The sequence below is a fragment of the Dolomitihabitans soli genome (genome assembly GCF_022213955.1).
GTDB classification, from domain to species: domain Bacteria; phylum Actinomycetota; class Actinomycetes; order Streptosporangiales; family Streptosporangiaceae; genus Streptosporangium_A; species Streptosporangium_A soli.
This window is the reverse complement of record NZ_JAKNTW010000034.1, coordinates 1-112,921: the sequence shown is the minus strand read 5'-3', so window position 1 is coordinate 112,921 and position 112,921 is coordinate 1. Positions and strand designations below refer to the sequence as shown.

General features: G+C 68.6%; 110 protein-coding genes, 2 tRNA genes, 1 pseudogene and 1 riboswitch (1 of these 114 cut by a window edge). Of the genes and pseudogenes, 54 read left to right on the top strand and 59 right to left on the bottom strand.

The genetic code is table 11. The features are described 5' to 3' along the window. Positions 1-1,420, top strand: the 3' end of a protein-coding gene (locus MBA17_RS41390) for a glycosyl hydrolase family 95 catalytic domain-containing protein (RefSeq protein WP_238503363.1). 1,937 nt of this gene lie to the left of the window's left edge; only the last 1,420 of its 3,357 coding nucleotides appear in the window; the start codon falls outside the window, past its left edge; it ends in the stop codon at positions 1,418-1,420. Between the two features lie 1,049 nt (positions 1,421-2,469). Here the strand turns inward: MBA17_RS41390 and MBA17_RS41385 are convergent. Further along, positions 2,470-2,691 (bottom strand): hypothetical protein, encoded by a 222-nt coding sequence (locus tag MBA17_RS41385; RefSeq protein ID WP_238503362.1) that lies wholly within the window; start codon positions 2,689-2,691, stop codon positions 2,470-2,472. Here MBA17_RS41385 and MBA17_RS41380 point away from each other — a divergent pair. From MBA17_RS41380 to MBA17_RS41365, 4 genes are read left to right on the top strand one after another with little or no spacing between them, the layout of a single operon-like run. Next, the gene (locus tag MBA17_RS41380) at positions 2,681-3,346 is read left to right on the top strand and encodes a thermostable hemolysin (protein WP_238503360.1); all 666 of its coding nucleotides are present in this window, start codon (positions 2,681-2,683) and stop codon (positions 3,344-3,346) included. The two genes, MBA17_RS41385 and MBA17_RS41380, sit on opposite strands and share 11 nt — an antisense overlap. A 51-nt stretch (positions 3,347-3,397) precedes the next feature. Beyond that, on the top strand, positions 3,398-5,011 hold the full coding sequence (locus MBA17_RS41375) for an AMP-binding protein (protein WP_238503358.1): 1,614 nt from the start codon (positions 3,398-3,400) through the stop codon (positions 5,009-5,011). A 3-nt stretch (positions 5,012-5,014) separates the two neighbouring features. Next, entirely contained in the window at positions 5,015-5,968 is a 954-nt protein-coding gene (locus MBA17_RS41370) for a TauD/TfdA family dioxygenase (protein ID WP_238503357.1), read from the top strand. Continuing rightward, positions 5,968-6,690, top strand: coding sequence for a class I SAM-dependent methyltransferase (locus MBA17_RS41365; RefSeq protein ID WP_238503355.1), 723 nt, complete (start codon positions 5,968-5,970; stop codon positions 6,688-6,690). The genes MBA17_RS41370 and MBA17_RS41365 overlap by 1 nt, the downstream gene beginning before the upstream one ends. 74 nt (positions 6,691-6,764) lie before the next feature. Here the strand turns inward: MBA17_RS41365 and MBA17_RS41360 are convergent, their stop codons facing one another. After that, on the bottom strand, positions 6,765-7,094 hold the full coding sequence (locus MBA17_RS41360; protein ID WP_238503353.1) for an SCO4225 family membrane protein: 330 nt from the start codon (positions 7,092-7,094) through the stop codon (positions 6,765-6,767). Between the two features lie 117 nt (positions 7,095-7,211). Here MBA17_RS41360 and MBA17_RS41355 point away from each other — a divergent pair, with 117 nt between their 5' ends. From MBA17_RS41355 to MBA17_RS41345, 3 genes are all read left to right on the top strand, one after another. Then, positions 7,212-8,075, top strand: coding sequence for an NUDIX hydrolase (locus tag MBA17_RS41355; RefSeq protein ID WP_238503351.1), 864 nt, complete (start codon positions 7,212-7,214; stop codon positions 8,073-8,075). An 84-nt stretch (positions 8,076-8,159) separates the two neighbouring features. Then, positions 8,160-9,191 carry a permease gene (locus MBA17_RS41350; RefSeq protein ID WP_455432955.1) on the top strand — a complete coding sequence of 344 codons (1,032 nt, stop codon included), beginning with the start codon at positions 8,160-8,162 and terminating at the stop codon, positions 9,189-9,191. Then, positions 9,188-9,970 carry a TIGR03943 family putative permease subunit gene (locus MBA17_RS41345; RefSeq protein ID WP_238503347.1) on the top strand — a complete coding sequence of 261 codons (783 nt, stop codon included), beginning with the start codon at positions 9,188-9,190 and terminating at the stop codon, positions 9,968-9,970. The genes MBA17_RS41350 and MBA17_RS41345 overlap by 4 nt, the downstream gene beginning before the upstream one ends. Before the next feature lie 280 nt (positions 9,971-10,250). Here the strand turns inward: MBA17_RS41345 and MBA17_RS41340 are convergent, their stop codons facing one another. Further along, positions 10,251-11,132, bottom strand: a complete 882-nt coding sequence (locus MBA17_RS41340) for a CPBP family intramembrane glutamic endopeptidase (protein ID WP_238503345.1) — start codon at positions 11,130-11,132, stop codon at positions 10,251-10,253. A gap of 58 nt (positions 11,133-11,190) precedes the next feature. Between MBA17_RS41340 and MBA17_RS41335 the strand changes: the two genes are divergently transcribed. Next, the gene (locus MBA17_RS41335; protein WP_238503344.1) at positions 11,191-11,829 is read left to right on the top strand and encodes a TetR/AcrR family transcriptional regulator; all 639 of its coding nucleotides are present in this window, start codon (positions 11,191-11,193) and stop codon (positions 11,827-11,829) included. A 124-nt stretch (positions 11,830-11,953) separates the two neighbouring features. Here the strand turns inward: MBA17_RS41335 and MBA17_RS41330 are convergent, their stop codons facing one another. Together MBA17_RS41330 and MBA17_RS41325 are read right to left on the bottom strand one after the other, a co-directional pair. Continuing rightward, the gene (locus MBA17_RS41330; protein ID WP_238503343.1) at positions 11,954-12,457 is read right to left on the bottom strand and encodes a DUF6609 family protein; all 504 of its coding nucleotides are present in this window, start codon (positions 12,455-12,457) and stop codon (positions 11,954-11,956) included. A gap of 150 nt (positions 12,458-12,607) precedes the next feature. Then, a complete protein-coding gene (locus MBA17_RS41325) occupies positions 12,608-13,039 on the bottom strand; it encodes a nuclear transport factor 2 family protein (protein ID WP_238503342.1) in 432 nt (143 codons plus the stop codon). Between the two features lie 83 nt (positions 13,040-13,122). Here MBA17_RS41325 and MBA17_RS41320 point away from each other — a divergent pair, with 83 nt between their 5' ends. The 3 genes from MBA17_RS41320 to MBA17_RS41310 all read left to right on the top strand — a co-directional run bounded on the left by MBA17_RS41320 (position 13,123) and on the right by MBA17_RS41310 (position 14,928). Beyond that, a complete protein-coding gene (locus tag MBA17_RS41320; RefSeq protein WP_238503341.1) occupies positions 13,123-13,692 on the top strand; it encodes a PadR family transcriptional regulator in 570 nt (189 codons plus the stop codon). Continuing rightward, the gene (locus MBA17_RS41315) at positions 13,679-14,524 is read left to right on the top strand and encodes an SGNH/GDSL hydrolase family protein (RefSeq protein ID WP_238503340.1); all 846 of its coding nucleotides are present in this window, start codon (positions 13,679-13,681) and stop codon (positions 14,522-14,524) included. The genes MBA17_RS41320 and MBA17_RS41315 overlap by 14 nt, the downstream gene beginning before the upstream one ends. A 317-nt stretch (positions 14,525-14,841) precedes the next feature. After that, positions 14,842-14,928, top strand: a tRNA-Ser gene (locus MBA17_RS41310). A 109-nt stretch (positions 14,929-15,037) separates the two neighbouring features. Here MBA17_RS41310 and MBA17_RS41305 read toward each other — a convergent pair. After that, entirely contained in the window at positions 15,038-17,362 is a 2,325-nt protein-coding gene (locus tag MBA17_RS41305; protein WP_455432954.1) for a MinD/ParA family ATP-binding protein, read from the bottom strand. 138 nt (positions 17,363-17,500) lie between these two features. On the opposite strand from MBA17_RS41305, the gene MBA17_RS41300 reads away from it, so the two are divergent. Beyond that, the gene (locus MBA17_RS41300) at positions 17,501-18,457 is read left to right on the top strand and encodes an NAD(P)H-quinone oxidoreductase (protein WP_238503389.1); all 957 of its coding nucleotides are present in this window, start codon (positions 17,501-17,503) and stop codon (positions 18,455-18,457) included. 15 nt (positions 18,458-18,472) lie between these two features. Further along, complete coding sequence (locus tag MBA17_RS41295; RefSeq protein ID WP_238503339.1) at positions 18,473-18,988, top strand: bacterial proteasome activator family protein; 516 nt, start codon at positions 18,473-18,475, stop codon at positions 18,986-18,988. Positions 18,989-19,009: 21 nt separating this feature from the next. On the opposite strand, the gene MBA17_RS41290 is transcribed toward MBA17_RS41295, so the two are convergent. Next, entirely contained in the window at positions 19,010-19,807 is a 798-nt protein-coding gene (locus tag MBA17_RS41290) for an HAD family hydrolase (protein ID WP_238503388.1), read from the bottom strand. 219 nt (positions 19,808-20,026) lie between these two features. Between MBA17_RS41290 and MBA17_RS41285 the strand changes: the two genes are divergently transcribed. Further along, positions 20,027-20,230, top strand: coding sequence for a cold-shock protein (locus tag MBA17_RS41285; protein WP_043619750.1), 204 nt, complete (start codon positions 20,027-20,029; stop codon positions 20,228-20,230). A gap of 141 nt (positions 20,231-20,371) precedes the next feature. After that, positions 20,372-21,838 (top strand): hypothetical protein, encoded by a 1,467-nt coding sequence (locus MBA17_RS41280; protein WP_238503338.1) that lies wholly within the window; start codon positions 20,372-20,374, stop codon positions 21,836-21,838. Here the strand turns inward: MBA17_RS41280 and serS are convergent. From serS to MBA17_RS41260, 4 genes are read right to left on the bottom strand one after another with little or no spacing between them, the layout of a single operon-like run. Further along, a complete protein-coding gene (gene serS / locus MBA17_RS41275) occupies positions 21,828-23,093 on the bottom strand; it encodes a serine--tRNA ligase (RefSeq protein WP_238503337.1) in 1,266 nt (421 codons plus the stop codon). The two genes, MBA17_RS41280 and serS, sit on opposite strands and share 11 nt — an antisense overlap. A gap of 45 nt (positions 23,094-23,138) precedes the next feature. After that, complete coding sequence (pheA, locus tag MBA17_RS41270) at positions 23,139-24,059, bottom strand: prephenate dehydratase (RefSeq protein WP_238503336.1); 921 nt, start codon at positions 24,057-24,059, stop codon at positions 23,139-23,141. Positions 24,060-24,086: 27 nt separating this feature from the next. Then, complete coding sequence (locus MBA17_RS41265; RefSeq protein WP_238503387.1) at positions 24,087-24,473, bottom strand: DUF4446 family protein; 387 nt, start codon at positions 24,471-24,473, stop codon at positions 24,087-24,089. A gap of 25 nt (positions 24,474-24,498) precedes the next feature. Then, a complete protein-coding gene (locus MBA17_RS41260) occupies positions 24,499-25,737 on the bottom strand; it encodes a glycosyltransferase 87 family protein (protein WP_238503335.1) in 1,239 nt (412 codons plus the stop codon). Positions 25,738-25,805: 68 nt separating this feature from the next. On the opposite strand from MBA17_RS41260, the gene MBA17_RS41255 reads away from it, so the two are divergent. Then, positions 25,806-27,977: an alkaline phosphatase family protein gene (locus MBA17_RS41255; RefSeq protein WP_238503334.1), complete on the top strand. Its 2,172-nt coding sequence runs from the start codon at positions 25,806-25,808 to the stop codon at positions 27,975-27,977. Between the two features lie 517 nt (positions 27,978-28,494). Here the strand turns inward: MBA17_RS41255 and mptB are convergent. From mptB to MBA17_RS41240, 3 genes and pseudogenes are all read right to left on the bottom strand, one after another. Beyond that, positions 28,495-29,220: pseudogene (mptB, locus tag MBA17_RS41250) on the bottom strand (polyprenol phosphomannose-dependent alpha 1,6 mannosyltransferase MptB); the annotation flags it as partial. Positions 29,221-29,316: 96 nt separating this feature from the next. Further along, the gene (locus MBA17_RS41245; protein ID WP_238503333.1) at positions 29,317-30,027 is read right to left on the bottom strand and encodes a glycosyltransferase family 2 protein; all 711 of its coding nucleotides are present in this window, start codon (positions 30,025-30,027) and stop codon (positions 29,317-29,319) included. 23 nt (positions 30,028-30,050) lie between these two features. Continuing rightward, positions 30,051-30,401: an STAS domain-containing protein gene (locus MBA17_RS41240; RefSeq protein ID WP_238503332.1), complete on the bottom strand. Its 351-nt coding sequence runs from the start codon at positions 30,399-30,401 to the stop codon at positions 30,051-30,053. Between the two features lie 289 nt (positions 30,402-30,690). Between MBA17_RS41240 and MBA17_RS41235 the strand changes: the two genes are divergently transcribed. Further along, positions 30,691-31,080 (top strand): hypothetical protein, encoded by a 390-nt coding sequence (locus tag MBA17_RS41235; protein ID WP_238503331.1) that lies wholly within the window; start codon positions 30,691-30,693, stop codon positions 31,078-31,080. A 565-nt stretch (positions 31,081-31,645) separates the two neighbouring features. Here MBA17_RS41235 and MBA17_RS41230 read toward each other — a convergent pair. Both MBA17_RS41230 and MBA17_RS41225 read right to left on the bottom strand, forming a co-directional pair. Next, positions 31,646-32,764, bottom strand: coding sequence for a sensor histidine kinase (locus MBA17_RS41230; RefSeq protein WP_238503330.1), 1,119 nt, complete (start codon positions 32,762-32,764; stop codon positions 31,646-31,648). Beyond that, positions 32,761-33,459 (bottom strand): response regulator transcription factor, encoded by a 699-nt coding sequence (locus MBA17_RS41225; protein ID WP_238503329.1) that lies wholly within the window; start codon positions 33,457-33,459, stop codon positions 32,761-32,763. The genes MBA17_RS41230 and MBA17_RS41225 overlap by 4 nt, the downstream gene beginning before the upstream one ends. Before the next feature lie 157 nt (positions 33,460-33,616). Between MBA17_RS41225 and MBA17_RS41220 the strand changes: the two genes are divergently transcribed. The 3 genes from MBA17_RS41220 to MBA17_RS41210 are packed head-to-tail and all read left to right on the top strand — an operon-like array spanning position 33,617 to position 34,808. Then, entirely contained in the window at positions 33,617-33,784 is a 168-nt protein-coding gene (locus tag MBA17_RS41220; protein ID WP_238503328.1) for a hypothetical protein, read from the top strand. 2 nt (positions 33,785-33,786) lie between these two features. Beyond that, entirely contained in the window at positions 33,787-34,068 is a 282-nt protein-coding gene (locus MBA17_RS41215) for a DUF6412 domain-containing protein (protein ID WP_238503327.1), read from the top strand. A 44-nt stretch (positions 34,069-34,112) separates the two neighbouring features. Continuing rightward, positions 34,113-34,808 carry a YidC/Oxa1 family membrane protein insertase gene (locus MBA17_RS41210; protein ID WP_238503326.1) on the top strand — a complete coding sequence of 232 codons (696 nt, stop codon included), beginning with the start codon at positions 34,113-34,115 and terminating at the stop codon, positions 34,806-34,808. A gap of 107 nt (positions 34,809-34,915) precedes the next feature. Here MBA17_RS41210 and MBA17_RS41205 read toward each other — a convergent pair whose 3' ends face one another. Both MBA17_RS41205 and MBA17_RS41200 read right to left on the bottom strand, forming a co-directional pair. Beyond that, positions 34,916-35,374, bottom strand: a complete 459-nt coding sequence (locus MBA17_RS41205; protein ID WP_455432953.1) for an ATP-binding protein — start codon at positions 35,372-35,374, stop codon at positions 34,916-34,918. Positions 35,375-35,501: 127 nt separating this feature from the next. After that, positions 35,502-37,376, bottom strand: a complete 1,875-nt coding sequence (locus MBA17_RS41200; protein WP_238503324.1) for a PAS domain-containing sensor histidine kinase — start codon at positions 37,374-37,376, stop codon at positions 35,502-35,504. Positions 37,377-37,523: 147 nt separating this feature from the next. Here MBA17_RS41200 and MBA17_RS41195 point away from each other — a divergent pair, with 147 nt between their 5' ends. Further along, on the top strand, positions 37,524-38,081 hold the full coding sequence (locus MBA17_RS41195; RefSeq protein WP_238503323.1) for a methylated-DNA--[protein]-cysteine S-methyltransferase: 558 nt from the start codon (positions 37,524-37,526) through the stop codon (positions 38,079-38,081). Here MBA17_RS41195 and MBA17_RS41190 read toward each other — a convergent pair. From MBA17_RS41190 to MBA17_RS41155, 8 genes are all read right to left on the bottom strand, one after another. Beyond that, the gene (locus tag MBA17_RS41190; RefSeq protein ID WP_238503322.1) at positions 38,055-39,407 is read right to left on the bottom strand and encodes a purine-cytosine permease family protein; all 1,353 of its coding nucleotides are present in this window, start codon (positions 39,405-39,407) and stop codon (positions 38,055-38,057) included. The two genes, MBA17_RS41195 and MBA17_RS41190, sit on opposite strands and share 27 nt — an antisense overlap. Next, positions 39,397-39,508: riboswitch (TPP riboswitch) on the bottom strand. Its footprint overlaps the gene before it by 11 nt. A gap of 453 nt (positions 39,509-39,961) precedes the next feature. Continuing rightward, positions 39,962-40,408 (bottom strand): hypothetical protein, encoded by a 447-nt coding sequence (locus tag MBA17_RS41185; protein ID WP_238503320.1) that lies wholly within the window; start codon positions 40,406-40,408, stop codon positions 39,962-39,964. 11 nt (positions 40,409-40,419) lie between these two features. Next, positions 40,420-41,526 (bottom strand): hypothetical protein, encoded by a 1,107-nt coding sequence (locus MBA17_RS41180; RefSeq protein ID WP_238503317.1) that lies wholly within the window; start codon positions 41,524-41,526, stop codon positions 40,420-40,422. Positions 41,527-42,135: 609 nt separating this feature from the next. Beyond that, positions 42,136-42,459, bottom strand: a complete 324-nt coding sequence (locus tag MBA17_RS41175; RefSeq protein WP_238503316.1) for a rhodanese-like domain-containing protein — start codon at positions 42,457-42,459, stop codon at positions 42,136-42,138. 27 nt (positions 42,460-42,486) lie between these two features. Further along, entirely contained in the window at positions 42,487-43,365 is an 879-nt protein-coding gene (locus tag MBA17_RS41170; RefSeq protein WP_238503314.1) for an Fpg/Nei family DNA glycosylase, read from the bottom strand. Between the two features lie 17 nt (positions 43,366-43,382). Beyond that, positions 43,383-43,988 carry a TenA family protein gene (locus MBA17_RS41165; RefSeq protein ID WP_238503313.1) on the bottom strand — a complete coding sequence of 202 codons (606 nt, stop codon included), beginning with the start codon at positions 43,986-43,988 and terminating at the stop codon, positions 43,383-43,385. A 24-nt stretch (positions 43,989-44,012) separates the two neighbouring features. Further along, positions 44,013-44,564 carry a DM13 domain-containing protein gene (locus MBA17_RS41160; RefSeq protein ID WP_238503312.1) on the bottom strand — a complete coding sequence of 184 codons (552 nt, stop codon included), beginning with the start codon at positions 44,562-44,564 and terminating at the stop codon, positions 44,013-44,015. A gap of 87 nt (positions 44,565-44,651) precedes the next feature. Then, positions 44,652-45,881 carry an LCP family protein gene (locus tag MBA17_RS41155; RefSeq protein ID WP_238503311.1) on the bottom strand — a complete coding sequence of 410 codons (1,230 nt, stop codon included), beginning with the start codon at positions 45,879-45,881 and terminating at the stop codon, positions 44,652-44,654. Positions 45,882-46,175: 294 nt separating this feature from the next. Here MBA17_RS41155 and MBA17_RS41150 point away from each other — a divergent pair, with 294 nt between their 5' ends. Continuing rightward, positions 46,176-47,531 (top strand): hemolysin family protein, encoded by a 1,356-nt coding sequence (locus tag MBA17_RS41150; RefSeq protein ID WP_238503309.1) that lies wholly within the window; start codon positions 46,176-46,178, stop codon positions 47,529-47,531. Continuing rightward, on the top strand, positions 47,528-48,562 hold the full coding sequence (locus MBA17_RS41145) for a hemolysin family protein (RefSeq protein ID WP_238503307.1): 1,035 nt from the start codon (positions 47,528-47,530) through the stop codon (positions 48,560-48,562). Before MBA17_RS41150 ends, MBA17_RS41145 begins: the two co-directional genes overlap by 4 nt. A 666-nt stretch (positions 48,563-49,228) precedes the next feature. Here MBA17_RS41145 and MBA17_RS41140 read toward each other — a convergent pair. Then, positions 49,229-49,311 (bottom strand) — tRNA-Leu (locus tag MBA17_RS41140). Positions 49,312-49,459: 148 nt separating this feature from the next. Between MBA17_RS41140 and MBA17_RS41135 the strand changes: the two genes are divergently transcribed. The 7 genes from MBA17_RS41135 (at position 49,460) to pknB (ending at position 58,176) form a co-directional block, all read left to right on the top strand. Then, positions 49,460-50,200: an FhaA domain-containing protein gene (locus MBA17_RS41135; protein WP_238503305.1), complete on the top strand. Its 741-nt coding sequence runs from the start codon at positions 49,460-49,462 to the stop codon at positions 50,198-50,200. 17 nt (positions 50,201-50,217) lie between these two features. Beyond that, entirely contained in the window at positions 50,218-50,682 is a 465-nt protein-coding gene (locus MBA17_RS41130) for an FHA domain-containing protein FhaB/FipA (RefSeq protein ID WP_238503304.1), read from the top strand. After that, a complete protein-coding gene (locus tag MBA17_RS41125) occupies positions 50,679-51,950 on the top strand; it encodes a Stp1/IreP family PP2C-type Ser/Thr phosphatase (RefSeq protein WP_238503303.1) in 1,272 nt (423 codons plus the stop codon). The genes MBA17_RS41130 and MBA17_RS41125 overlap by 4 nt, the downstream gene beginning before the upstream one ends. Positions 51,951-51,988: 38 nt before the next feature. Then, positions 51,989-53,365, top strand: a complete 1,377-nt coding sequence (locus MBA17_RS41120) for an FtsW/RodA/SpoVE family cell cycle protein (RefSeq protein ID WP_238503301.1) — start codon at positions 51,989-51,991, stop codon at positions 53,363-53,365. Continuing rightward, positions 53,362-54,822: a peptidoglycan D,D-transpeptidase FtsI family protein gene (locus tag MBA17_RS41115; RefSeq protein WP_238503299.1), complete on the top strand. Its 1,461-nt coding sequence runs from the start codon at positions 53,362-53,364 to the stop codon at positions 54,820-54,822. Before MBA17_RS41120 ends, MBA17_RS41115 begins: the two co-directional genes overlap by 4 nt. After that, a complete protein-coding gene (locus MBA17_RS41110) occupies positions 54,819-56,243 on the top strand; it encodes a serine/threonine-protein kinase (protein ID WP_238503297.1) in 1,425 nt (474 codons plus the stop codon). Before MBA17_RS41115 ends, MBA17_RS41110 begins: the two co-directional genes overlap by 4 nt. Before the next feature lie 82 nt (positions 56,244-56,325). Continuing rightward, complete coding sequence (pknB, locus tag MBA17_RS41105) at positions 56,326-58,176, top strand: Stk1 family PASTA domain-containing Ser/Thr kinase (protein WP_238503295.1); 1,851 nt, start codon at positions 56,326-56,328, stop codon at positions 58,174-58,176. Positions 58,177-58,308: 132 nt separating this feature from the next. Here pknB and MBA17_RS41100 read toward each other — a convergent pair whose 3' ends face one another. After that, the gene (locus tag MBA17_RS41100; protein WP_238503293.1) at positions 58,309-58,881 is read right to left on the bottom strand and encodes an anthranilate synthase component II; all 573 of its coding nucleotides are present in this window, start codon (positions 58,879-58,881) and stop codon (positions 58,309-58,311) included. A gap of 177 nt (positions 58,882-59,058) precedes the next feature. Here MBA17_RS41100 and MBA17_RS41095 point away from each other — a divergent pair, with 177 nt between their 5' ends. Then, entirely contained in the window at positions 59,059-59,307 is a 249-nt protein-coding gene (locus MBA17_RS41095; RefSeq protein WP_238503291.1) for a cell division protein CrgA, read from the top strand. A 51-nt stretch (positions 59,308-59,358) separates the two neighbouring features. On the opposite strand, the gene MBA17_RS41090 is transcribed toward MBA17_RS41095, so the two are convergent. Both MBA17_RS41090 and MBA17_RS41085 read right to left on the bottom strand, forming a co-directional pair. Continuing rightward, positions 59,359-60,240 carry a rhomboid family intramembrane serine protease gene (locus MBA17_RS41090; protein WP_238503290.1) on the bottom strand — a complete coding sequence of 294 codons (882 nt, stop codon included), beginning with the start codon at positions 60,238-60,240 and terminating at the stop codon, positions 59,359-59,361. Positions 60,241-60,381: 141 nt separating this feature from the next. After that, positions 60,382-60,918, bottom strand: coding sequence for a peptidylprolyl isomerase (locus tag MBA17_RS41085; protein WP_238503289.1), 537 nt, complete (start codon positions 60,916-60,918; stop codon positions 60,382-60,384). 234 nt (positions 60,919-61,152) lie between these two features. On the opposite strand from MBA17_RS41085, the gene MBA17_RS41080 reads away from it, so the two are divergent. Beyond that, positions 61,153-61,542, top strand: coding sequence for a DUF5324 family protein (locus MBA17_RS41080; protein ID WP_238503287.1), 390 nt, complete (start codon positions 61,153-61,155; stop codon positions 61,540-61,542). Positions 61,543-61,608: 66 nt separating this feature from the next. Here MBA17_RS41080 and MBA17_RS41075 read toward each other — a convergent pair whose 3' ends face one another. Beyond that, positions 61,609-62,283, bottom strand: coding sequence for a hypothetical protein (locus tag MBA17_RS41075; RefSeq protein WP_238503286.1), 675 nt, complete (start codon positions 62,281-62,283; stop codon positions 61,609-61,611). 118 nt (positions 62,284-62,401) lie between these two features. Here MBA17_RS41075 and MBA17_RS41070 point away from each other — a divergent pair, with 118 nt between their 5' ends. Both MBA17_RS41070 and MBA17_RS41065 read left to right on the top strand, forming a co-directional pair. Then, positions 62,402-63,076, top strand: a complete 675-nt coding sequence (locus MBA17_RS41070; RefSeq protein ID WP_238503284.1) for a response regulator transcription factor — start codon at positions 62,402-62,404, stop codon at positions 63,074-63,076. A gap of 3 nt (positions 63,077-63,079) precedes the next feature. Then, positions 63,080-64,540, top strand: a complete 1,461-nt coding sequence (locus MBA17_RS41065; protein WP_238503282.1) for a sensor histidine kinase — start codon at positions 63,080-63,082, stop codon at positions 64,538-64,540. Between the two features lie 183 nt (positions 64,541-64,723). Here MBA17_RS41065 and MBA17_RS41060 read toward each other — a convergent pair whose 3' ends face one another. The 3 genes from MBA17_RS41060 to MBA17_RS41050 form a co-directional block, all read right to left on the bottom strand. Next, a complete protein-coding gene (locus MBA17_RS41060) occupies positions 64,724-65,995 on the bottom strand; it encodes a hypothetical protein (RefSeq protein WP_238503280.1) in 1,272 nt (423 codons plus the stop codon). Continuing rightward, complete coding sequence (locus MBA17_RS41055; protein WP_238503278.1) at positions 65,992-66,522, bottom strand: SigE family RNA polymerase sigma factor; 531 nt, start codon at positions 66,520-66,522, stop codon at positions 65,992-65,994. Before MBA17_RS41055 ends, MBA17_RS41060 begins: the two co-directional genes overlap by 4 nt. Before the next feature lie 299 nt (positions 66,523-66,821). Then, entirely contained in the window at positions 66,822-67,445 is a 624-nt protein-coding gene (locus MBA17_RS41050; protein ID WP_238503276.1) for a hypothetical protein, read from the bottom strand. 294 nt (positions 67,446-67,739) lie between these two features. On the opposite strand from MBA17_RS41050, the gene MBA17_RS41045 reads away from it, so the two are divergent. Further along, positions 67,740-68,465 carry a L,D-transpeptidase family protein gene (locus tag MBA17_RS41045; RefSeq protein WP_238503274.1) on the top strand — a complete coding sequence of 242 codons (726 nt, stop codon included), beginning with the start codon at positions 67,740-67,742 and terminating at the stop codon, positions 68,463-68,465. A 157-nt stretch (positions 68,466-68,622) separates the two neighbouring features. Next, a complete protein-coding gene (locus MBA17_RS49975; protein WP_274386752.1) occupies positions 68,623-69,060 on the top strand; it encodes a hypothetical protein in 438 nt (145 codons plus the stop codon). Positions 69,061-69,336: 276 nt separating this feature from the next. Here MBA17_RS49975 and MBA17_RS41035 read toward each other — a convergent pair whose 3' ends face one another. After that, positions 69,337-70,686 (bottom strand): FAD-binding oxidoreductase, encoded by a 1,350-nt coding sequence (locus MBA17_RS41035; protein WP_238503272.1) that lies wholly within the window; start codon positions 70,684-70,686, stop codon positions 69,337-69,339. A gap of 454 nt (positions 70,687-71,140) precedes the next feature. On the opposite strand from MBA17_RS41035, the gene MBA17_RS41030 reads away from it, so the two are divergent. Continuing rightward, positions 71,141-71,362: a hypothetical protein gene (locus MBA17_RS41030; RefSeq protein ID WP_238503271.1), complete on the top strand. Its 222-nt coding sequence runs from the start codon at positions 71,141-71,143 to the stop codon at positions 71,360-71,362. 106 nt (positions 71,363-71,468) lie between these two features. Here the strand turns inward: MBA17_RS41030 and MBA17_RS41025 are convergent, their stop codons facing one another. Next, positions 71,469-72,335 carry an aldo/keto reductase gene (locus tag MBA17_RS41025; protein ID WP_238503270.1) on the bottom strand — a complete coding sequence of 289 codons (867 nt, stop codon included), beginning with the start codon at positions 72,333-72,335 and terminating at the stop codon, positions 71,469-71,471. A gap of 1,195 nt (positions 72,336-73,530) precedes the next feature. On the opposite strand from MBA17_RS41025, the gene MBA17_RS41020 reads away from it, so the two are divergent. Then, complete coding sequence (locus MBA17_RS41020; protein WP_238503268.1) at positions 73,531-74,499, top strand: prolipoprotein diacylglyceryl transferase; 969 nt, start codon at positions 73,531-73,533, stop codon at positions 74,497-74,499. 220 nt (positions 74,500-74,719) lie between these two features. Here the strand turns inward: MBA17_RS41020 and MBA17_RS41015 are convergent, their stop codons facing one another. After that, positions 74,720-77,656: a hypothetical protein gene (locus MBA17_RS41015; RefSeq protein ID WP_238503266.1), complete on the bottom strand. Its 2,937-nt coding sequence runs from the start codon at positions 77,654-77,656 to the stop codon at positions 74,720-74,722. Positions 77,657-78,068: 412 nt separating this feature from the next. Between MBA17_RS41015 and MBA17_RS41010 the strand changes: the two genes are divergently transcribed. After that, positions 78,069-78,575, top strand: coding sequence for a GNAT family N-acetyltransferase (locus tag MBA17_RS41010; protein ID WP_238503265.1), 507 nt, complete (start codon positions 78,069-78,071; stop codon positions 78,573-78,575). Between the two features lie 475 nt (positions 78,576-79,050). Next, entirely contained in the window at positions 79,051-79,953 is a 903-nt protein-coding gene (locus MBA17_RS41005; RefSeq protein ID WP_238503264.1) for a M23 family metallopeptidase, read from the top strand. Positions 79,954-80,083: 130 nt separating this feature from the next. Here MBA17_RS41005 and MBA17_RS41000 read toward each other — a convergent pair whose 3' ends face one another. Continuing rightward, positions 80,084-80,416: a hypothetical protein gene (locus MBA17_RS41000; protein WP_238503263.1), complete on the bottom strand. Its 333-nt coding sequence runs from the start codon at positions 80,414-80,416 to the stop codon at positions 80,084-80,086. Positions 80,417-80,966: 550 nt separating this feature from the next. Here MBA17_RS41000 and MBA17_RS40995 point away from each other — a divergent pair. Beyond that, a complete protein-coding gene (locus tag MBA17_RS40995) occupies positions 80,967-82,172 on the top strand; it encodes an MFS transporter (protein WP_238503262.1) in 1,206 nt (401 codons plus the stop codon). A 136-nt stretch (positions 82,173-82,308) separates the two neighbouring features. Beyond that, a complete protein-coding gene (locus MBA17_RS40990; RefSeq protein WP_238503260.1) occupies positions 82,309-83,127 on the top strand; it encodes a MerR family transcriptional regulator in 819 nt (272 codons plus the stop codon). Between the two features lie 9 nt (positions 83,128-83,136). Here MBA17_RS40990 and MBA17_RS50770 read toward each other — a convergent pair whose 3' ends face one another. The 12 genes from MBA17_RS50770 to MBA17_RS40935 all read right to left on the bottom strand — a co-directional run bounded on the left by MBA17_RS50770 (position 83,137) and on the right by MBA17_RS40935 (position 94,556). Next, a complete protein-coding gene (locus tag MBA17_RS50770; RefSeq protein WP_455432952.1) occupies positions 83,137-83,745 on the bottom strand; it encodes an ATP-binding protein in 609 nt (202 codons plus the stop codon). Positions 83,746-84,450: 705 nt separating this feature from the next. Beyond that, positions 84,451-85,656: an ABC transporter permease gene (locus tag MBA17_RS40985; protein WP_238503259.1), complete on the bottom strand. Its 1,206-nt coding sequence runs from the start codon at positions 85,654-85,656 to the stop codon at positions 84,451-84,453. Then, positions 85,653-86,342, bottom strand: coding sequence for an ABC transporter ATP-binding protein (locus MBA17_RS40980; RefSeq protein ID WP_238503258.1), 690 nt, complete (start codon positions 86,340-86,342; stop codon positions 85,653-85,655). Before MBA17_RS40980 ends, MBA17_RS40985 begins: the two co-directional genes overlap by 4 nt. Continuing rightward, positions 86,339-87,454, bottom strand: coding sequence for an efflux RND transporter periplasmic adaptor subunit (locus MBA17_RS40975; RefSeq protein WP_238503257.1), 1,116 nt, complete (start codon positions 87,452-87,454; stop codon positions 86,339-86,341). Before MBA17_RS40975 ends, MBA17_RS40980 begins: the two co-directional genes overlap by 4 nt. Continuing rightward, a complete protein-coding gene (locus MBA17_RS40970) occupies positions 87,451-87,951 on the bottom strand; it encodes a hypothetical protein (protein ID WP_238503255.1) in 501 nt (166 codons plus the stop codon). Before MBA17_RS40970 ends, MBA17_RS40975 begins: the two co-directional genes overlap by 4 nt. Positions 87,952-88,119: 168 nt before the next feature. After that, positions 88,120-89,382: an ATP-binding protein gene (locus MBA17_RS40965; RefSeq protein WP_238503253.1), complete on the bottom strand. Its 1,263-nt coding sequence runs from the start codon at positions 89,380-89,382 to the stop codon at positions 88,120-88,122. Between the two features lies 1 nt (position 89,383). Beyond that, positions 89,384-90,103, bottom strand: a complete 720-nt coding sequence (cseB, locus tag MBA17_RS40960) for a two-component system response regulator CseB (protein ID WP_238503252.1) — start codon at positions 90,101-90,103, stop codon at positions 89,384-89,386. 220 nt (positions 90,104-90,323) lie between these two features. Then, a complete protein-coding gene (locus MBA17_RS40955) occupies positions 90,324-90,923 on the bottom strand; it encodes a GTP-binding protein (RefSeq protein ID WP_238503250.1) in 600 nt (199 codons plus the stop codon). Beyond that, positions 90,904-91,302: a DUF742 domain-containing protein gene (locus MBA17_RS40950; RefSeq protein ID WP_238503249.1), complete on the bottom strand. Its 399-nt coding sequence runs from the start codon at positions 91,300-91,302 to the stop codon at positions 90,904-90,906. Before MBA17_RS40950 ends, MBA17_RS40955 begins: the two co-directional genes overlap by 20 nt. Further along, positions 91,299-91,730, bottom strand: coding sequence for a roadblock/LC7 domain-containing protein (locus tag MBA17_RS40945; RefSeq protein WP_238503248.1), 432 nt, complete (start codon positions 91,728-91,730; stop codon positions 91,299-91,301). The genes MBA17_RS40950 and MBA17_RS40945 overlap by 4 nt, the downstream gene beginning before the upstream one ends. Beyond that, positions 91,727-94,060, bottom strand: coding sequence for a sensor histidine kinase (locus MBA17_RS40940; protein ID WP_238503247.1), 2,334 nt, complete (start codon positions 94,058-94,060; stop codon positions 91,727-91,729). Before MBA17_RS40940 ends, MBA17_RS40945 begins: the two co-directional genes overlap by 4 nt. Positions 94,061-94,376: 316 nt before the next feature. Next, complete coding sequence (locus MBA17_RS40935) at positions 94,377-94,556, bottom strand: NUDIX hydrolase (RefSeq protein ID WP_455432951.1); 180 nt, start codon at positions 94,554-94,556, stop codon at positions 94,377-94,379. Between the two features lie 141 nt (positions 94,557-94,697). Here MBA17_RS40935 and MBA17_RS40930 point away from each other — a divergent pair, with 141 nt between their 5' ends. After that, positions 94,698-95,060: a GYD domain-containing protein gene (locus MBA17_RS40930; RefSeq protein ID WP_238503245.1), complete on the top strand. Its 363-nt coding sequence runs from the start codon at positions 94,698-94,700 to the stop codon at positions 95,058-95,060. A gap of 408 nt (positions 95,061-95,468) precedes the next feature. On the opposite strand, the gene MBA17_RS40925 is transcribed toward MBA17_RS40930, so the two are convergent. Then, a complete protein-coding gene (locus tag MBA17_RS40925) occupies positions 95,469-95,978 on the bottom strand; it encodes an Imm21 family immunity protein (RefSeq protein WP_238503244.1) in 510 nt (169 codons plus the stop codon). A gap of 485 nt (positions 95,979-96,463) precedes the next feature. On the opposite strand from MBA17_RS40925, the gene MBA17_RS40920 reads away from it, so the two are divergent. Next, positions 96,464-97,870 (top strand): type 1 periplasmic-binding domain-containing protein, encoded by a 1,407-nt coding sequence (locus MBA17_RS40920; protein WP_238503243.1) that lies wholly within the window; start codon positions 96,464-96,466, stop codon positions 97,868-97,870. On the opposite strand, the gene MBA17_RS40915 is transcribed toward MBA17_RS40920, so the two are convergent. From MBA17_RS40915 to MBA17_RS40895, 5 genes are all read right to left on the bottom strand, one after another. Continuing rightward, positions 97,860-99,065, bottom strand: coding sequence for an FHA domain-containing serine/threonine-protein kinase (locus MBA17_RS40915; RefSeq protein ID WP_238503242.1), 1,206 nt, complete (start codon positions 99,063-99,065; stop codon positions 97,860-97,862). The two genes, MBA17_RS40920 and MBA17_RS40915, sit on opposite strands and share 11 nt — an antisense overlap. Next, positions 99,066-100,103 (bottom strand): protein kinase family protein, encoded by a 1,038-nt coding sequence (locus tag MBA17_RS40910; protein WP_238503240.1) that lies wholly within the window; start codon positions 100,101-100,103, stop codon positions 99,066-99,068. Between the two features lie 21 nt (positions 100,104-100,124). Then, complete coding sequence (locus tag MBA17_RS40905; RefSeq protein ID WP_238503238.1) at positions 100,125-101,114, bottom strand: protein phosphatase 2C domain-containing protein; 990 nt, start codon at positions 101,112-101,114, stop codon at positions 100,125-100,127. 95 nt (positions 101,115-101,209) lie between these two features. Then, positions 101,210-101,911 carry a vWA domain-containing protein gene (locus MBA17_RS40900; protein WP_274386750.1) on the bottom strand — a complete coding sequence of 234 codons (702 nt, stop codon included), beginning with the start codon at positions 101,909-101,911 and terminating at the stop codon, positions 101,210-101,212. A 199-nt stretch (positions 101,912-102,110) separates the two neighbouring features. Continuing rightward, positions 102,111-102,254: a hypothetical protein gene (locus tag MBA17_RS40895; RefSeq protein ID WP_238503235.1), complete on the bottom strand. Its 144-nt coding sequence runs from the start codon at positions 102,252-102,254 to the stop codon at positions 102,111-102,113. A gap of 21 nt (positions 102,255-102,275) precedes the next feature. Here MBA17_RS40895 and MBA17_RS40890 point away from each other — a divergent pair, with 21 nt between their 5' ends. Genes MBA17_RS40890 through MBA17_RS40875 form a run of 4 tightly spaced genes read left to right on the top strand, consistent with a single transcriptional unit; the run spans position 102,276 to position 105,234 of the window. Then, the gene (locus MBA17_RS40890) at positions 102,276-102,788 is read left to right on the top strand and encodes a TlpA family protein disulfide reductase (RefSeq protein WP_238503233.1); all 513 of its coding nucleotides are present in this window, start codon (positions 102,276-102,278) and stop codon (positions 102,786-102,788) included. Beyond that, complete coding sequence (locus tag MBA17_RS40885) at positions 102,785-103,216, top strand: S26 family signal peptidase (protein ID WP_238503232.1); 432 nt, start codon at positions 102,785-102,787, stop codon at positions 103,214-103,216. Before MBA17_RS40890 ends, MBA17_RS40885 begins: the two co-directional genes overlap by 4 nt. Then, positions 103,206-105,065: an ABC transporter ATP-binding protein gene (locus MBA17_RS40880; protein WP_238503230.1), complete on the top strand. Its 1,860-nt coding sequence runs from the start codon at positions 103,206-103,208 to the stop codon at positions 105,063-105,065. Before MBA17_RS40885 ends, MBA17_RS40880 begins: the two co-directional genes overlap by 11 nt. 7 nt (positions 105,066-105,072) lie before the next feature. After that, positions 105,073-105,234: a hypothetical protein gene (locus MBA17_RS40875; RefSeq protein WP_238503227.1), complete on the top strand. Its 162-nt coding sequence runs from the start codon at positions 105,073-105,075 to the stop codon at positions 105,232-105,234. Between the two features lie 425 nt (positions 105,235-105,659). Here the strand turns inward: MBA17_RS40875 and MBA17_RS40870 are convergent, their stop codons facing one another. The 3 genes from MBA17_RS40870 to MBA17_RS50935 form a co-directional block, all read right to left on the bottom strand. Continuing rightward, a complete protein-coding gene (locus MBA17_RS40870) occupies positions 105,660-106,406 on the bottom strand; it encodes an AfsR/SARP family transcriptional regulator (RefSeq protein ID WP_238503225.1) in 747 nt (248 codons plus the stop codon). A 305-nt stretch (positions 106,407-106,711) separates the two neighbouring features. Beyond that, a complete protein-coding gene (locus tag MBA17_RS40865) occupies positions 106,712-107,194 on the bottom strand; it encodes a phospholipase A2 (protein WP_238503223.1) in 483 nt (160 codons plus the stop codon). A gap of 241 nt (positions 107,195-107,435) precedes the next feature. Further along, positions 107,436-107,600 (bottom strand): DUF8189 domain-containing protein, encoded by a 165-nt coding sequence (locus MBA17_RS50935; protein WP_475395195.1) that lies wholly within the window; start codon positions 107,598-107,600, stop codon positions 107,436-107,438. A gap of 259 nt (positions 107,601-107,859) precedes the next feature. Between MBA17_RS50935 and MBA17_RS40860 the strand changes: the two genes are divergently transcribed. The 5 genes from MBA17_RS40860 to MBA17_RS40840 all read left to right on the top strand — a co-directional run bounded on the left by MBA17_RS40860 (position 107,860) and on the right by MBA17_RS40840 (position 112,443). Next, complete coding sequence (locus tag MBA17_RS40860; RefSeq protein WP_238503222.1) at positions 107,860-109,203, top strand: carotenoid oxygenase family protein; 1,344 nt, start codon at positions 107,860-107,862, stop codon at positions 109,201-109,203. A 633-nt stretch (positions 109,204-109,836) separates the two neighbouring features. Further along, entirely contained in the window at positions 109,837-110,313 is a 477-nt protein-coding gene (locus MBA17_RS40855; protein WP_238503220.1) for a hypothetical protein, read from the top strand. A gap of 573 nt (positions 110,314-110,886) precedes the next feature. Continuing rightward, positions 110,887-111,297: a RidA family protein gene (locus MBA17_RS40850; RefSeq protein ID WP_238503218.1), complete on the top strand. Its 411-nt coding sequence runs from the start codon at positions 110,887-110,889 to the stop codon at positions 111,295-111,297. 375 nt (positions 111,298-111,672) lie between these two features. After that, on the top strand, positions 111,673-111,912 hold the full coding sequence (locus MBA17_RS40845; RefSeq protein ID WP_238503216.1) for a PHP domain-containing protein: 240 nt from the start codon (positions 111,673-111,675) through the stop codon (positions 111,910-111,912). Positions 111,913-111,966: 54 nt separating this feature from the next. After that, complete coding sequence (locus tag MBA17_RS40840; RefSeq protein WP_238503215.1) at positions 111,967-112,443, top strand: hypothetical protein; 477 nt, start codon at positions 111,967-111,969, stop codon at positions 112,441-112,443. Positions 112,444-112,921 lie beyond the last annotated feature (478 nt).

Genomic DNA, 112,921 nt, shown 5'->3' with positions numbered 1-112,921 from the left:
CTGGTCCAAGGCCTGGAAGATCAACTTCTGGGCGCGACTGCTCGACGGCGACCACGCGCACAAGATGCTCAGCGAGCAACTGAAGGCCTCCACGCTGGACAACCTGTGGGACACCCACCCGCCGTTCCAGATCGACGGCAACTTCGGCGCCACCTCCGGAGTCGCGGAGATGCTCGTGCAGAGCCAGCACGACGTGGTCCACGTGCTGCCCGCGCTGCCCAGCACCTGGAAGGACGGCTCGGTGTCGGGTCTGCGCGCCCGTGGCGACGTCACCGTGGGCGCCACCTGGAAGGACGGCTCTCCCGACACGATCAGCGTACGGCCCGGCAAGACCGGGCCGATCAAGGTCAAGTCATCGTTGATCGCCGGGCGCTATCGCGTCTACGACGAGCAGGGCCACGAGGTAGGTCCGCGCCGCGACGGCGACGTACTGAGCTGGAACGCCCGGGCCGGCAAGACGTACACGATCCACAACGAGGCGGCCGTTACCCTCAAGACGCCCTCCTCCGTCATGCCGAGTACACCGTTCACAGCCGAGGTCAGCGTGACGGCCACGCGCAGGCGCGCGGTGCCCGCCTCCAAGGTCACGCTCACGCTGCCCGAGGGGTGGACGGCGGAGCCCGCGTCCGTCCGGTTGCCGGCTTCGTCTCCCGGCCAGTCGCGCACCGCGACGTTCGTCGTCACTCCCCCCGGGGCGAACGGTTCGCGATACGCCCAGATCGGCGCCACGGCCACCGGCGACTCCTGGAAGGGCTCGGCCACGGCCGTACTCTCCCTGATCCCGTGCGCCTCTCCCGAGCCGGGCTCGGTACTGGTCGCCTGGAATCCTGAACAGGGCGGCACGGTCACCGACGCCTCGGGCAACGGACGCGACGCCACCGTCACCGGCGGGGACGCCTCCTACGACGGCACCGCTCCCACCGGCAACGGGCTGGTGCTCGACGGAAGCACCTACCTCACCACCGGGAACACCACCCTCGGCCTCCTGCCCGAAGCCACGTTCGCGACCGAGGTCAAGATCGCGGGCACCGGATACCGCCGGCTGTTCGACTCCCAGCCATCCGGCAATCCCGGCACCGACGGCGTACTGATCGATGTGACCCCGAGCAACACCTTGCGGTTCATCGGAGCCGGCGCGGGCGTCACCGTCAACTACACCCTGCCCACCGGCCGCTGGATCGATCTGGTGGTCACCTTGGACCGTGGCGGCACGATCACCGTCTATGTGGACGGCGAGCAGAAGGCCACCGGCCAGGCCACCTCCGACGGCATCACCGGCTGCACCTCCAAGCCCCTGCGCTTCGGCGCCGACCAGGGCGGCGGCCAGCGGCTGACCGGTTCGGTGGACCGTGCGGCGATCTTCGCCAAAAGGCTGACCGCCGAGGAGGTCAGAAACTGGCGGGAGCTGGCCTTCGAGTGAGCTGACCGGCGGCGCGCCACCGACCGCGCCGCCCACACGACCTCCCCGGACGTCCCGCCCGGCCGCAGACCGCAAGCGGTGCCCGCCCGACGGCGACGGCACCGAGTGCCCCGGCGGCCGGGCGGGCCCGAACCATGCTTTGGCCCGGACCATGCTTTGGTCCGGGCCATTGGTCTGAGCCGGGCCATTGGTCTGGGCCATTGGTCTGGGCCATTGGTCTGGGCCATGCTTGGTCCGGCAGACGGAACAACGTCCCCCAGGCCGCTGCTCTGGCCTGGCAGGATTCCGTCGAATGGCCGTCGGTCCGCGGCTGCGGGCGGGGTCGTCGCGATGGCGGCGATAATCATCTGCCCCGAATAAGAACTGACAGAAGTTGTACTTCAGGTATCTGACATGTTCATTGAGTCAATGCCTGATCTAGCGAGCCGCAGCCGTACTGCGGTTGATTCGCCGTAATCTACCCTGCGGGTAGCGGAATGCCCGAAATATAACCATATTCCGGGATAAAGATCCCACCGCCCTGCCCATTCTCGGGGCAGCCCCGGCCACCTATTGCCGGTAAGCTCGTCAAGCACCGGCGGCCTTCTCGCCGAACGGGATCCACTCCACCTATTTCAATCAGCAGCCGCAGCGCTCAGCCGTGGCCGGCTCGGTGGCCCACAGAGCCGGATCGGGTGCGAGAACGTCGCACGGGCCTGCCGATCACTCACCCGGACGCGGGCGCTCGCCTCGCACGCCGCCGACGCCCGCGCCCGCCGTCACGCCTTTTCGCGACTGCCGCCCTCCGGTCGGCGGGCGGTCGACGGCGGTCGACGACCACACGTTCGCGTCTCCACAAGCCGGCCCAGGTCCACGGCCTCATCCCCGGCCTGGCCATACGGACACGATGGCAACTCACTGCCATGAGTGACCCCTCGGCACGCGGAGTACCAGATCTTGGCAGGAAACGGCAACCTCTTGCAGCTTGCTGACTACCAAAAGCCTGGTTTGCCCCCTTCCCACGTCGCAAAGTTGGAAGTGCGAAAGAAATTCGTAAATATTCAAGAACTTCAGGAAGAGGGCAGAGAGGTGACGATCCAGTTTGTTTTTCCCATGACTTCCGCGAAGAAGGGCTCGATTGCCATTCTTCCCGGTACGGCGGCGCGGAGCCAGGGATGCAGGCGGCGCTTGGCGTACACCGCTCTGTGCGCGACCGGTACCGGAATCGGCCAGTCGGGATCACATCGTGCCCAGGGACGGATATAAGCGGTGAACGCACAAATGACGATCATCAGCGCTGAGTCTCCTTTCCTGTCCATACCACCGTCGGAGACGGCCCAGTCCGGAGCAGCGGCGGCCCTCCGCTTCCAGACCGGGTTCGCCCACCCCGGCACTCCGGAGTATCAGTCCTGCGTCGACCTCGTGAAGCGCAAGTACCTCGACCGGTACGGCGCAGCCGTCGACCCCCGGCCTGACCTGTTCCTCACGGTGTCGGATGACACCCCCTACACGCCCGCTTCCAACCGCCTTCGGGGCCTCGCGGGGCTCACAACCGCCGCTGGACGCCGACTGCTGTCGGAGAACTATCTGGACGTCCCGGTCGAGCAGGCCTGCGCCGACCTGGCTCCCGGGACCCACGTCGACCGTGGCCGCATCGCGGAAATGGGCCCGCTCACATCGTTCTATCCGGGCACCGGCATGGTCCTCATGCGCAGCCTGCCGTCCGTCGCCCTCTATTTGGGATACGACTTCCTGCTCTCCACGCTCACCGAGAAACTCCACGGCTTGGCCAAGACCGCGGGCTGGGACTTTCACACTCTCACCAACGCCCGCCGCGCCGACCTCGCCGGAGTTCACACCGCCGACTGGGGCACCTACTACTCCTCGAAACCCCGCACGGGCATTCTCCGCTGCGAACGCAGCGTCGCCCTGCAAACCACCGGCTAGCGAAATTCTCATCAAGCACCAAGAACCTGAACGCGCAAAAGGAGTCTGCCGATGCGTTGGCTTGAACACGCCCTCGACCGCCTCGACTCGCTGGAGACGGTGGCCGTCGAAGAGCTGAGGTTAACTGGGTCGCCCCGCCGGCACACCTATGGGACGGTGCTCGGCGCAGCGGTCCGCACCGGCGACGCCGTCGTCACCGCGGCTGAAGCCGCGGCCAAGGCAGCCGCGGCCGGTGGAAAGGAAACCGACACCAGCACGATCGGAATCCTCACCGGAAACGGCGTGGAGGGAATCGTCGGCGACCTGGCCTGCCTGCTGAGCGGCGTCCGGTCGGTGCCCATCCCGATCGCCTTCGGCCGTGACCAGGCCCGCCATCTGCTGTCGCACTCGGTCGTCTGCCTGGTCGACGAGCAGGGGCGCAAGCGCTTGGCGGAGTGGGGCGGCGAGGCCGCGATCCTCCCCGAGGGCTGCGAGGTCATCACGGTCACGGTCGAGAGCGGACACGATCAGGAGGAGATCACCGCCAGGGTCCGGGCCGCGGCGGCGCTGGACGAGTTCGCCATCTGCAAGATCGTCCACACCTCCGGCACGACGTCCACCCCGAAGGGCGTGATGCTCCGCCGCGGCGCGGTGGACGACCTGATCGACTCCATCACCAGCCGGGTCGGCGTCGAGGCGTGGCAGCGCTACGTCTCCGTCGTGCCGCTGAGCCTGCTGGTGGAGCAGGTTTTCGCCGTCTACCTGACCTTCCTCGCGGGTGGCACGGTCGTGTTCCTGCCCGAGGAGGCCAAGCCGCTGGGCACCGCCGGCGGGGACGTCGAGCAGGTCCGCGGACTGCTCGCCACGGCCCGGCCCACGGTGTCGCTGGTGCCGCCGTCCCTGGTGGAGTCCATCGCGGCCCGCGCCAAGGCCACCCCGGACGCGACCGCCCGCGAGTTGTCGACGGCGGTGTACGGCCGGGAGGACCCGATGCTGCTGTTCAGCGGCGGCGCCCCGGTGTCCGACGAGGTCCTGCGCGTCATGTGGGATCGCGGCCTGCCGGTGTACGTCGCGTACGGCCTGAGCGAGAACGGCTCCGTCGCCACGCTCAACGGCCCGGGCCTCGTCCGCCTCGGCACGGTCGGCAAGCCGCTGCGCCACTGCGAGGTCACCCGATCCGACACCGGCGAGCTCCTCATCCGCAGCTCGTCCCTGCTCACCGGCTACCTCGGGTCGGACGATCCGACCGCGCTCCCGCTGGACTCCGAGGGCTGGCTGCACACCGGTGACATCGCCGACATCGACGCCGACGGCTACGTCACCATCACCGGCAGGCTCAAGAACATCATCATCACCTCCAACGGGCGCAACGTCAGCCCGGAGTGGGTCGAGGCGCAGTACAAGAGCCAGCCCAGCATCGAGGCCGCCGCCGTGTTCGGCGACAACATGGAGCGGCTGATCGCGGTCTTCGTCATCAAACGCGGCGCCGACCCGGCCGCCGCCCTGGCCGAGATCCGCCACGTCAACACCGAGGTGCTCTCGGAGATCGAACAGGTCGGCAGCGCCGCACTCGTCGAGGCCGACGAAACCTTCTACGCCGAGTTCTTCACCGTCACCGGACGCCCCCGCCGTAGCGAGATCAAGGACGCGCTCTCCATCGGCCGATTCACCCTTATGGAGGTCTGAGACATGCTGACCAACTGCACCACCACCAACCACGCCGATGGCAAGGGCCTGGTCGTCACCGCCGCCGACCGCGTCGGGTTCGACACCATCGACCGAGTCGAACTGATGGCCTCGCTCGCCGAGCACGGTTACATCGTCCTGCGCGGCTTCGACTCCGACCCGACCACCTTCTCCACGCTCATCCAGAGCGTGTCCTCACGGATCACCCTGGACCCGGCGCGCAAGTTCGCGGGCGGCAACGTCGCGCAGAAGATCGAGGCCGGCCTGGTGCCGCAGGGCCTGCACGTGGAGAACGGCGCGACGCCGTGGGTGCCGGACCTGGTGTGGTTCTACTGCGAGACGCCGGCCAAGGTCGGCTCGCAGACCACCATCTGCGACGGGCTGTACGTGTGGGACCGGCTGAACGCGCGCACCCAGGAGTTGTTCCTGTCCACCCGGATCACCTTCGCCCGGCCGATGCCCGCGGACAAGTGGAAGAACCTCGTCTTCCGCCTGCTCGACGGCGCCAAGTCCGCCGACGAGGTCACCTTCGAGGACCTGCTCACGGTGACCGACGACGACGTCGACGTCAAGTATCAGCTCCGCTCTGACGGCTCCGTGCACTACAAGTACTACACCTACGCCGCGCACACCACGATGTTCGGCACGGACATCGCGTTCACCAACAGCATCCTGACCCCATCGGTCAACTACGAGCCCCCAGTGATCGAGTTCGAGGACGGCCGCCCGCTGGACGCCATGCTGATGCGCCAGATCATGGAGGCCACCGAGCTGGAGACGGACGAGATCGACTGGCACGAGGGCGACGTCGCGCTGGTCGACAACAGCAGGCTCATGCACGGCAGACGCAAGATCCGCGATCCGCTCCGCTCCCTCTACAACGCCCAGAGTTACGCCAAGGACGAGATCGTCAGCGCTGTCCACAACCGGGCGGTCCTCAGCCGCAGGAGCGCCTGATGCGGACGCAGTACGACAACATCGGGCAGTCGTACGAGCGGCTCAAGACGGGTATGCCGCTGGCCCGCGGCCCCGAGCGGGCCACGGTCGAGGCGCTGACCAGCACGGTCCCGGGCAAGTCCGTGTTGGACCTGGCGTGCGGGACAGGCTGGTACAGCAGGCTCATCGCCCGCGCGGGCGCCGCCTCGGTCCTCGGGGTGGACATCTCCGAGGAGATGGTCGCCGCCGCCGAGCGCTCCGAGGGCGATGAGCCGCTCGGTATCCAGTACAAGGTCAGCGAGGCCCAGACGCTCGGCGTGGTCGGCCGGTTCGACTTCGTCACCGCGGTGTGGCTGCTGTGCTACGCCCGCGACCGGCTCAATTTGTCCGCCATGGCGGGCACCATCTACGACAATCTCGCCCCGGGAGGCGTGTACGCGGGCGTGGAAATGAATCCCCGGTTCGACTGGAACGGACCCAAGGCCACCAAGTACGGCCTGACCCATCGTCCCGACGCGGATTTTCCCGGCGGAAAGGAGTTGGCGGTCACCGCGCACGTGGACCCGCCCATCTCGTTCTCGGCCTATTTCTGGGAGGAGGAGCCGATAATCACCGCGCTACTCGGCGCGGGGTTCCGCTCGGTGGAGTTCGTCCCCGCGGAGCTGCCCGTCGATCGCGACGACACGTTCTGGGGCGACTTCCGGCTCAACCCCACCATCGTGGGCATCCGGGCGGTCAAGTAGCGCCAGGAGAAGCAAGGCGGTCTGCGGAGAAGGGATTCTCCCGCAGACCGCGCTGCTCTTCGACGAGACGTCGGTCAACCGGGCCCGGCGGCACCCTGGACCGGCCCGCGCAGGGCGAGCCAGAGGAGCCAGGCCTGGACGAGACCGGCCAGGCAGATGGCACCGATCAGGGAGACGCCGCCCGCCGTACCGTCGATCGGCAGCACGTCCCAGGAGAACCAGATGATCGGTCCCAGGGGGACGGTGACCAGCATCAAGAAGACGCCGGTCACCAGAATGGGGTCCTGGACGGTGAGCAGGATGATCACCGAGAGGATGCCGAGCGCCAGCACCAGGAGGACGTAACCGCCCACGATCACCGCTGCCCGGGGCCCGTTCTTTCGCAGACGAAGACGACTGAGCATTTGCCCCTCTTTCAACCGGCTACGTCCACCATCGCACAGCTCACGGTCTACCCGGGGCTGATCGAGGAGAGGGTCGTACCATCGTCGCGAAGCGGCCGCTGAGGCAAGATGGGAGCCATGGTGGCCAAGGACGGGGACGGGTGGGCTCTCTGCGAGCGCGGACACCGGCATTGGGGCGTCCATGGGGCCGCCGGTCTGCTCGCGGTACACCACGACATGGCCGGCACGCCGCACATCCTGATGCAGAAACGCTCCTGGTGGAGCCACCACGGCGGCACCTGGGGACTGCCCGGCGGCGCGCGCGACAGCCACGAGGATCCCATCACGACCGCCCTGCGGGAGGCCCGTGAGGAGGTCGCGCTCGACGAGGAAGGGCTCCGCGTCCAGGGCATCTACTTCGACGATCACGGTGGCTGGTCCTTCAAGACGGTGGTCGCCGAGGCCGCCGCCCTGCTCGCCGCCGCACCGGCCAACGGCGAGAGCGTCGAACTGCGCTGGGTTCCAGCCGGCCAGGTGGCCGACCGGAAACTGCATCCCGGATTCGCCGAGACCTGGCCGGCCGTCCGCGAGACCCTCAGCCCCACAGTGATCGTGCTCGACATGGCCAACATCATCGGGGCGCGCGCCGAACACGGCTGGTGGCGCGATCGCGCCGGGGCCGCCGCCAAGCTGCTGGAATCGACCAAGGTGCTGCTCGACGACGGCCTGAGCGACGTCCCCGAGGGCTTCCCCGAGCAGGAACGCTGGTTCCCGAGGATCACGGCGGTCGTCGAGGGCGCCGCCCGCTCGGTGACTCCGCCGCCGGGCATCACGCTGATCAGCGCGCCCGGCAGCGGCGACGACGCGATCGTCCAGGCCGTCCACGACGTCTTCGCCTGGGAACGGGTGCTCGTCGTGACGGCCGACCGCGAGCTGCGCCGGCGCGTCACCGCCCTCGGCGCCTCGGTCGCCGGACCGAAGTGGCTGCTCGGCCACCTCTGACTTTTCCACAGCCCGTACGGCGAGCCGCCTGGTCGTCCACAGGCGACGCGGAACGGGAGATCGGAGCGAAGCGGCTCTGCAAGGATGTTCCGCATGTCCGGCAAAGCCACCATCGACTGGTCCGCCGACGCCGATAGTCCGGTCCCTCCCGACAACTGGGGCCGGAGGCCGGCGCGGGTGGGCATGCCCTGGGGGTTCGTCGCGGTCATCGCGCTCCTCGTGGCGGGCCGCTTCGTTCTGGCCCCTTATCTGACCTCGCCCGCGCTCCAGACCTGGGCCACGATCTTCGTCGCCATCTGCGTGCAGGCGCTGCCGTTCCTCGTCTTCGGGGTGGCGCTCTCCGCGGCGATCGCGGCCTTCGTGCCCGCCTCTTTCTGGACCCGCGCGCTGCCCCGGCGGCCGGCCGTCGCCGTCCCCGTGGCGGGACTGGCCGGTGCGGTGTTACCCGGGTGCGAGTGCGCGTCCGTGCCGGTCGCCTCCGGCCTGATGTCGAGGGGGGTGGCGCCCGCCGCCGCGCTCGCCTTCCTGCTCGCCTCCCCAGCGATCAACCCGATCGTGCTGGTCGCGACCGCGGTGGCCTTCCCCGGCCAGCCGCTGATGGTGGTCGCGAGGTTCGCCGCCTCGTTGCTGGTGGCGATCCTGGTCGGGTGGTTGTGGCTGCGCTTCGGGCGGGCGGACTGGTTGCGCATCCCCGCGCGTGGGCGCGACGGCGACTCCAAGGTGGGCGTGTTCGTCGCGGCCATGCGTCATGACCTGCTGCACGCGGGCGGGTTCCTGGTCGTCGGCGCTCTCGCGGCCGCCACGCTCAACGTGGTGGTCCCCCGCGAGTGGATGGTCTCGGTCGCGGGCATCCCCGTGATCTCCATTCTGGCGCTCGCGCTGCTGGCGGTGCTGCTGTCGATCTGCTCCGAAGCCGACGCGTTCGTGGCCGCCTCGCTCACGGCGTTCTCACCGACCGCCAAACTCGCCTTCCTCGTCGTCGGCCCGATGGTCGACCTGAAACTCATCGCTCTGCAGGCCGGCACCTTCGGCCGCTCATTCGCGATGAGGTTCGTCCCGCTGACCTTCACGCTCGCCGTCGTGGTGAGCACGGCCGTTGGGTGGTTGCTGTTGTGAAGCGTGTGTCGCAGAGCCTGGTGCTGATGCTGCTCGGCGGGGCGGTGTTGCGCGTCTCGGCCTTTTCCAACGCCTATCTCAACTACGTGAAGCCCGGATTCCGGCCGTTCCTCATCGCGGCGGGTGCCGTGATCCTGGTGCTCGGCGCGATCGGGCTGGTCAAGGAGTGGCGTCGGTCCGCGCGGGAGGCTTCCGTACGAGATGCGGCGGAGCATGCCGCCCAGCGTGAGGGACACGAGCAGGGACACGAGCAGGGACAGCATGGACACGATCACGCGCATGGGCCTCGGGTGGCGTGGTTGCTGTGTCTGCCGGTGTTCGCGCTGTTCCTGATCGCTCCGCCGGCTCTGGGCTCGTTCGCCGCCGCCCGGGTGGACACGCCACCTCCGCAGCCGCCGCAGGTCGTCGGTGCTTACGCCCCGCTCAAGAGTGGCGGGCCCGCCGACATGACGGTGGGCGAGTTCATCGGCCGGGCGTGGGGCGACAAGACGAAGTCGCTCCAGGGTAAGCCGGTCCGGCTCACCGGTTTCGTGGTGCCCTCGAAGGAGAAAGGCCAGTGGTATGTCACGCGGATGCAGCTCGCGTGCTGCGCCGCCGACGCGTTCCCGCTCAAGGTCGCCGTGCTCGGGGCATCCGCCCCGCCGGAGAACTCCTGGGCCGAGGTCACCGGCACATGGATCCCCCACAAGTCGGCCAAGGTCCCGTTGGGCACCATCGCACCGGAGCTGTCCGCCTCGAACGTCAAGCGAATCACGGCTCCAGCCGAGCCGTACGAGTAGCTGGGCATCGTGGCCGTCTCCACCACGCCGGGTTCAGACGAAGGTGAGACGTCTGCCGAATCGCCGACGACGTCGCCGGACACTCGGCCGGGATCTATCAGCGGCAGTCACCGAAATCCCGGAGTCCGAACCCAAGCACCCCCGTCCCGGCGTGTGGGTTATCTGACGGGCAGGTCGTAGACGCGGCGCACGATGCCCCTTTGGGCTGGAAGATATCTTCCCAGAATGAGCGTGATCGTTTCCCAGCAGTTGGGAGACGAATGAGCTCGAGCGACAGGCGTCACAGCATGCCCAGCAGAATGGGGGCGGCGTTCATGGCACCGTGGACAACGAGGATGGGCCACATCAGTCGGTATCGGCTCCACAGATAGCCGAGGAACAACCCCTGCACTCCTTGATTGACGAAGGCCGAAGAGAGGTCTGCGGGGAGGTCCCCCGTGCCCTGGATGCCGACATGCCAGGCCGCCCAGAGCAGGGAAGCCAGCACGATGGCGGGCCAGCGGCCGAGGATGTGCTCCCATCGGGTCTGAAGCCAGCGCCGATAGAAGACCTCCTCAAGCAGGCTGTTGACGACGAACACCACGGCGAAGGTGACCAGCAGCGTGACGGGATCGACAGTGGCCGCGTAATTGCTGGGAGGCACGGCCAGCGGGCCTGTGTAGGTGAGAGCGAGCCAGGCGACCACTGGCACTATGGGGCCGTAGTGACGCCAGGCCGCAGGCCCTTCGTGGATGAAGCCTCGACCTGCGGAATCGCGCCGTGACAGCCAGAACAGCAGTGCGGGCACGGCGAGCAGGAAGCTGAGTTTCAGCAGCGTGTGGACCGGTTCACCGCCACCTGACAGCCATAGCGCCACGGCGAAGAGCGTGGCTGATGTCAACAGGACGATGGCCTGGAGGTGAAGTCCTCGGCCTGCTGGTGCACCGCCGGCGGGGGTCGTCTTGGGCGGCAGCAGTCGGATGAGCACCAGTCCAGCGAGGGCCGGAATCCAGCGGTGCCACATGGGCATGGTGTCGGTGTGATCGGCCGAGTAGCGGATACCGGTGTTGCCGTTCAGTACCAGCCACAGTGCCGATCCGGCGATCAGGGCAATGCCGGTGACCAGAATGCCCAGTCCCAGGGCCGGGTGATGCAGAGATGGCCGCGACGTCTTATTTCGCACGCTTGTACTTTATAGGAAACCGTACAGGTGTGCTGTAATAGGAGGCATGCCCAAGGTCGTGGACCACGAGCAGCGACGCGAAGACCTTGTCCGCGTCGTGTGGGAGATCATCAGTCGGGACGGGATCGAAGGAGCCACGGTCCGCAAGGTCGCCGAGGCGGCAGGCGTCTCGGTCGGCGGATTGCGGCACTACTTCGACAATCAGCGCGGCCTGCTCAGCTTCGCGGCGCAAGCGGTCGCCAGAAGTGTCGCCAAGCGCATCACCGGCCACCTCGTTGCGGACCTGCCGGGCATGCAACGAGCCCAGCTCATCCTCGAGGAGCTTCTTCCGCTCGACGACAACCGCCGCGTCGAGGTGGACGTATGGCTGGCATGCCTGGTGCGCTCGCACGTGGATGATTCTCTGGCGGAGCTGCGCCATGCGGGCTGGTCGGGGGAACGCCACATCTGCCGCCTGGCGGTCGCCTCCTGCCATGGCCTTCCGCTCCCTGATCGCCTGGGACAGGAGTTCGCCGAGGCCGGCCTGGAAGGCCAGGCCATGCGACTCCACGTGTTCATCGACGGCCTGACGCTCCAGACCGCGACCTACCCGCACAACTTCACACCCCCAGCCGTGCGCCAGATCGTCCACGAAGAACTGCGCTACCTCATCGAGGTGCCGTCTGGGTCTCTGCGGCCCAGCTGCCACATCGAATGAAGAATTCAAGCCATAGGTGATTCACCGCTACCTGACAGTGCGCAGGTCGCAGCCTTGGCTGTCATTCCTGCCGTCAGACATCAGCTCCTGCGCTGATCCCGGGTGGGACGAAGCGTGCCTGCGGTCAGGTGTAGGTGAGGGCTGGGTAGAGGAGGAGCATCCACAGGCCGAAGGCGATCTTCAGTACGCCGTCGGCCATTCCGAGCGCTCGTAGCGGGACCTTGGGGAGGAAACGCAGGCCGATCCATGCGTTGAGGGTGACCAGCACGCCGAGGATGGCGATCAGCGGTCCGTGGGCCAGGCCCATGATGATGAAGTGCAGACCGACGACGAGCAGGATGTTCAGGATCAGCGTGCGTTCATCGGCTTCGCGATATTTGGTGAGGACAAGGTAGATAAGCCCCATCTCGGCGATGATCGCGATGACCAGGGCGGCGATGTGCATCAATGACGGCGGTCCGAGAGACGGCAACAGCGCGCTCAGGCCACTCGCGACCAGCCCGGTGACGAAACCTCCGATGGCCAGCGGCATCCAGATCTTGGGGATCAGCCAGCCGAGCAGGAAACCGAGCCCGACGAAGATGAGGAACAGACCGCCACCACGGATCAGTGGATACGGATGAACCACTTGGAGAACCTCGACTGGCGACGTCATCGGCTCGCTTCCTACAGTGACCAGAGAATCGCCAAAGTGTCACAGACCAACCCATCGACGCGCGAACGGGACAAATTCCCCGGCAACTGCCCGGCCGCGAGATCGGAGAGCGAGCCTCCCGCGCTAGTGATCGGCTGAGGCCGGGACAAGGCCATCGGCCACCAGGCCGGCGAGGACCGCCTCGCCCAGGGCGTGCACCGCGGACTGCGGGCGGACCATCACCGTCACCTCCTGGATCCTCCCCTCCTGGTCGAACTGCAGGAGGTCGATGCCGTGAATCTGCTTGCCGTTCACGGTGGCCCGGAAGAGCAGGATCACCGACGGGACTTCGGTGTGGTCGGCGCTCGTCTCGGCCGTGCCGTCGAAGTGGCCGATGTAGCGGAAGTCCTCGAAGGTGCGCACCAGGACGCCGAACAGGCCCAGCACCATGGGCTTGCCCACGAACGGAGTGAACTTCACCGGGCTGTGCAGGCGGACGTCCTCGGTGAACAGGTCGTCCAGGGCTGCGAGATCGCGGCTCTCGACGGCCGCCCGGAAGCGGGCTGCTTTCGCCATGACTCCTCCTCGATAGCAATGAATGTGATTAGTCACTTTATTGAGTATCATGGCTTGCTGGAAAGAGGGAGGGGGTGTCATCGATGGCGTTACGGCACGCCGTACTGGCGGCACTGCTGGACGAGGAGCTCAGCGGATACCAACTGGCCAAGGCGTTCGACATGGGCGTGGCGAACTTCTGGCACGCCCTGCCTCAGCAGCTGTACTCCGAGCTTGCCAAGCTGGAGAAGCAGGGGCTGGTCACCGGCCGGGAGGTGGTCCAGGACACCCGGCCCAACAAACGCCTGTTCAAGGTCACCGAAGCCGGTGTCGCCGAGTTGGAACGGTTCGCGGCAACCGACAACAAGCCCTCCTTCATCCGTGACGACCTTCTCGTCACGGTCCAGGCCGCCGACCACGTCGACACTGAAGAAGTGATCGCACGCCTCACGGAACGAGCCGCCTTCGCCGACGCCAAGATCGAACTGTTCGGCGGGCTGCTGCGGCGGATACGCGGAGACAGGAGCGAGGAGGAGTTCCTGCGTCACGGTGAACGGATCGGCCCCTACCTGACCTGTATGCGCGGCCTCGCCTTCGAGCAAGGCAATCGGGACTGGTGCCGCCAGAGCGCGGCGATCCTACGGGAAAGGCGGACGGCACATGCCCAGCGGTGAGTACCTGCGCTACGTCGCCTTGGGCGACAGCCAGACAGAAGGGCTCGGCGACGGCGACGACACCACCGGCCTGCGTGGCTGGGCTGACCGGCTCGCCGAACAGCTCTCGGTAAGCAGCCCCGGCCTCCAGTACGCCAATCTGGCCGTGCGCGGAAACCTCGCCGCCCGGGTCCACGCCGAACAACTCGGTCCCGCCCTCGCCCTGCGCCCCGACCTGGCCACCGTCGTCGCCGGAGTCAATGACCTGCTCCGACCCGGGTTCGACGCCGACGAGGTGGCCGGCCACCTGGAGGCGATGTTCGCCGCGCTCGTCGCCCAAGGCGCACGCGTGGCGACCCTCACCTTCCCCGACATCGCAAGGATCATCCCGCTCGCCCGCCCGATCAGATCCCGCGCCGTCTCCCTCAACCACCGCATCCGCGCCGCAGCCCTCCGCCACGGGGTCATCGTCGCCGAAACCTCCCACCACCCGGTCGTCACCGACCCACGACTGTGGAGCCAGGACCGGCTCCACGCCAGCCCACTCGGCCACGAACGGATCGCGGCGGCCATCGCCGAGGCACTCCAACTGCCCGGCAGCGACGACTCCTGGACCCACCCCCTGCCAGACCCGGAAACGGTCGTGCCCGCCGGATGGCGCACCACCACCACCGAGCTGCGCTGGGCCGCCACCTTTCTCGGCCCCTGGCTGGGCAGACGCCTGCGTGGCCGCTCCTCCGGCGACGGCCGCACAGCCAAACGCCCGCACCTCCTCCCCATCCGGCATCTCCCCGCCGCCGGCGAAACGGAGAGGCCCGGCACCCGCTCCGACGACGCTCCACAAGTTTCATGAACGTTCCATCGATAACGTGCTGGAGAGGTGGTCTGAACCCCTTGATCCGGTGCCTGGCGTTACCGCCGTCAGGAAGGTGACATCCGCCGCGCCTGATTCACTGCTGCGAGATCGACAGCGGCGAGGTGCACCCTCGGGTATGGGTGTCCACGCCGAGGACGACCTCCTCCTCGGCGTGCTGTTCTCCCGGCGGCAGGGGTCGTTTGGAGAGTCGCGTCAGGAAGTGGCAGATCTTCCTCGAACCGGTCCAAGAGCCAACTGATCCTCCATATCGAGCGCGCCGGCCAACCGAATCCCCGCTATCGTTAGGTGCACCGGGAGGGTTCGCATAGTGGACTAGTGCAGCCGCCTTGAAAGCGGCCAGGCCAGCGATGGTCTCGTGGGTTCGAATCCCACACCCTCCGCCGACACCCGGCGTGCCCCTTCACCCAGCGACAGGGACACGCCTTCCACATCTTTCAAAGCCCCGCGTTCCCGCGTTGTCAAGCCCCGCGTTCCCGCAGCCCCGCGTTGTCAAAGCCCCGCGTTCACCAGGGGTGCGAACCCATCGCCGACCGAGGCGGCCAGCCGTAGGTAGGAGTCGCGGGTGCTCTCCTGGAGGCGCTCCAGATCGATCTCCGCGCCCTCCTCCAGATGCGGGTCGTACGGCACGCGGATCACCGCGCGGCAACGGGCCGCGAAGTGCGCCTCCAGCTTGTCGAGGTCGACCGTCGACTTCGAGCGTGGCCGTACGCTGCACAGCACCACGGTCGCCGAGCGGACCAGTTCGCCGTAGTGGTGCGCCTCCAGCCAGTCGAGGGTCGCGGAGGCCGCGCGGGCACCGTCGACCGACGGCGAGCTGACCAGGACGAGCTGGTCGGCTAGCCCGAGTACGCCCGACATGGCCGAATGCAGCAGGCCGGTGCCGCAGTCGGTGATGCAGATCGAGTAGAAGTTCTCCAGGACCTGCGAGACCGCCTGGTAGTCGGCGGCGCTGAACGCCTCGGAGACCGAGGGGTCGCGGTCGGAGGCGAGGATCTCCAGCCGTGACGGGGCCTGCGAGGTGAAGGCGCGGATGTCGACATACCTCTTGATCTGACCGCGCTCGTTCAGCAGGTCACGCACGGTGGCGGAGGTCTCCAGCTCCACCTTGTCCGACAGTGTGCCCCGGTCGGGGTTGGCGTCAACGGCGATCACCCGGTCGCCCCGCACCTGGGCGAGGGTCGCGCCGAGCCCGACGGTGGTGGTGGTCTTGCCGACCCCGCCCTTGAGGCTGAGCACGGCGACCCGGTGGTGGCCGGTGGCCACGGGGGTACGTGCGCGGCCGATGAGCACCCTGCGCCTGCGCACCTCCGGCGGCTCGCCCGGCTTGATCCAGCCCGCCGACGCCTTGTAGATCAGCTTGCGCCAGCCGCTCGAGGGGGCGTTCCGGCGGCCTCGCAGCAGAGATTCGGGGTCGAGGCTGTCGGCGGTGGGCTTACCCGCCTGCCTGGCCGGCGCGCTGAACGCCTGCGCCTGGGTCTGCCGTCTGCGCGCCTGGTACGGCTCGCGCGCGGGCGCCTCCGCCGGCTTGGCACGGCTCGTCTCCCTGACCGGCCGCTGCTGATCGGGGGCGGTGTTCCCCCAGTCGGACTGGGAACCCGGCCAGTCGGGAGCCTTCACCGGCTCCGCAGGCGTATTCCCCCACTCGGGTACAGCACTCCGCGACCCCGTCGGCTCGCTCTTCCAGTCGGGCTCGGCCGGCTTGCTCTTCCAGTCGGGCTCGCCCTGACCGCTCTTCCAATCAGGCTCCGCCGGGCGGCTCTTCCAATCAGGCTCGGACCGACTGCTCTTCCAGTCGGGCTCCGCCTGACCGCCCTTCCAACCAGGCTCCGCCGACTCACTCTTCCAGTCAGGCTCCGCCGACTCACTCTTCCAGTCGGGCTCCGCCGGCTTGCTCTTCCAGTCGGGCTCCGCCGGCTTGCTCTTCCAGTCGGGCTCCGCCGGCTTGCTCTTCCAGTCGGGCTCGGACCGGCTGCTCTTCCAAGTGGGCTCGCCCTGGGCGGACTCCCATTCGGGCTGGGCCGGGGTGTCGCCCCGGTCAGGCGCCTTCACCGGCTCGGCGGGCGTGTGAGCCCAGTCAGGGGCCGGGACAGGCTCGGCCGGGGTGGTGGCCCAGCCAGAGGCCTTCGCCGGCTCGGCGGGCGGGCTCCCCCAGTCGTGGGACTCCCCGGGGGCGGCGGGCGTCTCCTCCGTCGGGAGCCTGAGGGTGAAAACGGTGTCCGAGGTGGAGTCGCCGGCCTTCGGTGGCGCGGGGTCGCCGCCGAAGGAGGAGGGCGCGGCCCCGGGGGACTCCTGTGCCCGCTCCGGCTCGCCGCGTTCGGTGGCCGGTTCGAACAGCCCGCGCTCCTGCGTGCGGGACGTGGACTCGGGTTCGGGATCGGCCTCGGCGGAATCGCCAGACTTGGACGGCTTGGCAGGCTTGGACGGCTTGGACGCCTCCGCCTCGCTCGTCTCCGCATGCGGCAACGGCTTGAGCGGTGCGAGGAAGCCCTCGTTGTCCTCCTTGCCCAGGCCGGGCGGCGGCGTGCCGAACGCGCCGGCGGACGTGCGCGCCTCGGCGGGCTTCTCCTCGGCCTGCTCCTCCTCGGCGGGCTGGCCGTACACCGAGTCGACGGCCGCGCGGAACAGGGGCGACGCCGACGGCTCGGTTTCGCTGGGAACCAGGAGCCAGGGGTCCTTGGGGTACGGCGAGACGACGGTGTCCTCGACGGCCGTGGTCACCGCGCCGGCAGGCGTCTCCTCGTTCTCCTTGATCGCGTCGAGCCAGGCCAGCTGTTCCTCGAGCGAGTGGGGATCCTCACGATCGTGTCGTGCCACCGTGTTCCCCCTAGGGGCTGGGCATAAAAGGTGCAGCAAACACAATGCAGATTATCGCCCCGCGTTCCCGCCAATGCGGCCAACCGTCAAGTTCGCCACGCGAGCACCAGCGGGACCGGTAAGGATACCGTTCATCACATGCATGCCATCGTCATCCCCAAGCCTGGCGGACCAGAGGTGCTCACGTGGCAGGAGGTGCCGGAACCCCGGCCGGAACCGGGCGAGGTGATCGTGGAGGTCGCGGCCTCGGCGGTCAACCGGGCCGACCTCCTCCAGCGGCAGGGCTTCTACAAACCTCCGCCCGGCGCCTCGCCGTACCCCGGGCTGGAGTGCTCGGGCGTGATCACATCGGTGGGCGCCGACGTCGAGGGCTTCAAACCGGGTGACGAAGTGTGCGCGCTGCTCTCCGGCGGCGGTTACGCCGAGCGGGTGGCGGTCCCCTGGCAACAGCTCATGCCGGTGCCCGACGGGGTGTCACTGATCGAGGCCGCGTCGCTGCCCGAGGTGGCGTGCACGGTGTGGTCAAACGTGTTCATGACTGCACGTTTGCGGCGCGCCGAAACTCTGTTGGTCCATGGCGGCGCGAGCGGCATCGGAACACTCGCGATTCAACTCGCCAAGGCGTACGGCTCGCGGGTCGTGGTGACGGCGGGGTCGGCGGATAAACTCGCCCGCTGCCGTGAACTGGGCGCAGACGAGGCGATCAACTATCGCGAGGAGGATTTCGCGGACCGGGTCAGCGCCGACGTGATCCTGGACATCATCGGTGGGAAATATCTCGCGAAGAATGTTCAGGCACTCAATACGGGCGGCCGAATCGTGGTGATCGGGCTTCAGGGCGGGACCAAGGGCGAGCTGAACCTGGGCATGCTGCTGGCCAAGCGCGCGTCGATCCAGGGCACGACTCTGCGGGCCAGGCCCGTCGATGAGAAGGGCGTCATCGTGCGCGGCGTGGTGGAAAATGTCTGGCCTCTGGTGAGCGCGGGGGCGATCCGCCCGGTGGTCGACTCCACCATTCCGCTCGCCGAGGCCGCGCGTGCGCACGAGGTGCTGGAATCAGGCCGCCACTTCGGAAAAATCCTGCTGGTCCGGTGAGTTAGGTTGAGATTCATGAATGCAGAGGAGAGCACCCCGCACATCGTGGTCGTGGGACCTGACGGCGTCCCGGTCCAGGGTGGCAACGGTGAGGCCGAGGAGCGGTCGGTGGCCGAGCTGGTGGAGCAGCCTGCCAAGGTCATGCGCATCGGCAGCATGATCCGCCAGCTCCTCGAAGAGGTCAGAGCCGCGCCCTTGGACGAGGCGAGTCGCAAGAGGTTGAAGGAGATACACCAGAGTTCGATAAAGGAGCTCGAAGACGGCCTGGCGCCCGAGCTGGTCGATGAGCTGGAGCGGCTGTCGCTGCCGTTCACGGCCGACGACACCACCCCGAGCGAGGCCGAGCTGCGAGTCGCGCACGCCCAGCTCGTGGGCTGGCTGGAGGGCCTGTTCCACGGCATCCAGACCACGCTGTTCGCGCAGCAGATGGCCGCGCGGGCGCAGCTGGAACAGATGCGCAGGGCGCTGCCCGGTGGGCTGAGTCCGGAGGAGCACCACCAGCAGCCGCGGGCCTCCGGCCCCTATCTGTAGAGCTTTTACCCTTAGAAACCCCTATCTATACAGTCCTTCGAGGACCCTGGCCACGCCGTCGTCGTTGTTGGCCGTCGTCACATGGTCGACGGCGGCCAGCACGTCCGGGTGCGCGTTCGCCACGGCGTACGAAGTGCCGACCCAGGCGAGCATCGGCAGGTCGTTGGGCATGTCGCCGAACGCGACCGCCTCCGCGGGCTTGATCTGGTGGGCCGCCGCCAGCGCCGCCAGGGCCGACGCCTTGGTGACCCCCCGCGCGCTCATCTCGATCAGGGCGCGCCCGCTGGAGTGGGTCGGGGTGACCAGATGGCCCACCAACTCGGTCACGTCGGCGTGCAGCGCGTCAGGGTCCATCGTGGGGTGCAGCGCGAGCAGTTTCGCGCACGGCCGCGAGGTCAGCGTGCGGGCGCCGACGCGCAAGCCGGCGACCTCCTCGCTGTCCCAGCGGCCGAGCGAGAAGTCGGAGTCGTGCGCGAAGCCGCCCTCGTATTCCACGGAGAACGACAGGCCGGGCACTCGTTCGCGCAGGCACCCGACGACCTCTTCGAGCACCGCCGACTCGATCAGGTGCGACTCGACGATCAGCTCGGAGTGCAGGTCGTACACGAGCGCGCCGTTGGCGCAGATCGCGAGGCCGCGGTGCCGTACGGCTCCCGCCACGCCGTGCATCCATCGGGGTGGGCGTCCGGTGACGAACACCAGAAGGGAGCCCGCGTGCTCCACGCGGGCGAACGCGGCAGCCGTACGGGGGGAGATTGTCCCGTCCGAACGCAGGGCGGTGCCGTCGAGGTCGGTGGCGACCAGCCGGGGTGTGGCCATAACGCTCACAGTCTGCACTGTGAGTGCCCGCCAGAGGAATCTTCCCTATGGCGGGAACACCACGGCTCTGGATAGTGTTAGATGTGATGGCGTTGTATTAGCTGATCCCGTTGTGAAAACCAGCTTGACTGTCTGAGCCACCCCGGGGCCCCGCTGTACGACACACCGGGATTCACGAGGTGTGATTCCCAGAGATTCAAATCCTGAGGGAGAGCTTTAATGGCTCAGGGAACCGTCAAGTGGTTCAACGCTGAGAAGGGCTTCGGCTTCATCGCACCGGACGGCGGTGCGCCGGACGTGTTCGTGCACTTCTCCGAGATCGTGGGCAACGGCTACCGTAGCCTCGAAGACGGCCAGCGGGTCGAGTTCGAGATCACGCAGGGGCAGAAGGGGCCGCAGGCCTCTCAGGTCCGCGCGATCTGATACTCAGCCACTGACACCACAGAAGGCGGGGTTCGCTCAAGGCGAACCCCGCCTTCGTGCGTTATGACGAGCCCATCACGAGAGTGATACAAATCACTTGGCGTCCGAACAGCACCTCTTTACCGAAGCATCTACCGGTTTATGAGATACGCCTGGGTCTGCCATCCGGTGTCCGTTGTCGCGGCGCTGGTACTGCTGGTGAACGATCACCTGCTGAAACACGCCTGGCCGGGCCTCGTCACCGGCAAGCTGAGCGACGTCGCCGGGCTGGTGATCGCCCCGCCGCTGGTGGCCCTGATCTTCCGCCGCCGCGCCGACGCCGCCGCCACACTGCTCACCGGCGTCCTGTTCGCGCTCGTCAAATCCACGGAGACGGGCGCAACGGCCGCCTCCCTTGCCTGGACCCTCGTGGCGGGTCCTTCGCGCGTCCTGGCCGATTCCACGGACCTCCTAGCCCTGCCGGCGCTCGCGCTCGCCTGGTGGGTTCGCTCCCGAGCCGCGAACCACGTGACCCGGCGGACCCGCGTCCTGCTCGCCATGCCACTGGCCGTGGTGGCGGTGACGGCGACCGGATATGTGCCCCCGCCGCCGGCGGCCCACTCGGCGGTGGTCGACGACGGCGAGATCGTGGTGCCGATCGGCTTTTCAGGAGCCCTGGCCACACCGGACGGCGGCAGGACGTGGTACCCGTCCCAGCGGCGGCTCAGCACCCCGCCGGCGAGCCGGGCGTGCGTCCCCGACCGCCCGGACCGCTGTTACCGAACGGTGGCGAACAGGCTGATGGTCGAGGAGTCCGACGACGGCGGGCGGACGTGGCGGCCGTCGTGGCAGGTGTCCACCGGCCGGCATCGCCTGCTGGACAAGGTGTACGGCGAGGAGATCGCGACGGTGGCGCTCGCCGTACAGGCAACGCCGGAGGGGCACGTGGTCGTCGCGGCCAACGGGCGCGACGGGGTGGCCGTGCGTGACTGGACGGGGACGTGGCGGCGGCTGGGGTTCGGCACGCCCTCCGCTCCGTCGGCCGCCGGACAGTCCGCGGGCTTCGGGGAGGAACACGCGAAGCCGCTCGTGCGGCCGGGCGAGCTGATCGCGACGGAGACCCTCATCGCCTTCCTGCTCGGCATCCTGGTGCTGGTCACGGGGGTCGTCGTCGCCTCGGGGATCGGTCGCCACGGCAACCGGAAGACGCTCTGGCAGGGCCTGATCGGAGCGCCGCTCATGCTGACGTGGCCGCTGGGGACGCCGCCGGAAAGCTGGCTCACCGGCTCCGTCGGGGTGATGCTCGTGGGCATCACGTTGGTCAGGACGGCGGCGCTCACGCTCGGCGGGAGCGTCCGCGCGGCGGTCGGCTGGGGGGTCGCGGGAATCGCCCTCCTCGCAGGGCTGGGTTGCTGGCTGCCCTTCTGGGGCTGGACCAGCGGCCTGCCGGACGATTACGACACCGCGCAACGGCTCGCCGTGGCGTTCGGCCTGGGCATCGGGACGATCGGGCTCGTCGGGGTATGGCGGAGCCGACGCCCCCCTGCCGGGGACGGGCTCGACTCCGTACGGCGGAGCCCACGTCCCGCGGATGAGGACGTGGGGTCCGCCGGGGACGCTACGACTTGACCGGCTCCAGGACGTCGAGGCCGACGTAGGGGCGCAGGGCCTTGGGGACGACCACCGAGCCGTCGGCCTGCTGGTGGTTCTCCAGGATGGCCACGATCCAGCGGGTGGTGGCCAGGGTGCCGTTCAGCGTGGCGACGGCCTGCGGCTTGCCGTCCTTGTCGCGGGACCTGATGGCGAGGCGGCGGGCCTGGAAGTCGGTGCAGTTGGACGTCGAGGTCAGCTCGCGGTAGCGGCCCTGGGACGGGATCCAGCCCTCGCAGTCGAACTTGCGCGCGGCGGAGGTGCCGAGGTCGCCGGTCGCGACGTCGATGACCCGGTAGGGGATTTCGATCTTGGCCAGCATCTCCTTCTCCCAGTCGAGCAGCCGCTGGTGCTCCTCCCGCGCCTCCTCGGGGCGGCAGTAGGAGAACATCTCGACCTTGTCGAACTGGTGGACGCGGATGATGCCCCGGGTGTCCTTGCCGTACGAGCCCGCCTCGCGGCGGAAGCAGGAGGACCAGCCGGCGTAGCGCAGCGGCAGCGTGGCGCCGTCGAGGATCTCGTTGCCGTGGTAGGCGGCCAGCGGCACCTCGGAGGTGCCCACCAGGTAGAGATCGTCTTCGGGCAGGCGGTAGATCTCCTTGTCGTGCGCGATGTGGAAGCCGGTGCCCCGCATCGCCTCCGGCTTCACCAGCACGGGCGTGATCATCGGGATGAACCCGGCCTCGATCGCCTGCTGCATGGCCATGTTGAGCAGGCCGAGCTGCAGGCGGGCGCCGGCGCCCCGCATGAAGAAGAACCGCGCGCCGGAGACCTTGGCGCCGCGCTCCACGTCGATCGCGCCGAGCAGCTCGCCCAGCTCCAGGTGATCGCGCGGGGTGAAGTCGAACGACGGCTTCTCGCCGACCTCGGCCAGCACCACGTAGTCGTCTTCGCCGCCCAGCGGGGCGTCCTCCTCGACGAGGTTGGACACCCCTTCGAGGGCCGAGTCGAGCTCGCGCCCGAGCTTCTCCGCCTCCGCCTCGGCCGACTTGACCTGCGCGGCCAGGTCCTTGGCGCGCGCCAGCAGCTCGGCGCGCTCCTCGCCCTGGGCGCGGGAGACCGACTTGCCGACCGTCTTCTGCTCGGCACGGAGCGTCTCGAAGGCGCTCAGCGCACTGCGCCGCCGCCCGTCGAGGTCGAGCAGCGTGTCGACGACCGAGTCGTCCTCACCCCGGGCGCGCTGCGACGCCCGTAGCCGGTCCGGGTCCTCACGAAGGGAACGCAGGTCAATCACAGGACGACAGGTTACCGGCCGGGAGCGGGAGCCCGCGCGTGGATGTCAGCCCCGGCCGGACCGGATCGCGTCGAGCCAGGCTTCGGCCTTGGCGAAGTCGGCGTCGGCCGTGCCCCGCCGGATCTGCGGCGAGAGCCCGTCGGCGCGCGGGTAGCTGCCGAGGAAGCGCACATCCGCGCAGACCCGGCGAAGACCGGCGACGGCCTCGCCAACCCGGGCGTCGGCGACGTGCCCCTCGAAGTCGAAGTGGAAGAAGTAGTTGCCGATCCCGCTGCCCGTGGGCCGCGACTCGATCCGCGTCAGGTTGACCCCGCGCACCGAGAACTCGGTGAGCATCTCCAGCAACGCGCCCGGGTGGTCGTCGGCCAGGAAGACGACGAGCGAGGTGCGGTCGGACCCGGTCGGCTCCGGCAGCGAGCCGGGCGGCCGGACGAGCACGAACCGGGTGACGGTGTCGTCGCGGTCGCCGATGCCGCTCGCGATCTCGACCAGCCCGTAGTGCTCACCGGCGATCGCGGCGCCCACGGCCGCGTCGTACGGCGAGCCGGGGACGGAGACCTCCTGGGCGGCGGCGGCGGTGGAGGCGGCGGCGATCACCACGGCGTCGGGCAGCTCACGGGCGAGGTAGGCGCGGCACTGGGTGTGCGCGGCCTGGTGGGTGATGACCCGTTTGATGTGACCCATCTCGGTGCCCGGCCGGGCGAGCAGCGAGAACCGCACGGGCAGCAGCAGCTCGGCGGTGATGGTGAGCGGCTCGCCGCCGGCCAGCTCGTCGAGGGTGGAGGTGATGCCGCCTTCGAGGGAGTTCTCCAGCGGGACGACGGCTCCGTCGGCCACGCCTTGCCGTACGGCTTCGAGCGCGGCCCCGACGTTGGGGCAGGACAGGCGCTCGGCCTCGGGCGCCAGGAGCCGGAGTGCCTCTTCGGTGAAGGTGCCCTCTGGCCCCAGGTAGGCGAGTTTCGACATATCACAAGGGTAGGCCACGGCGAACTCTCAGGGGCCGATACCGAGCCGGGCGGCGCGCACCGCCTGTTCCTCCTCGGGGGACAGCGGCTGCGGCCCCTTGCCGCCGCGGACCGGGCGCACGTAGGTGCGGGTCTCGGAGCGGCCGTTGATCGAGGTGAGCACGATGCCGTCGCCGAGCCCGTTGATCAGCGCGACGGAGAAGGACAGCCGCCCGCTCATCTCCTCCAGGGCGTCGTAGCGGTGGACGGCGACGTCGCGGATGGCCTTCAGGTCGGCCGCGCCGTCCGCCGACTGCCGGGCGACGGTCCGCAGGCAGTCGGCGACGGCGGCCCTGGCCTCGCGCAGCGCCAGGAACCCGATCGTCACCCCGGTGGCCCCGGCGACGACGCCAACGATTACCCAGATCGCGACCATCACCTCACCGAGGGTAACGAACAGGTCAGGTGATGGGGCGGGAATCGCCACGACGCCGGGGCAGCCACCAGGCGAGCAGCCAGACCAGCCCGAGCGCCCCCAGCCCGAACGCGTTCTGCACGATCCGCCCCAGCACCGGGCTCACCACGGGTATCTCGGCGGCCCTGATCGTCACTCCCCACCAGGGGATGGGCAGCACGTAGTAGAGCCAGACCCCGGCCGCCACCAGGAGCCTTCTGAGGTCGTGGCCGGATCCGGCGAGGGCCGCGATCACCACGACGACCCAGGCGAGGTGGTGGATCCAGGCGACGGGCGACAGCAGCACGGCCATCAGGCCGGTGAGGGCCACGGCGGTCATCGTGTCGCCCGCCGCCAGCGCCCGGCGCGCGGCGCGGAAGCCGTACCAGCCGACCGCCGCGACGAGCGCGATCCAGAGGGCGGTGGTCAGCACGTCGGGCAGGTAGAGGCGGAGGAGCATGCCGCGCATCGACTGGTTGGTGGTGCCGGTGTTCGAGCCGAGCCGGTCGGAGTCGAGCAGCGCGGAGAACCAGAACTGGGCGGCGTCGCCGGGGATCACCAGGAACGGCAGCACGGTGAGCAGCGTGGCGGTGAAGACGGCCATGTAGAGCGTACGGCGCTGCGTCTGGTCGGCCCCGGGACCGAATCCCGTTATCAGGAGATAGATCAGGAACACGCCTGGGGTGAGTTTCACCGCCGTCGCGAATCCGATCAGCAGCCCGCGCGGCCACCACGGCCGTCGCGCCACGCAGTCGGCCAGGCAGAGCGCGACCAGCAGGATGTCGACCTGCCCGAACCGGACCTGGTCGCGGATCGGCATGAGATACGTGCACGCCACCATCAGCGCCGCGAACAGCAGGGGCAGTTTGACCCGGTCCATCCTGGCGAGGAGCGGGCGGAAGCCGTACCCGACGGTGACCGCGAGCGCCAGGAAGACGCCGAGGGTCCAGCCCCACTGGGCGATCGGCCACGACACCAGCGCCAGCGGGATGGCCAGCAGCGCCGCGATCGGCGGGTAGGTGAACGGCAGCAACTGCGGAGCCGGCGTCACGAAGTCGTAGACCGGACGGCCGTCGAGCAGTGCCTGCCCCCCGGTACGGTACACATCGAGGTCGACAAGCCGTTGATCATCGACATTGCCGAGCCAGTAGGCGACCAGTGGTGCGATCGCCAGGACGGCGATCGTCACGGCGGGCAGCCAGGTCCACCCGGGTTTCTTGATCGTAGGCACCTCGTCGGTCGTCACGACGTGGGAGGTTACCGTGGACGCTGTGGTCAGCGAGGGGGCGTAGATCTCGCCCCGCGAGGAGGAGCATGAAGCGGGCGCGGGCCTTGTGGGTCCTGCTGGTGTCCCTGATCGCCGGAATCGTGCTGGCCGGGGGTGGTACGGCGGAGGCGACCGCGACGGGGCGGGTCGCCCTGATCGGGGTGCCGGGGCTCGAATGGTCCGACGTCAGCGCGGAGCGCACGCCCAACCTGTGGCGGCTGGCCGGCGAGGGCGGCACGGCGTCGATGTCCACCCGGGCGATCCCGCCGCCGGAGCAGGGCATCACCTGCCCGGTGGCCGGCTGGCTCACCGTCTCGGCCGGACAGCGCGCGGGGGCGCAGGGCGCGGGATGCGGCCTGCCGCCGCTGCCTGAGCGGACCAACGAGGGCACCGCCCGCGTGCCGGGCTGGGACAGTCTGGTGGCCTTCAACCGGGAACAGTCGTACGGCGCGAAGATCGGCACGCTGGGTCAGGCCGTGGTCGACGCCGGGGGCAAGGTCGCGGCGATCGGGCCCGGGGCGGCCCTCGGCGCAGCCGATAAGAACGGAAATATCGGCCAATACACGGCTACCACGGAGGCCCTCGGCGACCTCACCCCCTACCAGCTGATCGTGATGGAAGCCGACAACCTGGCCAGGGCCTGGATCGGCGAGGGCGTCGACGAGACCGGCGAGCTCATCCCGCCGACGGAGCGGACCAGGCACGAGGCCGCCGCCGCCGCCGACCGCCGGATCGGCACGCTGCTCGGCAAGCTGCCGCCCGGCACGACGGTGCTGGTCGCCGGCGTCTCCGACAGCTCCACCGCCGCCCACCTGCACGTCGCCATCGCCGGCCGGCCGTACGCCAAGGGCTACCTGACCGCCTCCTCCACCCGGCAGGACGCGCTGGTCACCATCACCGACCTCACCGCCACCGCGATCGACCTGCTGGGCCTCGACGCGCCGGCCGGGCTCGGCGGGCGGGTCTGGCAGGGCGGCGGCGACTCCCCCGCCGCCACCGCCGCCACCGTCGGCGAACTGGCCGACGCCGACCTCGCCAGCCAGGTGCTGCGGACCGTGCGGGCGCCGTTCTTCCTGGTCTTCGTGATCGTCCAGGTGCTGTTCTACGCCGTGGCGGCGCTGGCCGTACGGCGTGGCTGGGGTGGTTCGCGGGTGCTCGCGGCCACCCGGGTCGTGGCGGTGATCAGCGGCGGCATCGCGGTGGCCACCTTCCTGGCCCAGCTCGTGCCCTGGTGGAGCCTGGGCAGCCCGATGGCCGGGCTGATCGCGACGATCCTCGGGTTCAGCTGCGCGATCGCCGGGCTGGCGTTCGCCGGGCCGTGGCGGAAATCCGTGATCGGGCCGCTGACCGTGGTGGCCGGGATCACCTCCCTGGGGCTGATGCTCGACGTGATGACCGGCTCGCGGCTCCAGGTCAACGCCGTCACCGGTTACGAACCGGTCACCGGCGGGCGCTTCTACGGGTTCGGCAACATCGCCTTCGCGGTGTTCGCCACCGGCACGATCATGTTCCTCGCCGGGGTGGCCCAGCCGCTGCTCGCCCGGGGGCGCAAGGTGCTGGCGGTGAGCGTGTGCGTGGGCTACGGGGCGCTGGCGGTCTTCGCGGACGGCTGGCCGTCCTGGGGGGCCGACTTCGGCGGCGTGCTCGCGTTCGTGCCCGGCCTGGCGATGTTCGTGATGCTGTTGTCCCGCCGCAGGGTGTCGGCGGTCAAACTGGCCCTCGTCGGGGTGGCGGCCGTCGCGATCATCGCAGCGATCGCCTTCGCCGACTGGCTCCGGCCGGTCGACCAGCGCACCCATCTCGGCGGATTCTTCCAGCAGGTGATCGACGGCGAAGCGGGGCCGGTGATCGGCAGGAAGCTCTCGGCGATGATCGGCACCCTGGGCAACCTGCCGTTGACCATCCTGTCGGTCACCGCGCTCGCCTTCCTGTTCCTCATCCTGGCCAGGCCGTCGCGCTGGGGCGTCTCGGCGCTGACCCTCTCCTACCGGCGGGCGCCGACCCTGCGTGCGGGCCTGCTCGGCGCGCTGACCTGCGCTCTGGCGGGCTTCCTGGTCAACGACTCGGGCATCGCGATCCCGGCGATGGCGCTCACGATCGCAGTTCCGCTGACCCTGTCCGCTGCCGTACAGGCCCTGCAGTTGTCCGGGCTCGCCACGCCCACACCGCCAGTGCGACCGTCAAAGCGAGCAGAATCCACGGCGCCACCTGCTCCCTGACCACCGTGCGCAGCCACAGCAGGCCCTCGGGCTGGTCCATCACCCGCGCGGGCAGATAGGCCAGCGAGAGCGCGGTGAGCCGCGCCACCAGGAACCCGTCGAGCGCCGAGGCGGGGATCAACGCGACCAGCGCGAACGCCAGCCCGTCGTACCAGGGCAGCACGTACGGCGCGGCGAACAGGTAGGCGACCACGACGGCCGCCGCCACGTGTGGCGCCTGGAGGTCGGGCATGGCACGCAGCAGCAGCCAGGCCAGCCCGGCCATCACCAGCAGGGCGGCGAGCTGGATCCAGATCACGTAGCCGCCGGGCCCGAGCAGCGACTGCAACCCGGCCTGCACCGTGTTCCACGGGGACGCCAGCGTGATGGACCGGCTGGCCCTGCTCACCTGGTCGAGCGAGTGCGGCCCGGCCAGCAGGTAGGCGCCCGCCACCGTGGCGGTCGCCACCCCCGCGACCAGCACCAGCCGCCCCGGCGACCGCCGCAGCTCCCACGCGGGCCCCAGCGCGACCAGCCCGACGTTGACCTTCACCGCGATCCCCAGCCCGAGCAGCAGCCCGGTGGCCACTCCCCGGGTCCGCACCACCAGCGCGGCGACCACGGCCACCACGGCCAGGGTGTCCACGTGCATCCCGGCGGCGAGCTGGTAGATCACCAGCGGGTTGGCCGCCCACAGTAGCGCCGCCCGCGCGTCCCCCCGGGTGAACCTGTGCAGCAGCAGCGCGGTCACCACGAAGGCGGCGGCGTTCACGACCTGCAACGCGAAGACGGTCAACCGCACCGACTCGCCGCCGACCAGACTCGCCAGCACCTGTACGGCGGAGGCGACCGGCCCGTAGACGCTGGGAGTCGCGATCCACTCCTCCACCGCCCCGGCCACCGGATCGCCGGGAAGCTGGGCGGGCGTCGTCGCGTAGGGGTCGAGCCCGAGCGCCCCGATCCGCCCGTACGCCGCGTAGTTGAGGTGGTCGGCCGACCCCGACGGCGGCAGGAACGCCAGCACGCCCGCCACCACGCAGCCCGCGGCCACCAGCCACCGCGCGTCCACCTTCACCCGCCGTACGGCGAGCAGGGCGGCACTCAGGCCGGCCGCTCCCAGCAGGATCGCGGCGGCGGCCAGCGCGATCACGAACTCTCCGGCGGGCCGCGCCTCCAGGGAGTACGGCGGCTGCCAGGAGGCGCCCGGCAGTTCGGGCACCATCGCCGAGGGCCCGAGCAGGCCGATCGCGACGGTCGCCAGCACGCTGGCGCCGATCCCGGACACGCCAACCCAAGCCTGCCAACCCTTACCAATCACCCGCGAATTCCAGCACACCACCCGCGGTACCCGTGAAGTGGATCATGGATTCAGCCGGGTCAGGTGCAGCGCCTTGCGGGCGAGCAGGGCCCGTGCGACGTCGCGGAACTGCCGGGCGCGGTGCGCCTGGGCGCGCCAGTCGGCGCCGGTGGCGCGGTGCGACATCTCGACCTCCACCTCGGTGACCCGGTAACCACGGCGGATCAGGTCGATGGTGAGGCCCGTTTCGACGCCGAAACCGTGCGCCAGCGGCCGGGCCGCCTCGAAGGCGGCCCTGGTGAGGCAGCGCTGGCCGTTGAGCGGCTGAGTGGCGGTCCAGCCGGTGGCGCGCTTGATGCCGTCGCGGGCCAGGCCGACGACGAGGCCGTGGCCCGCGAGCTTGACGCGGGTCACGAAGACGGCGATGGTCATGTCGGCCTCGCCCGCGCGCACGGGCTCCACGAGGGGGGCCGCCGCGCCCGCGGTCTGTCCCAGGTCGGCGTCGAGGAACAGCAGGTGCCTCGGCGGCTCCTGCGGCGGATCGAGGAGGCGGACGGCCTCGGCGCCGCTCTCCATGGCGGCGGCCTTGCCGCGGTTGCGGCTGTGCCGTACGACCCTGGCGCCCGCGGCTCGGGCCACGCGGCCGGTGGTGTCCGTCGAGCCGTCGTCGACGACCACGACCAGATCCACGCCTGGCAGGGCCAGGGCGGCGGTCACGGTCGCGCCGATGCGGTCGGCCTCGTCCTTCGCCGGAATGATCACCGCTGTGTCCATGGTGATCGATCGTAGCCCGGAGGCTACCCCTGGGACTCGGCGATGAGCATCTCCTCGGGCACGGCGTCGTGCACGACGAACACCGAATCGAGCCCGGTGACCTGGAGGATCTTTCGCACAGCCGGGCGCGGGGCCGCCACCTCCAACGCGCCGCCGCGCTCCTTCAGCCGTTTCAGCGCGGACAGCAGCACGTTCATGCCCGTCGAGTCGCAGAAGTCGACACCGGACATGTCGATGACCACCCGTGAGGGCCCGTCTTCCAGCAGCCGAGTGAACTCGGCTTGCAGACGGGGCGCCGTATAGAGGTCGATTTCACCGGCGACCGCCATTACGGCGTGGCCGGTATGTGATCGAGTCGAGACCTTGAGCTCCACAGCGGGCACACTAGCGTCGCCGGGGCTCCGGGTCACGTTCTCTCGCAGATCGGCCGCCCGTGGAGTCGTCAGCCCTTTGTCCCCCGTTTCCCTCCCATGAAAACTCAGAGTGCGCGAAGCTTTACGCTGTGCGATACCGGCACGGGCGGAGGGAAGGGGAAACCCGACCCTCCGCGTCCGGTCGTCACTTCACAAGAGAAGGGCGGGCGTCGGGCATACGAGCCCTGCGGCAGCGATGAACAGTGAACTACCTGAGGACGATCCCCAGCGCCGGCGACTACGCGCGCGAATGACGGAGATCCTGGCCCGCGCGAACAAGGCCAGATCATGGAGAGAGACCACGATCCCTCTTCGCGAACTGGCCGACCCTGAGGGAAACGTGCCCATCCGGGCCCGCGTGGCGACGCACGACCTCGACTTCCTGGACGTGGCCAGGGAGGAGCTGCTCGGGTTCGCCGAGCTGGGGCTGCGGCTGCTCGACCTGCACCAGCCGCGCGACGCGGGCGGGATCACCAGCGACGCGGCGAACCCGATCTTGCGCTGCAGAAGCTGCATGTGGCGCTGGCCGTGCCCGACATTCAGGGCGATCTCCGAGTCTTTCGACTCCCCCTGGTGGACGCGCCGCGAGCCGTTCGAGGAGGCACCCGATCCGGGTTATCCACAGATCGCCTGTGGATAACTTGGGGTGGTCGTACACAAGGTCACCGGCCGTGTCTTTCCGTGTCGGCAAGCCTTCCACCATGGCGATCGTCCAATCGGGGGGCGAGTCGCCAAAAGTTATCCACAGACGGGGTGTGGATAAAACGGGTGCGCCTTTCACCGCACGACCACACCCACCCGGCCCCACTCACCGCAGGTGATTCACGTCCGTGCACCCATGCGCCTTTCGCCGTACGGCCATGCCCACCCGGCGCCACCCGCCGTAGGTGATTCAGGTCCGTGGGCCCATGGCACTCCAGCGGCTGTGGCCGGGCGCCGTGACAACCCGCTCGCGGGCCATTTCCTTCGCTTCGACGCCCGTGCTCGCATCTGTCCCGCGAGTCGCCGGCGTGTCGATTCTGATGCCCTTCGCCGAGGCGGACCGGGGCGGATTCCCGTCCCCGGCTTTTGCGGCAAGATTCAGTCCTGAGTCCTTAAAGATTCACCGAGTTTTCCGCTCCCCGACCCCTCCGGATATCTCCACGGTTTTCCCCGCGCGAGACCCCGTCCCGCCGAAAGACCACCGCCGGTCTGGATCCGAACCGTCAGCCGGACAATGGGAGACGGATCTCGAAGCGGCAGCCTGGACCGTCGTTCTCGACGTCGATGTCGCCCTGGTGGGCCTCCACGATCCCCCGGGCGATCGCCAGACCGAGTCCGGCCCCGCCGCCGTCGGGGGTGGGCGTGCGGGCCGCCTCGCCGCGGAACGCGACGTCGAAGACACGTGGCAGGTCCTCGGCCGGGATGCCGCCGCAGGCGTCGGTGACCGAGAGATACGCGAGGCCCTCGTGGACCCGGGCGCGGACGACGACGGAGCCGTCGCCGGGGGTGTGCCTGATGGCGTTGACCACGAGGTTGCGCAGCGCCCGGCCCAGCGCCCCCGCGTCGGCCTCGACGGGCACCACGTCGTCGGCCTCGACGTTCAGCCGGATCCCCTTGACGCGGGCGAGCGGCTCGGCGCCGGCGAGGGCGTCGGCCACCAGGTCGGCGAGGCCGATCCGGGTGCGGGAGAGCCGCAGCGCGCCCGCGTGGATGCGAGAGAGCTCGAACAGGTCGTCCACCATGCCGGAGAGCCGGTCGACCTCGATCCGGATCTGGGCGTGGTACCTGCGCACGGTCGGCGGGTCGTCGACCACGCCGTCCTCAAGGGCCTCCGCCATGGCCCGCATCCCGGCGAGCGGCGTGCGCAGGTCATGGCTGACCCAGGCCACCAGTTCGCGCCGCGCGGTCTCCAGGGCGCGCTCCCGCTCCCGCCCGACCCGCAGGCGCGTGTACGCCTCCTCCAGGGTCCTGGCGATCGTGTCCAGCTCCGCGGGCAGCCCGCGCGGCGACACGAACCCGCCGTCCTCCGGCACCTCGCGCACCGCCCCCACCAGACGGCGGCTGGCGCCCACCACCCTGCGGGCCAGCACCAGGGCCACGCCCAGCCCGACGACGCCGCCCACGGCGACCACGCTGAGCACGATGTCGCGCGAGGAGTCGTCGATGAGCATCTCCAGCGTGATCGCCACCACTCCGCCCAGCGTCGCCATCACTGTGATCACGGCGACGACGGCCAGCATCACCCCGATCGAACGGCCACGCAGCAGCCACATGGCCACCACGCCCGCCGCCGCGACGAGAATGCCGAGCCCGGCCGTGACGGCCAGGATCTCCATCATCATCCGGCCGCGTCCAACGGCTCGTACCGGTAGCCGACCCCCCAGACCGTGACGATGCGGCGCGGCGCGGTGGGGTCGGGCTCGATCTTCTCGCGCAGGCGGCGGACGTGGACGGTCACTGTGGAGGAGTCGCCGAAGGACCAGCCCCACACCTGGTCGAGGAGGGCCGATCGGCTGAACGCCTGCCGGGGGTTGCGCATCAGATAGGCCAGGAGGTCGAACTCGCGGGCGGTGAGCATGACCTCCTGATCGCCGAGCCGTACCTCGTGGGCGCCCACGTTGACGCGCAGGTCGGCGTCGCGCAGCACGCCGGTGCCGGTCGTGACGGGGGCGCCGCGGGCGCGGCGCAGCACGGACTGCACCCGCAGGGCCAGCTCGCGCGGGCTGAACGGCTTCGTCACGTAGTCGTCCGCGCCGGTTTCGAGGCCGACCACCCGGTCCATCTCGTCACCGAGCGCGGTCAGCATGATCACCGGGACCGGCCAGCGCTCGCGAAGTCTCCGGCAGACCTGCAGGCCGTCCATCTTGGGCAGCATGAGGTCGAGGACGAGCAGATCGGGAGGATTGTTCAGGGCGCGGCGCAACGCCTCGGCCCCGTCGCCGACGCATTCGACCACGTGCCCGTCGCGTTCGAGGTATCTGGCGACCACCTCGGCGACGGTGGGGTCGTCGTCGACCACGAGGATCCGGGCGCTCACCTGGTCCCGACTTCGGTTCGGCCGCTGGAAGAGAACACACCTCCACGGTACGGCGGGGCGGGGCCGGGCAGGCGGCACGTCATCGATCCGTAAGAGGAGGCCCTGATCGTTACGGTTCGCCGGCGCATCGGCGGCGCCCACGACGTACGTTGGGCGCATGGTTCGTATCGTGCTGGGCGTCGTCGGCGTGCTGCTCGCCCTCTGGGTGGTGTTCGGGCTGGTCCTGCCCACCCTGATCGGCATGTTCAAGTTGCTGCTCATCGTCGGGGTGATCGCCGCCCTCGTGGTCGGCGTCGTCACCGTCATCGGGAAGTTCGCCAAGTAGCCATGCTCGCCGTCCGGTTGCTCCTGCTCCATCTGGCCGTGCTGGCCGTGGGGGCCGGCGGCGATCCCGGAAACGTGCTGGCGGGGGTCGCCGTCGCCGGGCTGAGCGTGCTGCTGCTCGCCTGGGCGGCGACCGTGCTGCGCGGTGGTTCCGCGGCGGGCCCCCGTTCCCCGCTGGCGGCGCGCGACCGTGCCCGCCGTACGACGTTCGTCAGGCAGCGTGATCCCGACGCGGCCGGCAGGCCCCGCCCACGAGCCCCGGCTGTGAGCCCGGCGCCCGCGTGATCACGCGGTGCGCCACTGTCCCGTTTCCCTGAAGGAACCGACAGATGGGCTCACCCTCCATGTTCGACGGCATCATCACGTTCACCAGCGGGCTGCTCACCGCGCTCGCCGATCTGGTCGCCCCCCTGGCGGGGGCCAACGCCACGGCTCTGGCGATCATCCTGTGCACGATGGCCGTACGCCTGGCCCTGCTCCCGCTCAGCGTGCTGGCGGCGCGCGGGGAGAAGACGAGGGTACGGCTGGCGCCCGAGGCGGCGAAGCTGCGCAAACGCTTCGAGCGGGATCCGGAGCGGATGCGGCAGGAGTTGTCCGCGCTCTACGCGAAGAACAACGCCACGCCCCTGGCGGGCTGCCTGCCCTCGATCGCCCAGCTTCCGTTCTTCATGCTGCTGTTCAAGGTGGCCGGGGCGCCGAGCGCGCACACCCTGTTCGGCGCGCCGCTCGCCCAGCAGGTGGCGGGCACGATCGGCGCCTTCGGGCTGTTCAGCGTGCCCGTGCTGGTGTTCGCGGTGGTGTTCGCGCTGCTCGCGGCCGTGGCCTGGGTGACCTCGCGACGTGCGCGCGCGGCGGCGGACGACACGCAGCCCGAGGCGCTGCGGCGGCTCCTGCCGTTGCTCCCTTACGGCACCCTGCTCGCGGCGGCGGTGCTCCCGCTGGCCGCCGCGTTGTACCTGGTCACCACCACGGCCTGGACCGCGATCGAGCGCGGCGTCCTGCACCCGAGGCCGGCGACCGCCTGACTCACTCCGGGGCGCGGATCATCGTCTCCGCCCGGGTCCGACCCCCGCGCCGCAGGCACGCGGATCACTTCCGCATGCGCTCCGGCACGGGCTCGGGGTCCGTCTGGCTAGCCGCACTCCCGGAGCGCGGGGATGTCGGGTGTGGTCATCTTTCCGTTCACCGGCTCGGGAACGGGCAGCATGGCCCACACGGTGGTGATCTCACCGTCGTGCCTGACTCCCCAGCGCTCGGCGATGAACTCGACGATGCCGAGGCCACGACCGCCGAGGGAGGAGAGGGTGGGACGTCCCGCGCGAGGTTCGGTGGCCGAGCCTCCGTCACTCACCGCCACTTCGACGTGCCCTTCGGTCCAACGCCAGGCCACCCCTATCTGCCCAGACGGCAGAGGGTGCGCGTGACGCAACGCATTGCTCAGCAACTCGCTGACCACGAGGACGGCATCCTCGATGGAGGACGTGAAGACTCCCCATTCCTGCAGGTCAGAACAGAGGCGCTGGCGGGCGACGGCGACGCTGGACAGCGCGTACGGCAGCAGCACGACGCTCGACGCACTCACCTCCCCCATTCCCGTTGCCCCCGGTGGGGCACACCCCAGTACGACCGAAATGCCCCGTTCGGCGGCCGGAGAAACCGGGTGTCGATTACAGCTTGTACGCATTCGACAATAGATCAGCTTTTCTGTTACCACCTCGTTACCGCATCGGCGTGTCGCATCCGGTAGTGGCGACGGCCTTTGCCAGGACGAGCCGCATCCGGGTGCCCCCGCCCGGGCGTGGCTGCGCGGTGACGTCACCACCCTGTGCCCTGGCGAGGTTCCGGACAATGTAGAGACCGAGCCCCACGCCCCCGAACCTGCGCCGGTCACCGCTCTCCACCTGGACGAACCGCTCGAAGATCCGCTCCCGGTCGGCGGCGGCGATCCCCACGCCCTCGTCCTCGACCACCACGGCCACCTCGTCGTCCTCCGCCCACGCGGCCACCCTGATCAGCCCGCCGTTCGGGGAGTACTTGAAGGCGTTCTCCAGCAGCTGGCCGAGCACGATGTCGGTGGCCAGCGTGTCGCCGATCACCATCGGCAGATCGTCGGGCACCACCACGTCGACCCGGTGCCGGTCGGAGAACGCCGGCATGCCGAGCGTCGCGCCGCGGACCAGCGCCCCAAGATCGAACGGCACCGCCCGGACCGCCAGTTCCTCCGCGCCCGCCCGCGACCCGAGCAGCAGGTGATCCATCAGTTGCCCGAGCGACCGGGCCCGCTCGGCGATGGTGTGCACGGCGGAGCGTCGTTCCTCGTCGGTCAGCTTGTCCCACCTGCTGTCCAGCGTGCTGGCGAAGCCGCGCACCACCGTGATGGGCGTGCGCAGCTCGTGGCTGGTGGTCGCGAGGAAGAGATCCTTGGCCTCCTCCAGCTCCTTGGCCCGGGTGACATCGCGGAAGTCGACCACGATCTCGCCCGTCTCGGAGATCTCCGCGCAGACCACGTCGAGCCAGACGCCGGAGGCGAGCTGGAAGGTGAGCTTCTCCCCCGGCTCGGGCAGCGGGAACGGCGGCGGCCCGCCGAGCACCTCCTCGGCCGGGCGTCCGGTCAGCTCCCCCGCCGCCGGGTTCCACTGCAACACCTTGCCCGCGCCGTCGAGCACCGCGATCCCGTCGGCACTGGCGTCGAAGACCGCGCGCTCGTGGGCACGCTGGCGCACCGCGTCCTGGTAGGCCATGGCGTTGCCCACGGCGATCCCGGCATGCCCGGCGAGCAGCTCAAGCAGCTCCAGCTCGACGTGCCCGGCCTTCCGCTTGGCGAACAGGGCGTACAGCGCGCCGTACGGCCGGCCGCCCACGGCGGCCACGCCGAGCGCGATCGAGTGCAGGCCGGGCAGCTCCGACCAGATCAGGTCGTCGAGCTCCTTGGTCTCCAGCAGCACGGTCTTGCCGGTGCGCATCAGCTTGCCGACCAGGCTGCTGCGCAGGTCGGCGGTGGCGTCGCGCAGCGACCTGGGCAGCCGGTGCCCGCTGACCAGCCGCAGCCGCTCACCCTCGATCAGCACGAAGCCGCCCGCGTCGGCGCCGGTCAGCTCGGTGAGGCTGGCCGCGATCCGGTCGAGCACCGCGGGCAGCTCCAGCTCGGCGTTGATGTCGCCGACCACGTCGGTGAGCTTGCGCACCAGCCTGGCCCGGTGCGCCCCCCAGCCCTGGGCCGCCTCGTCGTCCTGCGGGCGGTGGTGGACGCACACGTAGCCCGCCACCGTGTCGGAGCCGAAGCGCAGCGCGCTGGTGTCGACGCGGACGTCGAGCAGCAGCCCGTCCCTGCGGAACCGCCTGGTGCGGAGCGATACCTGACCGCCGGTGCGGACCCGCTCCAGCACCGCGTTGTGCTCGGCCGTCAGCTCGCCGGGGATCAGCGGCGTGCGCCTGCCGAGCATCTCCTCGGCGCGCCAGCCGAACAACTCCTCCGCCGCGGGGTTCCAGAAAAGGACGGTCTCGTCGCGGTCCAGGGCGATGATCGCATTGGGGGAACTCGCCAGAACCGCCCACGCGAGGTCTTCGTCACTCCCTGCCCTCTCGTCACCCACCCTCCCATAGTGCCCGTTTCACTAGCCCGATCTTGGTACTTTCGTCCGGTCCGCGAGGGGCCACGCCACCTGCGTGCTGCTCCGATGTGCCGATCCGTCCGATACGCTGCGCTCAGCGCAGTCGTGTACGCGAGAGGGTGAGGGCCAGTGTCCGGCGACCTCGACGCCCTGTTGCGCGTCACCTCTCCCGGTTATCGGGGCGACGGCCCGCCCGACATCGCCTTCGGCACCACGGAGACCCCGATCGGGCTGCTGGTGATCGCGGCCACGGCCCGCGGCGTCGTCTCGTGCAGCTTCGACGACGAGCACACCGTGTTCGAGCGGATCTCCCGGACCGTCGGCACGTTCATCGGCCCCGACCCGCGCCGGCTGGATCCGGTCAGGCGCGAGATGGACGCCTACTTCGCCGGCCGCCTGCGCACCTTCAACGCGTCGGCCGACCTGCAACTCGCCACGCCGTTCGCGCGCACCGTCCTGCAGATGATGCGAGCCGTGCCGTACGGCACCGCCACGACGTACCACGAGATCGCCCAGCGGATCGGGCGGCCGCAGGCCCTGCGCGCCGTCACCAACGCGCTGACGGGCAACCCGGTGTGCGTGATCCTGCCCTGTCACCGCGTGCTGGAGCAGGGCGGCGGCCTCGGCGGCTACGCCGGCGGGGCCGCCGCCAAGGCGCACCTACTTCGGCTGGAGAAGCCGCGTTAGCCGGTTGATCAGCAGGGTGACCAGCGCGGCGACGAGGAACGCGCCCAGCGCCGCGCTCATCCACGGCTGCGGCACGAAGCCGACCGCCTCGCGGGCCGAGGTCCACCACGCCTGCCACCACGACACGCCGGAGCCGCCGATCATCCACCAGGTGGCGAACCCGAGCACCCACGGCACGACCATCGGCCACCGCGACGGCGCGTCCTCGGCCGTGTTCCACCTGGTCCGGCCGCCGAGCACGAAGTAGTCGACGGCCAGCACCGCGAACATCGGCACGAACACGGCCCCGATCAACCCCAGGAACGCGGTGTAGGCGTTGACGTCGACCACCAGCGCGAGGCACGTGATCACCACGCTGATCACCACCGAGATGATCCGCCGGTCCACCCTCGGCATCAGGTTCTGCAGCGACATGGTGGTGGAGTAGACGTTCGCGAACGACTGGTCGGCCTCCCGGAGCACCAGTACGCCGAAGAACAGCGCGCCGAGCGGCGCCGCGACGAACGCCCCCCACACCGCGTCCACATCGTTGCCCACCAGCGAGAGCGCGACGATGCCCAACGCCAGGCAGGCGACCTGGGCGATCGAGTAGCCGACGAACACGCCGCCGAAGGCCGCCCTGCTGGACCGCGAGTGGCGGGCGAAGTCGGCGGCCATCGGAACCCACGAGACCGACAACGCGATCACGACGTCGACCGCGGGCGCGAAGGAGTCCCACGACCCGCCGCCGAGCGTGGGCACCTGCCTGAACAGCGCCACGGAGAGCCAGATCATCGAGACGACCACGCCCGCCGTGACGAACCGGCGCAGCAGCCTGATCGATCCCAGCGGCCAGATGGTCAGCGCCATCGTGATCAGTCCCGCCACCACCACCCAGACGGCGAGCGGCACGGAGTCACCGAACACCGCCTGCGCGCCCTGAGCGATCACCCAGAGCTCGAACGCGCCCCACCCGACCATCTGGATCATGTTGAGCACGCTGGGCGCGTACGACAGCTTCGCGCCGAACAGGCCGCGCAGCAGGACCATCGCCGGCATCCCGGTCTGGGCCCCGGGAACAGCCGCGAGGCCGACCATGGCGGTACCGATCACGCTGCCGACCACCGCGGCGACGATCGCGGCGGTGAAGGTCAGCGGCGGCCCGCCGAGAGGGGCCAGCAGGGCGAGCGCGCCGGAGAAGCCCAGCAGGCTGACGCCCAGATTGGCCCAGAAGGCCCCCTGGTCGAGCACGCCCAGGGTCTTCGGGGCGGCCTGGTCGAGGGTGAGCGGGGCCTCGGTGGCCGCAGGAGTGGAAGACTGGGGGGAATCGACGACGTCCGACGCCATCACACGCTCCCTACGCCGGCATTACCCGGACAGGTTCAGGCGGTCGGCAGCGCTGGCTACCCTCTCAGCCCGGTTACGCCCGAGCTCCCGCAGTGATTTATGCAGTTCGCGGCCCATCATGCCCCATCGGCCCCCTTTTATGACAGGGGGTGCGAGATCACACCGCCCAGCCTGACGCGTCCGCTGAAGTACAGCTACATGCGTGCCCGTAGCTGTACTTCGCGGCTGTGCGGCAAGCGCGCGTCCACCTTTGCCGCCACCCCTTGATACGGCCCCGAACCTCTATGGCTACGGCCAGGCGCCACTCAGTTGATCAGTGGGTACGGCGGTGAGGTGCCAGAACTTCGGTGACCATGGCCCAGCGGGGCCCCTGTCGGACGGCCATCCAGCTGGGCGGGGGCGCTCGGCCGGCTGGCGGACGCCCGTCGTTCTGCCGGTCGGCGTGAGGGAGCAGGCGCCAGCGCTGTATGGCCAACAGGCCCGTCAGCACGTAGACGACCGTCGCAGAGCTCCCGCCGGCGATTCCGGCGGGAGCCTGTCAGGCCCTTGGCGGGCTAGAAGCGGCTGGTCGTCGCGACGCAGCTCGGGTCGATTTCGTTGTTGATGTCGAAGATGAAGTTGAAGCGCCCGTAGGCGTTCCAGCTCGCCGACACCCGCGTGGTCTGGCTGGGGGTGTGGCTGCCGTTGCCGTTATCCGCGCTGCTGGTCGAATACGCGTAGTGCACGGTGTCCGATCCGTTGTTGACGTCGCGCTTCAGTTCGAGGATGACATCGTTCAGCGTTGAGCCGGACTGACCGTTGATGTCCCAGGTGAACTTCGTGATCTTGTCCTTGGCGAGGCTGCTCTCGTACGTGTAGTGCACCCATCCCGTCGCGCTCCTGCCGTCCTTGGTGCAGGCGCCCTGCACATTGCCCGCGTGGGCCGTGGCAGCGGTGCCGAGGAGGACGGCGACGGCAAGGCCCGAGGCGACGACGGTGCCGCGTACGAATTTGTTTAACATGTATTGCTCCTTTATCTGGTTGTTGATTGATGGAGGGGGTCTATGAGGTCAGCCGGGAGCCACGACACCGTGCCGTCGGGGCTCACCACGACGAGTTGCCCGTCCGGCGTGAAGCGGGCGGCGGCCACCGCGTCCCGTTGCCAGACGGTGCGGCCGGAGCCGTCCACGAGGACGAACGTCCGGTCGTGAGTGATGCCGAGATAGGGCTCGGCCGGATGTGCGGTGACGCCGGCCTCCGCGGCGAATTCTCGCCGCCAGGCCTGCCGCCCGTCGGGGGACAGCCCGTGCACGACGGTCCGGAACCGGCCCTGATCGTTGGTGGCACGGGCGACCAGCGCCGCCGTCTGTTCGCCGAGCGCGCATTCGCGTGCCTCGGCGAGCGCCGCATCTACGCGGACGCGCTCGGACGTTTCGCGTACCAGGGTGGTCTCCTGTCCGACCACCAGGGAGCGCTCGCCCCGGTCGGCGACGCAGACGCTGTCGACGATGCCCGGTTCCACGCTGCCGCCGGCCGTCTTCCAACCGTCGGCGTCGCGCTTGAATCTGAGCATCCGGCCCCCTGGCTGTCCCGGGAAGGCGATCGCGGCGCTCCGGTCGGCCGACTCCACCCACTGGTTGCCGGAGTGCGGCACCTTGATGCGCTCCTCGCCGCCCGGGCGGATGATCCTGATCCAGGTACGGCCACCGGTGCGCTCCTCCACCACGGCGTCCCGGGGGGAGAGCGCGGTCAGCACGCGCGAGCCGGGCACCTTGGACACGGGGAACGCCTCCGTGCCCCGTTCGGTGAGCCGGAAGGGGTCAGGCGCCGCCTGGCCGGACGGCTGGCCGGGTGCGGCTTCCGTGGACACGACGGTCGCCGGGCAGCGGGCGAGGCAGACGATGTCGATCGCCGTGTCGGCGATAGACGTGTTCCGCCACACCAGAGCGCCGGCCCGGGCGAAGCCGTTGACCGTGGCCTGTCCGGGATCGAACACCACCGCCCCGTCACTGTCCGCGCGGAGGATGCGCGGTGCACGCTCCGCTGAGGACTGGCCGGAGCCTTCGCCGGGCACCGTGGAACAGGCGGCGACGAAACAGGTCAGGCATGCCACGAGCGCGGCTAATCCCCGTAAGTTCATGATCGGACCTTCGCCTTTCGACGCCTCGGAGAAAGATGCTGCCGACGTCCAGATCAGGGCGCGTCAGCCGTCTGTGTCGCCGGCTCAGGCTCTGGGTTGGTAAGCACGAAACTGCCCGGGAGAGCTGCCGCAGGTGTTCTCAGCCTCGGGGAGGTGGGCTCCGTCGGGGCGATTGAAACAAACCCCGGTATGTCGCAGGTATGTCGCTCTTACGAGCCGTGAAACTGGTCACGAGGTGGCCGGACGAGGCCGGATGAGGCCGGATGAGTTTCGGCGTGAGCCGTACCGGGGCTGACGACTGTGGCGGTCACGTACGGTCAGTGGCTCTGGCGGGCATACCCCGCTCCCGGCCTGGTCGCGGCGGCTCAGCCGGCGACCGCCGAAGCGACGCGGGCAGCGTGCAAGTCGTGGCCGGGCACGGTCCTGAAGCGGCAGAACGGGAACCTGGCCACGGGCGGCAATCGCGGACAGGTGACCTTGAAGCAGCGCAAGGAGTGGTCGGGCCACGGGCACGTGGAAGACCACCGCCGGCACTCAGCCGATGTGCGTACGTCGTATCAGTGGCGCGTCCGGATGGATTCCGACAACACAGGCGCCGTGCCCCTCAGGTCACGCGACGAAGGGCTCGTGGCCGCCTTCGCCGACCATCTCGCGGCCAGTGGCCGCCCAGGACTGCATGCCGCCCTCGACGTTGACGGCCTGCCTGCCGGTGTGGTTCAGCCACGCGGCCGCGTGTGCCGAGCGGCCGCCCATCCGGCAGATCACGTAGACGGTGGCGTCCTGGGGCACCTCGGCGACCCGCTGCTGCAACTCGCCGAGCGGGATGTGCGTGGCCGAGGGCGCGTGCCCGGCCTGCCATTCGTCGATCTCCCGGACGTCGAGCAGGAACGCGTCGTCGGGCACCGTGCGTGCCGCCGCCTCTGGAACACTCATGCTCCCATCCTCGCAGGCCCGGACGGGTTACTTGAGCAGACGGGAAAGCCGCCGGTCCGCCAGTGGCTTTCCGCCGGTCTGGCAGGTCGGGCAGTACTGCAACGAGGAGTCGGCGAAGGCGACCTCGCGGATGGTGTCACCGCAGACCTCGCATTTCTGCCCGGTCCTGCCGTGGACGCGCAGCCCCGACTTCTTCTCCGACTTCAGGTCCTTCGCCGCCAGGCCGTGGGAACGCCGCACGGCGTCGCGCAGGGTGCCGACGATCGCCTCGTGCAGGTCGGCGATCTGCGCGTCGGTGAGCGAGGAGGAGATCTTGAAGGGCGACATCTTCGCCACGTGCAGCACCTCGTCGGAGTAGGCGTTGCCGATCCCGGCGATCACCTTCTGGTCGCGCAGCAGGCCCTTGATCCGGGTACGGCCCGCGGTGAGGATGTCCTTGAGCACCTCGACGGTGAAGCCGGGCGCGAGCGGATCGGGGCCGAGGCCGGCGATGCCGGGCACCTGGGCGGGATCAGGGGTGACGTAGACGGCCAGGCGTTTCTGCGTGCCCGCCTCGGTCAGCTCGAAGCCGGGCGCGCGGCCGTCCTCGTCCGGTGCCAGCCGTACCCGGAGTGCGAGGGGGCCCTTGCCGGGGCGGACCGGCTTGGCGGCCGAGAGGTCCTCGCGCCAGCGCAGCCAGCCACCCCTGGCGAGGTGGGTGATCAGGTGCAGCCCGTCGCAGTCGAGGTCGAGGAACTTGCCGTGCCTGGCGACCCCGGTGACGGTCAGCCCGCCGAGGGCGGTGACCGGCGGGGTCACGGTCTTCAGCGCCTGGAAGGCCGTGACGTCGACACCCGCGATCGTACGGCCGACCGCGTGCTCGCGCAGGAACTCGGCGAGCGACTCCACCTCGGGAAGCTCAGGCATGGCTCCACCCTAAAGGGCTAGGCGACGTCCCAGAAGGCCAGCTCATGGGCCATGCCCTCGCGGAACAGCAGCTTGGCCCGCTCGGGGTCGGGGGCGGCTTCGTCGATCATCTCGGCGATCCTGGCGGCGAGCGCGGCGAACCCGGGATCGGCGTAGGCGTCCACCCAGGCCCGGAAGCGCGGTTCGAGCGGCGGGGATTCCGCCAGGATCCGGCCGAGCGTGGAGTATCCCCACATGCAGGGATAGATCGCGGCCAGGCCCTCGCCGTAGTTCGCGGCCGAGGAGAGCAGGAAGTCGGTGTACGCGGCGCAGGCGGGGCCCTTGCGCGCCCCTTCGAGGTCGGCCCCGAACTCGGCGGACAGCGACCGGTGCAGGTCGAGCTCCTCGTGCCAGGTCGAGTGGGCCAGGTCGACGAGCTCGCCGAGGTGCTGATCCGGCGCCTGCCAGGCCAGCCGGGAGAACACCCGGGTGTAGTCGAGCAGGAAGAGGTAGTCCTGCTCCAGCCACGACCGGAACACGGGCTCGGGCAGGTCTCCCCTGGCGATCCCGGTCACGGTGGGATGCGCGAGCTGGAAGCCGAGTAGCGGGTGGCCAATATCGTGCAATTCATCCGAAAGCCGCATATATCCCAGCTTAGCGATTGAAGATCACGCCAGGGTGGCGGCTCCGAAGGACACGCTGAATCTCTTGCACCAGATGGTCACGCTCCGCAGCGAGTCGAGATCCGCCGAGTCCGGGATCGCGTAGTTGGCGTTGCCCTTGTTGCCCTTGAGCTCACCCAGCTCGACCCACTTGCCGTCGTCGAGGTTGAACCACCCGGCGCTGCCCTTCTTGACCGGCTGGTCGCTCAGCCAGACCCGCAGGTCGGGACCGTCGGAGGTGTCCAGGTCCTCGATCCGCAGCACCTTCTCGCCGCCGGGCAGCTCCAGCACCCTGGCCCGGCCCGACGTGTCGTGCTCGTGGGAGACGAACGTGCCCTTCGACAACTCCTTCGGCTTCGCGGGCGGCGCCGCCGTGGCGGCCGGGTCGTCGGGCGCCGGCGCTGCCGGCGCCGTGGCCACCGGCAGCGCCTCGTCGACCCGCACGGTCGTGAACAGCCGCCAGGGCTGGAACAGATACATCGCCACGGCGAAGACCACGGCACCGACGGCGAGGACCGCCCAGGTGGCCGGGTGACGGATCAGGGCCTTCAGCTTCACGGTCGACCTCCGTCGGGAGTGTTTCCTCCCACCACAGCACCTCACCGCCGCTCCGCGCCCCTGATTCGCGGTTACGTAATCCTTCCGTCAGACATTCAGCGCGTCCTTGGGCACCGGCTTGTCCTCCGCGAGCGCCTTGAACAGGCGCAGCGCCTTCGCACGGTCCCACTGGATCACCGAGCCGACGCCGGGAACGTTGGGCGTCGCACCGACGGGGACGCTGGTCGTCAACGGCCCGTCGCCCATCGCCAGGCCCAGCGAGAGCAGGTCGAAGGTGCCGCTGCCGCCGTCGACGGTGATCGAGTCGGTCGCGCTCGTCGCCAGCGGGAGCGCCCTGAACGGGTTGAACAGCACGCCGGGGCTCGCGGCCTTCTTCACCACCGCGCCGAAGAACTGCCGCTGCCGCTGGGTCCTGTCGAGGTCGGGCAGCGCGCCGGTGGCCCGGGTGCGCACGTAGCCGAGCGCGGTCCCGCCGTCCATCGTCTGCAGGCCCTTCTTCAGGTCGATGCCCGCCTTGGGGTCCCTGATGTTCTGCTTGACGTTGATCTCCACGCCGCCGATGGCGTCGACGATGCCCACGAAGCCGGCGAAACCGATCTCCATGTAGTTGTCGATCCGGATGTCGGTCACCGTCTCGACCGTCTGGACCAGCAGACGGGAGCCGCCGAAGGCATAGGCGGCGTTGAGCTTGTTACGGCTCTTGCCGGGGATCGACACATAGGAGTCGCGGGGCAGGCTGACCAGGGTCGGGCGGCCGTCTCCCTCGGGGATGTGCAGCAGCATCATCGTGTCGGTGCGCTGCCCGGCCGCCCTGCCGGTGGCGAGCTTCTTGCGCTGGGCCGAGGTCAGGCCCTTGCGGCTGTCGGAACCGACGAGCAGCCAGTTCTCCCCCGGGGTGTCGGCGGGACGGCCCTCGTAGTCGTCGAGCACGCCCTCGATGGTGACGAGCCGCGAGTCGACCCAGAAGAAGCCGACCACCGTGCCCACCAGCAGCAGCGCGACGAGCGCCGCGAGCACCATGGCGATGATCTTGCCGGGACGACGCCGGCGGGTGGTTTTCACGCCGCCGCCCGGCGGCGGCGGTGGCTCCGACCCCCGCAACGGCCGTACGGGCCCGTCGCCCGACCGCTCCCGGCCGTAGACCCTGGACGAGCCTCCCCGTGGCCGCTCCCCGCCCGGAGGTGGACTCTGGAACGGGTTCTGCCCAGGACCCTGCACCGGATGGCTCGGCTGCGCCTGCCTCGGCTCAGGGGTCCGCATGGCGCGCGTCCGATCGTCGTCGTCCGACCGTCGCCCGCTGTCTGGCCAGTCAGCCACGTCCTGATCTCCGCCCCGTTTCTCGACATGTTCGGCGATACCGCCCTCCTCGACGGTACGTCGAGGTGCCTCCTCAATGATGGCCTCTCACCAAGGTTTTCCCATGGAAAAGTACTCAGAGGTAAGACTGTGAGCCAACTGAGCCACGTGGAAACAACCACCCCCTCCCCGATCGTTACGTTTACCGACGACCACCATCGAAAGGATGATCGTGTCCAGTCTGGACTCATGGAGTACCAGCCCGTGCACCCGCACGGGAACCACTGATTCACCCGTTTCCGCGAGGCACCACCGGTGACCATCGCCCTCGGCCTTCTGGCCCTCGTGCTCCTCACCGTCGCGACCGGTTACTTCGTCGCCCAGGAATTCGCCTACGTCGCAGCTGACCGGGGCATACTCCGCGAGCAGGCCGCCGCGGGCGACGCCGCCGCGGAGCGCGCGCTCAAGGTCACCGAGCGGCTGTCGTTCATGCTCTCCGGCGCGCAGCTCGGGATCACCGTCACCGCGCTCGGGGTCAGCTTCCTCGCCGAGCCCGCCGTCGCCGACCTCGTACGCCCCTGGCTGACCGACGCGGGACTGTCTCCCGCCGCCGTCACCGGCGTGGCCGTGACGATCGGCATCGTGGTCGCCACCACGGTCCAGATGGTCCTCGGCGAGCTGGCCCCCAAGAACCTCGGCATCGCCAGGCCGGAACCGGTGGCCAAGTTCCTGGGTCGCTCCACCATCGCCTACCTGGCCGTCGCCGGCCCGATCATCAAGCTCTTCGACACCGCGGCCACCCGGCTGCTGCGCCGGGTCGGCGTCGAGCCCGTCGAGGAGGTCGAGCACGGCGCGACGCCGGACGAGCTGTCCCGCATCATCGCCGAGTCCGGCGCCTCCGGCGAACTGCCGCCTCGCCTGTCCGAGCTGCTCGAACGCGCGCTGGAGTTCGGCGACCACATCGCGGAGGACGTCATGGTCCCCCGCCCCAGGGTGGTGCTGCTGCGCGCCGAGCGTCCCGTCGACGACCTGCTCCAGGCGATGCGCGACTCCGGCCACTCCCGCTACCCCGTCCTCGACGAGGACGACGTGATCGGCCTCACCGGCGTCCGCGAACTGCTGGCGGCCGGCCCGTCCGACACCACGATCGGGCAGATCAGCCGGCCTCCCCTGCTCGTCCCCGCCTCCCTGCCGCTGCCCGTCGTCCTGGAGCGGATGCGCGCCGCGCACGACGACATGGCCTGCGTGATCGACGAGTACGGCGGGCTGGCCGGCGTGATCACCGTCGAGGACGTCGCCGAAGAGCTGGTGGGCGAGCTGATCGACGAGAACGACCCCGAGCCGCCGGGTCCCGTCGAGCAGGACCACGGCGCCTGGGACCTGCCCGGCACCCTGCGCGTCGACGAGGTCGAGCGCGCCACCGGCATCTCCCTCCCCGAGAGCGACGACTACGAGACCGTCGCCGGCCTGGTGCTGGCCGTCCTCGGCCGGATGCCGGAGCCGGGCGACGCCGTGACGGTCGCCCTCACCCCCGACACGGACCCGTTCGAGGCGGACGACCCGGCCGAACTGCTGGCCGAGCTGACCGTCATGTCCGTGCACCGCCGCGTCCCCGAGTGGGTACGGCTCTCGCCCGCCGTACCCGCCGACTCCACCGGAGGCCGGCGATGAACCTTCTACTCGCGAGCCTCATCGGCATCGTGCTCCTGATCGGCAACGCCTTCTTCGTGGCCGCCGAGTTCGCCTTCGTGTCCGCCCGCCGGCACCGGCTGGAGGAGAACGCCAGCGGCGGCGGCCGGCTGATGCGGACCGCGGCGCGCGCGGCCGTGCGCGGCGGCAAACAGCTCTCGCTGATGCTCGCCGCGGCCCAGCTCGGCATCACCCTGTGCACGCTGGGCCTCGGCATGGTCACCGAGCCCGCCATCCACCACGCCCTGGAGCCGGTCTTCGCGGCCGTCGGCCTGCCCGACACGTTCCAGGTGGCGGTCTCACTGGGGATCGCGCTGGTGCTGGTCACGTTCCTGCACATGGTGGTGGGCGAGATGGCGCCGAAGTCGTGGGCGCTCACCCACCCGGAGAGCGCGGTACTGCTGCTCGCGCTGCCGTTCCGCGCCTTCACCTGGTCGGTACGGCCGGTCATCGGGCTGCTGAACGGGCTGACCAACGTCCTGCTGCGGATGTTCGGCGTGCGTCCCCGTGACGAGCTGGCCACCACCCGCACCCCGCACCAGCTCGCCATGCTGGTGGGCGAGTCCGGCCGGATGGGCCTGCTCGACCGGGACGAGCACGACCTGCTCACCCGGGCGCTGCGGGTGCAGCAGCAGCCCGTCGAACGGCTGATGCTGCCCATCGCGAAGGCCACCGCCGTACCCGCGGGCGCCGACGACGCGCACGTCCGCGACGTGGCGGCCCGCAGCGGGCGGGTGCGCCTGCTGGTCACCTCGGGTGAGCCGCACGACGTCGTCGGCGTGCTGCACGTCCGCGACGTCCTCACCCGGCCGGGCCACACCCCGGCCGAGCTGGCCAGACCCGTGCCCCGCCTCCAGCCGGCGACGAACATCCCCGAGGCCGTGGCCGCCCTCCAGGACGCCCACGCCCACCTCGGGCTCGTCACCGACGGGGACGACAAGGTGATCGGCATGGTCAGCCTGACCGACCTGCTCGGCGAACTCCTCGACACCTCCGCCGCCACCTCTCGCTGACCCCCACGAGTACGGCCCGCCCCGGGAGACACCCCCGGGGCGGGCCGTTTCACTCTTGGCGTAACAAACGCGGCGCCGACTCGAAGTCATCAGTAAGCGGTGCAAGCATTCCGAAAGCGATCAGCAAGCCGCGGGAGGTACAAAAGACACGAGCCACATCTCTCCCAAAAAATCAAGCTCCAGACTCGCCGTGAGGGGCTTCATTCCCGCAGAGACAGCCACTACCTTGAACCAAGATCGCCTCACCCACCCTCGAACGGCCCACCCAGATGCCATCCCAGCCCACCAGCGCCCCACCTCATCCGCCCCTGCCTGAACCCCTCCCAGGGCGGCGCAACGGTGAGAAGACCCACATGCCGTACGAACCCCGAAACTCACAGCAGACGCCCAGGATCACCACAAACCAGGCGTGGAGCAGAACAAACCCGAACCACGGCATGGAAGCGATCGGGGGTGTGGGGGAAGGTTCCTCACGAAACGAGGGAACGAAGCGACCGAAGCGGCAGGGCCGCAGGCCAGAAGGGGGGCGTCGCAGGCCAGAAGGGGGGCGTGGGGGGCACAGCCCCGCACGCCGAAGGCTCCAGGGGATGGTCTTCCTGGGCCTATACAACGAGAATGCCCCGAGGAAGGAAGCTAAGCTTCCGACCATCCGGGGCCACATTCGAGTGGGCGAGGAGGGATTTGAACCCTCACGTCCTTTCGGACACACGGACCTGAACCGTGCGCGTCTGCCGTTCCGCCACCCGCCCTTGTGGGTGCTGAGAAACAGTAGCACGGAACCGCCGGTGGTACTGAACCCGGATACGATCCCTCTAGACGCGAGCGGAGGAGCTAGGTGCGAGGGCTACGAGCATCTGAGCGGCCGCGACGACAAACATGGAGGAAGGGAGGTACCCGGTGGGAGTCCTTCAGCGCTTCGAGCGTCGGCTCGAAGGCTTGGTTGAGGGAGCCTTTGCGCGGGCGTTCAAATCCGACCTTCAGCCGGTCGAGGTCGCCAGTGCGGTTCAGCGGGAGATGGACGAGCGGGCCGCGATCGTCGCGCAGGGGCGGACGCTCGTCCCCAACGACTTCGTGGTGGAGCTGTCCAAGACCGACAGCGAGCGCCTGGAGGTGTACGCGGACAGCATCAGCCACGAGCTGGCCAACCTCGCCAGGGAGTACGCCAAGGAACAGGGCTACTCCTTCGTGGGACCGGTCAGGGTCAGGTTCGAGACGGCCGAGGATCTGGCCGTCGGCCTGTTCCGGATCCGCTCGGGGGTGATCAGGGGCGCGACCGTCGAGCAGGACGAGATCCGCCGGCCGGTCAGCGACACGCCCGCCGCGCCTTCACACGCCTTCGGCGGGCGGCCGCGGCTACTGGTGTCCACCCAGGACGATCCACAGGGCCAGCGTTCCTTCGAGCTCACCACACCGGTGACCTTGCTGGGACGGGGCACCGACTGCGATCTTCGCCTGGTCGATCCGGGCGTCTCCAGGCACCACGCCGAGCTACGCGTCGAGGGACCTCAAGTCGTGCTCGTCGATCTCGGCTCCACGAACGGCACTTTCGTCAACGGCCAGCCGGTTCGCCGGGTCGAGCTCTCGAACGGCATTCGCGTGACGTTGGGGCGCACGACTCTGGTGTTCCGGCGCGATTAGAGGTAGACAAACGGTCCATGTCCGAGCTCACCCTGCTGCTGATCCGGCTCGCGTTCCTCGCGGTGCTGTGGTTCTTTGTGATTGCCGCGGTCGGTGTGATCCGGACAGACTTGTTCGGAACGCGAACGGCCGCTGCACCCGCACGCAAGGCGGCCAAACCTGCAAAAATCGCTGCGAAACCAAAGAAGGGGGAGCCACGGCAGATGGTCGTCACCGGTGGCCCCTTACAGGGCACCACAATCGATCTCACGGAGACGCCCATCACCATCGGCCGGGCGAATGACGCCACGCTGGTCCTCAGCGACGACTACGCTTCCAGCCGGCATGCCCGGCTCTTCCCCCAGGACGGTCAGTGGATCGTGGAAGATCTCGGTTCGACCAACGGCACGTACCTCGACCGCTCAAAAGTCACCCGTCCGATGCCGGTGCCGCTCGGTGTTCCGATCCGCATCGGCAAGACCGTCATTGAATTGCGCAAATGACCATCGCACTCCGCTACGCCGCCCGCTCGGACGTCGGCCTCCTCCGCGAAGGAAACGAGGACTCGGCGTACGCCAGCGGCCGCCTGCTTGCCGTCGCCGACGGCATGGGCGGGCATGCTCACGGTGAGGTGGCCAGCTCGGTCGCCATCGCCGCAATGGCCTCTCTCGAAGAGGACTCCCGCGAGGGTGACCTGCTCAGCGCCATCGAGGCCGCGGTTCGCGACGCCAATCGCAAACTGCACGAGATGGTCGGCCGAGATCCCAGCCTGAAAGGCATGGGCACCACCCTCACCGCAATGCTCTGGAACGGCACGCAGGTCGCCCTGGTGCACGTCGGCGACTCGCGCGCCTACCTGCTCCGCAGAGGCGAGCTGTACCAGATCACCCATGACCACACACTCGTCCAGTCGCTCGTCGACGACGGCCGGATCACGCCGGAGGAGGCCGCCACGCATCCGCAGCGGTCGATCCTGCTGCGGGCCCTCGACGGCAGCGGCGAGGTCGATCCCGACCTCACGCTTCGCGAGGCCCAGGTCGACGACCGCTACCTCCTCTGTTCCGACGGCCTGTCAGGCGTGGTGAGCGCGGAGACCCTGCACAGCACGCTGACCACGATCGACGATCCGGACGAGGTGGTCCGGGCGCTCATCGACCTGGCCAACCGAGGCGGCGGGCCCGACAACATCACCTGCGTGCTGGCCGACGTCGTCGAGATCGAGGACGGCGTGACCCCACCCGGGGACGCCGCCGTCGTGGGCGCCGCCGGAGCCACCCGGATCCGGACACAGCCACCGGACACCTCGGGCGGGCGGGCCACCACGATCACCGCACCGCAACCGATCATCACCGACGACGATCGTCCATCACCGGCCGGCGAGACGCTCGCCCAGCCGATCCGCAGGCGAAAGCGTGTGTGGCCGTTGCTGGTCACGGTTTTCGGGCTCGCGATGGTGATCGTCGTCGGTGGCGGGTTCCTCGGCTGGAGATGGACTCAGCAACAGTTCTTCGTCGGTGCCAACGGGGATGAGATAGTCGTCTTCAGAGGCATCGACGCCGAGCTGGGTCCGGTGCAGCTGTTCTCGGTCGAGAAGGGGACCGGTCGCCCGGTCTCCGGTCTCGGCGCCCTGCAGGAGGGCTCGGTCCGCAACGGCATACCGGTCACCAGCGTCGACGAGGGTCTGAAGAAGGTCAACGAGCTCACCGCCCCCGCCAAGGAGGAGCCCAGCAAGACCACCAGCCCGAACCCCCAAGCCACGAGGTCCCCCTAGTTGATTCAGGTTCATCGAGCAGCCGAGAGAGTGCGCCCATGACCGCGGTCGATGGGGCACAGGTCACCCTGCCCGCCAAGCGGCGTGGGGCCCAACTCGCCATGCTCGCCTTCGCCGTCGCCATCGTCATGCTCGCCTACGCCAACGTGGGCCTGGCAATCGACGACCAGATCCCCGCCGGGATGCTCACGTACGGCTTGGGCCTGGGCGGGCTGATGCTCGCCGCCTACCTCGTGCTCGCCAAGTTCGCCCCTTGGGCCGATCCTCTGATCCTCCCGCTGGTCACGCTGGTGAACGGCATCGGCCTGGTGATGATCTACCGGCTTGAGGCGGGCGGCATGCCACGCGCCTCCGCCAGCACGCAGCTCTTCTGGACCGGCGCCGGCATCGTCATGTTCACCGTCACGCTGATCGTGCTGCGCGACCACCGCGCGCTGCAGCGGATGACGTACACCGCGGGTTTCCTGGGCCTGGCCTTCCTCATCGCCCCGCTGCTCCCCTTCATCGGCGAGGAGATCAACGGCGCCGCCATCTGGATCGACCTCGGCTTCACCACCCTCCAGCCCGCCGAATTCGTCAAGATCGCGCTGGTCATCTTCTTCGCCGGCTATCTGGTGGCCAAGAGAGACGTGCTCGCCCTCGCGGGGCGCCGGCTGCTCTTCATCGACCTGCCGCGCGCCCGTGACCTCGGCCCGGTGCTCATCACCTGGGGGGTCAGCCTCGGCGTCCTCATCCTCCAGAAGGACCTCGGCACCTCGCTGCTGATCTTCGGCGCGTTCATCGCGATGCTCTACATCGCCACTCAGCGCACCTCCTGGGTGCTGATCGGGATCCTGCTCTTCATCGGCGGCGCGGTCCTCGCCGGCCTGCTCTTCGGCCACGTCCGCGACCGGTTCGAGGTCTTTCTCGATCCCGGCAACCAGGAGCTCTTCGAGAAGGTCGGCGGCAGCGAGCAGCTCATGCAGGGCCTGTTCGCGCTGGGCTCCGGCGGCATCCTCGGCACCGGGCTCGGGCAGGGGCACCCCGACGAGATCCCGCTGGCCTTCTCCGACTTCATCTTCACCGCGGCCGGCGAGGAGCTGGGCCTGACCGGCCTGATGGCGCTGCTGATGATCTACGCGCTGCTGGTGGAGCGCGGGCTCCGCACCGCGATCGCGGCCCGCGACCCGTTCTCCAAACTGCTCGCGGGCGGCCTGTCGTTCATCCTCGCCTGGCAGGTCTTCATCATCGTCGGCGGCGTCACCAACCTGATCCCGCTGACCGGCCTGGTCACCCCCTTCATGTCGCAGGGCGGCTCCGCGCTGCTGGCTAACTGGATTCTTATCGCACTGCTGGTACGCATGTCGGACGCGGCTCGCAAGCCACCGCCCCAGGCCATCCAGGACGAAGGAATGACGCAGGTGTTTCAGCGATGAACGGACCACTCAAGCGCGCGGCACTCGCATGCCTGCTGATGTTCGGCCTGCTGATGGTGAACGTCAACTACGTGCAGGCCGTACGGGCGGAGGATTACCGCGCGGACTCGCGGAACAAGCGGAACTTCTATGACCGCTACCAGGTCGAGCGCGGCCGGATCCTCGCGGGTGACCAGGTGCTCGCCGAGTCGGTGGAGAATCCGGAGAGCGACTATCGCTTCCAGCGGAGATATCCCAAGGGGCCGATCTACGCCCACATCACCGGCTACTTCTCGCCGGAGAGCGAGTCGGGCATCGAGCAGGCGCGCAACCAGCTGCTCGACGGTTCCAGCGCCGACCTGCTGATCCGGCGGAGCATCGACCTGTTCACCAACAAGGCGAGCAAGGGCGCCAGCGTCGACCTGACGATCCGGCCCAAGGCGCAGGAGGCGGCCTACAACGCGCTGCGGCAGAGCGGCAAGCGCGGGGCGGTGGTCGCGCTCGAACCGAAGACCGGCGCGATCCTGGCCATGGTCTCACTGCCGACCTACGACCCCAACAAGCTCTCCACGCCCAACAAGGGCGAGGTCTTCGCGGCCTACAACAAGCTCGACGCCGACAAGACCTCTCCCCTGATCAACCGTGCCATCAGCCGCTCCTACCCGCCCGGCTCGACCTACAAGGTCCTGACGGCCGCCGCCTTCCTCGAAGACGACAGCAGCCGCGGCCCGCAGACCGTGGTCGAGGCCCCGCAACTGCTCGACCTGCCCAACGTCCCCACCGCGCAGGACCTGCCGAACTCCGGTGGCGCGGCGTGCGGCACCGGCCAGGTGTCGCTGGTGTTCGCACTTGAGAAATCGTGCAACACGCCGTTCGGCAAGATCGGCATGGACCTCGGCTACGACGCCATGAACGAGCAGGCGAGCAGGTTCGGCATCGGCGGCGACCCGCTGGAGATCCCCATGCGGGCGGCCGACAGCAGCTTCGGTGACGAAGTGGACGCGGCGGCCCTCGCGCAGGCGTCGATCGGTCAGCGCGACAACCAGATGACCCCGCTCCAGATGGCCATGGTCTCCGCCGGCATCGCCAACAACGGCACCGTCATGAAGCCCTACCTGGTCAACAAGGTCGCCGACGCCGAGGGGGGCGAGGTCGAGGCCGCCGACCCCGAGGAGGTCGGCGAGGCGGTCAGCCCCGAGACGGCGGGCAAGCTGCGCCAGATGATGGTCAGCGTGGTCCAGAACGGCACGGCGAGCGCGGCGCAGATCAGCGGGATCAACGTCGGCGGCAAGACCGGCACCGCCGAGACCGCCGAGGGCCAGGACCCGCACGCCTGGTTCATCTCCTTCGCCCCGGCCGAGGACCCGAAGGTCGCCGTCGCGGTCATCGTCGAGTCGGGCAGCGCGGGCAGCGACGCCTCGGGCGGCCAGACCGCCGCGCCCATCGCCAAGGCCGTCATGGAGGCGGTGTTGCGATGACCTCCCACGGCCCCAAGCTGGGCGACCGGTATCTCCTGGTGAGCCGGATCGCCGCCGGGGGCATGGGCGAGGTCTGGCGCGCGCGAGACGAGTTGCTCGGCCGTGAGGTGGCCGTCAAGCTGCTGCGCCAGCACGTGGCGGCCGATCCCGCCTTCCGGCGGCGGTTCCGCACCGAGGCGCAGATCACCGCGGGGCTCGCCGACCCCGGCATCGCGCAGGTCTACGACTACGGCGAGCACGCCGACGTCGCCTACCTGGTCATGGAGCTCGTCTCGGGTGAGCCCCTGTCGGCCATCCTGGCCCGTAATCCCCGGCTGAGCCCCGAGGTCACCCTCGACGTGGTCCACCAGTCGGCCAGGGCGCTGGAGACCGCCCACGAGTCGGGAATCATCCACCGGGACGTCAAGCCCGGCAACATGCTGGTGACCCAGGCCGGCGTGATCAAGATCACGGACTTCGGCATCGCCCGCGCGATGGAGGCCGCGCCGGTCACCCAGACCGGCACCGTGCTCGGCACCGCGCAGTACGTCAGCCCCGAACAGGCCTCGGGCTCGCCGCTGACCCCCTCCACCGACCTGTACTCCCTGGGCGTGGTCGCCTACGAGTGTCTCGCCGGCAGGCTCCCGTTCGGCGCCGACACCCAGGTGGCGCTGGCCCTCCAGCACCTCAACGACCCGCCTCCGCCGCTGCCCGGAGACATCCCCGGCCCGGTGCGCGGGCTGGTCATGGCCCTGCTGGCCAAGGACCCCCGCAGCCGGCCGGGCAGCGCCCGCGAACTGGCCGACCGCGCCTACGCGCTGCGCGAGTCGCTGGCGGGCAGCGACGCGGTGGATCTGAGCAATCTGACCGACCCCGTGGGGCGACGCGTCCGGAGGGGGCAGGATACGGCCCAGGCGCAACCACAGCCCGCGCCGCCGCCGCTACCCTTCCGTCCCGGCGAGCCCGGCCTCTACGATCCCGCCTCGATACCCGGCATGCCCGCGCGGACCACCGCCCAGGCGCCGCGCAAGGGACGGCGCCGCACCACGACCGTGCTGGTGGCCACCGCGGGATGTGCCGCGGCCGTCGGGCTGGGCGCGCTCGCCCTGGCCCAGCTGCCCGAGCAGACCGCCACCGGCGGCACCGAGGAGCCGACCCAGCGGGTCAGCAAGACACCTCCGGCGAAGCCGACCAAGACCGCCCGGCCGCCGACACGGGTGCGAACCAGCGTGCCCGCGGTGAAGTCACCGCGACCGTCACCGTCCCCGTCGGCTAGCGTAAGCTCATCCGCTACGCCCACCCGTACGCCGACTCCGAAGCCCACCCCCACCACCCCGACTCCGACCCCGACCCCGACGCCCACACAGACCCTGACGCCCAGCATGACACCAGTGGATCCTCCCGACCCGGGTGACACCAACCCACCAAAGGGGGAGACGTGATGCGTTATGGGGTCGATGATGGACACCGGCGGCTCACGAGCCAGTCGGCACCCAAGATGAACGGTAAGGGACAGTGCAGGAAATGACTCAGCCTCGGCTACTCGGTGGTCGCTACGAACTCGACGGTGTCGTCGGGCGCGGCGGCATGGCCGAGGTGTATCGCGCCCGGGACATCCGGCTGGACCGAATTGTCGCGATCAAGACCCTTCGCTCGGACCTCGCCAGGGACCACACCTTTCAGGCCCGCTTCCGCCGTGAGGCGCAGTCGGCGGCCTCGCTGAACCACCCCTCGATCATCGCGGTCTACGACACCGGCGAAGACACGATGGACAACACGCCCGTGCCGTACATCGTGATGGAGTACGTCGACGGGCGGACCCTGCGCGACATCCTGCGCGCCGATCGGCGGCTGCTGCCCGAGCGGGCGAGCGAGCTGGTCGACGGCATCCTGCGCGCGCTCGACTACAGCCACCGCGGCGGCATCGTGCACCGCGACATCAAGCCGGCCAACGTCATGCTCACGCTGCACGGCGACGTCAAGGTCATGGACTTCGGCATCGCCCGCGCGATGGCCGACGGCGCCTCGACGATGACGCAGACGGCCCAGGTCATCGGCACCGCGCAGTATCTCTCGCCGGAGCAGGCGAGGGGCGAGCGAGTCGACGCGCGCAGCGACATCTACTCCACCGGTTGCGTGCTGTACGAACTGCTGACCGGGCAGCCGCCGTTCACCGGCGACTCGCCCGTCGCGATCGCGTACCAGCACGTCCGCGAGGACCCGATCCCGCCCTCGCAGATCGACCACGAGATCCCCGCCTGGGCCGACGCGATCGTGCTCAAGGCGATGGCCAAGGACCCGGCCCACCGCTACCAGAGCGCCGGGGAGATGCGCGCCGACATACAACGTGCGATGTCCGGGATGCCGGTCGACGCGCCGACGATGATGGTCGGCAACAACCACGGCAACGCCGGCCACACCATGGTGGCCTCCGGTCCGGCCACCCAGCGCACCGGCGCCGTCCCCGACTACGAGTACGGCAAGGAGGAGACGGGGACCCGCGCCGGCGGGCGCAGACGCGCCTCCCCCTCCGGCGGCAACGTGTGGAAGACCGCCGCGTGGATCATCGTCCCGCTGCTGATCATCGGTGCCTTCATCGGGGTCGGCTACGCCTACCTGAGCTCCCCCAGCGAACCCACCGCGGCCGAGAAGGTGACGATCCCGTCCCTGGCCTCGCAGGAGGCCGACGCGGCCATCAAGCAGCTGACCGACATGGGCCTGCAGGTCGTGCAGGTCAAGGAGTTCAGCAGCGAGTTCGACAAGAACACCGTGATCGACACGGACCCGCCCGCGGGCACCGACGTCGTGGCGAAGTCCAAGGTCACACTCAAGATCTCCAAGGGCGTCAAGCAGGTGGCGGTGCCCGACGTCATCGGCCAGTCCGTCGACGAGGCCAGGACGATCCTGACGGAGGCCGGGCTGAAGGCCACGGTGGTGCCGAAGGTCTCGAACCAGCCGCCCGACAAGGTCTTCGAGAGCGACCCGAAGGCCGGCGAGCAGGTCGACGACAAGTCCAGCGTGCGCATCTACGTGCCCAGGGACCAGATCGCGGTGCCCGACGTCACCGGTTACACGATCGAAGAGGCCACCCAGGCCCTCAAGAACGCCGGTTTCAAGGTCAACCCCGTCCCGCAGGCCAGCAACGACGTGCCCGAAGGCAACGTGATCAGCACCAACCCGCCGGCGGGCCGGAAGCTCAACGCCAGGGTCACGGTCACGGTCATCGTCTCCAGCGGTCCCGAGGACGTCCCGACCGACGAACCGACGGACGACTTCCCAACCGATATCCCCACCGACGATCCGCCGCAGCCCACCGACGAGCCGACCTTCGGCGACGAGGACGAGCCACCGGCCGACGACGGCCTCCTGCAGTGAGCCCCGGCCGGTAGACGCCGAAACAGGCCCTCTTCCACCGGAAGGGGGCCTGTGGCATGTAGAGAGGACCTCCGCCGCTCGGGGGCAACGGCGCAGGCCCTCACCGGTTAGTCGTTCGAGGAGTGCGGGGCGTTACACGATCGCGGCGAGCCAGTTGCCGAGCAGCCGGTGCCCGTGCTCGGACAGCACGGATTCGGGGTGGAACTGCACACCCTCGATGGGCGCGCTCCGGTGGCGCAGCCCCATGATCTCGCCGTCCGGCGCGGTGGCGCTGACCTCCAGCACGGCCGGAAGCATCCCGGCCCGTACGGCGAGCGAGTGGTAGCGGGTCATGGTCACCGGTGAGGGAATCCCGGTGAAGAGTCCCCGCCCGTCATGGGCGACGGCGCTGGTCCGGCCGTGCATGAGCGTGGCGGCCCGGCCGACCGAGGCTCCGTAGGCGACGGCGATGGCCTGGTGGCCGAGGCAGACGCCGAGGAGCGGCACCGAGGCCCGTTCGCACTGCCGTACCAGGGGGACGCTCAGCCCGGCGGCCTCGGGCGAGCCGGGGCCGGGGCTGATGAGCACGCCATCGAAGCCGGCCGGGGTGTCAAGGGTGACGTCGTCGCGCATCCGGACGTCGCATTCCGCGCCCAGCACGCGAAGATACTGGACGATGGTGTGGACGAAGCTGTCGTGGTTGTCGACCACCAGCACTCGGGGCATTTGTCCTCGGTCATCGCCGGTCAGGGGATCAGATCGGCCGCCGGGCGGAGTTGCGGGATCGCCATGCCCCACCCGTGCCGACTATCCTTATTCGGGTCGTCGCTACCAGCGATTACGCTAGCTGACAGAGTCGTGCGGGCATCCGGAGCCCGTGTGGCGTTCACCAGGAGTTACCCCGTGCCCAAGTCCTCCAAGATTCGCAAGAAGGCGGTCTACACCCCGCCTGCCAAGCCGCAGCAGATCAAGGTCAGCCCACGTTGGCTGGCACCGACGATGGTCGTCGCCTGGATCTTCGGCATCCTCTGGATCGCGGTCTACTACGTGGCCCCGACGGCGCCCTTCATCGGCCCGCTCGCCAACTGGAACCTCTTGATCGGGTTTGTTTTCATCATCTTCGGTGTGGTGCTTTCCACCCGCTGGCGTTAGGACTTTCCACAGACTTTATCCACACCTGGGGAAACCCCTGACTCCACACGGTCACATACTCAAGGCCGCCAGAGGCGGCAGCAGGAACACGGTCAGCACGAGCGCGGCGAAGATCACGGCGGCGGCGACCAGCTGGATGGCATCCCGGTTCTTCTCCGGGGCGTATGCCAGCGCCGCCGCCACGATCACGCCGGTCACCAGGCCACCGAGGTGTCCCTGCCAGCTGATGCCCGGCACCAGGAAGGTGATCACCACGTTGATGCCGATCAGCCAGAGCACGCCCCGCGGGTCGTAGCCGAGCCGTCTGCTGATCACGAAGAGGGCGCCGAACATGCCGTAGATCGCGCCGGACGCGCCGACCGCCACCACGCCGAACAGGTAGACGGCGACCGAGCCGCCGATGGCGGACAGCAGGTAGAGCACTCCGAAGCGCACCGAGCCGAGCCGCCGCTCCAACTCCGGGCCGATCGCGTAGAGCGCCCACATGTTGAAGAGGATGTGCGCGATGCCGAACCCGCCGTAGGACAGCGGATAGTGCAGGAACGCGCCGGTGACCAGGCGCCACCACTCGCCGTAGATCCCCACGGCGACGGAGTTCATCGCGAACTCGTTGACGATCGTCTCGGTGAACAGGGTCTCTATGCCATAGGCGACGATGTTGAGCGCCAGCAGGGCATAGGTGACCACGGGCGTGACGACCGCCCTGCCGCCGAAGACGGCCTTGGCCTGCCGTACCGTCTTGCCGCCGGCGCGCACGCACTCCACGCACTGGTGGCCCACCGACGCCTCGCGCATGCAGTCGGGGCAGATGGGGCGCTCGCAGCGCTGGCAGCGGACGTAGGTTTCGCGTTCGGGGTGCCGGTAACACGTCGGCACCGCCTCCGGGCCCGGCTGATCGGGCTGGGTGGGCGGGATGGGTGGCTGGCTGGTCATCGTGTGCTCATGGCCCCTTCGACCGTGCGCTAATCCACAGACCCCGCCAGCCTATTCATCTTCGCGCCCAACTGTGGCACGAGAAGCGGGGAGCGGCGGCCCGGGTCAGCCCTGGCCGCCGCTCATCCCCTGGTCGCCGGACTAGGCGGGCACACGCTCGATGGTGACCTGCTCCAGCACGACGTCCTTGACCGGACGGTCCATCCGGCCGGTCTCCACCCGGGAGATCTGGTCGACCACGTCACTACCCTCGACGACCTCGCCGAAGATGGTGTGCTTGCCGTTGAGGTGCGGCTGCGGCCCGAGCGTGATGAAGAACTGCGAGCCGTTGGTGCCGCGCCCGCCGCGCTTGCCCGCGTTGGCCATCGCCAGCAGGTAGGGGCGGCTGAACTGGTGGTCGGGGTGGATCTCGTCGTCGAAGTCGTAGCCCGGGCCGCCGATGCCCTGGCCGAGCGGGTCGCCGCCCTGGATCATGAAGCCGGAGATGATCCGGTGGAAGACCGTGCCGTCGTAGAGCTTGGCGTTGGTCTTCTGCTCGGTGGCCGGGTCGGTCCACTCGCGGGTGCCTTCGGCGAGCTCGACGAAGTTACGCACGGTCTTCGGGGCATGGTCGGGAAAAAGCTTGACCTTGATGGTGCCCTGATTTGTGCGCAAGGTGGCGAAAAGGTTGTCAGCCATGAGGACGTTTCCCCCTTGGATATGCCTGTGCAGCAGGCCGATTCGATGATGTTTTGATCTCTGTGGCCCTTCGGCCCAACCAGCATCCTCCCACGACTGGTCATGATTGAGCCGCCTTCGTACGGGAAGGGGTGCTGCGGGGCCCCAACGACAGGGGAGGTTGCTGTGTCCCAGAAACTGCGAAAAAGGCACATAGCTCCGAGGACCAGGCTGGACAGTCTGAAGGCCCGGTTCATGGACGCCGCGGACCAGGTCGGCCCGATGGCCGACAACGCCCGCGATGCGGCGGCACACCGCATGTCCGACGCCCGCATCTGGGCGGCGCCCAGGCTGGACCGCGCCGCCCACTCGGTTGAGGACGAGCTCGCGCCGAAGGTCAGCGCGTTCCTCGCCGACGCCGCGAGGAGGATGGACCCGAAACCCGCCAAGTCCCGACGCTGGCCGATGATGGTGCTCATCTGCGGGCTGGCCGTCGGCACTGCCGGCTACATGATGTACCGCAGAAACGCCGAGCGGTGGACCGACTCGATGAAGGAGACCGCGGCCGACGCTTCCCAGTGGGTGAGCGAGAAGGCCGACGGCGTCGGTCACAGGACCGATGACATGTCCAAGAAAATGTCCTGATCCAGGCCACACGTACGGCTTGCGCCCCGCTGCGGGAGGCGCAAGCCGTACGTGTGTGCGGGGTCGCTACTCGGCGGAATCCGCCTTCGACTCGGTGCCGCCGACGCAGCGGACGTCCCCGGACTTCGGGTCGATCTTGACGGCCTCGGGCAGCTCCTGTCCGGCTTCGGCGTCCTCGGCCGGAAGCGCGGGGACGGCCCGCACCGACTCCCGTTCGTCGGAGAGCACCAGGGTGCGCTGCGGCTCGGTGCGGACGGCCCCGTCGGGCAGGGCGGTCACCTGGGCGTCGTCCGCGGGGACGGCCGGCCGGATCTCGATGCCCTTGGCCTTGGCCTCCTCGGGGGTCAGTACTTCGAGCCGCTCCGCCGCGACGGCCCCGTCGGGGAGGGTGGTCACGCTCACCCCGTCCGCGGGGACGGCCGGCCGGACCTTGATTCCCTTGGCCTTGACCTCCTCGGGGGTCAGTACTTCGAGCCGCTCCGCCGCGACGGCCCCGTCGGGGAGGGTGGTCACGCTCACCCCGTCCGCGGGGACGGCGGGCCGGAACTCGATTCCCTTGGCCTTGGCCTCCTCGGGGGTCAGTACTTCGAGCCGCTCCGCCGCGACGGCGTCATGGCAGGTGACCGTCTTCACGGTGGGCTCGGCCGAGGGGACGGGGTCCGCGCCGGCCGGACCGGCGACCGCCATCAGGAGGAAGCCTGCCGCGGCGGCCACGGCGGTGATACGACGACGAGTGATCATGTCTCTCCTTCGTGGATCTGGACGCTCCGATCATGGAAGGAAGGACCTGAACCCACCCTGAACGCGGCCGAACCGGTCTTCAGGTTGGCTTTAGGCACGTTGCGGCAGGCTGGTCAGCATGCGCGTGCTGCTGGTGGAGGACGAACGCCGTCTGGCCGAACTCATCAAGGGCGGACTGGCCGGGGAGGGCTTCGCCGTCGACATCGCCCACGACGGCCGCGACGGGCTGTGGATGGCGAGCGAGAACACCTACGACGTGATCGTCCTGGACGTGATGCTGCCCAGGATGAACGGGTACACGGTCTGCTCCCGGCTCAGGGAGGCGGGCGACTGGACGCCGATCATGATGCTCACGGCCAAGGACGGCGTCCACGACGAGGCGGAGGCCCTCGACACCGGCGCCGACGACTACCTGTCCAAGCCGTTCTCCTACGTGGTCCTGCTGGCCCGGCTCCGCGCCCTGGTCCGCAGGGGCGGCCGGGAACGACCGGTCTCGATCGCCGTCGGCGACCTCACGGTGGACCCGGCCGGGCTCCGCTGCCGGCGCGGCGAGGCGCTGATCCCGCTGACCCCGAAGGAGTTCGCCGTCCTGTACGGCCTGGCCAGACGGGTCGGCGAGGTGGTGTCCAAGGGCGACCTCCTGGCCCAGGCGTGGGACTTCGCCTACGACGGCGACCCGAACATCGTCGAGGTCTACATCAGCGCCCTGCGCAGGAAGATCGACCTCCCGTTCGGCAGGCGTTCCCTGGTCACCGTGCGCGGCGCCGGCTACCGGCTCGACGAGAAGGGCTGAGCCATGGTCAACCTGAGGTCGTCGGTACGGCTGCGCGCGACGATCGCCGCCACCATGGTGGTCGCCGTGGCCCTCGGGGTGACGGCCCTCGTCCTCTTCACCGCGCTCCAGGGCAGCCTGCAGAGCAGCCTGAGCGCCGACGCCGTACGGCGTGCCGAAGCGGCCGTGCCGGCCGCGGTCCGCGCGAGTCCCGTGACCGACCCTGACGAGGTCCGCTCCTCACCCGCGACCCCAGCCCGCACAGAACTGGGCACCACGCCCACAACCCCGGCCCCGGCCCCCACAAAGCTGGGCACCTCACCCACAACCCCGACCACCACAAAGCAGGACACCACGCCCACCACAAAGCTGGACACCACGGTCGCAACCCCAGCCCTCGTGGAGGTCTGCGTCTCGCCCGAGCAGACCGTCACCATCGTGGACCCCGATGTCCGGGTGTTAGCCACGACCGCCGTTCCGGCCTCTCCCGCCGTGTGGGCCGCCGACGAGTCCTACGCGCTCGCCAGCGTGCCGATCGCCACCGACGATGGCGAGGTCCTGGTCCAGGCCCGCGCCTCGCTCGGCCCGGCCCACGACGCCCTCGCCACGCTGAACCAGGTGCTGCTCCCCGGCATCCCCGTGTTGCTGCTGATCGTGGCCGGGACGACCTGGTTCACCGTCGGGCGGGCGCTCGCGCCGGTCTCGGCGATCCGCGCCAAGGTCGCCGACATCACCGCGCGCGACCTGCACCAGCGGGTGCCCGTGCCCGGCTCCAAGGACGAGATCGCCGCGCTCGCGCGTACCGTCAACGCCACCCTCGACCGCCTGGAGAGCGCCGTCGGCCGGCACAAGCGCTTCGTCGCCGACGCCGCGCACGAGCTGCGCAGCCCGATCGCCACCCTGCGCACCCGGCTGGAGCTCGCCGGACCGCCGGAGGGTTCGGTGACCGGCGAGGCGCTGGTGGACGTGCTGCGCCTGCAGTCGCTCAGCTCCGACCTGCTGCTGCTCGCCCGGCTGGACGCCGCGGAACCGATCGGCGCCGACGACGTCGATCTCGGCCAGGTGGCCGCCGAGGAGGCGCTGCGGGTACGGCCGAGGCCGGATGTCCGGGTACGGCTGGACATCGCCCCTGACGTGGTGATCCGGGGGTCCCGCGGGCACCTCGCCCGGCTGGTGGTCAACCTCGTCGACAACGCCGTACGGCACGCGGCGTCCATCGTGCTGGTGCGGGTCACGGCCGGCGACCAGGCGACGCTGGAGGTGAGCGACGACGGCCCGGGGATCCCGGCGGAGCACCGGGAGGCCGTCTTCGACCGTTTCACCCGGCTGGACGAGGCCAGGGCCCGCGACGCCGGCGGCAGCGGCCTCGGCCTCGCGATCGCCAGGGACATCACCGCGTGCCACGACGGCACCCTCACCGTCACCGGCCACTCCCCCGGCGCCTGCCTCCGCGCCCGCTTCCCCCTCGCCGCCGACTCCCCCTGACCCTGCCTCCTCGCCCCTCAGCGCGCCGCAACAGACACACAAGCGAGTGATTTGCCCGGTTTCATGGGGCGTTGTGTGTCTGAATGGCGACTGCCCTGACGTCACGACGCCGCGAGCCGTACAGGAGTCCCCGTACGGCTCGCGGGTGGCAGACCCGGAGGCGGTCCGGCCTCCGGTGAGGGATCAGCGGCGGCTGAGGTGCGGCTCCCAGGAACCCGGTCGCTGGCTGTTCTCGCGGAAACCGGTGAGCGGGACCAGGCCGCTGCCGTCCGTGTTCACCAGGACCAGGCGGTTGCGGAACTCGCCGCCCACGCACTCGGCCGCCTCGACCTCGCAGGCCCACGCGACGAAGTTGGTGTCATCCGCCCAGGCCAGGCCCGACTCGACGTGGTGCCCCTGGATGGGCTTCAGGGGTTGGGGCGTGAACGTCGAGAGGTCCATCGGGCCCGCATGCACGATCATGCCGTCACCGGTGTCCGGCTTCCCGTCCGGGAAGTCGGCGTAGGGGTCGATGCCGAATCCGTCGGGGAACCTGGTGTCCTGCTCGGGCATCGCCTGCGGCTTCCCCTCCAGGTCGTAGTAGTTCCGGTACGGCGGGCGGACCGTGGGTTCCCAGATCAACGTTCCGTCGTCGCTCCACCGCAGGTCCATGCGGCGGTTGGCCGGCTCAGCGGCATGCCCCAGGGGGACGAACGCGACGGTGCCCTGCTCCACGTCGACGACGGCGAACCCGGTCCTGGGCTGCTCCTCGTCGTTCGGGCCCGTGTCGTTCGGGCCCGTGTCGTTCGGGCCCGTGTCGCCGGTCACCGGGACGCCGCCGGGCGTCTTCGAGGTCTCGGGCAGGGGCGTCGCCTCCGTGATCAGCCTGGTGTTCACGTCGGGGTCCGACTTGTAGGTGGTGACGAGCAGTCGCCGGCCGTCCGGGGACCACCGCACCCCGGCCGCCGGCTGTGCCAGCTCGATCCACCGGGGTTCCGCGCCGGGGCCGCTGATCACGCCGACCCGGTTGGCGGGGAACTGCTCCAGGACCGCGGTCCGCTGCCCGCCGGGCGCGACGTCGAGCATGTCCCACGGGGTCTTCTCGTAGGTCTTCTTCTCCTGGTCGTAGAGGTACCAGGTGCGCTCGCGCGTAGTGTCGGCCTGCCAGGTGTAGTAGGCGTAGACGGCCACGCCGCCCGCCGCGACCAGCCGGGACGGCGGCGAGGAGTCCGGGTCGGTGAGCAGTTCGCCCGAGGTGGGGCCCGCCACGACCGCCCGCCCGCCGTCGTCCTGGATCAGGCTCGGCACGGTGAACGCCAGCGCCGTCACGGCCGCGACGGCCCCCGCGAACGCCACACCCGCCTTAACCCGCCTGCGCCCGCGCCGCCTGATCGCCTTAGACGCCAGGTCGCCGGGCACCCGCACGTCGTCCGACCAGTCCCGGAACGCTTCCCTCACGTGCTCGTCGATGGTCATGCCGTCGCCTCCCCGAAGATCGTGTACGGCTCGCGCAGGGTCTCCAGCTCCGGAGCCAGCGCGCGCAGTCTGGCAAGGGACCGGTGCGCCGTGCTCCGCACCGTGCCGACCGAGCAACCGAGCATCGCGGCCACCTCGGCTTCCGGTAGATCCTCGAAGTATCTGAGCACCAGTACGGCTCGCTGCCTGCGGGTCAGCCTGGCCAGCGCCCGTCGTACGACGATCCGCAGTTCGGCCCCGTTCGTGCCGTCCGGGCCGCCCCGTTCGGGCGGCTCCGCCATCGCGGTCTCGTTGCGCCGCCGGGCCAGCCGCCACCAGGAGATCTGCTGGCGGTACATGGCCTGCCGGACGTACGCCTCCGGCGACTCCACGGAGCGCCATTTCGCCACGGTCTGCGCCAGCGCCGCCTGCAACAGATCCTCCGAGGCGTGCTGGTCACCTCCCGTCAACAGGTACGCCAGGCGCATCAACGCCGGGGACCGCGCTGACACGAACTCGCGGAACCGTCGCTCATCTGCGGCGTCCACGCTCACCTCCACATCGCGTTGTACGCCATGAAGACGCTTCAGCCCGGCCGCCACTATGCCTCGCCGGCGAATCAGCCGCCGCCGTCACCCCGGCCGACGCGCGTCGAACCGCCACACGGACCCGTTCGGGCCCGCGTGGTCGTTGCCGGATTTGTCGGGGCCAAGGAAGGCGCTTCCGCGAAGCGACCATGCGGGGGGAGGTGAATGCCGTTCGACCGTGCCCGGAGGGAGGGTGAATGCCGTGCTCGGACAAGGGGGGGAGGGTGAATGCCGTGCTCGGGCACGGCATTCACCGCGGTTCAGAGCGGCGGTGTGTGGTCGAGGAAGGGACCGCAGTTGTTCGGCCAGGCCGGGTTCGAGCCCGTTCCGGGCGTGGGGTTCACCCTGCAGATGGCCTGCGCGATCTCACCGGTCGCGCTGCGTACCGTGATGTGCAGGTCGCTGCCTTGGACGGCGAGCGAGACGTCGACCGCGTTACCCGGGTAGCCGGCCACGGTGGACACGTCGTTCCACCGCGGGGTGGTCCGGGGGTCGCGGATCAGCGTCGTTCCGTTGCCCGGGGTCTGCCCGATGAACTTGTTGTTGCCCTGGAACGCGGTGTCGATGCCGACGCGCGATCCGGGGGTACCCGGCGTGCCCGGCGTGCCCTGCGGCCCCCGCGTGCCCTGGGGACCGCGCGGCCCCTGCGGACCTCGCTTGCCGTGGCACTTGTGCCGGTGGCACCTCCGATGGCAGCCCGGGCCCCGGCGGCACCCCCCGAGCACACGGAGAATCGGTTTGTCGGAGCCCGGAGAGAAGTGGGCCACCTCTGTCCGGGTCCTTTCGTTGACCGCGCCGGCGGGCGCTTGGTAAGAGGCCACCAGTACGGCACCGGCCATCGTGGTCGCGGCTGCCCATACCAAGGCGCGTTTTCCAGAAAGCATACGATCTCCATGTAATCGAAGATTCCCTAAGGAATCAGAAATTGCTGCGAATTCGCGATCGCGGCAGCCAGGAGATACCCGAAGGCCGATTGACTACGCTCTGCTATGATCAACATAAGGCCAATCGAGCGACAAATTTTATTACTATCCTTGCCGCCACTCAAACCGCCGAAATAAGCGAAATATCCATCTTTAATATGGCAATCTGGACGAGGTGGATCAGGGGCAACTCTTTGCGGTTCGGCAAAACGCGAATCGCCGGTCACCCGGGCGGTCCGATGCGACCATCGGCTGGTGATTCCACGTGGCCGACTCGCCGTACTCTCCCTCGCCGGTGCCCTGCCCCTCTTCACCGCGACGCCCGCACTGGCCTCCCCTACCTTGACCTCCCCCGCGCTGGCCGACCCCGCGCTGGCCGACCCCGCGTTGCGTCCCGGTGACCAGGGCGAGAGTGTCAAGAAGCTGCAGCGCCGCCTGCACGAGCTGAGGTTCCTGCCCGGAGCGGTCAACGGGCGTTACGGGCGTAAGACGCGGATCGCCGTCTGGGCCTTCCAGAAGACCCAGCGCCTGGTGGCGCGCAACGAGGTCGCGCAGGAGACATGGCAGGCCCTCGCGCATCCCAAGCCCGGACGTCCGCTCGTCTCCGGCAGGGAGCCACGCCGGGTCGAGATCGGCCTCCGCCACCAGCTCCTGACCGTCTACCGGGAAAATCGTCCCGTCCTGATCACCCACATATCGGCAGGGGCCGGGGTTCGCTACTGCCACGCGGGACGCTGCCGGAAGGCGATCACGCCGACCGGCGACTTCCGGGTCAGCGTCCGCGCGGCCGGATGGACGACGGGCCCCCTCGGCAGCATGTACAACTCGCTGTACTTCGCCGGCGGAGTGGCGATGCACGGGTCGAAGAGGGTGCCGTTCCGCCCCGCCTCACATGGGTGCGTCCGGCTCCCGATGCATGCCTCCAAACGGCTCTTCCATCTGGTGACCGTCGGAGACCCCGTTTATGTCCGCCGGGAATGACGGCTCAGCAGACGTTATGTCCAGATTCGATCTATAACGCGCCTTCTATCGTCGGTCTCACAACCGGACCCGGATTCACCGCAGGAGCGTGTTTCCCTGGCCGGGATTCGACGCGAGCGGGTCCTCTGGGACGGGCGCGGGGTCCGAGGGGCCGAGCGTGCTCCCCTGGCCGGGCACGGGGTTCGACGGTGCGAGCGGGTCCTCTGGGACAGGCGTCGGGCTGGTCGAGGGACTCGACGTCGGGCTGGTCGAAGGACTCGACGGTGGGGTGGCCGCCGGGGTGGGCGGGATCACGGCAGGCGCGTTGGAGGGGATGGTGACGGGGGGTTTCCATTCCCGGGGAGCGTCGCCGAGGGTGATGCCGAGAGCCGTGATGACCGAGCAGCCGCCCACGAGCATGCCGATGACGAGAAGCACGAGCGCGAGTGTCGACAGTCGTCTGCTCGGCGGTCGCAGCGGCGGTGGGGGCTCCGGAGGCGGAGGCGGTGGCCAGCCGGGCACGGGCGGAGCGAGCCAGCCGTACCCGGGCAGCGGCACCTGGCCGTACGCGGGCGGGTACGGCTGGCCACCCCCGGGCGGCGGCGGGTACGGCTGACCGCTCCCGGGCGGCGGCGGCTGGCCGTGGCCCGGGGGCGGTGGCCATAACGGGTTCGGCGGTGGATGGCCCATGGGCAACCCCCCTCGCCCGACACCGACAGAGTCGTTCGCCACGGTACGGCTTTCGGGCCGTGGATGGCGACCCGCCGTACGGATCACGCTCACGGCCGGAGCCGATCCACGACAGGTGGATCCGGCGGTCTCCCGGTCAGTTCGTCAGCGACACGACGCGGCTTTCGCACACATCACCAGGCCGGCCGGGGTCGCCGTCGGCTCAGCCGTTCGCGGCGGTCGCCGGCTCCGCGAGGACGGGGTAGTTGCTCTTGAACACGCCGCTCGGATCCTTCTTGCGCTTGACGTCCTGGAGCCGGGCCAGCGTCTCGGTGGAGAACGCCGCGGCGGCGCGCTCGCCGGGCGCCAGGTAGGTGAACAGCTTGCGCCCGCTGATCTGGGGGGCGAGCGCGTTCCGGAGCTCCAGTTGCCTGGCCCGGATGGCGGCCGCGCGGTCCGGATTGGCGAGGGAGCCGAGCATGTAGAGGTTGTAGGCCTCGGTGATGCTTCCGGCGGGGGTGTCCGACGGGCGGGCCAGGGCGCCGCCCAGGTGCCGGAGCTGCACACGCAGCAGAGGGTCGATCGGAGCCGACAGCAGCGACTTCACGGTGTCGTCGTCCAGGCCGGTCAGCAGTTCCCCCCGGCCCAGTCCGGGGCTGGGAGCGGTCGGTTCGGCGGCGATGGTGCCGAGATCGGCGGCGGGCAACGACGCGCGGCTGTCCGAGATCAGGTCCCCGATTCCGTCCAGGCGGCTCAGCAGGGACCGTCCCTCGTCGGCCGTCCCCAGGTAGGCGGCGTGCACGGCGACCCACGGCTCGGCTCCGGGGAAGTTCAGCAGGTCGAACCAGGTGGTGAGGTCGTCCGGGGCCTCGGCCGTGATCTCCCGGAACGCCTCCAGCACCTCCGGCGCCCGTTCGACGGGCCACAGCATCCGCCCGCCGTAGAGTTCGGGCGACGGGTGCAGGTCGAACTCCATCGCGGTCACCAGCGCGAAGTCGCCCCCGCCGCCCTGCATCGCCCAGAACAGGTCCGCGTCGGAGTCGGCGGTCACCCTGGCCCTGGTCCCGTCCGCGTCGACGATCTCGAACGCGCGGACGCTGTCGGAGGCGAAGCCGTACCTGCGGCTGTACCAGCTCAGTCCGCCGCCGAGCGTGTAGCCCACGACGCTGACCACGGGTGAGCTTCCCGCCAGCCCGGTCAGCCCGTACGGCCCGGCCGCGGCCAGCAGTTCGCCCCAGCGCACGCCCGCGCCCACCCGGGCGAGCCGCTCCTCCGGCCGGATCTCCACCTCGTCGAGCCGCGCGGTGCGGACCAGGATCACGCCGTTCACGTCGCCGGACGCGCCGTGCCCGCTGGGCTGGGCGGACACCGTCAGCTCGGCCGAGCGGGCGAAGCGGACCAGGGCCGCCACGTCATCGGCGTCCGCGGCCTCCACCACTGCCGCGACGGGCTGCTCGATGGCCGCGTTCCACGGCCGCGTGGCGTCGTCGAAACCGGGCTCGCCGGGCGCCAGCACCTGCCCCCGGACATGATCGCGCAGGCCGTCGGCGATCTCGTTCGGCTGTCCCTGCATGAGGAATCTCTCCTTTATCGGGATAAGTGGTGATCTGAAATGGGGCTCAGAGCTCGTAGATCGACGAGCTTGGTACGGCGACGCTCCGGCGTGCGAGGGCGTTCCACAATGGCCGACGAGTCGGCCAGGGATCGCGCGGCGAACTCCCCGTGCCGGGCGCGCTCCCGCCGTCGCCTGGCGCGAAAGGGCGCGGGCAGAGCGCCGGAGGCGGGCAGGACACAGAAGGTCACCGCCACGGGCCTGCCCACGGCACGACCCAGCTCAGGCACACTCCACACCCTCACCCATCCACCGCACATCCAGAATGAGCCGCCGCGGCCTTTCCACCGCGCTGCCGGAAGCCATCGGGCCGCACTTTGTGACTCACCATATGACGGTGGCGATGCTTCAAACACCCGTAGGATTGCGGTGTGCAGTTACTGCATGTGTGCCTAAAAGTGGCAAGGAGTGGCATTTGTCCGGCGAACCGAGTGAAATCTACGCCTTCATCGCTCTTATGGCTTCTCGGACGCTGATCCCGATTTTCATCGCCCTGGTTCTCGCCCTGGTGGTGTCCACGGTGATCGTCTCCGTTTCCCATCGCCTGGGTCGCGGGCTCGTCGACCGCCGGCGAGGGGGTCTCGTCCCTGACGAAGCACAGCCGTGGTGGCTGGAGAACGAAGCCGAGCGGCTCTAGAACCACTCACCGGAATATGGCCGCGGTCGCGTCCCCTGCGTGTCACCGCCGCGTTCTCCCCTGACGCGCACGACCAGTTCGACGCCGGTCGAGCGTGACCCCTCGGCTACTCCCGGGCCGCGTCGAGGCGGGACAGTTCCCCGGCGGACAACTCCAGCTCGACCGCGGCGACCGAATCCCGGACGGTCTCGGGGCGTGACGAGCCCGGAATCGGGATCAGCACCGGCGACTTGGCGAGCATCCACGCCAGGCACACCTGCTGAGGACTGACCCCGCGCTCCCCCGCCACGTCCGCGAACGCGGCGAAACGCGAACCCAGCTCGCCGGCTCGCCGGATCCCGCCCAGCGGAGCCCACGGCAGGAACGTGATGCCCAACTCCGCGCACAGCTCCAACTCCGGCTCGCTGGAGCGGAACGCCGGCGAGAACTGGTTCTGCACACTGACCAGCCGGCCGCCGAGGATCTCGTTGGCCTGCCGGATCTGGTCCGGGTCGGCGTTCGAGACACCCGCGAAACGGATCTTTCCCGCGTCGAGCAGATCACCGATCGCGCCCACCGACTCCGCGTAGGGCACCTTCGGGTCCGGCCGGTGGAACTGGTAGAGCCCGATGGCCTCCACGCCCAGCCGCTTGAGCGACAGCTCGCAGGCCGCCTTCAGGTGCTCCGGCGAGCCGTCCAGGGTCCACGTACCGTCGCCGGGGCGCAGATGGCCGCCCTTCGTCGCGATCAGCACCTCGGAGGTGTCGCCACCGTATCCGGCCACCGCACTGGCGATCAGGGACTCGTTGTGGCCGACGTCGTTCGCGCTCAGATGGTACGCGTCCGCGGTGTCGATCAGCGTCACGCCCGCCTCCAGCGCGGCGTGGATCGCGGCGACCGAACGCCGCTCCTCCGGACGCCCCTCGATCGACATCGGCATCCCGCCGAGACCGATCGCGCTGACCTGAACATCGCCGATGCGGCGAGTCTGCATGGGAGTCCCTCCTCGGAGATCACCTGTACCCCTCCACCCTGCACCCTGCCCATCAGGCTGTCTAACGGCGCACCCGTCCTCCGACGCCGCCGCCCACGGCGTGCTCGGCGCGGATCCGGCCCACGTGGACACACCTGGACCGCTCGGAAGTGACCTGCATCGACCGGTACGGCGCGCAGAGCCGTCTACTGCGAACTCTCCCCCGCAACGGGACCGCAGTGGGTCGGTATGCGTCGGGGTTATCGCCCGTTCTGCGCATGTTCAGAACCTCTCTGAAGGGCGCGTGGACCTGATTCGCCGCCCAAGAGCAGAAATCTATTGCCAGGCGGGCTTCATTCACTCAGGCCCGTCAGAATGACGAATAACTGCCGGACGACTGACGCGGCACCATTATTATGAGTGTCATTTACGCAGCAAAATATAAGGCGACCGCCCCGATCAGGTGAGTCGGCCATACGTGGCGTCCGGTCGAGAGAGGTCACCCGCCACACCCCGGTCCGGCCGCCCTCGGTGCGGCGTCACGCCCGATGCCCGCCGCCCCACCCGCACACGACGCCGACCGGTCGCGTGACGATCCGAAGACTGGTGCGCGTGGTCCTTTCGGACGGCCCGAGCCTCCCCGCCGTTCGCGACCCGCGGGGAGGCTCGGGCAGGCCGGCGGGCAGACCCGTGCGGCCCGCATCCCCGTCCCCGGCGGGCATCCGGCACGCTGGGGACGGGGATCAGCAGCGGATCGGGAGAGCGTGCGATCTCCGGTGGAGGGGGTGCCGGAGCCCTCGCCGCCGACAGGCGCGTGACCTTACTTCCGTCGTGTCAGAAGCTCCAGAAATCGGTCAAGGTTCACGTTCCTCACATGATCGAAACAAGGGTCACACCGCCCTGCGGAGCGGCCACCATGTAGGACAAAAGCTGTTTTCTGGACATTAGTACGCGATCTTGCACAGATGTGATCGCCTGCCGGCCATGCCAATACCGGCGACGCGCAAACAGAGCGTAAGAGAGCGGACCCGGCGAATATTCGCGCCTGTTTGTACGGCACACCCGAGAGGTATTCATGACAGCGAAAGTTACCGAGGCGGGTTGATGATCCATCCAGAAACGATCAACCCTTGCCTGGCCAGCGCGCGATCCACGGAGAAATATCCAAATGATAAAGAAACTGGCAACCGCTGGTGCGGTTGCGGCCGCTCTGAGCATGTCCGGCGCCACTGCGGCCTACGCTCAGGCGTCGTTCACCCCCAGGGACCCCGCCCCGCTCATCTCGTACGTCGTCTACAACATCTATGTCTGCGACCAAGGAAAGAGCGAAGCAGCCCGTCCCGAAGCAGGCGCGCGCCTCACCGGCGTCAAGGGCGAGAACGGCGACCCGGTCAACTGCATCAAGGAGTCCTTCAACAAGAACTCCTTCAACGAGAAGTCCCTCAACAAGGACAACAAGACGTCCTTCAACGAGGACAACAAGGACTCCTTCAACAAGGAGGCCGACAACTCCTTCAACAAGGAGAACGAGGGGTCCCTGAACGAGGACTCCTACAACACCGACACCGACAAGTCCTACAACAAGGGCAACAAGATCTCGGTGGACAAGAAGGACGACTCGAAGAAGGCGCCCCCCACGAAGAAGCACGCCGCGCAGGCCACGTCGCTGGACGCGGAGGCGTCCCCGGCGAGCCAGGACGCCGAGGCCGTGACCGCCCCGAGCGAGGCCACCCAGGCCACTGAGGCGACCCAGGACGCCTCGGAGAGCGAGAACGCGGCCCGGAACGCGACCCCCGAGCCCGGGGAGTACGGCTCCGCGGACCCCAAGCACAAGTCCGGCCACAAGGGTGACAAGGAGATCGAGAAGTCCTTCAACAAGAACTCCTTCAACGAGAAGGTCCTGAACAGCGACAACGAGAAGTCCTTCAACGAGGACAACAAGGACTCCTTCAACAAGGAGGCCGACAACTCCTTCAACAAGGAGAACAAGGAGTCCCTGAACGAGGACTCCTACAACACCGACACCGAGTGGTCCTTCAACGAGGACAACAAGGTGAACGTGAACAAGGACCACGACAAGAAGGACCACAAGAAGAAGGCGCCCCCCACGAAGAAGCACTCCACGGACTACACCGCGATGGACTTGGTCGAGACCGAGGACGACGAGGAGTTCTGGCAGGAGTGACCTTCGGACGAGGTCGATGAGATGTCCTCGAACAAGGACGTCGATGATTCGTCCTGATGGAGCCGCCCGGCCCGAAACGGGTCGTCCGGCCCAGCCCGATGGGAACACGTGGAGCCGGTGCAGAAATGCACCGGCTCCATTTCGGCGTCTGGTGCCTGCGCCGGCCACCACGCGCGACGGCCGCCTCCTGGCCCGCCGGACCAGGAGGCGGCCTTGATGATCAGTAGCGTTCCGCTGTTCCCGCGTTGATCTCGGTGAGGACGAGGGTGGCGTTGGCGTAGCGGAGGAGGTTGGACAGGGTCGGGGGCTGGGACAGCGTGGCCTGGGCATAACGGACGGCGTCGCCGACGGTGTCCAGGTGCAGCAGGCCGGTGGTGATGGAGCGGACCTCGGTGCCCGCGTTGATCCGCCGGGTGGCCATGTTGAGTGTGGTGGCCAGGAGTTCCGCGCGCAGGCCGCGGGGCTGGATGACCGGCGGGAACAGAACGGCCGTGGACTCCGGCAGCGACAGCGCGCCGTCGGCGGCTCCGCCGTCCGCGCCGTCGAAACGGGTGTCGGTGGCCTGGACGCGAGCCAGGATCTCAGGGATGCGCAGGTCCTGGCGGAGCAGCCAGATCGAGGAGAGCAACGGCAGCCTGCTGGGCGTGACCGCAGTGATCGTGGTCCTCGCCGAGCCGGTGACGGGGGCGTAGACACAGCCGTTGGCGTTGGTGAACGTCAGCCTGGCGGAGTTCTCGAACGTGTTCCCCGGGAGGGCGAGCATGGTGGGCCGGGCCCTGTACTCGATCGTCTGCCGGCCGGAGGCTCCGGCCAGGGCGCCGATGGTCCAGGTGAAGGTCCGGGTGCCGTCCGCGTTGACCGTGACGGTGCTGGGCTTCGGGCCGGCGCCGGTGTCGAGGGCGGTGCTGTAGTAGACCCCGGCGGGGAGGACGTCCGTGATGACGACGTCGTCCGCGCCACCGCCGCCCGTGTTCTCGTACATGATCCGGTAGGTGATCGCCTCTCCGGCGTTGACGGCCGGGGTGGCGGTCTTGGTCATGGTGACGACCGGGGCGCGTACCGTCGTGCTGACCGAGTCCGAACCGGTCACGGCCGTGCCGAGCAGGTCGGTGCCGGCGGCGGCCACCTTGTTCGTCAGGACCGTGCCGTCCGCCGTGTCGCACGCCACGTCCACGCTGACGGTGCGGGAGGCGTCGCGGGCGGCGGCGAGCGTGCCCAGGTCGAACGTGGTCACCGTGTCGTCCGGCCTGGTGTCGGTGATCTTCGAGTTCAGCGCGGGACCGCGTCCCGAATTGGTGACCTTCGCGCCGAAGTCGATGGTGTCGCCGGGAGTGACGTCGGCCGGGCCGGTGGCGGCCACGGTCAGCTCCGGCCGTACCTGCTGGGCGAACCTCGTGCGGGCCCGCCGGATCGTCTCAGGGTCGGGCTCGTCCGCGCCGGGGGTGCCGGCCGTCTGGTAGTTCGGGAGGCTGCGGAAGTCGTAGAAGATGTTGTTCCAGTCGTCGTAGCCGGTCAGCTCCGTGAGGATCGACGGCTCGCCGGTGTCCTGGGTGCCGTTGCCGTTGGTGTCGGTGAAGTCGCCGTTGAGGTTGGCGGAGACGTTGGCCGACGCCGGCGTGCAGGTCGTGCCGGTGAGGCCGCCGACGCCGTCCCAGTCGACGCCGCCCAGGCCGAGACCGCCGCCGAGCCCGGCGCACTCGTCGAGCCCCGGCGGAAGGACCTCGTTGAGTGACGGCAGCTTGATTCGCGAATAGTCGCAGCCGCCGGGGAGAAGGGGCGGTGCGGCGGTGACACCGCACGCCTGGAACGCGTAGTTCATGACCCCCAGGTAGTTGGGTTTGTTGTTGGTGCCGTCGCCACCGCCGTGCTGGAGGCCGAGCGTGTGGCCGAACTCGTGCATCAGCGTGCCCGCCTGCTGGGCCTGGGTGCCGATGGACAGGCCGTTCGTGTTGGCGCCCCAGCAGGCGTTGCCGCTCCCGTCGGTGCCGCCCAGCGAGACGATGAAGTTCACGCCCGGGGTGCCCTTTTCCCAGCCGGACGTGCAGTCGTTGGTGGCGGCCCGGAGGTTCGTCTGGTGCACGAAGAGGGCGTAGCGGAAGAAGCGGTCGCGACTTTCGTCGAAGTCCTTCAGCGTGAAGAAGTCGGTGCCCGCGTTGCCGGTGGCTCCGTCCCAGTCGACGACCATGTTCGAGCTCTCGTCGATCTGGTCGCCGCCCCCGCCGAAGTTGCCGAAGTTCCCCTTCATCCCACCGACGCCCGGGGCCGTACGGCGGACATCCGTACCGGTATTGACGGCTTGGCCGTATATGTCACCCACGTCGATATGGAGTTGGATGCCTGTGGATTGGTCCACATTCGATACGGGCGCGTTGGCGAAGGATTGGACGACGTCCTGCACGGCCCCCTGCAACGGGCAGTGGGAGTGGTTGGTGCCGAACAGGCAGTCGATCTCCAGGAACAGGTCCTTACGGCCGGTCATCGCCCCCATTCCGGGCAGGTCGATGTCGATGGTCGTGTCGCCGTCCACGTTGATGCCGTTCAGTTCCCAGCCGTCGAGTAGCGAGTCGCCGTCGGTGTCGCGGGTGGTCTCCGCCGTGCCGACTTCGAAGCAGACCTTGATACGCGGCTCGTCGTCGTCACCGCCGTCGCCCGTCGAGCAGGACTGGGGCCAGTTGACCTTGTCCTCGGCACCGGTGTGGTCGATCCATCTGCCGTCGGAATAGCTGACCCTGAAGTCCAGGTTGTTGTCGCCGTTCCGCGGGCTGGCATCGCCCAGGTCATCGCCCGAGGATCCGTCGTCGTCCCAGATCTGGATCGTGACCGGCACGTTGAGCACGTTGTCCGGTATCTCGGTGGCGACCACCCAGTTCGGTTTGATGAGTCTGTTGTTGTTGATGAACGGCGTCGACGGGTCGTCCACGTCACTGCCCGGGGGCTGCTTCACGCCATTGATGAACACCTTGGCGTAGAAGTCCGCATGGCCTTCGAGGGCGGCCTCCAGACCGGTCGCGCCGCAGTCGTCGACGCACTCCACGTGGGTGATCGTGACGGAGAACGGATGGGTGCCGGCGGCAGCCCGAGCCGGCGGGCCCACGACGAGACTCGTCGCCATCAGCCCCAGGACCAGGGGAACGACCCCTAAGACTCGTCTGATCATGACGATCCTTTACATCGGAAATCCCTCCGTTCATGGTGGTTCCTACGAAGACGGGCGTCTTGAGTAGACCTGTACTTATTTGCGATTGGCAAATCTCCACCGGCAGGCGGATAATGATCGCCTCGACGACCACTTAATCCTGTCCCAAGTCAGGGAGACCATGGGTTCGATACTTTTGCTACTGATCAACGCCCTCGTTCAATTCCTGATCATTTACTTCGCGGTCCGCCTCGCCCTGAAACACGACCGTACCCATTCCGAGCGTTACCGGCCACTTTCACGACGTCACCGGAATCAGCCTGCGGACGAGATGCCCTAGCCACTCGGATCGCCAACGGTCCACGGTAGGGTGCGTTTCATCAACGGAGCCCAGGGACTTTCGCGGGTGAACCCGCACGTCACGATCTGGAGGGTGGCCGTGTCCCGCTTCATGACCTACCAGGCTTCCGTCGACGATGGCGATGCGCTGGGCGAGATCCACGAGGAGTCCTGGAAGGCGGCCTACACCGGCTTCTTCGCCCCGGAGTTCGTCGCCGAGGCGGTGCGACGCCGACGCACCCAGTGGCACGCCCGGCTCGCCAAGGGCGAGGACACCGTCATCCTCGCCGCACTCGAAGGCCGGCCGCTCGCCTTCTCCTTCTTCGGCTCCTCGCCGACACGGCCGGATATGGCACAGATCTTCAGCTTCTTCGGCCACCCGGCCGGCTGGGGCACCGGTATCGCCGGCGCCCTGATGACCGCGACCCTGGGCAGGCTGCACGAAGACGGCTACAGCCGGGTCCACCTGTGGACGCTGCGCCGTACACCCCGATCGCGGCGCTTCTACACCAAGAACGGCTTCACCGAGTCAGGTTCGGTCCGCGGATACGACTTCGGCGACGGCAACCTGATCGACCAGGTCGAATACGAAGCCTCCTGAACCGGCATCAGCACGGGACGGACGAGCGGCACGCGAAGTGGTGCAGAAGCCGGCCCACGTAGCGACCCGTTCCCGTACGATCAGGCCCGGCAGCGGCCGGACGCACCGGGGCATCCACCCCACCGGCGCCCGGTTCCGCCGCCGTGCTCGACGGTCACTCGTGGCGCCTGATCCAGAAGATCGCCGGAGCCCTTCGGCGAGGACATCAGCGTGCGGAGCTGACCGGCGGATTCGGCCTCGTCTGACCGAAAGCCGCAAACTTTCACGCCAATAGGGATTGATGAAGAGAACTTTCGGGGTTATGGTCCTGATCAATCCGATTTGATGGGCGGCGAAATCTTCCGAAGGCGGCCCTCGCTCCCGCCAATTTCGAACACCAGGAGTCGACCTAGCTTCTGTCGCCACGGGGCCGACCGACATCGAAACGGACGCCGCCCACACCCCCCTGCTATACCGCCTGTTCAGAGAGGTGAGTATGCCCGCAACCGGTACGCCGAGCTGGCCGATGACCCCCAAATTCGCCATCCTCGCCCTGATGGTCGCTTTCGCGGCAGCACTACTTCCCCAGGCCGCCTCGGCGCAGGACAGCAGTTCCTTTGCATCTCACAAGAGCCCGTTCAACTGCGGAAAGACCTTCTACGCCAACAACTGGACCCCCAGCCACAGCCCATCGGGTTCCATCGACTGGCAGAACTACGGTAGTGATGCCATCAACGGCGAGACCGTACGCGCCACCGCTGCGGGCACCGCCTACTTCAACGACGCGGGAAGCACGAGCTACGGCAAGTGGGTGGAGGTTCGTCACAGTGACGGCACCAGGACCCGCTATGCCCACCTCGCCACCATGGTGAGAGGGGCCGGCGGCTCGATGGGCGTCAGCCAGGGCACCGCGATCGGGACTGTCGGCTCCACGGGCGGCAGTTCCGCTCCGCACCTCCATTACGAGCAGCGGACCTCCGGCGGTGCGGTGGACACCAGCCCCACCGTGGACGGCGTGACCGTGTCCCTGGGCCAGAAGAAAGCCATCACGAGCACCAACTCCTGCGGCGGCAGCAGCAACCCCTACACCCCTGAGGAGGTCTGCGGCAGCGGTTACGCGGTCATCGACTCAGCCGCTCTGACCGGCGGTCGCACCTACCTGCTCTACAACTCGGGTAACGGCCAAAACTGCGTCACCACGCTGAAGACGACGAACCTCGGCACCGCCTCTCCGGTGTCGGCCTTCCTGGAACCACAAGGGGCAAGCAGGACGACCGACTCGGGCAGCTACGGCTACTACGCGGGGCCCGTCAAACGCTCCGCGCCCGGACAGTGCGTCAAGTGGGGCGGCTCGGTCGGCAGCAGCTCCTACACCAGTCCCTTCGAACACTGCGATTAAGCGCCATCACCACGCTCGCCTGCGAACAGAGGCCAACGGCACTCCGTTCGTAGGCGAGCGCGTGGTGGACGAGTCGGTGTGCCCCGGTTCTCCTCGTCGATGAAGGCTGTGCATGGGGGCGGCAGTTCGATCACTTGAGCGAGCCGGTCAGCCGCGCGTCGAATACGCGGGCTGAGAGGGTCCTGTTGAGGCCCAGGAGAGTTTCGGCCAGCCAGCCCACCGCGTACCGGGTTTCCGGCTTGGCCGACTCGATGGCCTGCCGGATCGTGGTGGCGACGACGCCCGGGTCATTGTGGTCCGCCTGCGTCTCGGCGGCGCTTGCCATGGCTTCGGCGATCTGCCGGTAGGCCCCGCTTCCGGAGGTCTCCCGCGGTTGCCGCGCGGTTTCGGCTTCGAATTCGGTCTTGATGATGCCGGGCTGGATGATGACGACGTCGATAGCGATCTGCGCATCCCAGGTCACAGGGACGATGGTCATAACCAGTGCGCAATGCCTGGTTGTGTCGGGTGACAGCGTTCGCCGGTCTCCTGCGGCAGCGATCGTTTCCGCTGGAAGGCGAATAAGGCCGCCGGCTGACTCCCCCTTCTCCTGCCCTTCCTCGACAACGCCTGACCAGCCGCTGGGACGAGCGGGTCAAGATGCAGCGCCCGCAGGCGAAGCCGAGGACGAACGATCCTGATGCGGGACGAGCAGCGTCGATCGTCGTGGCGTCGAGGAAGAGCGCCAGGCATCCGGCTGCTTCGCTCGGATCTCTGCAGTCAGCCGCGAAGTGGCGGTATTACCGCCGGCAAATCCCCTCCAATCCCCGGGCTGAAAAGCAGTTGAGGCGACAGCCGGGGTGACCCATGATCCCATCATGCCGGACACGACGCCCTCCAGACTCAGTCCCCGAACGCTGTCGAAACTGGCGAGCAAACTCTGCTGCTAATCACGAGCAAAACCACAACCCATATCACCGCGATCAACCGGTAGACGCGGCTCGGCCCAAGAAATTTCGGGGGCATCCCACTCCATGACCGATGAGTTCACGACGAAGGCCACCTATGGCCAGGTCTTCGCGGTCACACAGTTCCGTGCCCTATTCGCAGCTCGGCTGCTTGGCGTCATGTCGGACACGCTGCGGTCCGTCGCGCTGGCGGTGCTGGTGTTCAGCCAGACCAACTCTCCGTTGTTGACGGCGGTGGCGTTCACGATCAGCTTCCTCCCCCAAGCCGCAGGCGGCCTGTTTCTTGCCGCGATGGCGGACCGGTTCTCGCCGCGGACCCTCATCACCACGGGCTACGCTCTCCAGTGCGCGGTGGGGCTGCTGCTCACGTTCGGACGCCTCCCGGTCGCGGTCAGCCTGCTCCTCGTCGCGGCCGTGGCCTGCCTGACACCGGTCACCACCGGGGCCGCGGGCCGAGTCCTGGCGGAGGTCCTCACCGGCGATACCTACGTGCTTGGGCGTTCGCTGAACTACCTCGTCGCGGTTGCGGCGCAGCTGGTGGGCATGGCCGCTGGTGGGGCGCTGATCGCGTGGCTGGGCGTGGAGCGGACGATGCTGGTCACCGCAGGGGCGCACCTGCTCGCGTTGATGATCAGCCGCCTGTTCCTGTCGCGCACCGAGGTGGTCCGCGCGGGCGGGTCGATCGTGCGTAAGACCTTGCAAGGTAACGCCGCGCTCGTCGCCGCCCCCGGGGTCACCAAGCTGATCATGGTCCATTGCCTGCCCGCCGCGTACTTGGCCGCAGCAGGAAGCCTGCTCATCCCGTACTCCGCGCAGCGTGCGTTCAGCCCAACGGAGACCGGCCTCCTATTGGCAGCCACGTCAGTCGGGATGCTCATCGGCGACGTCGTGGTTGGGCGAGCGTTCGCGCCCGCCACCCGAGAACGACTCGTCCTGCCACTGCTGCTGGTCATGGGCACGCCCCCGATCGCGCTCATCCTGGACCTGCCGTATCCGGCGATCGCCGCAATGTACGTGATCACCGGCGTGGGATCCGCCTACCTGCTCGGCCTGCAGCGACGCTTCCTGGAGGCGGTCCCGTCCGACCTCCAGGGACAGGGTTTCGCGCTGCTCAACACCACCACCATGACCATCCAGGGGATCGGACCTCTAGTCTTCGGCGTGTTCGCGGAATTCCTCCCGGTCGGCCTCGTGATCGCCCTGACCGGGGTGAGCAGCGTGATCACCACACTCCTCCTGCGCGACGCGATCCGCCCACGCACGTCCGGCTGAGGCTGTCCCGGGAGCCTGCGTGACCTCCGAGCTTGTCCGCTCGGCGAACCCCACGGCGAGAGGGCCGTGGGTGACATCGCCGAGGCAGGCGCATGGTTGACCCTGACACCGTGTGAGGCCATAGACCGGAGGCATCATGTTCAGCATTGGAGATTTCGCCCGTCTTGGCCGGGTATCCGTACGCATGCTGCGGCACTACGACGCGTTCGGGCTGCTTCGGCCCGCCCGGGTCGACCAGGTCACCGGCTACCGCTACTACGAGGCGCGGCAGCTGTCCCGGCTCAACCGGCTGATCGCGCTCAAAGATCTCGGCCTCAGCCTCCAACAGGTGAGGCAGATCCTCGAGGAGAAGGTCGACCCGGAGGAACTGCAGGGCATGCTACGGCTCCGCCGCGCAGAGCTGGAGGCGCAGGTGGCCGCCGACACGGCGCGGCTGGCCAGGGTGGAAGCGAGACTCCGAATGATCGAAACGGAGGGCATCCTGCCCATGGACGTCGTGATCAAGAGTGTTCCCGCGATCCGCCTCGCCGAGATGAGCGGTATCGCGGAGAGCTACGAGCCGGACAAAATCGGCCCAGTGATCCAGCCGTTGTACGAGGAGCTGTTCAAGCGGCTCGACGAGGCCGGTCTCGCCGTCATCGGCCCCGCGGTCGCTTACTACGAGCAGGTCCCCGAAGGTGTGCAGGTGCATGCCGGCGCTCCGGTGAATGTGGAGCAGGGCAGGACCTACGACTTCGACGTCGTCGACCTGCCCACGATCGAACAGGCGGCCACGATCATCCACCACGGGCACATGGACGACGTGGACGCCGCATTCCAGCAGCTCGCCAAGTGGATCGAGGACAACGGCCACCGCAGTTCCGGCCTCGCCCGCGAGGTGTACCTCAAGTACGGCGACGGCGACCCGGCGACCTGGGTGACCGAACTGCAGGAAGCCATCACGCGACACGGGTAAACCGCCGGCTCAGCCTTCTGCACCTGCCACACCAGTTGGAAGGCCCCCGAACTGCTGAGATGCGGTGAGGGGGCCCCGTGGCGATCGTCTTGCGATGGTGGGGGCGGCGGTGCGTACCGTAGCCGGCGCTTCGGGTCCGGTCGGCGCAAGCCGGCGTCGGTGCCGCCCCGGAGTCCTGCCGCACGTCGGAACCGGCGCCCACGCCACAGCAAGGCGCGTGGGCTGTCGACCCGTGGCGGTATTAGTTGGACCAGGTGAAACCGTTGGTGGTCGCGCCTCCACCAGGCGGTACAACCTCGGCATAAGCCGGCCCCGCAAGTGCGACACCGGCGGCAATGATCGCCGCAATGATGAGCACATTCCTTGCTCTGGACTTTGCAGCCACGGATACCTCCGAATGTGAATACCAGACGATCCTGGCAAGGCGTGGTTGGGGATGGTGACGGTGAAGGAGGACACTCGGTCATCGAACTGCGATGGGCTCATACCAGCCGCTCGGAGGGCGGAAACCATGGCGCGGATTCCAGAGCCCCGATTCTCGCAAACGGTCCGGGTCTCACCTGAGGCTGACGGCGAGTGATCATTTATGCCGGTGTTGCTGTACCCGCTGCCGTACACAACACCCCGGCCGGCGGAGAGGCCAGGGGACCCGTACCGCAGGGTCGCCAAGCACGAGAAACGGAAGCCCCGCGGCTGCCTGCGCGTCCGCCTACCAGGCGGAGCGATCACTCTGCTCTCCTGCCGAAGACCAAGGTCAGGGAGTGGTGTACGGCTGCCGCTCGGTACCCCTGGAAGCCCGTTGCCGTCATGGCGACCCGATGGGTTGTCGACCCGCGACAGTATTAGTTGGACCAGGTGTAACCGTTGGTGGTCGCGCCTCCACCAGGCGGTTCAACCTCGGCATAAGCCGGCCCCGCAAGTGCGACACCGGCGGCAATGATCGCCGCAATGATGAGCACATTTCTTGCACTGGTCTTTGCAGCCACGGATACCTCCGAATGTGAATACCAGACGATCCTGGCCTCGCCAAGACTCGACCAAAGAAATTCTACATACGCGATAAAACCCCGACAAGAGCCATAATTTTAGGACACGTCGATACGTGCGTTAGTGTCGACATCGCGACATGAGCGCCATGGTCAGCCGGGTTGTCGGCGCGGCAGCGGCAGCACTGGCCGACGGGACACGGGCCCGCCTGAAAGCCCGCGCCAATGACGGTTGCCGGTGGGCCTTAATTCGTTTGACCTTGGAAGGGAGGGGCGTGACGTGTCCCCTCCCTTCCTCTGCCTTTCGGTCGTCAACGGGTTCCTGCCGCCGGTGCGATCAACCGTTCAGGGCGGCGGTTGGAGGCGTCTTCGACGCACGGATCGCCGGATAGAGGCCGGCGACCGCTCCGATCAGCATGGTCGCGCCGATGCCACCGGCGAACACGACGGGAGGAACCGAGATGGGCCAGCCGTTCGTCCCGGCGAACATCGCGATGACTCCGAACCCGATGACGGTCCCGGCAAGGCCGCCGAGCGCGGACAGCAGGAGGGCTTCTGCCAGGAATTGGGTCCGGATATGTCCTTGGGTGGCGCCGAGCGCACGCCGTAGCCCGATCTCCCTGCGACGTTCGAGTACGGAGATCACCATTGTGTTGGCGACGCCGATGCCTCCGACGAGCAGCGCGACCGAGCCCAGCCCGACCAGAAGGCCGGTGAATGCGAGGTCCGCGGCATTCTTCGCCGCCAGAGCGTCGGAGGGCCGCGAAACACGCACATTCTCGGGATTCTCCGGGTTCACCGTGCGCGGCAGGAGCGTGCGCACTGTTTCCACCTCCGCATCGGCCGAGCGCTCGAAGATGATGGTCGGTTTGCCGTCCCAGTCGAACCGCGCGGTGGCGAATGCCTCACCGATGAACGCGGAGGTGTCCAGGTCCGGGGCGAGCGGCAGGGCGTCGAGGATCCCGATGACCGTGAACTGGGTGTCGCCGAGCCAGATCTGGCTTCCCGGACTCACGATGCCGAGCCGATCGGCGGCGATTCCGCCGAGCACGACGGTGGGGTAGTTCGCGGTCGCCTTGGTGAGCCATGCTCCCTGGCGCAGGGTGCCGTCGAGGAGGCCGAGGAGATGGGGGTCGGCGGCCTGCACAACGATGCCGCCGGACTTGTCCGCGTCGATGAGCCGGCTCCGGTACACCTTGACGTCCGGCAACGTGGCGACCGCTCCGGCGGTCGAGACCCCGCGAATCAGGCCGACCTTACCGGTGGACTCGACCGGCAGAGTGGTGTCCTGGCCGGTGATCGACGTACCCGGCTGGACGGTGAGCAGGTTCGTGCCCAGCGACGCCAACTCGGCGTCCAGCTTCGCCCGGCTCGAGGTGGAGATGCCCACGACGGCGATCATCGCCGCGATGCCGATCGCGATGCCGAGCGCGGAGAGGACGACCCGGGTGGGCCGTGATTTCAGCCCCGACGCGCCCAACCGGTAGACATCAGAGCGGAGCAGGCGCGACTGGCGTATCTCGGTCTGGTTGCCGCGGCTCATGCCGGCGCTTCCTGATCGTCCTCGACGACGCGGCCGTCACGGATGGTGATCCGCCTCGGCATCTGTTCGGCGAGCCGCACATCGTGCGTGATCACGACGATGGTGGTGCCCGTGGTGTTGAGCTCGTGGAGCAGCTCCAGCACGCTCGCGCCGGAGCGCTGGTCGAGGTTGCCGGTGGGCTCGTCCGCCAGCAGTAGCGTCGGATCGGACACCGTCGCCCGGGCGATGGCGACGCGTTGCCGTTCACCGCCGGACAGCTGGTGGGGCTGGTGGTCGAGGCGATGTGCCAGGCCGACGCGGGTGAGGCTCGCCACCGCCCGGCGTCGCCGCTCCGCGCGGGGTGTCCCGGTATAGATGAGGCCGTCCGCGACGGTGTCGAGCGCGCTGACCCCGTCCGTGAGATGGAACTGCTGGAAGACGAACCCGATCCGGTACGCGCGCAGCGCCGAGAGTGCCGCGTCGTTCATCGTGTCGACGTCGTGGCCGTCGATGATCGTACGTCCACTCGTGGGCCGGTCGAGAGTGCCGATGATGTTGAGCAGGCTCGACTTGCCCGAGCCGCTGGGGCCGACGACGGCGACGAACTCACCGCGGGCCACCGACAGCGACACGTGGTCGACCGCGCGCACCGGTGGACTGCCGTAGTCGCGGACCACCTGGTCGAGTTCGATGACGGAATCGCTCATAGGGTCGGGACCACGACTTTCTGCCCCGCGTCGAGTCCGTTGCCGGTCACTTCCACGGAGCCGCCGGCGAACAGTCCCGTCTTCACCGTGAGCGTCTGGGTCGTTACGGCGTCGCGAACCACCTCGACTCCGTACCCGCCGTCAGGCAGGGCGATGAGAGCGGCGACGGGCACGGTCAGGACGTCTTCGCGACTGGCGGTGGGAAAGTCGATCGACACCGAAACCTCTTGAAGGGAGCCGGCGGCGGCCGGGCGGTCGAGGGTGATGGCCACCGGGACGGTGATCGTCTTCTTGTCGCCGTCTTCCCGTTGCCGGGGCGCGCCGACCTTGGAGACGGTGCCGGTCGTCGTCTTGCCGCCGGGCAGATTCACGGTCACCTTGCCGCGCACCTTGGCGACGGCCTGGTTCGCCGCCTTGAGCTCGGCAGTAACGATCTTGTTGAGCCCCGACAGTTTCGCCACGGCGGTACCCGCTGCGACCTGGTCGCCGAGGTGTGCCATGGTCTCCGCGACGCGCACCTCGCCCGGGGTGAAGACGATCTGCCCACGCTTTATCGACCCGGTCTCCCGCACACCGATGGCATCTTGCCAGTGCAAGATCGCGACCTTCGTGTACCAGTCGAAGCAGGCGTCGGGAGTTCCGGTGAAGTGGCCGAGGAGGTCGAGGTTCCGCTCCAGTTGCCGCACGTCCGGCCCGTCGCTCATGCCGCTCTCGAACGCCCGCCACGCGGGGAGCCTGCCGCGCATCAGCACCACGGGCTGGTTGTCGATCGAGTGCAGCACCCCGCCGGGCTTCACCCTGCGGCCTTCGCGCGGCAGACGGGTGATGGTGCCGGCGCGGCCGGCGTTGAGCCGGTTCGACGCGCCGTAGCTCAGTGTTCCGAGCGCGGTGATGGTCTCCCGGAGCGTCTTCCGTTCCACCGGAGCGGTGTTCGCCACGTGCTTCCGCTCGGTCTCCTCGGCAGCGCCGCCCCCGGACCGCACCACCATCAAGGTCGCGGCCGCCCCGAGAGCGATGGCAGCGACGGCTGCGGTCGCCAGCACCCACGTGCGGCCGGGTCCCCGCGGCGCGGGGTCATTTCCCGGCTTTATGGAGGAATGCTCGGACGTCATTCTCCGTAGCACTCCTTCAAGCCGTCCTGCGAGACGCCATCAGGCACCTCGACCTGGGCGGCCTGCCCGGGAGCGGGGTCCTTGACGTTGTACCCGTGGTCGCGGAGGCACTGGAGGGTTTTGAGCTCCTTCTCTTTTGCTTCTTCGTCGGACAGGGCGGGCTGGTCGTCGGCGGCTGTCGGCGGCTGGCCGATCTTCTTGATACAGCCGTCCCTCGCTACTTCGTACGCGTCCTGCCGGTCGCCGAAGTCGATTTCTCCGGCCTCCTCCGGAAGCTCGAAGCCCTTGTCGCTCAGGCACGACCGGAACTTGACCTCCCATTCGGTGTACTTCTGGTCGGCCGTACCGGCGGAATCGGAATCGGCCACGGAAGTCGACGCGTTGTTCGGCGTGCCGCTCGACTCGTTCGCGTCGCCGCAACCGGCCAGCAGGCCCGCGAGGCAGGCGAAGGCCGCGAGTACGACGCGAGTACGAGGGAGGTGAAGTGTGCTGGGCATGGTGTTCTTTCGTGGCTGTGGCCGCCCTGCGATCGGACGGGGGTGGGCAGGGTCGCTCCGAGAGGTCGGTACGCCGCGGTGGCGCACGTCAGCCACCCTGCGCGGTGCGGGTGTCCGCGCTGTCGCGGTCGCGTATCCGCGGCCGCTTGGATCCGTATCGGGTGTGTGTCAGCCCTTGGATCCGGTATCGCCGCGCAGGTGAAGCGTGGCGATCGCGCCGCCGTCCGGGGCGTTGGCGAAGGCGAGCCCGGCGCCGATCACCCGGGCTTGGCCAAGGGCGATGGTCAGGCCCAGGCCGTGGCCCCGGCCGCGTTCGGCCGCGCCGGTGCGGAAGCGCTGCGGTCCGTGTGCCAGCAGCTCGTCGGGGAATCCGGGGCCATGGTCGCGTACGGCGATCGCCGTACCGTTCACGGTGATCTCGACCGGAGAGCGTCCGTGGCGGTGGGCGTTGGCGACGAGGTTGGCGATGATCCGGTCGAGGCGGCGCGGATCGGTGTCGGCGACCGGATCACCGGTCACCATCAGCTGGACCCGCAGTCCCGTCCGGCCTACGGACTCCTCGACGACCCGGCCCAGCGGCACCGATGCGCGTTCGGCCCGCTCCGCGCCCGCGTCGAGGCCGGAGATCTCCAGCAGGTCCTCCACCAGCGTCCGCAGCACCCGCACCCGACCTCTGACCAGCTCGGTCGCCTCGCTCTCCGGGAGCAGTTCGGCCGCGATGACCAGGCCCATCAGCGGGGTGCGCAGCTCATGGGCGACATCGGCGGTGAAGCGCTGTTCACTGAGCAGCCGGTCCCGCAGACTGTCGGCCATCAAGTCGACGGTGGCCGAGATCTCGGTGATCTCGTCGCCGCCCCGGCCGCCCACCATGGTCCGGGCTTCCAGGTCGCCGGCCGCGATACGCCGCGCGGTCCGGGCCACCCACCTCAGCCGCCGGTTGGGCAGCTCGGCGGCTGACGCCGCCAGGGGCACGACAACGGCGAGCACGGCCAGCGAGGCCATCACGATGTGCCGGTCCAGGGCCTGCAGACTGCGCATCTCGGTGCCCATGTCGATCCGTACGGCCAGCGCCTGGCCGCCGACTTGCTGCACCGCCCACATCCAGGGAGTGTCCGGCCGGCGGTCGTCGTACCACGTGCGGTACTGCCCGGTGCTCCTGGCCTGCTGGAGCAGTGCGGGCGGAAGCTGTGCGGGATCCGCCTCATCCGACGTGCTGCCCGTACGCCGGTAGGTGTCCACCACGACCAGCAGTTCGCTGAAAGCCCGGTCCCTGCCCAGGCTCATGGAACGCTCAAAGGTGCTCTGGTGGACCAGCACGCCAACGGCCAACGCGACCGCGCAGGACGCCATGGCCACCAGCGCGGCGATCTTCCAGCGCAGCGACCTCCAGTTCAGCAGCCCACGTGCCGCCCGCGCGATGGCGTGTCCCACCTCAGCGCCGCAGCTTGTAGCCGAAGCCGCGGACCGTCTCGATCCGGTCGGGCCCGATCTTCTTGCGCAGCCGCTGCACACACAGGTCGACGACGCGGCTGTCCCCGTCCCAGCCGTAGTCCCAGACGTTGCGCAACAGGATCTGCCGGTCCAGCACGATCCCCGGATTCGCGGCGAACTCCAGCAGCAGGCGCAACTCGGTGGGAGCCAGCGCGACCGGCTCACCGGCCCGGTGCACGTCCAGACCCTGGGGATCGATGGCCAGGTCCCCGAAGACCAAGTCGGAGGCACCGCCGGGGACGGGCTCCGGAGTTCGCTCAGGGCCTGGGGCGAAGGAGGCTCGGCGCAGCAGGGAACGGATCCTGGCCACCAGCACGGAGGTGTCGACCGGCTTGACGACGTAGTCATCGGCCCCCGCCTCCAGACCCGACACCACGTCCAGGGCGTCACCACGCGCGGACATCATCAGGATCGGGTCCATGCTGGACTCCCTGATCTTCCGGCACAGCCCGATGCCGTCCAGCCCCGGCAGCATCACGTCCAGCAACAGCACATCGTGCCGCCGCTCCCTGAACAGTTCCAGGCCGGTCAGACCGTCGCCCGCCGTGTTCACGCGATAGCCGTAGCGCTCCAGCGCCATCCCGACCGTCTTGCGGATCACCTCGTCGTCCTCGACGAGCAGCACGGTGACTGGGGTGCTACCGACATCCGAAACCGACATTGCTCCCCAAATATGGTTGCTAGTTACGCACCGCGATAGCGCAGCCTCGGTCACCCCGCGCGATGCAGATGTCCATGGTGTCGATACCAGACCTCCACGACGGCTCAGCTGTGTATCAGCCGTGACTCATCCGTCCACGCGTACGCCGCACCGCCACCAGCGCTGACGGCGTGGCCGACGGCCTCGTTGACAACCCGGGCCCGGTGCTGGGACGGCCTGGTCAGGACACGGGGTGCGGTGCGGTGCGGGGCTGGGCAGCCATCAGGTGGTCGATGAGCGCCAGCAGCACATCGCGGCCCGCCGTACGGTCGCGGGCGTCACAGAGCACCAGCGGCACGTGCGGATCGAGATCGAGTGCCGTGCGGATCTCCTCCTGTGTCCGGTCCCTGACACCATGGAAGCAGTTGACGCCGACGACGAAGGGGATACCGCGGCTCTCGAAGAAGTCGATCGACGCGAAGCTCACATCCAGCCGGCGGGTGTCGACCAGGACGACCGCGCCCATCGCTCCGTTGACGAGGTCGTTCCACATGAACCAGAAGCGTTCCTGCCCAGGGGTGCCGAACAGGTAGAGCACGAGTTCGCTGCTGATGGTGATGCGCCCGAAGTCCAGCGCGACGGTAGTGGTGGACTTGCCGCTCAGCCCTTCCAGGTCGTCGACGCCGACGCTGGCATGGGTCAGGTACTCCTCCGTGTGCAGCGGAGCGACTTCGCTCACCGCGCCGACCAGGGTCGTCTTCCCGACGCCGAAACCACCGGCGATAAGGATCTTCACTGCCAGGGGAGCAGCGCCCCCGTGGTCAGAGATTGCGTAATCCATCCCGCACCGCCTCAAGGATTGTCATGCCGGGAAAGCCGCCTGCCTGCGCGAAGGCCAGCGGTGGCCGGGCCCGCATCTGACCGGTCTCGATCAGATCGCCGATGAGGATCTTGGTCACGGACACCGGGAGGTTCAGCCCGGCGGCGACTTCGACCACCGCCAGGGGCCGCTTGCACAGAGCGAGGATGGTGCGGTGCTCCGGCTGCATTTTCCTCAGGCCGCGTTCGGTCTCCGAAGAGACCTCGGAAATCGCCGTCACCAGGGTGATCAGCGTGAGGTCGTCCCGCTCGGGGGCGGTTCGCCCGCCGGTGATCGTATAGGGACGGACAAGGGACTCGTCGGCGTCATCGTCGTCGAAGCCCTCCGTCCAGTGCTTCATCCGTGTCTCCCCGCGCCATCGGCCTGCGGAGTACGCGCGTCGGTTCCCAGCTTCTGGCCGACCTGCTGGATCAGGGTGTGCATCGCGACGGCCATCAGTTCGGCATCGACCTCCTGGGACGCGACCACGGCCAGATGGGAACCACGGCCCGCGGCTGTGATGAACAGCCACAAGTCGGCCATCTCGATGATGACCTGCTGGACTGGTCCGCCGTTGAAGAGCTGCCCGACACCGCGAGCCAGGCTCTGCTGGCCGGTGGTGATCGCGGCGAGGCGTTCCGCGTCCGAGCGTTCGATGGTCTGGGACCGGCTGATCACCAGGCCGTCGTCGGACAGCACGATGGCGTGCCGGGTGCCCGCGACCTGATTGACCAAACCGTCCAGGAGCCAGTCCAGGTCTGCGTCGGTGGCGGTGGTGCGCTGCGTCATGCTCGATCTTCCGTCGTAGGGGAACCGGGCTCAGGGGAACCGGGCTCGGGGGAACCGGGCTCGGGGGATCCGTCCGACCGGGGCTGGAAGGCGTCGTCACCGGTCCGGCGCCTGCGGGACTGCCTCTGGAACGCGCCGATCGCGGCACCGGATCGGGTGGGCTGGTCGCGTACGGCCCAGGTCTCCTGGTCGGGCTGTTCATCCCTGTCCGCCGGGACTCTGAGCTCGGTGACCAGGCTGGCCTGGCGCACCCGCTGGGGTAGCGGCCCGCGGTCGGACGACGGGGGTGCGGCGTCCTGATCCGGTGATCCGTCGGCGGGTGCCGTCACGTATGCCATCGCGCGTCCCTTGGAGCGAGTCGGCAACCGCGCGTCCCCGAGGGGCGGGCGGGGGCCGACCGTATCTTCCTGCGGGTGGGGCTGCGGACCGGTGGGTTCCCGGGGAACCTCCTCGGGGAGCGCGGCCGGCCCGGGTACCGCACGGGGGCGGTCCACCACCAGCGGTTCCGGGAGCAGCACGATGACACGGGTGCCGCCGAAGGCCGACGGCCGCAGTTCCACCTGGAGGCCCAGGCTCGCGGAGAGCCGGGCGACCACGTACAGGCCGAGACGCACATCGTCGGCGTGAGTCATCACATCGAGCTGCGGCGGCGACTGCATCAGGGCGTTGGCGGCGGCGTACTGCTCGGGTTCCATGCCCAGGCCGCGGTCCTCGATCTCCACGGCGAGGCCCCGGCTGACCGGTGCGGCCCGCACCTCGACGGGGGTCAGCGGCTTGGAGAAGGTGGTGGCGTTCTCCATGAGTTCCGCCAGGACGTGGACCAGCGGTCCCACCGCGCGCTCGGCCACCCAGGGTTCGCCCTCGACCTCGATCGAGATCCGTCGGTAGTCCTGGACCTCGCCTTGCGCGGCACGCAGGACATCGAGCAGACGTACCGGCTTGCGCCAGCGGCGCTGCGGCTGGCCGCCGCCGAGGATCACCAGGTTCTCCTCGTAGCGGCGCAGCCGAGCGGTGAGGTGGTCCAGGTCGAACAGGCCCTCCAGCACCTCGGGGTCCTCGTGCTTCGCTTCCAGTTCGTCCAGCTTCTTCAACTGAAGGCCGATGAGGATCTGGGTACGGCGGGCGATGCGCTGGAGCATGCGTTGGAAGCCACGGTGTTGTTCGGCCTGCCGTACGGCGGTGAGGACGGCGCTGCGGCTGGCCAGATTGAGGGCCTGCCCGAGCTCGCCGAGTTCGTCGGGGGTCAGCTCGACCACGCGTACTTCGGCGTCCACGTCGACGTCCTCGCCGCGCTCCAGCCGGGCGACCACGTTGGGCAGCCGCTCCTGGAGTTCCTGGGCGTCCTCGCGGAGGCGGAGGATGCGCCGGCGAAGAATGGCGGTGAGGCGCCAGCTGGTGACGATCACCAGGCCCAGGGCGAGCAGGCCCACGGCGGTGATACTGATGAAGATCACGAAGAGCCGGTTGGCGTCGCTGTAGCCGATCTTGCCGACGTTCTCGAACCGGAGGCTGAGGAGTTCCAGCAGTTCCGCGGTGACCGTGTCCACCGAAGAGCCCCACACGGGGCCGATGTCGCGGAGTGGCACCTGGTTGCTCTCGGTGCCGGCCCCGGAGGTGACCAGCCGCCCCTCCAGAGCGATCATGGTCTTCCACGCCTTACCCGTCGTCAGCGTTCCGTACTGGCTCTCGTCGCCTGTGAGACTAGGGATCACCCGAGACTGCAGGAGGTACTTCTTGGTGCCGATGGCGTCGGCGACGAGGCCGTACTCATCCCTCGTCAGGTGCCCCCTCTCCCAGCCACGGGCCAGAATGGCGTCTACGCGGCCGATCATGTCGACGACCCAGAAGATGTCGACCAGCGTCTGCGCCTTACTGCTCACCTCGCCATGATCGGTTTTGCTGAGGACGGTCAGTACGCCGAGGTCTGACTCAAGGACGCCGCTGTAGTAGTCGAACGCCTTCTGCTCGCTGGACCAACCGGCGTCCACCGCCCGGCGCTGCTGGTCGAGGAGGCCGAGGCCGCGTTCGGTCCGGGCGATGGCGGCGGTGAGCCCCTCCTGGCCGTCGGAGGTGTCCAGGACTGCCAGCGGACGGAAAGCGCTCACGGCCTGATCGGTCACCGCGCGCTGCTTGGCAAGCTTGTCGCGGGTGGTGCTGTGGGGGGTGGCCTGCGCCTCCGCGGTGAGCCGTCGCTCCTGATCAAGGCTGAAGAACAGGTTGGCCGCGGGTCTGCCGACGGTACTGCTGGCCAGATCCATCTGGCCCTTCTCCGCCTGCCACTGGGTGGCCAGTTGATACATGCCCGAAGCCAACAGCGGGGCGAAAGTCACGCTCGGTACGAACACGATAATGATCAGCACGGTACGCAACGGCAGCCTGCGGGCACCGGCCGGTCGGCGCGGCCGGCCGCCGGCTGACCCTGATAACCCATTCCCGTCGCCCACGGTCCTCGTCCGTCGTCGCTCGGCCCTGCCCAATCCAGCCACGTGCAGGACACTCTCCTCACCGATCGGTGCGTCCATGACGAAAACCGCCAAAGTAGGCGATTGATGCCTGATGGTAGCCATACGGCAGTTGAGTCGAAAGCCCCTGCTTCTCCGGCCCGACTGCGGGGCGCTCAGCACGCACGTGAAAGCCGAGGCGGCCTCATGGCCTGCCGCCCGGCGCCCCGCAGCGGCGGTATTCGTGGAGCCTGGTGATGTCCTCGTCGCGTTCCAGGACTCCCCCAGGTGCTTCCCAGTGGCCGTTGTCCCGGCGTTGCGTCAGGAGAGCTCGCCCGTGGTCGTCGATGATCACGCTGACCGAGTGCGTGTTGTCGTGATCCATCGGATTACCTCCAGGGCCGCTGATCGCCACGCACTGAGGGTTTGCCTGACCTGCGGGAGTACCGGCCGCGTTCCAGACAGAAGCTGGTACTGACAGCGAGATTACGGTCACCCGTTGCCGAGAATCATGACGCTTTGGCACATGCGGCTGCTCCGGCAGACGGCGAGCACAAAGGGGAAATTCATGCCCAAATACCTGATCCAGGCCAGCTACACCACAGATGGCCTGAAGGGGTTGCTCAAGGAGGGAGGCACCGGACGGCGCAAGGCGGTGGACCGCGCGATCGAGGGCCTGGGCGGCCGGGTCGAGCAGATGTACTTCGCTTTCGGCGAGGACGACGTGTATCTCCTGGTCGACATTCCCAGCAATACCTCCTCGGCGGCGCTGGGCCTCTCGATCTCGGCAGCCGGCGGAGCACACACGAAGACGGTCGTTCTCCTGACAGCGGAGGAGATCGACGAGGCGGTGAAGCAGACGGTGCAATACCGAGCGCCCGGCGCGTGATTCGTGCCCGAGCGTCAGGTGGAACCGCTCACGGAGATCTACATGCGGATCATCGGTCTGCGCCGGTGCGAAGCATCCCGAAGGGATCGCGAAGCAGGTGGAGCCGGTGATCGAAGCGACCTTACGGGCAGCGGTGCGGCGCACGGGCGGCGGATTGGACAGGTGCGGCGTGCGGCCCGATTTCCGGCGCCGTTCGGCCTCGGCCGTAGGGGTCCGGACCCCTACGGCCGAGGCCGAACACCAATAGCCATAGGGAGAGCGGCCGCGCAAGAAAGCTCAGAGGTTGAGCTCGGGTATCGGGGCGAATATGGCACTCATACTGCCTCTAAGGGGTGGATGTGTGCGGCCCACCTACGACTACTGACGAAGAACCATGGAAGAGCACAGGCGCGGAGTACGCCCAAGGGCTCAGGTCGCCGTCTGGAGCTGGACGAGGATCATCCAGTTGTCCTCGTCCTTCGTGTAGGTGGCTCGGACCCTGTACCGGCCAGGCTCGAGATCGATGATAAGTCGCTCGTCAGGCTCCAGCTCAGCGCCGGAAATGGCGGAGTCAAAGAGTACGCATGCCTCCCGCACCTCCCAGTTCAGGTCTTCGTCGTCGTCCCAATCCACCTCCGTTGCGAGCGCTCGCTTGGCTGCCGTGACCAGCTCGGCTTCGGAGTCTGCGGCGGCCCAGCGCAAGAAGAGGCGTTCAGTCGGCAGATAGGTCGTCATGGCAGGTTCGTCGCCGAGGACAAGGGCCTGCTGCGCACCAACGGTAACGAGGCCGATATAGCCTTCGACGGCACAGGCACGGCCGTAGTCGCCCCAGGTTTCTACGGGACCGTCGTTGTCATCCACACCCGCCCAGTTGTCCAGCTCAGACTTGGGGACGGCGATTAGTGGCCCTCCTGCGGTGCTGACCCAGGTATGCAGCACTGATGGCCTCGTTTTCGTTGCGTGATCGTTCTTGGGTGGACAGAGTACAAGACAGGGGTCAACGCCCCGGAAGACGCCATAGGCGATCCACCGCTACCCACGACCGAGCCGGCGTCGGTTGCGGGACTGGTATTCCGCCGAGGTGTGGGAGAAGCTGAACGAACTGCTGCTTCGACCCAACCGTTTCCAGACGAACTCGCCAACTGACCGTCGCCCGACTGCCATTCATCACGTTTTAATGACGATGAGTTTAGGCGGCCGTCGGCCCAGGCATGGGAAAGCGTGCGATCGATATCGGCGAAAGCGCGCCTGCACGGTCGTGGGATAAGTAATGGCTTGGAGCCCAGATGTATGACGAACCGGCACCGGCACCCTCCCTCGCCGCGCGCGCCTGGAGCCTATTACGACAGGTGGGGACGCTCTTTCGCCGACGCTTGGTGGTGATCGTCGTCGTTGTCACCGTCCTGATATCCACGGTGATATTCGTGAGTTACACCCAGGGGTGGTGGCCGTGGGGCGGCTGTGAAACACAGAGCGCGGACGTCGTCGCCCTCGAAGGCGAATGCGTCGGGCTGATGGACCCAGCCGACGGGACGATGGTCCTGGGCAAGCAGTACCGCCAGATCCTGGAGGTCATCGCGGCGGAAAACCGCATGGTCACCGAGGGCAGGGACTACAGCACGATCGCGCTCATGGCCCCGATGGGGGCAGGCCCGCGCGGACTGGTCGGCGAGCGCGCCCTCCACCAGCTCGAGGGGGCGTTCATCGGCCAGTACCGCGCCAACCGTTCGGAGACGTTCCCCAAGATCCGGCTCCTGCTGGCCAACACCGGTCACGACGGCTCGATGTGGCGGACGACGGTGCAGGCGGTGCGGAAGAACGCCGCGACGGGTACGGCGGGGAGCCCCGGACAGATCGTCGCGGTCACCGGAATGGGCCCGAGCCAGCAGGAAAGCATCGACGCCGCACGTGCCTTGGCCAAGGATCCCGGAATCCCGATGGTCGCCGATTTCATCACCGCGGCCGGATTCAACACCACCGGTGAGATCGACGACGGCGGACCTATTCCTGGTCTCACCCGCACCGCGGTCAACACCTCGGCCCAGCTGGCCACCATCGCCGAAGAGTTCAAGAAGAAGAAGGTCAAGGGGAACGCGGCCCTGATGTGGGCTGACGTGACACCGCAGGGAACCAAGGACCTTTACGCCCGCTCGCTGAAGGATGCCTTCCTCGATCCGAAGCTCGGGCTCAAGCCGTATGTCGACAGGTCCGGACTCAGTTTTCCTTTCGACCCGCGTGGCGGTCCCTCGCTCCTGCGGACCATCAGCGACACGATCTGCGGGGCGAAGGTCGATATGATCTTCTACGCCGGCCGTCAAGCGTTCATGCCCTCCTTCCTCAAGCTGCTGCGGAGCCGGCCCTGCCGATCCACGCCCATCACCGTGGTCACCGGGGACGACGCCCAGGACCAAGATCCGAACGACCCGTCACTGCACGACCCGGAAGCGCCCATCAAGGTGCTGTTCGTGCCGCTCGCCGATCCCAAGCGGCTCGACCACCAGGACAATCCGCACCGCCAGCTCTACCGCGACTTCCGTAACGAGTTCGTGGCGCCCCACCATCGGGTGACCTTCCCCGCGGCGCATCTCGGCACCGGGTTGGCGATCTTGGCGTATGACGCGGTGACCGCCGCGGCCACCGCGGTTCAGAAGGCCGCCATCGGCGTGGACTCGTCCCAGCTCACCCTGCCCTCCGCCGCGGCGGTGCGCGGGCAGCTCTACCTGTTCACCGGCACCAACGTCATCCGCGGCGCCAGCGGTGCCTTCACCCTCGACTCCAGGACCGGGGAGCGAGTGAACGTCACCATGCCCACGCCCGTGACTATCCCGTGACCACGGCGATCACCGTCAGCGCCACTGCCGCGATGAGGAAGATCAGCAGCCACCAGCGCGCGGCGGACATTCGGCCGAGCCGTACGCGCTCCAACTCCCCCGCCTCGGTGAGGCGGAGCACCGCCGTACCGATCGTGAACCGATCACCTGGTCGCAGGGTCGCATAGAGAACAGGGCGGCCGTCGATGAACGTCCCCAGGCCGCTGCTGTGGTCATGCAGCCGGTAGCCGGCGCTCACCTTGCGGACGGTGGCGTGCGCCGGGGCGATCCCCTCCCCGTGGATCACGATGTCGGCCGCGGGCCCGCTGCCCAGCGTGGTGGTCCCCTTCAGCGTTCCGAGGATTTCCGGCAAGATCCCGGTATGCGGCACCGCCGCCTGCGCGGTCTCCGACTGCTGCCCCACGAGACGGCCGAGCAGTTCCATGGTGGCGGGCCGCCGCACCGGTTCCTTGGCGAGGCAGTCGGCGATCAGTGAACGCAGCGGCTCGGATATCACTCCCACGTCGGGGGTCTCGGTCAGGACACGGTTGATGATGACGGCCACGTTGTTCCCCGTGAACGGCACCTTGCCAGTGGCGGCGAAATACACTGTGCCCGCCCACGCGTGCACATCGGCGGGGGGACCTACAGCGGGGGGAACCGCTTCGGCGTCGACCCCTCCGACCTGCTCCGGTGCGAGATAGCCGGGAGTTCCCACGGTCGTGGTGATCGCGGCGGTCGCCTCCAGGGCCCGTGCGACCCCGAAGTCCACGACACGTGGTCCGTCCGGCCCGATGATGACGTTGGCGGGCTTGAAATCCAGGTGGATGACTCCCACGCCATGGATCGCCGCCAAGGCGGTGGCCGTATAGGTCGCCAGGCGCTCAAGCGCGGACCCCGACAGCGGCCCGTGCGTTTCGACGAGCTTCTGCAGCGACGGGCCTTCCACGTATTCGCTCACGATGTACGGCCGGTCACGGTCGATGTCGGCGTCGAGGATCATCGCCGTGTACGCCCTGGGCACCCGCGACGCGAAGGCCACCTCGTCCGCGAACCGCCTGCGCGCCCTCGGGTCGGCTGCCCCCTGCGCGTGGATCACCTTGATCGCGACCCTGCCCGCCTCGCCCTGCGCGAGGTAGACCGTGCCCTGACCGCCGACACCCAGGCAGCCGAGCACCTCGTAGGGCCCGATGCGCCGTGGCTCGCCGGTGTTCATTCAGACTCCCAACGTGACCGCGACGACAACGGCGATCGCCGCCAGGACGACGATCAGCACCACGATTCCCCGGTGCCGACCCCGCGAGTCGTCCCCGACCGCGGACTTCCCCCGCCGCCACGCCTCACGCAGGTTGGAGTCGGTCTCGACGTAGATGCGTTCGGGAGTGACAAGCCATCGCCACGACTCGCCCGCCGACCGCCATCGCGCGGTGTCCACCGATTCCGGTGCACCGTCCAGGCACTGCCCTATCAGGCGGCGATGCCGCAATGGCAGGACCCTGGCGAGCGCGGCCTCGTCGAGCGACCACGCCTCGGCGCTCTCCTGGAGGCACCGCACGACGGCCCAGGCGAACTTGTAATAGTCGGACTCCGGGGTGAATCCGCCTTCACGGGGGAGTTTCCACTGCTCGGGATCGACCTCCGGCAAGGCACCGCAGCCTCCGACCGGCAGGCAGGAGTCGCAGTCCAGCAGGTATACCGCGGGTGCCGGGTCGATGGTGAAGACGGCGTTGCGCAGTTGCAGATCGCCCACCACATAGCCCTGCTCGTGCAGCCACTGCACCGTCACGAGCAACTGGCCGAGGACGGCCAGCTTGTAGGGCGGCTCGTAGTAGCGCGTGCCGTAGTGGTCGCGAAGGGCTTTCACCCGCTCGGGCGACCGGGTGAGCTCATCCAGGTGCCGCGGCGCCAGGCGGGTGCTGAGCTCGGTGAACATCTGCTCGGGAGCGGGTCTGATCAAGATACCGGTGACCCGGTCGTGCCGGACCGCCGCGACCGGCCACGCACAGAGCCGATCGAGTGTCGCCCGGTCCTGCCGGGGAAGTTCACGCCTCCAGCGCACCATGGCGAGCAGAGCGTCCTCGTCCAGCCCCGCCAGCGTCTCCTCGTCGTACCGTTTGAACAGAAACCGGCCAGGGACGCCGCTGACCTCGCACGGCGCCAGGCTGCGAGCCTGACCGCCCGGGCGCAGGTAGTAGACATCGGCGTCCGTGGGGGGCGTCAGATCCGCTTCCTCGACCACATCTGGGGGATTCATATTTCTGCCGCCGCACTCCTGTCACAGGACAGCCGTGTCGTGACGGCCCGCCCACAACGCCAGAACGGTCCGGTCGTCGTCGTAAGTCGACAGATGGAAATCCACATCGTGCAGGAAGCTGCGCAGCGCGGGCGGAGAACTCCACGATGTGACGAGCCGCTGGGCGAGCGCGCTGCCGCCGCCGCCCATGGCCGTCCCGAACCCGTCGCTGCACAGCACGAGCACATCACCCGGCCCCCAATCGATCTGCCGTTCGCGCAGCTCACCGAGGTCCTCCGGCAGGGCGGACGTGACGTTGCCCGGTCGCTGTCCGTCAGGTGGGAAGATCTCGGTCCACATCCCGTCATGGAGCCACAGCGCCGGCGAGTCCCCGATGACCGCGCAGGCGGCGATCCCGCGCCTGCCGTCCGCGGGGACCACCCCGATCGTCAGCGTCGTGGCGGGCGGATTCGATGCTGCGGCGCTGTGCCTGCCAGTGGTCGCCGGCGGGATCTGGCCGCCGAGCCGGGCGGTGGCGCGCATGACCTCCCCGGCGACGGTGGCGAAGACCGCGTGCCAGCCGGGGTCGGGGGTCAGGGAGAGGTTCGTGGCGGCGCGCACGGCCACCGCGGCGGCGTGTTCGGCGTGCAGCGTGCTACCCAGCCCGTCAGCGACGGCCGCGATGACCCATCGTCCGTCCGCACTCAGCCGTACGGCGTAGGCATCCTGCAGGGGTTCGCCGCGATATCGATGGCGCCGGCCGCGGATGCTCACGGCGCGGACCGTGGTCTGCGCGAGCATCCCCCCGTCGAGTGCGACGCCCGGGGCGCGCGAGTCCGCCCCGCCCGCCAGCAGGACGGGCAGCGGCTGAGGGAGCGGACCGAGTGACGTTCTGCCGTCGGCCGCGGTGCGGGTCCTGCGGCCGAGCAGCAACTGCCCGAGGAGTACGGCGCCGCCGCCGGCGATGCCGAACAGGATCCACAGCGGCCAGCCCGACGCCGTCCCGCCGCCCTGCCGCGGACCGGGTGTCATGGTCACCATTACCGTCGGCTCCGGCGACGGACCAGGGTTCGCTGCCACCGGGCCGAATCCGATAACCAGGAGTAATCCCGCCAGCGTCGCCCTGATCATCTCAGCTGCCGCATTCCGCCGGGTCCACGCAGAACGGTCGTGTTCCTGTTGACCGAGGCGCTGATGCTGTCCGAGACGGCCTGCGCGATGCCGTGCAGCACGGTGGCCGCCCCTGTCGCGATCTCGCCCGCGAAGGCCAGCACTTCGCCCCGGAGGGAGGTGGCGACCCGCCGCAGGGTGTCCTCCTGCACCGTCCCGAATCCGAGCGCCACGATGTACGGCGCCGGGTGAAGGCTCGCCAGCCGGTCGCGCGCGGGCGCCCAGATCTCGACGTCCTGATGGTTTTCGCCAATGTACGGCTCGCCGTCCGTGATGAAGAAGACGACCGGCGCCCGCACGTCGAATTGCTTGGACAGCTTCCGGTAATCCTTCTCAATGATCTTCACGAGCTCGCTGAAGACCGCCAGATAATTCGTCTGCCTGCCGGGTTTCAGGGCCGGAACCCGGATCGCGTCGCACGGCCTGGTCAGCGGAAGCACCAGCTCGACCTTGTCGGAGAAGGACACCACGGCGACATGCGCGGCCTCACTGACGCCGGGATCGCCCGCCTCCAGCTCGAAAAGCAGCTCACTCACACAGTCGGAGAGAACCTCGAAGGGGGTGGGCCGTCCGTCCTCACGCGCGGCGTGCATCGAATGCGATACGTCGCACACGATGTAAAAGGGGAAGGCGCGAGGGCGCCCGTTAGCCGATCTCATTGGCTTTTCATCCTGATTGGGATTACCGATTTTTGCAAGGTTGCGAACAGAAAGATGACTTCAGCTGGTTCGCGGCTAACAGCCGGTATTGCCATCGCTCGTCCTCGAACCGGCGCTCAGGTCCCGGGATGAGCAGCTCCGGCCCCACCGCGGCCTGATCCGGCCGGGCTAGCGGCGCGCGAGGGCCGTGCTAGCGGGGTCATGAAATATCCGGATCGTAGATCTCCTGCTCGTCACGTGCCAGGTCCTGATCGGGGCCGTGTTCGCCGTTGCCGCGATACCGGCAGGGCTGGCCGGGGGCGGGCGTGTTCATCGCCTTCGACGACATCGCCGAGATGTTCATGGACAGAACGGGGAGAGTGTGATGCAGTACCTGGTCGCCGCGGTCGTGCTGGTCGGTCTGCTGTGCATGGTGAACATGCTGCTGACCGTCGGCGTGATCCGCCGGCTGCGCAAGCAGAGCTTGCCGCCGTCGATGCCCGCGGAAGGCCTCTCGCCCGGCGCGAGGGTCCCGCAGTTCGCCGCCACGACCACGAGCGGCGAGCCGATCTCCGGCGAACTCCTGGGCACACCCGCGCTGGTCGGCTTCTTCTCCCAGGGCTGCCAGCCCTGCAAGGACCTGCTCCCGCTCTTCGTGGAGCGGGCACGCGACACGTCGGACGCCGTGCTCGCCGTGGTCGTCGCCGTCCCCGGTGAGGACACGGCAGCCGACATCGAACAGCTCGCGGAGGTGGCACGTGTCGTCACGGAGGCGCCCCAGGGACCCCTCCAGACGGCGTTCAAGGTCAACGGATACCCGACGGTCATCACGATCGACTCCGGGGACACGGTCGTCAGCAGCGGTCACACCCTGCCCACCGAAGTCAAGGCGCTGTGAGCTGGGCGCTCCTCGCGGCGGCGTGCGGGCTCGCGGGTCTGGCCCTGCTGGCCGTACGGCTGCGCGCGACGTACCTGGTGATCCGCGTCTGCGGCGACAGCATGGCCCCGGCGCTGACCCATGGGGAGCGGCTCCTGTCCCGGCGCACGGACCTGGCGGCGCTGCGTAACGGGCAGATCGCCGTCGTCTCGAGCCCTTTCCCGACCGGCGGCAAATTCCTGATCAAACGTGTCGCCGCCCTGCCCGGCGATCCGGTCCCGGAGCAGGTACGGAAGGTCGTCGCCGACGACGTCGTCCCGGCCGGCAGGTTCGTCCTGATCGGTGACAACACCGAGGTCAGCTTCGACTCCCGCGAGCACGGCTTCTTCCACGCCGACGACCTCCAGGCCGTCACCGTCAGGAAGATGGAGGCGCAGCATGGCCGTTGACGGGGTGCGCCTGACCGCCTCCGCGCGTGAGGCTGCGGCGACCGGCTGGAGCAGCGCAGCCGGTCCCATGATCGGGTACGCGGTCATCCTGCTGGGCACGGCCACGGCACCGGTCGCGGTGGCCTGGCTGACCAAGCTGGTCATCGACGGCCTCACCGGGGCGGCCTCCCTGGCCGATCTGCTGGGCCTCGCCGCGGGGCTGGCCGGTACCGGCGTCGCCGCCGCGATCCTGCCGCACTGTTCGCGGTACCTCGGCAGCCAGATCGGCCGCGCCATGGCGGCCACCACGACGGACCGGCTCTTCGCGGCCACGGCACGGTTTCCCGGGCTCCGGCCTTTCGAGGATCCGCGCTTCCTCGACCGGTTGCGCCTGGCCCAGGAGGGGACGTCCAGGGCCGATGGCATCGTCACCGAGGCATTCGGCCTGGTCCGCTCCGCCGTCACCTTGATCGGCTTCGTCGGGTCCGTGCTGGTGATCAGTCCTACCATGACGCTGATCGTGCTGAGCGCCGCCGTACCGGCACTCATCGCGCAGCTGAAGCTGTCCCGCCAGCGCACGACCTTGATGTGGGAGATCGGCCCGGCGGAGCGACGGCAGTTCTTCTACAGCACCCTGCTCAGCACGGTCGAGGCGGCCAAGGAGATCAGGCTCTTCAACCTGGGCGGATTCCTGCGCGGCCGTCTCATGGCCGAGCTGGCAACGGCTCACGCGGGCAAGCAGCGGATGGACCGCAAGGAGCTGTCGGCGGAGGGGGCGCTCGCCCTGCTGTCCGCTGTGGTGGCCGGGGGCGGGCTCGTCTGGGCCATAGCCGCGGCCCGGACCGGCACACTCACCGTCGGGGACGTGTCGATGTTCACCGTCGCCGTCGTCGCCATCCAGGGCGGGCTCGACACCCTGATCAATGGCATCGCGACCACCGATCACAACCTGCGGCTCTTCGGCCACTACGTGGCGGTGGTCAGGGCCGAGCCCGACCTCGTCGCGCCGGCCGGCCCCGCGCCGCTGCCGCCGCTGCGCCGGGGGATCGAACTGCGCGACGTGTGGTTCCGCTACAGCGACGACCATCCCTGGATCCTGCGCGGCGTCGACCTGTTCATCCCGTACGGCGCGGGCGTGGCGCTGGTCGGGCTCAACGGCGCGGGCAAGAGCACGCTCGTCAAACTGCTCTGCCGGTTCTACGACCCGAGCCGGGGAGCGATCCTCTGGGACGGAGTCGACCTGCGCGACGTCCGGCCGGAGGCGCTGCGGGAGCGGATCAGCGGCGTCTTCCAAGACCACATGGCCTACGACTTCTCCGCCCGCGACAACATCGGCGTGGGAGACGTCGGTGCCCGTGACGACCTGAACCGGATCCGCGCCGCCGCGCGAAGGGCCGGGGTGGACGAGCTGCTGGCGGCCCTTCCCCGCGGCTACGACACGCTGCTCACCCGGATGTTCTCCAGCGAGGAGGACCGCGAGGACTCCTCGACCGGTGTCGTGCTCTCCGGCGGCCAGTGGCAGCGAACCGCCCTGGCCAGAGCCTTCCTCCGCGACGGACGGGACTTGATGATCCTCGACGAACCGAGTTCCGGTCTCGATCCCGAAGCCGAGGCCGACGTGCACGCCCGGATGCGCCACCACCGCGCGGGCCAGACCAGCCTGCTCATCTCCCACCGGCTGAACACGGTGCGGGACGCCGACCTGATCATCGTCCTGAAGGACGGGGGCGTCGCCGAGCGGGGAAGCCACGACGACCTCATGGCGGTGGACGGCATCTACGCCCGCCTCTTCCGCCTACAAGCCCGCGGATATCACGAGACGGCCTCCCGTGAAACCGCGTTCAGTGAACCCGAGACAGAAAGGAGGTGAAGACAGAATGCTGGACAAGCTCATCGACCGGTTGATTCCCACGGTCAAGGCTGACGCGGCGTGCACCCCGAGGTGCGTGCAGATCAGCTACGACCCGAACACCGGGTGCTACAAGATGAGGTGCTATTACTCCAACTGCACATACCGCACGGTCACCATGTGCGAGTAACTCGACGGAGAGAAGGTGGGACAGGTGAAATCCATCACCGCCTTGGCGGACCGGATCGTCGCCTTCGTCGTACCGGCCGGCGACGCGCAGGCCGCATGCACCGCACGTTGCGTTCTCACCAACACGAGCTGCACCGGCAGCATCTGTTGCGCTTACTACACATGCTGGAGGAGCGACTGCTCGGTCTACGTGAGAAAGCAGTGCGCCTAGGTAAGTAAAGGGACCGCCCCCTGGCAGGCGCCGGCCAGGGGGCGGTCCCTTAGAACGCGGTAGGAAAGCTCAGCGACCGGAGTCTGGTCGTACCCAGGAGAACGCGGCGGCCGTCGAGTGCCGCTGGCCTTCAAGTGCATCAAGGGGAACTATTACCGGGCGTACCGCTGTGACGGAGGCTGCCCGCCATTCGCGCAGATCTGCGCTGACTGTTCCTAGAACGACGCGCCTCGGAGTATGTCCTGATGCTGCCGGCGTAGGTAGTCGGCCGGTTCGATGCCGAGTTCCGTACTGAGGATGTCACGCATGCGCCGGTAGGCGGCGAGCGCTTCGGCACGGCGGCCGAGCCCGGTCAGGGCACGCAGCAGCATCTCCCACAGGGACTCACGGAACGGGTGGGCCTCGACGAGGCGCTCCAATTCCGGGATGACCCAGTTGTAGAGGCCGAGCCGCAGCTCGGCCTGCACCCAGAGCTCGGATGCGGTCAAGTGCGCCGCGTCCAGGCGACGGCGCTCGCAGCGGACGGTTTCGACGTCGATCTCCGGCGCCAGCGGACCGTGCCACATGTCCAGCGCCTCCCGCAGCAGACCGGCCGCCACCGCCGGATTGCCCGCGGCCAGAGCCTCCGATCCCCGGGTGAAGCACTGCTCGAACGCCCTGACGTCCACCGCTCGATCCGGGACGACCAGGGTGTAGCCGTTCCCGAGGGTGGTCAGGTCGACACCGTGAGCGGCAAGCGGCGCCAGAGTGCGTCGCAGGCGGTAAACATACGTTTGCAGACTCGCTCTGGCCGTGGCCGGCGGCTCGTTCGGCCAGAGCTCCGTCATCAGCCGATCCACGCTGACCACTCCGCCCGGGGACAGCATGAGAACGGCGAGGATCGCCTGCTGCTTCGCGGCCCGGATGTTGATCGCGCGGCCGCCGCCGTCGACCACCGCCAAGCGTCCCAACAGTTGGAACATCGTGCACCTCCGATCCGCATTGTGATCGTGGCGGGTATATTCCAGGTATGGCAGGCGCGTGCCGTACCTGGGCTCAGAGGTTGGCCAGGGCCGTCTGGATGCGGGTGAGCTCGCGGACCGTGGCGGCGCACAGGAGCGCGGCCACGGTGACGGCGGACTGGTCGTAGGGTCCCGGGCGGTCGTCAGGTGCTGGGCCCGGCCGATCTACCGCCGGCCGGGCGCAACAACCGAACCTGAACCGCGCATTACGAAAGGCGCGTGCTTCGCTTTACGGGTTCAACTGTCACCCGGGTCGGCGCTCGGCCCTAGCTCTCGCGCACCCTGGTCACGGCGTAGAACGCCGCCGCCGCAATTCGGCACGACGCCTTCTTCGTCTTGGAGAATTTCACGCACACGTTTCCCATATCGAAGAGGAACGCGTCATCGACGGTCTTTTTGTAGGTGTTCTTCCACTTGCTGGAGCTCGCGAGCCGCTTGACGTTGCGGTAGCCGAAGTCGTGGCGAGCGCAGGGCGTCGCGAAGACTCCCTTCCAGTAGTCTGAGTTACCGATCTTCTTGGGCACCGTACAGCCGTCGGTCCACCAGTAGAAGCTCCACCTCTTGACATAAGGCTCGTTCTGGTTGCGGCGCATGTTGGCCCAGTAGGTCTGACTGCTCGCGGTGTTCTTAGTGAGCGAGAGGGCCACGTTCAGCTGATGCTTGGGATCCGCCGCCGCCGGTGTGCTGGCCAGGACTAATGCCGCCATGGCGGTCACCAGCGCACCAGAGATGAATGCCGTCGTCTTCACGGGTACTCCTTGTTGAGGAGGATGATTCCCAAGGGTTACGGCTCGTGGTGCGGAACAGCAAATAATCACGGCCAACGCGGCGCGCGAACATACCCCCGCTATACCGCCCTAGGTGATCCGCTTGCAAGCGGAGCCGGAGCGCACGGCTTGCCCGGGATCGCGGCGGGGCAGGCGTGGCGACCGCTGGTCAGGGGCAGGGCCGAACCGCCGACCTTCCGCTTTTCAGGCCTTCTCGCCCATGTCATTCTCCATTTGGAAGCGGGCGGTGCCTACCGAGATCTTCCCAGTCGGACCAGTTGCCTTCCCGTGCGACTTGCCATATATGCCATAGGTGATTATTCGCGCCGCGAACGAAGACCTTGATCCGTCCATCAGCCGAGTTGTGTGCAGCCGGGTCACCCGCCACCGCCAGCAGGTCACCATTCGAAAGTGGGCGATATTAGCTCATATCCTCCCAGTTAGACCAATCACCGTCCCGTGACCACGCGGCTCACCCCGCCGGCCCCGGAGGCGGTACACCGCTGAGCCCGGCCGGGACTTTTCACGGCGCTGTGTGCTGCGCGTTCTCCTACCGGCTGAGAGGCCCGGAAAGAACAAGACTGTTTCAGCGGGAGTCTTCCCTGCATCCTGGCGCAGCCGGATCGGACTACGGGAGGACCCAGCAGATGACGACCGAACGGAACGCCGACGTGCCCCTCCATCTGGCGGGGAACAACGCGCCGGTGACTGAGGAGGTGACGGCCGAGGTGGTCGGCGCCGTTCCCGAGGAACTGACCGGCGTCTACCTCCGCAACGGGCCCAACCCGCAGACGGGCTGGTCGCCGCACTACTTCGCGGGCGACGGCATGGTCCACGCGGTGGCCCTGGACGGCGGGCGGGCCCGCTGGTACCGCAACCGGTACGTACGGACCCCGATGTACGAGCACCCCGGCCGGTCCCGCTTCGCCCTAGCCTTCGACCAGGCGACCGGCCGGGTGGATTACCGGGTCACCACCGCCAACACCCACCTGGTGTCGCACGGGGGCCGGCTGCTCGCGCTGGAGGAGGGCGGCTTCCCGTACGAGATCACGCCGGAGCTGGAGACGGTCGGGCCGTTCACCTTCGGCGGCGCGCTGCGCACCCCTATGACCGCGCATCCCAAGATCTGCCCGGGTACGGGCGAGCTGCTGTTCTTCGGCTCCCGGCTGCGCCCGCCGTACCTCACCTACTACCGCGCCACGCCGGCCGGCCAAGTGCTCCAGACGCAGGTGGTGGAGGTTGCGCGGGCGACGATGATGCACGACTTCGCCATCACCGAGCATCACGTTGTCTTCATGGACCTGCCAGTCGTATTCGACCCGGCGGTGGCCGCCGCCGGTGGGCTGCCGTGGCGGTGGGACGAGCGGCACGGCGCACAGTTCGGCGTGATGCGGCGGGACGGCGGATCGGTGCGCTGGTTCGGAGTCGAACCGTGTTACGTGTGGCACACCATGAACGCCTCGGAGTCAGGCGGCGTGATCACGGTCACCGGCTGCCGGGTGCCGAGCCTGTGGCGTGACGGCTCCTCTGACTACGACGGCGGGCTGCCCAATCTGCACGAGTGGCGGCTGGACCTGGCCGCGGGCTCGGTCGCCGAGCGGCCGCTGGATGACGCGCCGATCGAGTACCCGCGCGTCGCGGACGCCGAGGTGGGCCGGCCCAACCGTTTCGGTTACGTCACCAGCTTCTCGCTGGCGGCCGAGCCGGAGCGCTCGGAGATCTACAAGTACGACTTCGCCAGGGGCGCGGCCCGCGAGACACATCGGCTGCCCGCCGGGCACACCTGCGGCGAGGCGGTCTTCGTCCCCCGGAAGGAGACATCTCGCGACGACGACGGATATCTGCTGACCTTCGCCCACGACCGCTCCAGCGGGACCGGCTACCTGGCCGTCCTCGACGCCGCCGACCTTGCGTCCCCACCGGTGGCGGAGGTGCGTCTGCCGGTCCGCGTCCCCACGGGCTTCCACGGCAACTGGCTTCCCGGCCGCTGAGCTCTGGTGTCCCGCAGAGTCCACGAGGATCTCCGCGGGCCGAACGGTGGTCTGCTCATGCGGAGCCCCTTGCCAGGCCGAGCTCGATCCGGTCTGCCAGATAGTCCGCTCGGAGCGACGGCAACCAGGAGGAGATCGGTGACGTCGGTCAGCGTCGGGGTCCTGAGCCGATCAAACAGGCGCCTTTCCCAACGACGAGCCCGAGATCATCCGTCGAGTGGCGACCATCGCCGCCACCAAGGTCGACGATGGCGTCGAGTTCGATCCCAGCACCCTCAGGTTTCTGTGCCCATACGAGCAGATGAAGAGAACAACGGACTCCGACTGACCATGACCGCATCCATCCCCCCGGCGAGTAACCGTGACTGACCGCGGTTGACCAGCGCGGACGCGGATCGATGCCGGCAGGCGTTCCTGCGCAGATTCGACCTGGAGCACACCTACCCGCTTCTGGAAGCAGACCCTCGGCTGGGGCCGGCCCAAGCTGCGCGCCGCACAAGCCGCCGACGCGCTGCCGTCAAAGCCCTCGCCAGGTTGCCCCAGATTGGACCATACCGTCGATATACCACACCTCCCTAAATTGGCCCTTTCTCCGCAACCGAATCACCCCCGGCACGAGAGGGCACTATGCGAGTGACAGGCATCCTGAAGAAGACGGCGATCTTCGCAACCGTGGGCGTGGCGTTGTCGATCATCCCCGCGGCGGGCGCTTCGGCTTCGAACTCCACCGCGAGCTCCGCCGCGCAGAAGAAGCTCTCCATCGATTGCAACGTTGGCAGCAGCAGTGGCAGCTATCACCTTAGGTGGGCCGGAGTCTCGGTCTACTACACGCCGAAAAACGGCTACGACGAGATCGACAAGATCGAATATGACCGCGCGGACACCGGAAGCTCGTACAAGGTGAGAGTGAGGATCCGCAAGGACCTGCCCTATCTGCCCGACCAAACGCTGTGGTCCTGGAAGTTCGAAGACAACGACATCAGCAGCCGCTCCAAGGACCCCGGCGAAAGAGTGAAGTACTCGGACAAGTGGCACGTCGACCTCAAGGTCACCTTCCTCTACCAGAAAGGCATCGACCCAACGTGCAACGCTCACACCCGCAGTGTCTGACGCTACGTGACGGGGTGTGCCGCTATCGTCCAGGGCTTCGTCATCTACACCGCCGTGGGCCTGGCCCTGAAGCACGACCGTGAACGTTCCCAGCATGGTTGGCCGCAGAGGTAGCTCTCGGTTGCACTTCTGAGAGGCGTGCAACGGGCATCCCGTAGGCGGTCGTCAACGACGCTGTCCGGTGGGCTGGGGCCGAGGAACGAAGTCCCGGACCTTCGATCGCCCCCGTCCATCGACAGAGATCAGGCACCCCGTGGCGATCGTCGTGCGGCGGTGGGGCGGCGGCGCGTACCGTAGCCGGCGGTTCGGGTCCGGTCGGCGCGAGCCGGCGTCGGCGCCGCCCTGGAGTCCTGCCGTGCGTCGGGACCGGCGCCCACGCCGCACGCCCGACGGGCGGTGCAGGCGCAAGGGCGGACGCGGCGCTCAGCGCCGCCGCCCCTTGATACCCATAAGAACAACCGTGGGCGGGCCGCGAGGGACGGACGGCTTGGCCTGCGAAAATAGGAGGCGGCAGTCAGGATGCCCATGTCAGGATGGCCGCTTTGGACCCTAGGTGAAAGGAACTGAGTGACCATGCCTAGCGCCATCACTTTGATCCGCTCAGCTTCTCTGTCCGACGTCGCCCAGTACGCATACGCAGCCACGGCGCCTGCCGAGTCACGACTCATCTTCCTCGCCGGAGCGTGTCCCCTGAACGAGGACGGCTCGACGGCAGCCATTGGGAACTACGCGGGCCAAGCAGCGAAAGCCATCGAGAACATGCAGGCGGCTCTCACTGCCTCTGGCGCATCATTGCAGGACGTGATCAGCACAAGGGTTCTCGTCGCGTCCACCCGGCAGGAGGATTTGGGTGCTGCCTGGAAGGTAGTCCGGGACTCGTTCGGTGACCATGACGTACCGAGCACCTTGATGGGAGTCACCGTGCTTGGTTACGACGACCAACTCGTTGAGATCGAAGCCGTCGCCGCCGTACTTGATTCCTGAGCGGTAAGCGTCCACTTGGCGTAAACGGACACGGTGCGGCGGGTGCCGGTCCCCGCTGGCTAATGGCCCGTTAATGGCCCGAGCACCCCGTTCCAAGGTCTGGAGCGGGGTGTTTTGGCTGGTGGAGCCTAGGGGATTCGAACCCCTGACTTCCTGCTTGCAAATATGTTAGGCGATCATGGTCTAGCTACGAAAACCCAGCTCAGGCCCGTGATCGCATCTGCCCTGAATACCTGCTACTCCCCCCTATTCCCCCCTCCAACGGGCACGGCACGGGCACGCTCTTGAACGGGCACCGGGTCTTCCCGTCGCCGTCGTCCCACCCTCCCGGGGAGCGGATCAGGGTCATTTCCGCGATCTCTACGAGGACCCCCGATGGACGCGACGATCCTGCGATCGTGGCGCAAGGAGGGCGGCGACACGGTCACCTTCGACAGCGACGCCCACTCCCCCTCCGCCATCGCCCACCTCTTCACCGAAGCCGCCGACATGGCCCAGGCGTACGGCTTCCGCCCAGCCAAGGACCCCTTCGGCTTCTGGTCACGCGTAGGCGAGTTGGAGCCTGCTTTCAAAGCCTCCGAGTTGACATACCGCCTATATACCGCACCTCCCTAAATTGGCCCTTTGTCCGCAACCGAATCACCCCCGGCACGAGAGGGCACTATGCGAGTGACAGGCATCCTGAAGAAGACGGCGATCTTCGCAACCGTGGGCGTGGCATTGTCGATCATCCCCGCGGCGGGCGCCTCGGCTTCGAACTCCACCGCGAGCTCCGCCGCGGGCGGGGCGCTCTTCGCCTATTGCAACGTTGACGACCAGGATAGATGGGCGGACCTCGCGGCCTACTACACGCCGAAAAACGGCGAGGACAAGATCGACGAGATCGTCTATGTCCTCGGGGCCACCGGGAATAACCAGCTCGGAAACAAGAGCAACGTGAGATTGAGGATCCGCAAGGACCTGCGCTATAGCGCCGACAAAACGCTGTGGACCTGGGAATCCGGAGACAACATCAAGCCGGGCAGGCACGCCAAGTACCCCAACACAAGAGTGAAGTACTCGGACAAGTGGCACGTCGACATCTATGTCTCCTTCGACAAGAAAGGCATCGACCCAACGTGCAACGCTCACACCCGCAGCGTCTGACGCTACGTGACGGGGTGTGCCGCTCTCGTCCAGGGCTTCGTCATCTACACCGCCGTACGCCTGGCCCTGAAGCACGACCGTGAACGTTCCCAGCATGGTTGGCCGCAGAGGTAGCTCTCGGTTGCACTTCTGAGAGGTGTGCAACGGGCATCCCATAGGCGGTCGTAACCGACGCTGCCCGGTGGGCTGGGGCTGAGGAACGAAGTCCCAGACCTTCGATCGCCCCCGACCATAGACAGAGATCAGGCACCCCGTGGCGATCGTCGTGCGGCGGTGGCGCGTACCGTAGTCGGCGGTTGGGTTCCGGTCGGCGCGAGCCGGCGTCGGCGCCGCCCTGGAGTCCTGCCGTGCGTCGGGACCGGCGCCCACGCCGCATGCCCGGCGGGCGGTGCAGGCGCAGGGGCGGGCGCAGGGGCGGGCGCAGGGGCGGGCGCAGGGGCGGGCGCAGGGGCGGGCGCAGGGGCGGGCGCGGGGGGCG

Coding starts and splice junctions, on each gene's coding strand:
- MBA17_RS41175 (WP_238503316.1), bottom strand. CDS start 42,459: ATGAGTGTTCCAGAGGCGGCGGCACGCACGGTGCCCGACGACGCGTTC.
- MBA17_RS41355 (WP_238503351.1), top strand. CDS start 7,212: ATGGTGGCCAAGGACGGGGACGGGTGGGCTCTCTGCGAGCGCGGACAC.
- MBA17_RS40985 (WP_238503259.1), bottom strand. CDS start 85,656: ATGAGCCGCGGCAACCAGACCGAGATACGCCAGTCGCGCCTGCTCCGC.
- MBA17_RS40915 (WP_238503242.1), bottom strand. CDS start 99,065: ATGAACACCGGCGAGCCACGGCGCATCGGGCCCTACGAGGTGCTCGGC.
- MBA17_RS40845 (WP_238503216.1), top strand. CDS start 111,673: ATGGACGCGACGATCCTGCGATCGTGGCGCAAGGAGGGCGGCGACACG.
- MBA17_RS41245 (WP_238503333.1), bottom strand. CDS start 30,027: ATGGACACAGCGGTGATCATTCCGGCGAAGGACGAGGCCGACCGCATC.
- MBA17_RS41235 (WP_238503331.1), top strand. CDS start 30,691: ATGACGGAGATCCTGGCCCGCGCGAACAAGGCCAGATCATGGAGAGAG.
- pheA (WP_238503336.1), bottom strand. CDS start 24,059: ATGTCGAAACTCGCCTACCTGGGGCCAGAGGGCACCTTCACCGAAGAG.
- MBA17_RS41005 (WP_238503264.1), top strand. CDS start 79,051: ATGCCCGCAACCGGTACGCCGAGCTGGCCGATGACCCCCAAATTCGCC.
- MBA17_RS40975 (WP_238503257.1), bottom strand. CDS start 87,454: ATGACGTCCGAGCATTCCTCCATAAAGCCGGGAAATGACCCCGCGCCG.
- MBA17_RS41385 (WP_238503362.1), bottom strand. CDS start 2,691: ATGATCGTCATTTGTGCGTTCACCGCTTATATCCGTCCCTGGGCACGA.
- MBA17_RS40990 (WP_238503260.1), top strand. CDS start 82,309: ATGTTCAGCATTGGAGATTTCGCCCGTCTTGGCCGGGTATCCGTACGC.
- MBA17_RS41380 (WP_238503360.1), top strand. CDS start 2,681: ATGACGATCATCAGCGCTGAGTCTCCTTTCCTGTCCATACCACCGTCG.
- MBA17_RS41350 (WP_455432955.1), top strand. CDS start 8,160: ATGTTCCGCATGTCCGGCAAAGCCACCATCGACTGGTCCGCCGACGCC.
- MBA17_RS41295 (WP_238503339.1), top strand. CDS start 18,473: ATGAATGCAGAGGAGAGCACCCCGCACATCGTGGTCGTGGGACCTGAC.
- MBA17_RS40880 (WP_238503230.1), top strand. CDS start 103,206: ATGGCCGTTGACGGGGTGCGCCTGACCGCCTCCGCGCGTGAGGCTGCG.
- MBA17_RS41230 (WP_238503330.1), bottom strand. CDS start 32,764: ATGATGATGGAGATCCTGGCCGTCACGGCCGGGCTCGGCATTCTCGTC.
- MBA17_RS41065 (WP_238503282.1), top strand. CDS start 63,080: ATGGTCAACCTGAGGTCGTCGGTACGGCTGCGCGCGACGATCGCCGCC.
- MBA17_RS40905 (WP_238503238.1), bottom strand. CDS start 101,114: ATGACACCCGGTCCGCGGCAGGGCGGCGGGACGGCGTCGGGCTGGCCG.
- MBA17_RS41205 (WP_455432953.1), bottom strand. CDS start 35,374: ATGGGGGAGGTGAGTGCGTCGAGCGTCGTGCTGCTGCCGTACGCGCTG.
- MBA17_RS41185 (WP_238503320.1), bottom strand. CDS start 40,408: ATGTTAAACAAATTCGTACGCGGCACCGTCGTCGCCTCGGGCCTTGCC.
- MBA17_RS41110 (WP_238503297.1), top strand. CDS start 54,819: ATGACCTCCCACGGCCCCAAGCTGGGCGACCGGTATCTCCTGGTGAGC.
- MBA17_RS40930 (WP_238503245.1), top strand. CDS start 94,698: ATGCGGCTGCTCCGGCAGACGGCGAGCACAAAGGGGAAATTCATGCCC.
- MBA17_RS41100 (WP_238503293.1), bottom strand. CDS start 58,881: ATGCCCCGAGTGCTGGTGGTCGACAACCACGACAGCTTCGTCCACACC.
- MBA17_RS41015 (WP_238503266.1), bottom strand. CDS start 77,656: ATGATCAGACGAGTCTTAGGGGTCGTTCCCCTGGTCCTGGGGCTGATG.
- MBA17_RS41170 (WP_238503314.1), bottom strand. CDS start 43,365: ATGCCTGAGCTTCCCGAGGTGGAGTCGCTCGCCGAGTTCCTGCGCGAG.
- MBA17_RS41085 (WP_238503289.1), bottom strand. CDS start 60,918: ATGGCTGACAACCTTTTCGCCACCTTGCGCACAAATCAGGGCACCATC.
- MBA17_RS41325 (WP_238503342.1), bottom strand. CDS start 13,039: ATGGCGAAAGCAGCCCGCTTCCGGGCGGCCGTCGAGAGCCGCGATCTC.
- MBA17_RS41315 (WP_238503340.1), top strand. CDS start 13,679: ATGCCCAGCGGTGAGTACCTGCGCTACGTCGCCTTGGGCGACAGCCAG.
- MBA17_RS40875 (WP_238503227.1), top strand. CDS start 105,073: ATGCTGGACAAGCTCATCGACCGGTTGATTCCCACGGTCAAGGCTGAC.
- MBA17_RS41180 (WP_238503317.1), bottom strand. CDS start 41,526: ATGAACTTACGGGGATTAGCCGCGCTCGTGGCATGCCTGACCTGTTTC.
- MBA17_RS41215 (WP_238503327.1), top strand. CDS start 33,787: ATGCTCGCCGTCCGGTTGCTCCTGCTCCATCTGGCCGTGCTGGCCGTG.
- MBA17_RS41060 (WP_238503280.1), bottom strand. CDS start 65,995: ATGACCATCGACGAGCACGTGAGGGAAGCGTTCCGGGACTGGTCGGAC.
- cseB (WP_238503252.1), bottom strand. CDS start 90,103: ATGTCGGTTTCGGATGTCGGTAGCACCCCAGTCACCGTGCTGCTCGTC.
- MBA17_RS41035 (WP_238503272.1), bottom strand. CDS start 70,686: ATGCAGGGACAGCCGAACGAGATCGCCGACGGCCTGCGCGATCATGTC.
- MBA17_RS41130 (WP_238503304.1), top strand. CDS start 50,218: ATGTCCGAGCTCACCCTGCTGCTGATCCGGCTCGCGTTCCTCGCGGTG.
- MBA17_RS41280 (WP_238503338.1), top strand. CDS start 20,372: ATGAGATACGCCTGGGTCTGCCATCCGGTGTCCGTTGTCGCGGCGCTG.
- MBA17_RS41290 (WP_238503388.1), bottom strand. CDS start 19,807: ATGGCCACACCCCGGCTGGTCGCCACCGACCTCGACGGCACCGCCCTG.
- MBA17_RS40995 (WP_238503262.1), top strand. CDS start 80,967: ATGACCGATGAGTTCACGACGAAGGCCACCTATGGCCAGGTCTTCGCG.
- MBA17_RS41190 (WP_238503322.1), bottom strand. CDS start 39,407: ATGGCGTCGGACGTCGTCGATTCCCCCCAGTCTTCCACTCCTGCGGCC.
- MBA17_RS41070 (WP_238503284.1), top strand. CDS start 62,402: ATGCGCGTGCTGCTGGTGGAGGACGAACGCCGTCTGGCCGAACTCATC.
- MBA17_RS41265 (WP_238503387.1), bottom strand. CDS start 24,473: ATGGTCGCGATCTGGGTAATCGTTGGCGTCGTCGCCGGGGCCACCGGG.
- MBA17_RS40935 (WP_455432951.1), bottom strand. CDS start 94,556: ATGGATCACGACAACACGCACTCGGTCAGCGTGATCATCGACGACCAC.
- MBA17_RS41300 (WP_238503389.1), top strand. CDS start 17,501: ATGCATGCCATCGTCATCCCCAAGCCTGGCGGACCAGAGGTGCTCACG.
- MBA17_RS41020 (WP_238503268.1), top strand. CDS start 73,531: ATGTCCGGCGCCACTGCGGCCTACGCTCAGGCGTCGTTCACCCCCAGG.
- MBA17_RS41120 (WP_238503301.1), top strand. CDS start 51,989: ATGACCGCGGTCGATGGGGCACAGGTCACCCTGCCCGCCAAGCGGCGT.
- MBA17_RS41365 (WP_238503355.1), top strand. CDS start 5,968: ATGCGGACGCAGTACGACAACATCGGGCAGTCGTACGAGCGGCTCAAG.
- MBA17_RS41370 (WP_238503357.1), top strand. CDS start 5,015: ATGCTGACCAACTGCACCACCACCAACCACGCCGATGGCAAGGGCCTG.
- MBA17_RS41255 (WP_238503334.1), top strand. CDS start 25,806: ATGAAGCGGGCGCGGGCCTTGTGGGTCCTGCTGGTGTCCCTGATCGCC.
- MBA17_RS41165 (WP_238503313.1), bottom strand. CDS start 43,988: ATGCGGCTTTCGGATGAATTGCACGATATTGGCCACCCGCTACTCGGC.
- MBA17_RS40870 (WP_238503225.1), bottom strand. CDS start 106,406: ATGTTCCAACTGTTGGGACGCTTGGCGGTGGTCGACGGCGGCGGCCGC.
- MBA17_RS40910 (WP_238503240.1), bottom strand. CDS start 100,103: ATGAATCCCCCAGATGTGGTCGAGGAAGCGGATCTGACGCCCCCCACG.
- MBA17_RS41050 (WP_238503276.1), bottom strand. CDS start 67,445: ATGCTTTCTGGAAAACGCGCCTTGGTATGGGCAGCCGCGACCACGATG.
- MBA17_RS40970 (WP_238503255.1), bottom strand. CDS start 87,951: ATGCCCAGCACACTTCACCTCCCTCGTACTCGCGTCGTACTCGCGGCC.
- MBA17_RS40850 (WP_238503218.1), top strand. CDS start 110,887: ATGCCTAGCGCCATCACTTTGATCCGCTCAGCTTCTCTGTCCGACGTC.
- MBA17_RS41025 (WP_238503270.1), bottom strand. CDS start 72,335: ATGCAGACTCGCCGCATCGGCGATGTTCAGGTCAGCGCGATCGGTCTC.
- pknB (WP_238503295.1), top strand. CDS start 56,326: ATGACTCAGCCTCGGCTACTCGGTGGTCGCTACGAACTCGACGGTGTC.
- MBA17_RS40900 (WP_274386750.1), bottom strand. CDS start 101,911: ATGAGATCGGCTAACGGGCGCCCTCGCGCCTTCCCCTTTTACATCGTG.
- MBA17_RS40945 (WP_238503248.1), bottom strand. CDS start 91,730: ATGACGCAGCGCACCACCGCCACCGACGCAGACCTGGACTGGCTCCTG.
- MBA17_RS40980 (WP_238503258.1), bottom strand. CDS start 86,342: ATGAGCGATTCCGTCATCGAACTCGACCAGGTGGTCCGCGACTACGGC.
- MBA17_RS41090 (WP_238503290.1), bottom strand. CDS start 60,240: ATGACCAGCCAGCCACCCATCCCGCCCACCCAGCCCGATCAGCCGGGC.
- MBA17_RS41375 (WP_238503358.1), top strand. CDS start 3,398: ATGCGTTGGCTTGAACACGCCCTCGACCGCCTCGACTCGCTGGAGACG.
- MBA17_RS41080 (WP_238503287.1), top strand. CDS start 61,153: ATGGACGCCGCGGACCAGGTCGGCCCGATGGCCGACAACGCCCGCGAT.
- MBA17_RS41210 (WP_238503326.1), top strand. CDS start 34,113: ATGGGCTCACCCTCCATGTTCGACGGCATCATCACGTTCACCAGCGGG.
- MBA17_RS40950 (WP_238503249.1), bottom strand. CDS start 91,302: ATGAAGCACTGGACGGAGGGCTTCGACGACGATGACGCCGACGAGTCC.
- MBA17_RS41125 (WP_238503303.1), top strand. CDS start 50,679: ATGACCATCGCACTCCGCTACGCCGCCCGCTCGGACGTCGGCCTCCTC.
- MBA17_RS41075 (WP_238503286.1), bottom strand. CDS start 62,283: ATGATCACTCGTCGTCGTATCACCGCCGTGGCCGCCGCGGCAGGCTTC.
- MBA17_RS40890 (WP_238503233.1), top strand. CDS start 102,276: ATGCAGTACCTGGTCGCCGCGGTCGTGCTGGTCGGTCTGCTGTGCATG.
- MBA17_RS40955 (WP_238503250.1), bottom strand. CDS start 90,923: ATGGATTACGCAATCTCTGACCACGGGGGCGCTGCTCCCCTGGCAGTG.
- MBA17_RS40895 (WP_238503235.1), bottom strand. CDS start 102,254: ATGAACATCTCGGCGATGTCGTCGAAGGCGATGAACACGCCCGCCCCC.
- MBA17_RS41285 (WP_043619750.1), top strand. CDS start 20,027: ATGGCTCAGGGAACCGTCAAGTGGTTCAACGCTGAGAAGGGCTTCGGC.
- MBA17_RS41360 (WP_238503353.1), bottom strand. CDS start 7,094: ATGCTCAGTCGTCTTCGTCTGCGAAAGAACGGGCCCCGGGCAGCGGTG.
- MBA17_RS41320 (WP_238503341.1), top strand. CDS start 13,123: ATGGCGTTACGGCACGCCGTACTGGCGGCACTGCTGGACGAGGAGCTC.
- MBA17_RS41145 (WP_238503307.1), top strand. CDS start 47,528: ATGAACCTTCTACTCGCGAGCCTCATCGGCATCGTGCTCCTGATCGGC.
- MBA17_RS40860 (WP_238503222.1), top strand. CDS start 107,860: ATGACGACCGAACGGAACGCCGACGTGCCCCTCCATCTGGCGGGGAAC.
- MBA17_RS41115 (WP_238503299.1), top strand. CDS start 53,362: ATGAACGGACCACTCAAGCGCGCGGCACTCGCATGCCTGCTGATGTTC.
- MBA17_RS41220 (WP_238503328.1), top strand. CDS start 33,617: ATGGTTCGTATCGTGCTGGGCGTCGTCGGCGTGCTGCTCGCCCTCTGG.